93 protein-coding genes, 5 tRNA genes, 1 other RNA gene and 2 pseudogenes are annotated in these 106,258 nt (G+C 67.3%); 53 read left to right on the top strand and 48 right to left on the bottom strand.

Features of this window, described 5'->3' with window-relative positions:
* Positions 1 to 293 precede the first annotated feature (293 nt).
* The 7 genes and pseudogenes from ACWDUA_RS11770 to ACWDUA_RS11740 all read right to left on the bottom strand — a co-directional run.
* The gene (locus tag ACWDUA_RS11770) at positions 294 to 2,876 is read right to left on the bottom strand and encodes a DNA polymerase III subunit gamma and tau (RefSeq protein ID WP_449751187.1); all 2,583 of its coding nucleotides are present in this window, start codon (positions 2,874 to 2,876) and stop codon (positions 294 to 296) included.
* Between the two features lie 68 nt (positions 2,877 to 2,944).
* Entirely contained in the window at positions 2,945 to 4,471 is a 1,527-nt protein-coding gene (locus ACWDUA_RS11765; RefSeq protein ID WP_449751250.1) for an acyl-CoA synthetase, read from the bottom strand.
* Positions 4,472 to 4,609: 138 nt separating this feature from the next.
* A complete protein-coding gene (locus ACWDUA_RS11760) occupies positions 4,610 to 5,884 on the bottom strand; it encodes a glycosyltransferase 87 family protein (RefSeq protein ID WP_449751186.1) in 1,275 nt (424 codons plus the stop codon).
* Positions 5,881 to 7,161, bottom strand: coding sequence for an aminotransferase class I/II-fold pyridoxal phosphate-dependent enzyme (locus tag ACWDUA_RS11755; RefSeq protein WP_449751185.1), 1,281 nt, complete (start codon positions 7,159 to 7,161; stop codon positions 5,881 to 5,883). The genes ACWDUA_RS11760 and ACWDUA_RS11755 overlap by 4 nt, the downstream gene beginning before the upstream one ends.
* A gap of 84 nt (positions 7,162 to 7,245) precedes the next feature.
* Positions 7,246 to 7,340, bottom strand: an RNA gene (ffs, locus tag ACWDUA_RS11750) — signal recognition particle sRNA small type.
* Positions 7,341 to 7,520: 180 nt separating this feature from the next.
* Positions 7,521 to 8,036 carry a hypothetical protein gene (locus ACWDUA_RS11745; protein WP_449751184.1) on the bottom strand — a complete coding sequence of 172 codons (516 nt, stop codon included), beginning with the start codon at positions 8,034 to 8,036 and terminating at the stop codon, positions 7,521 to 7,523.
* A 278-nt stretch (positions 8,037 to 8,314) separates the two neighbouring features.
* A pseudogene (locus ACWDUA_RS11740) lies at positions 8,315 to 8,896 on the bottom strand (RNA polymerase sigma factor); the annotation flags it as partial.
* 328 nt (positions 8,897 to 9,224) lie between these two features.
* On the opposite strand from ACWDUA_RS11740, the gene ACWDUA_RS11735 reads away from it, so the two are divergent.
* The 10 genes and pseudogenes from ACWDUA_RS11735 to ACWDUA_RS11690 all read left to right on the top strand — a co-directional run.
* Positions 9,225 to 9,713: an Asp23/Gls24 family envelope stress response protein gene (locus tag ACWDUA_RS11735; RefSeq protein ID WP_449751183.1), complete on the top strand. Its 489-nt coding sequence runs from the start codon at positions 9,225 to 9,227 to the stop codon at positions 9,711 to 9,713.
* The gene (locus ACWDUA_RS11730) at positions 9,713 to 10,099 is read left to right on the top strand and encodes a hypothetical protein (protein WP_449751182.1); all 387 of its coding nucleotides are present in this window, start codon (positions 9,713 to 9,715) and stop codon (positions 10,097 to 10,099) included. The genes ACWDUA_RS11735 and ACWDUA_RS11730 overlap by 1 nt, the downstream gene beginning before the upstream one ends.
* On the top strand, positions 10,096 to 10,278 hold the full coding sequence (locus ACWDUA_RS11725) for a hypothetical protein (protein WP_053777040.1): 183 nt from the start codon (positions 10,096 to 10,098) through the stop codon (positions 10,276 to 10,278). Before ACWDUA_RS11730 ends, ACWDUA_RS11725 begins: the two co-directional genes overlap by 4 nt.
* A complete protein-coding gene (locus ACWDUA_RS11720) occupies positions 10,271 to 11,407 on the top strand; it encodes a DUF6286 domain-containing protein (RefSeq protein WP_449751181.1) in 1,137 nt (378 codons plus the stop codon). Before ACWDUA_RS11725 ends, ACWDUA_RS11720 begins: the two co-directional genes overlap by 8 nt.
* Positions 11,404 to 11,973, top strand: coding sequence for a hypothetical protein (locus tag ACWDUA_RS11715; protein WP_449751180.1), 570 nt, complete (start codon positions 11,404 to 11,406; stop codon positions 11,971 to 11,973). The genes ACWDUA_RS11720 and ACWDUA_RS11715 overlap by 4 nt, the downstream gene beginning before the upstream one ends.
* Positions 11,974 to 12,034: 61 nt before the next feature.
* The gene (locus ACWDUA_RS11710; protein WP_449751179.1) at positions 12,035 to 12,232 is read left to right on the top strand and encodes a CsbD family protein; all 198 of its coding nucleotides are present in this window, start codon (positions 12,035 to 12,037) and stop codon (positions 12,230 to 12,232) included.
* Between the two features lie 762 nt (positions 12,233 to 12,994).
* Positions 12,995 to 13,759: an amino acid hydroxylase gene (locus ACWDUA_RS11705; RefSeq protein ID WP_449751178.1), complete on the top strand. Its 765-nt coding sequence runs from the start codon at positions 12,995 to 12,997 to the stop codon at positions 13,757 to 13,759.
* A gap of 9 nt (positions 13,760 to 13,768) precedes the next feature.
* Positions 13,769 to 17,794, top strand: a complete 4,026-nt coding sequence (locus ACWDUA_RS11700) for an amino acid adenylation domain-containing protein (protein WP_449751177.1) — start codon at positions 13,769 to 13,771, stop codon at positions 17,792 to 17,794.
* A gap of 47 nt (positions 17,795 to 17,841) precedes the next feature.
* Positions 17,842 to 18,813, top strand: coding sequence for an O-methyltransferase (locus ACWDUA_RS11695; protein WP_449751176.1), 972 nt, complete (start codon positions 17,842 to 17,844; stop codon positions 18,811 to 18,813).
* A gap of 323 nt (positions 18,814 to 19,136) precedes the next feature.
* Positions 19,137 to 20,252 (top strand): annotated as a pseudogene (locus tag ACWDUA_RS11690) (DUF222 domain-containing protein); the annotation flags it as partial.
* Between the two features lie 377 nt (positions 20,253 to 20,629).
* Here ACWDUA_RS11690 and ACWDUA_RS11685 read toward each other — a convergent pair.
* Positions 20,630 to 21,499, bottom strand: a complete 870-nt coding sequence (locus ACWDUA_RS11685; protein WP_449751175.1) for a DUF899 family protein — start codon at positions 21,497 to 21,499, stop codon at positions 20,630 to 20,632.
* A 296-nt stretch (positions 21,500 to 21,795) separates the two neighbouring features.
* On the opposite strand from ACWDUA_RS11685, the gene aqpZ reads away from it, so the two are divergent.
* The 4 genes from aqpZ to ACWDUA_RS11665 all read left to right on the top strand — a co-directional run bounded on the left by aqpZ (position 21,796) and on the right by ACWDUA_RS11665 (position 26,164).
* A complete protein-coding gene (gene aqpZ / locus ACWDUA_RS11680) occupies positions 21,796 to 22,578 on the top strand; it encodes an aquaporin Z (RefSeq protein WP_449751174.1) in 783 nt (260 codons plus the stop codon).
* Between the two features lie 153 nt (positions 22,579 to 22,731).
* Positions 22,732 to 24,426, top strand: a complete 1,695-nt coding sequence (locus tag ACWDUA_RS11675) for a cation:proton antiporter (RefSeq protein WP_449751173.1) — start codon at positions 22,732 to 22,734, stop codon at positions 24,424 to 24,426.
* Positions 24,427 to 24,817: 391 nt separating this feature from the next.
* Positions 24,818 to 25,495 carry a hypothetical protein gene (locus ACWDUA_RS11670; RefSeq protein WP_449751172.1) on the top strand — a complete coding sequence of 226 codons (678 nt, stop codon included), beginning with the start codon at positions 24,818 to 24,820 and terminating at the stop codon, positions 25,493 to 25,495.
* 63 nt (positions 25,496 to 25,558) lie between these two features.
* Positions 25,559 to 26,164 carry a putative glycolipid-binding domain-containing protein gene (locus ACWDUA_RS11665; RefSeq protein WP_449751171.1) on the top strand — a complete coding sequence of 202 codons (606 nt, stop codon included), beginning with the start codon at positions 25,559 to 25,561 and terminating at the stop codon, positions 26,162 to 26,164.
* Positions 26,165 to 26,213: 49 nt separating this feature from the next.
* Here ACWDUA_RS11665 and ACWDUA_RS11660 read toward each other — a convergent pair whose 3' ends face one another.
* Positions 26,214 to 27,179 carry a prephenate dehydrogenase gene (locus tag ACWDUA_RS11660; protein ID WP_449751170.1) on the bottom strand — a complete coding sequence of 322 codons (966 nt, stop codon included), beginning with the start codon at positions 27,177 to 27,179 and terminating at the stop codon, positions 26,214 to 26,216.
* Positions 27,180 to 27,282: 103 nt separating this feature from the next.
* On the opposite strand from ACWDUA_RS11660, the gene ACWDUA_RS11655 reads away from it, so the two are divergent.
* From ACWDUA_RS11655 to ACWDUA_RS11635, 5 genes are all read left to right on the top strand, one after another.
* Positions 27,283 to 27,822, top strand: a complete 540-nt coding sequence (locus ACWDUA_RS11655; RefSeq protein WP_449751169.1) for a tRNA adenosine deaminase-associated protein — start codon at positions 27,283 to 27,285, stop codon at positions 27,820 to 27,822.
* Between the two features lie 38 nt (positions 27,823 to 27,860).
* Entirely contained in the window at positions 27,861 to 28,295 is a 435-nt protein-coding gene (locus ACWDUA_RS11650) for a nucleoside deaminase (RefSeq protein WP_449751249.1), read from the top strand.
* A gap of 96 nt (positions 28,296 to 28,391) precedes the next feature.
* Positions 28,392 to 28,658 carry a hypothetical protein gene (locus ACWDUA_RS11645; protein ID WP_449751168.1) on the top strand — a complete coding sequence of 89 codons (267 nt, stop codon included), beginning with the start codon at positions 28,392 to 28,394 and terminating at the stop codon, positions 28,656 to 28,658.
* Between the two features lie 89 nt (positions 28,659 to 28,747).
* Positions 28,748 to 28,835: transfer RNA gene (locus tag ACWDUA_RS11640), tRNA-Ser, on the top strand.
* Positions 28,836 to 28,992: 157 nt separating this feature from the next.
* Positions 28,993 to 30,354: a TIGR01777 family oxidoreductase gene (locus ACWDUA_RS11635; protein WP_449751248.1), complete on the top strand. Its 1,362-nt coding sequence runs from the start codon at positions 28,993 to 28,995 to the stop codon at positions 30,352 to 30,354.
* Between the two features lie 93 nt (positions 30,355 to 30,447).
* Here the strand turns inward: ACWDUA_RS11635 and ACWDUA_RS11630 are convergent, their stop codons facing one another.
* From ACWDUA_RS11630 to ACWDUA_RS11610, 5 genes are read right to left on the bottom strand one after another with little or no spacing between them, the layout of a single operon-like run.
* Positions 30,448 to 31,029, bottom strand: a complete 582-nt coding sequence (locus tag ACWDUA_RS11630; RefSeq protein ID WP_449751167.1) for a lipocalin family protein — start codon at positions 31,027 to 31,029, stop codon at positions 30,448 to 30,450.
* Between the two features lie 37 nt (positions 31,030 to 31,066).
* The gene (locus tag ACWDUA_RS11625; RefSeq protein WP_449751166.1) at positions 31,067 to 31,729 is read right to left on the bottom strand and encodes a fasciclin domain-containing protein; all 663 of its coding nucleotides are present in this window, start codon (positions 31,727 to 31,729) and stop codon (positions 31,067 to 31,069) included.
* Positions 31,730 to 31,782: 53 nt separating this feature from the next.
* Positions 31,783 to 32,286 (bottom strand): hypothetical protein, encoded by a 504-nt coding sequence (locus ACWDUA_RS11620; RefSeq protein WP_449751165.1) that lies wholly within the window; start codon positions 32,284 to 32,286, stop codon positions 31,783 to 31,785.
* Between the two features lie 55 nt (positions 32,287 to 32,341).
* Positions 32,342 to 33,997: a nitrite/sulfite reductase gene (locus ACWDUA_RS11615; protein ID WP_449751164.1), complete on the bottom strand. Its 1,656-nt coding sequence runs from the start codon at positions 33,995 to 33,997 to the stop codon at positions 32,342 to 32,344.
* Positions 33,994 to 34,824: a sulfurtransferase gene (locus ACWDUA_RS11610; RefSeq protein WP_449751163.1), complete on the bottom strand. Its 831-nt coding sequence runs from the start codon at positions 34,822 to 34,824 to the stop codon at positions 33,994 to 33,996. Before ACWDUA_RS11610 ends, ACWDUA_RS11615 begins: the two co-directional genes overlap by 4 nt.
* Before the next feature lie 299 nt (positions 34,825 to 35,123).
* Here ACWDUA_RS11610 and ACWDUA_RS11605 point away from each other — a divergent pair, with 299 nt between their 5' ends.
* Positions 35,124 to 36,041 carry a DUF4234 domain-containing protein gene (locus ACWDUA_RS11605; protein WP_449751162.1) on the top strand — a complete coding sequence of 306 codons (918 nt, stop codon included), beginning with the start codon at positions 35,124 to 35,126 and terminating at the stop codon, positions 36,039 to 36,041.
* Between the two features lie 64 nt (positions 36,042 to 36,105).
* On the opposite strand, the gene nuoN is transcribed toward ACWDUA_RS11605, so the two are convergent.
* The 15 genes from nuoN to ACWDUA_RS11530 form a co-directional block, all read right to left on the bottom strand.
* Complete coding sequence (gene nuoN, locus ACWDUA_RS11600) at positions 36,106 to 37,821, bottom strand: NADH-quinone oxidoreductase subunit NuoN (RefSeq protein WP_449751161.1); 1,716 nt, start codon at positions 37,819 to 37,821, stop codon at positions 36,106 to 36,108.
* Complete coding sequence (locus tag ACWDUA_RS11595; RefSeq protein WP_449751160.1) at positions 37,818 to 39,398, bottom strand: NADH-quinone oxidoreductase subunit M; 1,581 nt, start codon at positions 39,396 to 39,398, stop codon at positions 37,818 to 37,820. Before ACWDUA_RS11595 ends, nuoN begins: the two co-directional genes overlap by 4 nt.
* Before the next feature lie 3 nt (positions 39,399 to 39,401).
* Positions 39,402 to 41,318: an NADH-quinone oxidoreductase subunit L gene (gene nuoL / locus ACWDUA_RS11590; protein ID WP_449751159.1), complete on the bottom strand. Its 1,917-nt coding sequence runs from the start codon at positions 41,316 to 41,318 to the stop codon at positions 39,402 to 39,404.
* A gap of 12 nt (positions 41,319 to 41,330) precedes the next feature.
* Positions 41,331 to 41,645 (bottom strand): NADH-quinone oxidoreductase subunit NuoK, encoded by a 315-nt coding sequence (gene nuoK, locus ACWDUA_RS11585; RefSeq protein WP_449751158.1) that lies wholly within the window; start codon positions 41,643 to 41,645, stop codon positions 41,331 to 41,333.
* A complete protein-coding gene (locus ACWDUA_RS11580) occupies positions 41,642 to 42,403 on the bottom strand; it encodes an NADH-quinone oxidoreductase subunit J (RefSeq protein ID WP_449751157.1) in 762 nt (253 codons plus the stop codon). Before ACWDUA_RS11580 ends, nuoK begins: the two co-directional genes overlap by 4 nt.
* Positions 42,400 to 42,969, bottom strand: a complete 570-nt coding sequence (gene nuoI, locus ACWDUA_RS11575) for an NADH-quinone oxidoreductase subunit NuoI (RefSeq protein WP_449751247.1) — start codon at positions 42,967 to 42,969, stop codon at positions 42,400 to 42,402. Before nuoI ends, ACWDUA_RS11580 begins: the two co-directional genes overlap by 4 nt.
* A gap of 130 nt (positions 42,970 to 43,099) precedes the next feature.
* On the bottom strand, positions 43,100 to 44,452 hold the full coding sequence (gene nuoH, locus ACWDUA_RS11570; protein ID WP_449751156.1) for an NADH-quinone oxidoreductase subunit NuoH: 1,353 nt from the start codon (positions 44,450 to 44,452) through the stop codon (positions 43,100 to 43,102).
* Positions 44,449 to 46,839 (bottom strand): NADH-quinone oxidoreductase subunit G, encoded by a 2,391-nt coding sequence (locus ACWDUA_RS11565; protein WP_449751155.1) that lies wholly within the window; start codon positions 46,837 to 46,839, stop codon positions 44,449 to 44,451. The genes nuoH and ACWDUA_RS11565 overlap by 4 nt, the downstream gene beginning before the upstream one ends.
* Entirely contained in the window at positions 46,836 to 48,917 is a 2,082-nt protein-coding gene (gene nuoF / locus ACWDUA_RS11560) for an NADH-quinone oxidoreductase subunit NuoF (protein WP_449751154.1), read from the bottom strand. The genes ACWDUA_RS11565 and nuoF overlap by 4 nt, the downstream gene beginning before the upstream one ends.
* Entirely contained in the window at positions 48,914 to 50,239 is a 1,326-nt protein-coding gene (locus tag ACWDUA_RS11555) for an NADH-quinone oxidoreductase subunit D (RefSeq protein ID WP_449751153.1), read from the bottom strand. The genes nuoF and ACWDUA_RS11555 overlap by 4 nt, the downstream gene beginning before the upstream one ends.
* Complete coding sequence (locus tag ACWDUA_RS11550) at positions 50,236 to 50,922, bottom strand: NADH-quinone oxidoreductase subunit C (protein ID WP_449751152.1); 687 nt, start codon at positions 50,920 to 50,922, stop codon at positions 50,236 to 50,238. Before ACWDUA_RS11550 ends, ACWDUA_RS11555 begins: the two co-directional genes overlap by 4 nt.
* A complete protein-coding gene (locus tag ACWDUA_RS11545; protein ID WP_449751151.1) occupies positions 50,919 to 51,473 on the bottom strand; it encodes a NuoB/complex I 20 kDa subunit family protein in 555 nt (184 codons plus the stop codon). The genes ACWDUA_RS11550 and ACWDUA_RS11545 overlap by 4 nt, the downstream gene beginning before the upstream one ends.
* Positions 51,474 to 51,545: 72 nt before the next feature.
* On the bottom strand, positions 51,546 to 51,935 hold the full coding sequence (locus ACWDUA_RS11540) for an NADH-quinone oxidoreductase subunit A (protein ID WP_449751150.1): 390 nt from the start codon (positions 51,933 to 51,935) through the stop codon (positions 51,546 to 51,548).
* A gap of 211 nt (positions 51,936 to 52,146) precedes the next feature.
* Positions 52,147 to 52,560, bottom strand: a complete 414-nt coding sequence (locus ACWDUA_RS11535) for a hypothetical protein (RefSeq protein ID WP_449751149.1) — start codon at positions 52,558 to 52,560, stop codon at positions 52,147 to 52,149.
* A 30-nt stretch (positions 52,561 to 52,590) separates the two neighbouring features.
* On the bottom strand, positions 52,591 to 53,667 hold the full coding sequence (locus tag ACWDUA_RS11530; protein ID WP_449751148.1) for a D-alanine--D-alanine ligase family protein: 1,077 nt from the start codon (positions 53,665 to 53,667) through the stop codon (positions 52,591 to 52,593).
* Positions 53,668 to 53,727: 60 nt separating this feature from the next.
* On the opposite strand from ACWDUA_RS11530, the gene ACWDUA_RS11525 reads away from it, so the two are divergent.
* A complete protein-coding gene (locus ACWDUA_RS11525; protein WP_449751147.1) occupies positions 53,728 to 55,044 on the top strand; it encodes a UDP-N-acetylmuramoyl-tripeptide--D-alanyl-D-alanine ligase in 1,317 nt (438 codons plus the stop codon).
* A 17-nt stretch (positions 55,045 to 55,061) separates the two neighbouring features.
* On the opposite strand, the gene ACWDUA_RS11520 is transcribed toward ACWDUA_RS11525, so the two are convergent.
* Positions 55,062 to 55,850 carry a MerR family transcriptional regulator gene (locus ACWDUA_RS11520; protein ID WP_449751146.1) on the bottom strand — a complete coding sequence of 263 codons (789 nt, stop codon included), beginning with the start codon at positions 55,848 to 55,850 and terminating at the stop codon, positions 55,062 to 55,064.
* Between the two features lie 91 nt (positions 55,851 to 55,941).
* Positions 55,942 to 56,388: a hypothetical protein gene (locus ACWDUA_RS11515; RefSeq protein WP_449751145.1), complete on the bottom strand. Its 447-nt coding sequence runs from the start codon at positions 56,386 to 56,388 to the stop codon at positions 55,942 to 55,944.
* Positions 56,389 to 56,491: 103 nt separating this feature from the next.
* On the opposite strand from ACWDUA_RS11515, the gene tgt reads away from it, so the two are divergent.
* From tgt to ACWDUA_RS11500, 3 genes are all read left to right on the top strand, one after another.
* Positions 56,492 to 57,775, top strand: a complete 1,284-nt coding sequence (gene tgt, locus ACWDUA_RS11510; protein ID WP_449751144.1) for a tRNA guanosine(34) transglycosylase Tgt — start codon at positions 56,492 to 56,494, stop codon at positions 57,773 to 57,775.
* Positions 57,776 to 58,031: 256 nt separating this feature from the next.
* The gene (locus ACWDUA_RS11505; RefSeq protein ID WP_449751143.1) at positions 58,032 to 59,426 is read left to right on the top strand and encodes a hemolysin family protein; all 1,395 of its coding nucleotides are present in this window, start codon (positions 58,032 to 58,034) and stop codon (positions 59,424 to 59,426) included.
* Positions 59,423 to 60,424: a hemolysin family protein gene (locus ACWDUA_RS11500; RefSeq protein ID WP_449751142.1), complete on the top strand. Its 1,002-nt coding sequence runs from the start codon at positions 59,423 to 59,425 to the stop codon at positions 60,422 to 60,424. Before ACWDUA_RS11505 ends, ACWDUA_RS11500 begins: the two co-directional genes overlap by 4 nt.
* 321 nt (positions 60,425 to 60,745) lie before the next feature.
* On the opposite strand, the gene gluQRS is transcribed toward ACWDUA_RS11500, so the two are convergent.
* Complete coding sequence (gene gluQRS / locus ACWDUA_RS11495; protein ID WP_449751141.1) at positions 60,746 to 61,678, bottom strand: tRNA glutamyl-Q(34) synthetase GluQRS; 933 nt, start codon at positions 61,676 to 61,678, stop codon at positions 60,746 to 60,748.
* 34 nt (positions 61,679 to 61,712) lie between these two features.
* Here gluQRS and ACWDUA_RS11490 point away from each other — a divergent pair, with 34 nt between their 5' ends.
* The 7 genes from ACWDUA_RS11490 to ACWDUA_RS11460 all read left to right on the top strand — a co-directional run bounded on the left by ACWDUA_RS11490 (position 61,713) and on the right by ACWDUA_RS11460 (position 67,566).
* On the top strand, positions 61,713 to 62,765 hold the full coding sequence (locus tag ACWDUA_RS11490; RefSeq protein ID WP_449751140.1) for an ATP-dependent DNA ligase: 1,053 nt from the start codon (positions 61,713 to 61,715) through the stop codon (positions 62,763 to 62,765).
* A complete protein-coding gene (locus tag ACWDUA_RS11485) occupies positions 62,765 to 63,847 on the top strand; it encodes a DNA polymerase domain-containing protein (RefSeq protein ID WP_449751139.1) in 1,083 nt (360 codons plus the stop codon). The genes ACWDUA_RS11490 and ACWDUA_RS11485 overlap by 1 nt, the downstream gene beginning before the upstream one ends.
* Positions 63,848 to 63,890: 43 nt before the next feature.
* A complete protein-coding gene (locus ACWDUA_RS11480; protein ID WP_449751138.1) occupies positions 63,891 to 64,997 on the top strand; it encodes an HtaA domain-containing protein in 1,107 nt (368 codons plus the stop codon).
* 29 nt (positions 64,998 to 65,026) lie between these two features.
* Positions 65,027 to 65,115, top strand: a tRNA-Ser gene (locus ACWDUA_RS11475).
* 231 nt (positions 65,116 to 65,346) lie between these two features.
* Positions 65,347 to 65,496 (top strand): hypothetical protein, encoded by a 150-nt coding sequence (locus ACWDUA_RS11470; RefSeq protein WP_449751137.1) that lies wholly within the window; start codon positions 65,347 to 65,349, stop codon positions 65,494 to 65,496.
* Between the two features lie 495 nt (positions 65,497 to 65,991).
* Positions 65,992 to 66,198 carry a cold-shock protein gene (locus ACWDUA_RS11465; protein WP_449751136.1) on the top strand — a complete coding sequence of 69 codons (207 nt, stop codon included), beginning with the start codon at positions 65,992 to 65,994 and terminating at the stop codon, positions 66,196 to 66,198.
* Positions 66,199 to 66,501: 303 nt separating this feature from the next.
* A complete protein-coding gene (locus ACWDUA_RS11460; protein ID WP_449751135.1) occupies positions 66,502 to 67,566 on the top strand; it encodes a fatty acid desaturase family protein in 1,065 nt (354 codons plus the stop codon).
* 390 nt (positions 67,567 to 67,956) lie between these two features.
* Here the strand turns inward: ACWDUA_RS11460 and ACWDUA_RS11455 are convergent.
* Together ACWDUA_RS11455 and ACWDUA_RS11450 are read right to left on the bottom strand one after the other, a co-directional pair.
* Positions 67,957 to 68,029 (bottom strand) — tRNA-Arg (locus tag ACWDUA_RS11455).
* Between the two features lie 38 nt (positions 68,030 to 68,067).
* Positions 68,068 to 68,159 (bottom strand) — tRNA-Ser (locus ACWDUA_RS11450).
* 156 nt (positions 68,160 to 68,315) lie between these two features.
* Here ACWDUA_RS11450 and hisC point away from each other — a divergent pair.
* Positions 68,316 to 69,380 carry a histidinol-phosphate transaminase gene (hisC, locus tag ACWDUA_RS11445; protein ID WP_449751134.1) on the top strand — a complete coding sequence of 355 codons (1,065 nt, stop codon included), beginning with the start codon at positions 68,316 to 68,318 and terminating at the stop codon, positions 69,378 to 69,380.
* A 218-nt stretch (positions 69,381 to 69,598) separates the two neighbouring features.
* On the opposite strand, the gene ACWDUA_RS11440 is transcribed toward hisC, so the two are convergent.
* Positions 69,599 to 70,594, bottom strand: coding sequence for an alpha/beta hydrolase (locus ACWDUA_RS11440; protein ID WP_449751133.1), 996 nt, complete (start codon positions 70,592 to 70,594; stop codon positions 69,599 to 69,601).
* Between the two features lie 131 nt (positions 70,595 to 70,725).
* On the opposite strand from ACWDUA_RS11440, the gene ACWDUA_RS11435 reads away from it, so the two are divergent.
* Complete coding sequence (locus ACWDUA_RS11435; protein WP_449751132.1) at positions 70,726 to 71,226, top strand: acyl-CoA thioesterase; 501 nt, start codon at positions 70,726 to 70,728, stop codon at positions 71,224 to 71,226.
* Positions 71,227 to 71,233: 7 nt separating this feature from the next.
* On the opposite strand, the gene ACWDUA_RS11430 is transcribed toward ACWDUA_RS11435, so the two are convergent.
* Both ACWDUA_RS11430 and ACWDUA_RS11425 read right to left on the bottom strand, forming a co-directional pair.
* Entirely contained in the window at positions 71,234 to 72,538 is a 1,305-nt protein-coding gene (locus ACWDUA_RS11430) for a hypothetical protein (protein WP_082365842.1), read from the bottom strand.
* A gap of 87 nt (positions 72,539 to 72,625) precedes the next feature.
* Entirely contained in the window at positions 72,626 to 73,747 is a 1,122-nt protein-coding gene (locus ACWDUA_RS11425) for an acyltransferase family protein (protein ID WP_449751131.1), read from the bottom strand.
* A gap of 26 nt (positions 73,748 to 73,773) precedes the next feature.
* Between ACWDUA_RS11425 and ACWDUA_RS11420 the strand changes: the two genes are divergently transcribed.
* Positions 73,774 to 74,838: a magnesium transporter CorA family protein gene (locus ACWDUA_RS11420; protein WP_449751130.1), complete on the top strand. Its 1,065-nt coding sequence runs from the start codon at positions 73,774 to 73,776 to the stop codon at positions 74,836 to 74,838.
* Between the two features lie 71 nt (positions 74,839 to 74,909).
* Here the strand turns inward: ACWDUA_RS11420 and ACWDUA_RS11415 are convergent, their stop codons facing one another.
* A complete protein-coding gene (locus tag ACWDUA_RS11415) occupies positions 74,910 to 75,752 on the bottom strand; it encodes an NAD-dependent epimerase/dehydratase family protein (protein WP_053777018.1) in 843 nt (280 codons plus the stop codon).
* A 122-nt stretch (positions 75,753 to 75,874) separates the two neighbouring features.
* Here ACWDUA_RS11415 and ACWDUA_RS11410 point away from each other — a divergent pair, with 122 nt between their 5' ends.
* The 3 genes from ACWDUA_RS11410 to ACWDUA_RS11400 all read left to right on the top strand — a co-directional run bounded on the left by ACWDUA_RS11410 (position 75,875) and on the right by ACWDUA_RS11400 (position 78,009).
* A complete protein-coding gene (locus tag ACWDUA_RS11410) occupies positions 75,875 to 76,177 on the top strand; it encodes an ArsR/SmtB family transcription factor (protein ID WP_449751129.1) in 303 nt (100 codons plus the stop codon).
* A gap of 304 nt (positions 76,178 to 76,481) precedes the next feature.
* Positions 76,482 to 77,378: a GmrSD restriction endonuclease domain-containing protein gene (locus tag ACWDUA_RS11405; protein ID WP_449751128.1), complete on the top strand. Its 897-nt coding sequence runs from the start codon at positions 76,482 to 76,484 to the stop codon at positions 77,376 to 77,378.
* A gap of 256 nt (positions 77,379 to 77,634) precedes the next feature.
* Positions 77,635 to 78,009, top strand: coding sequence for a hypothetical protein (locus tag ACWDUA_RS11400; protein WP_449751127.1), 375 nt, complete (start codon positions 77,635 to 77,637; stop codon positions 78,007 to 78,009).
* Between the two features lie 31 nt (positions 78,010 to 78,040).
* Here the strand turns inward: ACWDUA_RS11400 and ACWDUA_RS11395 are convergent, their stop codons facing one another.
* The 3 genes from ACWDUA_RS11395 to ACWDUA_RS11385 form a co-directional block, all read right to left on the bottom strand.
* Entirely contained in the window at positions 78,041 to 80,062 is a 2,022-nt protein-coding gene (locus ACWDUA_RS11395; protein WP_449751126.1) for a YhgE/Pip family protein, read from the bottom strand.
* 479 nt (positions 80,063 to 80,541) lie between these two features.
* Positions 80,542 to 82,122, bottom strand: a complete 1,581-nt coding sequence (locus ACWDUA_RS11390) for a long-chain-fatty-acid--CoA ligase (protein WP_449751125.1) — start codon at positions 82,120 to 82,122, stop codon at positions 80,542 to 80,544.
* Between the two features lie 86 nt (positions 82,123 to 82,208).
* On the bottom strand, positions 82,209 to 83,462 hold the full coding sequence (locus tag ACWDUA_RS11385) for a PucR family transcriptional regulator (protein WP_449751124.1): 1,254 nt from the start codon (positions 83,460 to 83,462) through the stop codon (positions 82,209 to 82,211).
* 122 nt (positions 83,463 to 83,584) lie between these two features.
* On the opposite strand from ACWDUA_RS11385, the gene ACWDUA_RS11380 reads away from it, so the two are divergent.
* Genes ACWDUA_RS11380 through ACWDUA_RS11365 form a run of 4 tightly spaced genes read left to right on the top strand, consistent with a single transcriptional unit; the run spans position 83,585 to position 87,804 of the window.
* Positions 83,585 to 85,132: a flavin-containing monooxygenase gene (locus ACWDUA_RS11380; RefSeq protein ID WP_449751123.1), complete on the top strand. Its 1,548-nt coding sequence runs from the start codon at positions 83,585 to 83,587 to the stop codon at positions 85,130 to 85,132.
* The gene (locus ACWDUA_RS11375; protein WP_449751122.1) at positions 85,129 to 86,073 is read left to right on the top strand and encodes an alpha/beta fold hydrolase; all 945 of its coding nucleotides are present in this window, start codon (positions 85,129 to 85,131) and stop codon (positions 86,071 to 86,073) included. Before ACWDUA_RS11380 ends, ACWDUA_RS11375 begins: the two co-directional genes overlap by 4 nt.
* The gene (locus ACWDUA_RS11370; protein WP_449751121.1) at positions 86,070 to 86,927 is read left to right on the top strand and encodes an SDR family NAD(P)-dependent oxidoreductase; all 858 of its coding nucleotides are present in this window, start codon (positions 86,070 to 86,072) and stop codon (positions 86,925 to 86,927) included. Before ACWDUA_RS11375 ends, ACWDUA_RS11370 begins: the two co-directional genes overlap by 4 nt.
* 34 nt (positions 86,928 to 86,961) lie before the next feature.
* The gene (locus ACWDUA_RS11365) at positions 86,962 to 87,804 is read left to right on the top strand and encodes an SDR family NAD(P)-dependent oxidoreductase (protein WP_449751120.1); all 843 of its coding nucleotides are present in this window, start codon (positions 86,962 to 86,964) and stop codon (positions 87,802 to 87,804) included.
* Positions 87,805 to 88,405: 601 nt separating this feature from the next.
* Here the strand turns inward: ACWDUA_RS11365 and ACWDUA_RS11360 are convergent.
* Complete coding sequence (locus ACWDUA_RS11360; protein ID WP_449751119.1) at positions 88,406 to 89,095, bottom strand: YoaK family protein; 690 nt, start codon at positions 89,093 to 89,095, stop codon at positions 88,406 to 88,408.
* A 138-nt stretch (positions 89,096 to 89,233) separates the two neighbouring features.
* Positions 89,234 to 90,334 (bottom strand): AraC family transcriptional regulator, encoded by a 1,101-nt coding sequence (locus ACWDUA_RS11355; RefSeq protein ID WP_449751118.1) that lies wholly within the window; start codon positions 90,332 to 90,334, stop codon positions 89,234 to 89,236.
* A gap of 145 nt (positions 90,335 to 90,479) precedes the next feature.
* Here ACWDUA_RS11355 and ACWDUA_RS11350 point away from each other — a divergent pair, with 145 nt between their 5' ends.
* Together ACWDUA_RS11350 and ACWDUA_RS11345 are read left to right on the top strand one after the other, a co-directional pair.
* Positions 90,480 to 91,271, top strand: coding sequence for an acetoacetate decarboxylase family protein (locus ACWDUA_RS11350; RefSeq protein WP_449751117.1), 792 nt, complete (start codon positions 90,480 to 90,482; stop codon positions 91,269 to 91,271).
* Positions 91,272 to 91,314: 43 nt separating this feature from the next.
* Positions 91,315 to 92,970 (top strand): acetolactate synthase large subunit, encoded by a 1,656-nt coding sequence (locus ACWDUA_RS11345; RefSeq protein ID WP_449751116.1) that lies wholly within the window; start codon positions 91,315 to 91,317, stop codon positions 92,968 to 92,970.
* A 137-nt stretch (positions 92,971 to 93,107) separates the two neighbouring features.
* On the opposite strand, the gene ACWDUA_RS11340 is transcribed toward ACWDUA_RS11345, so the two are convergent.
* The gene (locus ACWDUA_RS11340) at positions 93,108 to 94,001 is read right to left on the bottom strand and encodes an alpha/beta hydrolase (protein ID WP_449751115.1); all 894 of its coding nucleotides are present in this window, start codon (positions 93,999 to 94,001) and stop codon (positions 93,108 to 93,110) included.
* Between the two features lie 180 nt (positions 94,002 to 94,181).
* Between ACWDUA_RS11340 and ACWDUA_RS11335 the strand changes: the two genes are divergently transcribed.
* Complete coding sequence (locus ACWDUA_RS11335) at positions 94,182 to 95,105, top strand: helix-turn-helix domain-containing protein (protein ID WP_449751114.1); 924 nt, start codon at positions 94,182 to 94,184, stop codon at positions 95,103 to 95,105.
* Positions 95,106 to 95,489: 384 nt separating this feature from the next.
* On the top strand, positions 95,490 to 96,590 hold the full coding sequence (locus ACWDUA_RS11330; RefSeq protein WP_449751113.1) for a Fic family protein: 1,101 nt from the start codon (positions 95,490 to 95,492) through the stop codon (positions 96,588 to 96,590).
* Between the two features lie 533 nt (positions 96,591 to 97,123).
* Here ACWDUA_RS11330 and ACWDUA_RS11325 read toward each other — a convergent pair.
* Positions 97,124 to 97,208: transfer RNA gene (locus ACWDUA_RS11325), tRNA-Ser, on the bottom strand.
* Positions 97,209 to 97,282: 74 nt separating this feature from the next.
* Here ACWDUA_RS11325 and ACWDUA_RS11320 point away from each other — a divergent pair.
* Complete coding sequence (locus ACWDUA_RS11320) at positions 97,283 to 98,257, top strand: NAD(P)H-quinone oxidoreductase (protein WP_449751112.1); 975 nt, start codon at positions 97,283 to 97,285, stop codon at positions 98,255 to 98,257.
* A 109-nt stretch (positions 98,258 to 98,366) separates the two neighbouring features.
* Here the strand turns inward: ACWDUA_RS11320 and ACWDUA_RS11315 are convergent, their stop codons facing one another.
* The gene (locus ACWDUA_RS11315) at positions 98,367 to 98,864 is read right to left on the bottom strand and encodes a MarR family winged helix-turn-helix transcriptional regulator (RefSeq protein WP_449751111.1); all 498 of its coding nucleotides are present in this window, start codon (positions 98,862 to 98,864) and stop codon (positions 98,367 to 98,369) included.
* Positions 98,865 to 98,938: 74 nt separating this feature from the next.
* Complete coding sequence (locus tag ACWDUA_RS11310; RefSeq protein ID WP_449751110.1) at positions 98,939 to 100,135, bottom strand: aminotransferase class V-fold PLP-dependent enzyme; 1,197 nt, start codon at positions 100,133 to 100,135, stop codon at positions 98,939 to 98,941.
* A gap of 97 nt (positions 100,136 to 100,232) precedes the next feature.
* Here ACWDUA_RS11310 and ACWDUA_RS11305 point away from each other — a divergent pair, with 97 nt between their 5' ends.
* From ACWDUA_RS11305 to ACWDUA_RS11275, 7 genes are all read left to right on the top strand, one after another.
* Complete coding sequence (locus tag ACWDUA_RS11305; RefSeq protein ID WP_449751109.1) at positions 100,233 to 100,808, top strand: bacterial proteasome activator family protein; 576 nt, start codon at positions 100,233 to 100,235, stop codon at positions 100,806 to 100,808.
* 121 nt (positions 100,809 to 100,929) lie between these two features.
* A complete protein-coding gene (gene wzm / locus ACWDUA_RS11300; protein WP_449751108.1) occupies positions 100,930 to 101,796 on the top strand; it encodes a galactan export ABC transporter permease subunit Wzm/RfbD in 867 nt (288 codons plus the stop codon).
* A gap of 17 nt (positions 101,797 to 101,813) precedes the next feature.
* A complete protein-coding gene (gene wzt / locus ACWDUA_RS11295; protein ID WP_449751107.1) occupies positions 101,814 to 102,632 on the top strand; it encodes a galactan export ABC transporter ATP-binding subunit Wzt/RfbE in 819 nt (272 codons plus the stop codon).
* On the top strand, positions 102,629 to 103,552 hold the full coding sequence (gene glfT1 / locus ACWDUA_RS11290) for a galactofuranosyltransferase GlfT1 (protein ID WP_449751106.1): 924 nt from the start codon (positions 102,629 to 102,631) through the stop codon (positions 103,550 to 103,552). The genes wzt and glfT1 overlap by 4 nt, the downstream gene beginning before the upstream one ends.
* Before the next feature lie 68 nt (positions 103,553 to 103,620).
* Positions 103,621 to 104,409 carry an SDR family oxidoreductase gene (locus tag ACWDUA_RS11285; RefSeq protein ID WP_449751105.1) on the top strand — a complete coding sequence of 263 codons (789 nt, stop codon included), beginning with the start codon at positions 103,621 to 103,623 and terminating at the stop codon, positions 104,407 to 104,409.
* Entirely contained in the window at positions 104,402 to 104,875 is a 474-nt protein-coding gene (locus tag ACWDUA_RS11280) for a nuclear transport factor 2 family protein (protein ID WP_449751104.1), read from the top strand. The genes ACWDUA_RS11285 and ACWDUA_RS11280 overlap by 8 nt, the downstream gene beginning before the upstream one ends.
* A gap of 91 nt (positions 104,876 to 104,966) precedes the next feature.
* Positions 104,967 to 105,845, top strand: coding sequence for a TIGR03619 family F420-dependent LLM class oxidoreductase (locus ACWDUA_RS11275; protein WP_449751103.1), 879 nt, complete (start codon positions 104,967 to 104,969; stop codon positions 105,843 to 105,845).
* 233 nt (positions 105,846 to 106,078) lie between these two features.
* On the opposite strand, the gene ACWDUA_RS11270 is transcribed toward ACWDUA_RS11275, so the two are convergent.
* Positions 106,079 to 106,258 (bottom strand): hypothetical protein (locus ACWDUA_RS11270; RefSeq protein WP_449751102.1); only part of this gene is annotated, 180 nt, incomplete at its 5' end.

Here is a 106,258-nt window from a genome sequence, read left to right as displayed (position 1 = left end):
CCTCATCGGCTCAACCACCAACTACCCCTTGATGATTGAGCCGGGACCGAGCAACGCGAGGACCCGAGTCGAAATCCCCGCAGCCCACCTCGGACGGCGACCACCTCCCGCTCCTCATCGGCTCAACCACCAACTACCCCTTGATGATTGAGCCGGGACCGAGCAACGCGAGGACCCGAGTCGAAATCCCCGCAGCCCACCTCGGACGGTGACCACCCTCCGCTCTTCATCGAATCAACCATCAACAGCCGCTTGATGATTGAGCAGGAACCGCGTCGATGCCGCCGCGGCACTCACTCCAGCGGCCGGGCTCCGAGTTCGGTCTGCAGCAGTTCCAAGGCCATCTTGTCCGGGTCGATGCGGGCGTCGGGGGTCGCATTGTGGGCGTCGGCGACCATCTCGGCGCGTTCGTCCTCGGGAATGTCCTCGTCGGCGCGGGGCGGCTCGGGCTCCGGTTCCGGTTCGGGCTCCGGCTCGGGAGCCGGTGCGGGAGCAGATGGTTCGCCGACACCACCCTCCGGTTTCGGCTGTGATCGGCTCGGCCGCGAGAAGGTCTGCTTCTTGGGTGCCGAACGCTTGGCCGCCGGTGCCGAAGCCGCAGAGGCCACCGCGGCCGCCGACTGGTGGACGGTGCGCACGTCCAGTTCGGTACCGAACACGTCCAGCAATGCCTCACGCAGGATGGTGACCGCGTGCGGCGCCGACAGCCGGCCGACGAGCACCTCCACCGGATGTGCGAGCACGACGACGCCGTCTTGCAGGTCGCTGACCACCGCAGCCGACAGCATCGGTTCGAGACTCTTCGACCGCTCACGAACCGCGGATCGCAACTCCTGGAACCGCTTCTGCACGGAGTCCAGGTCGGGTCCGGCCCCGACCTCCGGCTCGGGGTCGGGTTCTGCCTCCGGCTCCGGTTCACCCTTGCGGGGTGCGGAACGCAGGCCCGGCTCGTCCGGCGGTGCCTCGTACTCGTCGAAAGGCTCCTCGGGGAGCGGGATGTCCTCGTCGAAAACAACGGACATCAGCTCTGGCGCAACCTCGTCGGTGGCAGCAGCCGTTGCCGTGGCCTCCTTCTCGGCAGCAGCCTTCTCGGCAGCAGCTTTGTCGGCAGCGACCTTCTCCGCCGCAGCCTTGTCGGCGGCTTCCTTCTCTGCGAGGGCTTTTCGCTCGGCCTCGGCACGCTCGGCCTCCCGGCGCTCCGCCTCCGCCCGCTCGGCCTCCTGACGTTCCGCGGCCACACGGTCAGCCTCCGCACGTTCCGCAGACACACGATCGGCCTCGGCACGATCAGCCTCTGCGCGCTCGGCTTGGGCGCGCTCGGCTTGGGCGCGCTCGGCCGCAACCCGATCGGCTTCGGCTTGGTCGGCAGCGGCCCGTTCGGCGGCCAGACGCTCGTTCTCCGCCCGCTCTGCGTCGAGACGCTGGGCTTCCACACGCTCGGCCTCGATGCGCTGGGCTTGCGCCGCCTCGCGTTCCGCCGCATGACGTTCCGACTCCACCTGGTCGGACTCGCCCCGGTCGGACTCGACGTTGTCGGATTCGACGTTGTCGGCGGCCTTGCGCTGGGCGTCCGCGTCCTCGACCGCCTTGCGCTGGGAGGGACGCACGTACTTGGGCGGGGGCTCATCCCCCACCGGCGCCGACACCGGAGCAACCGGGGCCGACGATGCCGCTCCACCCGCAGGCAGGGTCACCGCCGCACCCGACGATGCCCGCCCGACCGTCCCCACCCCGGACTCGAGCTGTTCGAGTCGTTGCAGCACGGCGGCCTCGTCGGTGGAGGTGGTGGGCAGCAGCATGCGCGCGCACATCACCTCCAGCAGCAAGCGCGGTGAGGTGGTGCCCCGCATCTCACCGAGTGCGGCGTGCACGATCTCGGCGAAGCGGGTCAGACCACCGGGACCGAGTCGTTCGATCTGCCCCTGCATCCGGGCCAGCTGATCCCCCGGCGCCTCCACCAGACCGCGATCGGCCGCATCCGGAACTGCTTGCAGCAGAATCAGATCACGGAGTCGTTCGAGCAGGTCGACGGCGAAGCGACGCGGATCGTGTCCGGCGTCGACCACCTTCTCCACCACACCGAACAGTGCCGCGCCGTCGGCCACCGCCAGCGCGTCCACGGCGTCGTCGATCAGCGCGATGTCGGTGACACCCAGCAGGGCGAGGGCACGGTCGTAGGTGACACCCTGCTCGCCGGCACCGGCGAGCAACTGGTCGAGGATCGACAGCGAGTCACGCGGCGAACCACCGCCCGCACGGATCACCAGCGGATACACGTCGTCGGCGACGCGCACCCCTTCCTTCGCGCAGATGTTCTCGAGCAGGCCGCGCATCACCGGCGGGGCGAGCAACCGGAACGGGTAGTGGTGCGTCCGCGAACGGATGGTCGGCAGCACCTTCTCCGGCTCGGTGGTCGCGAAGACGAAGATCAGATGCTCCGGCGGCTCCTCGACGATCTTTAGCAAGGCGTTGAAGCCGGCGTTGGTCACCATGTGCGCCTCGTCGACGATGAAGACGCGATACCGCGACTCCGACGGCGCATAGAAGGCGCGGTCGCGGAGCTCACGGGTGTCGTCGACGCCGCCGTGGCTGGCCGCGTCGAGTTCGATCACATCGAGGTTGCCCGGGCCACCCGGCGCGAGGGCCACGCATGACGAGCACACACCGCACGGCGTGGAGGTGGGTCCCTCGACACAGTTCAGGGAGCGGGCCAGGATGCGCGCCGACGACGTCTTGCCGCAACCGCGCGGGCCCGAGAACAGGTACGCGTGGTTGATCCGTCCGGAGTCGAGTGCGTGGCCGAGCGGATCGGTGACGTGCTCCTGACCTACGACCTCGGCAAACGTCGACGGACGGTAGGTGCGATACAGTGCCACGCGTCGAGACTACCGGCGACCGCCGACAGCCGACCCGTCCGGTCCACAGCCCGCCGATCCCGGCACACTCACGCCGACGGGACCACCGCGGTGTACTGCTCTCGCAGCTGGTACTTGAGCACCTTCCCCGACGGATTGCGGGGCAGGGCGGCGACGAATTCCAGGCGCAGCGGCAGCTTGTAGCGGGCCAGTTGATCGGCCGCGAACTCGCGCAGTTCCTCGAGTGTGACGGTCTGCCCGGCCGCGGTGGCGATGACGGCGGTGACGGCCTCACCCCACCTGGCGTCGGGCAGGCCGATGATCGCGATCTCGGCGACCGCCGGATGGCTGTAGAGCACGCTCTCGACCTCGGCCGGGTACACGTTCTCACCGCCGCTGATCACCATGTCCTTGACGCGATCGACGACGTAGATGTAGCCGTCGTCGTCCTCACGTCCGACGTCGCCGGTGTGGAACCAGCCCCCGTCGTCGATCACCGCGGCGGTGGCACCCGGATTCTGCCAGTAACCGACCATCACCTGCGGTCCGCGCACACAGATCTCGCCCGGACTCCCCTTCGGCACAACCGTATTGGTGGCGTCCACCAGCCGCACATCCGACAACGGCAGTACTTTGTTGCCGGCCGCGCCGATCTTGGCGGCCGACTCGTCGAGGCCCATCACGAGCGCGAGCGGCGCGGTCTCGGTGAGGCCGTAACCCTGGGCGAAGGCCAGGCCGCGCTCGGCGTAGCGGTGCATCAGCGGCTCGGGGACGGGCGCACCACCACACACCAGGTAGCGCAGGCTCGAGAGATCGGCGGTCTCGAACTGCGGCACCTGACTCATGAACAAGTACATCGCCGGGACACCGAACATCGTTGTGACGCGGTGGTTTTCGATGTCAGCCAGGGCACCCACGGGGTCGAAGGCAGGCGACAGCACCACATGTCCGCCCTTCTGCAGGGTCAACAGGGTGGTGACGTTGAGGCCACCGATGTGGAACAGCGGCGCCGCGCAGTAGGTGATGTCACCGCACTCCACGTCCAGGCACAGCAACGCATTCACGTTGTTCCAGAACAGGTTTCCATGGGTGAGCATGGCGCCCTTGGGGCGGCCGGTGGTGCCCGAGGTGTACATGATGACGGCCAGTTCGTCGGCCGCGGGGTGGGCGGGCTCGGCGATCGGCGCGCTGCCGTGGATGACCTCCTCGGCCGACTCCCATCCGTCGGCCGTGGTCACCGCGATCCTCCGGGTCACCGACAGCTCACCGGCGACGGCGTCGACGGTCCCGGTCAACGCGGCGTCGGCGATCAGGGTGTGGGCGCCACAGTCGTTGAGGATGTAGGCGAGCTCACTGCCGGTGAGCCGGAAGTTCAACGGGACGAACGTCGCCCCGGCGCGCGCCGAGGCGAACAGCGCGGTCAGGAACATGGGGTGGTTGGGGCCGAGGTAGGCCACCCGGTCGCCCGGCGCCACACCACCGGCGACCAGGTCCGCGGCGAGCCTGTCGATGCGGTCGGCGAACTCCCCGAAGGTAAGCGTGGCACCGTCGAAGGTGAGCGCCTGCCGGTGCGGACCGATCGCCGCGCGACGCGCGATCCACGATCCGAGGTCCATGGTCTGAGGGGTGTCGATGCGGCTCACGGTGAATCCTCCGGGGATCGTGCGCGGCGCCGATCGCGGCGCCATCAGATGTGGTCGGCGTCACTGTAGAACGCACACCACTCCCCCGTGTCCGATTTCGGTGAATCAGCCCTAACCCAGTGCCGCGGGTTCGGGACGGCGTGCCCGGGCCAGCACCACCAGCGTCGCGATGCACGTCCCGAGGAAGATCCCGTTGTACGGGAACACCAGGAACCACTCCGTCCACAGCGGCCCCTTCTTGAAGAACAACCCCATGAAGTAGGCATCCGGGACGGTGCGGTTGACGAACCACATCGGGTAGGCGAAATGCGTGCGCCAGGAGAACGCGGTCAGGATCAGCAGGGCGAGCCCGACACCGGCCAGGGCACGCCGCACCACACCCAATTCGGTACGCAGGACCAGGTCCACGCAGATCACCATGATCGGCACGAACCACACCCAGTGATGACCCCACGACATCGGCGAGACCGCGCACGAGAGCATCCCGACGATGCTCACCGCGAGCAACTCGTGACCTGCCTGATGAGCGCGGACCGCCGCCCACATCCCCAGCACCATCGCGATCGCGACCAGGGTCAGCCAGGCGAGAGTGTTGGGCTCGTCGGTGTGTACCAGATTCGCGATCATCCCGCGCAGCGACTGGTTGCCGAGGGTCTGGGGCGCCCCGACCCGATCGGAATCGAAGAGCTTGCCGGTCCAGTAGTCCAGCGACTCCCGCGGCAGGAACACCGCGCCGACGACGACGGTCGCCACGAACCCGGCGATCACCCCCGCCAGGGCGCGCCCGCGGCGCAGCATTGCGAAGTACAGGACGAAGATCAGCGGGGTCAGCTTGATCCCGGCGGCGATGCCCACGCCGACACCCTTGAGCCGTGCGTCGTCACCGCGCAGCAGATCGGCCAGGATCAGCAACAGCAGGAAGACATTGATCTGTCCGTACCAGACGGTGGTCCGCACCGGCTCCAACAACAACGCCACCGCCACGAGAGCGATTGCCAGACAACGCAATGGCCATGTGGCCGGCCGACCCAGCGACCGGAACGACACCATGATCACCAGATACAGCGCCACGAAGATACCGACGCTCCACACGATCCTCGCTACCTCGAAGGACATGAACGCGAACGGCATCAACACCAGCACCGAGATGGGGGCATAGGTGTAGTCCATCTGCCCCAGCAGTTTGGCGTCGTAGAGGCTACCGCCGTCCCAGACCGTCTGCGCCCCACCGCGATACACGTCGAGGTCGAGTTGGTAGTCGAACAGACCCCAGAACGGCGTCGAGAACGGCAGGATCGCATGCTGCAACCACACCGCCAGGCCGGCCAACGCCAGCGCGGCCACACACGCCAGGATCTGCCTGCCGCGCGGGACCCGCGACGTCACGAATCGTGGTGGGCGAGCAGGGTCTCGGTGGCGGCGAGCAGCACGCAGGTGGCCACCCCGTCCATCGCGACCTCGAGGTCGGTGGTGCTGGGGAGGGTCGGCGCCAGCCGGATGTTCCGGTCGTGCGGGTCGTTGCGGTACGGGAACGCCGAACCGGCCGCGGTGAGGGCGATCCCGGCTTCCTCGGCGAGCGCGATGGTGCGCTTGGCGGCGCCGTCGGGCACGTCGAGGCTGATGAAGTAGCCGCCCTCCGGTTCCGACCACGACGCCACCTTGGACTCCGAGAGCCGCTTGTCGAGGATGTCGAGGACCAGTTTGAACTTGGGTGCGATGATCGCGCGATGGCGGGCCATGTGCTCACGGACGCCCTCGGCGCTGCCGAAGAACCTGGCATGCCGGAGCTGGTTGACCTTGTCGGGGCCGATGGTCGTGAACGAGATGTTCTCGCAGAACCAGTCCATGTTGGCCTTCGACGACCCGAGGAATGCCACCCCGGCTCCGGCGAAGGTGATCTTCGACGTCGAGCCGAGCACGTACACCCGGTTGGGGTTGCCCGCCTCGGCGGCCATCTCGAGCACCGGCAGCGGGATGGGCGCCGCGTCGACCAGGGTGTGCACCGCGTACGCGTTGTCCCAGTAGATACGGAAGTCGTCGGCGGCGGGCATCGACAGCAGCCCACGCGTGACCTCGGCACTGAAGGTCACGCCGGTGGGATTGGAGTAGGTGGGCACGGCCCACATGCCCTTGATCGACGGGTCGGCGGCGGTCAGGGCCGCACATGCCGCGACATCGGGGCCGTCGGGGTTCATCGGCACCGGGATCATCTCGATGCCGTAGTGCTCGGTGATCGCGAAGTGACGGTCGTAGCCGGGGGCCGGGCACAGGAACTTCACCGGGCCGGCACCCCACGGCTGCGCGGAGTCGGCGGTGCCCTTGATGATCGCGAACGTCGTCAGGTGATGCATCAGCTCGAGGCTGGAGTTGCCGAAGGCGATCAGGACGGCCGGGTCGACGGCCAGCAGCTCACCGAAGATGTCACGGAGTTCGGGGAGACCCTTGACCCCGCCGTAATTACGGGTGTCGGTGCCGTCGGCGGCCCGGAAGTCGGCCTCACCGGGCAACGACAGGAGCGCGTTGGACAGATCGAGCTGCTCGGGGGACGGCTTGCCGCGGGTGAGGTCGAGTTTCAGCCCGGCCGCCTGAAGCTGCTCGTAGAGCTTTCGGAGTTCATCCTGGGTGGCGCGGAGTTGGTCGGCACTCTTCGAGTGATAATTCAACGCGTGACCTCTCGCCGAGCCGGAACGGGATGGTCGCCCACCCCGCGCGGCATCACAGCAATTTGATGAAACCGGGGGTTTGAACATAGGGGACCCCGCGCACCCGAGAGAGCCCGTTGACCCTTGCTGCCTTCCGGCCCTGGGGGAGTTCACAGGATGCACGCCGCGCGGGATCCGTGGACAAGTGTAGCGGGCACTCCACACGGAACCGAAACCGGCTGCCGAACGCCGCGTCGGACGGGGAAACGTGGCGTCGGCGCATGTGGCGCACGATGCGGCTTCCGGCCACCCGACTCATGGGGTCTGCGGTACCGAGCCGGGATCCTCGGCGGTACGGGGACGACGCCGCCGACCACCTCTCATTCGGTCGCCGAGCTCTCCCACCAGTCGCGTGTCTCGAGGTCTTGCCAGCGCACATCGATCCGCGCGGACGCCGAACGGGCATGCTCCGGACCGAGCAGGTCGGTCAGCACGGTGCGCGCGACCTCGCGGACGTCGTCGGACCTGTCGGGGAGGATGTCGCCGTAACGCGCGATGAGTCCGATGCGCAGCCGGTCCACGGCATCGTCGTCACCGTCGACGGACACGAACACGACCAGCCGGCCCAGCGCCCGGCGGATCCCGACCGCCAGGATCTGCTTGAGCACGCGGTCGGAGATGTGGACGCCGGGAGTGTCGGTCTCGAGTGGACGGCCGGGCCGGAGCACCGTTGTCAGGTTCGACGTGATCGCTGCCACCAGCCGACTCGCATCACCGCTCAGGTTGCCGAGTTCGCGACCCGCATCGACGAGCCAGGCGTCGGTGCGGTCGGGGTCTGTGTGCTCGGGGTTTGGGCGGAACTGGCCGATGTCACCCACGATGTCTCGTTGATCCATCACCGGACCCCTTTCTCGTCCGTGTCCCCCGCACCGCCACCCCTGCGACCCACGCCCTGCCCGTGTGGACCCTGCCCTGGTGGACCCTGCCCTGGTGGACCCTGCCCTGGTGGACCCTGCTCGTGTGGGCCCCGTTCCTGTGGGCCCCGTTCCTGTGGGCCCTGCCGGTTGCCGCCGGCTCGGGTCTCCGGACCGGTCTCCCCCGTACCCCCCGAACCCCCGTGCCCCGAACCCCCGTGCCCTGATCCCACTTGGCTCGAACCCACGTGTCCTGAAACGTCTTGTTCCGCAGCCGGTTCGTCGACGGTCGGCCGCCACGGCGCCAGTCGCGCCGCGAGGTATTTCCGGGTGCGCTGCAGATGCCCTCGCACCGATCCGACCGTTATCTGCAGGACCTGTGCGATCTCGGCGAGAGACAGCCCCTCGACCTCACGCAACCACCACACCGACCGCGACGTCCAGGGCAAGGTGGCCAGTTCCGCACCCAGCGCGTCGACGAGCGCCTCGTGCAGAGCCTGATCCGACGGTAACGGAGTACCGGCCGCCAGATCGACGAATCGTTCGGATTCGGTGGGTATCTCGCGGCGTCGTCGCAGGTGGTCGACGGCCTTGCGGTAGGCGATCGAGAACATCCACGTCTTGAACGTGCTGCGAAAACCGAAGTCCGGCAACCCTCTCCACGCAGCAAGGAGTACATCCTGGGCGAGATCCTCGGCGGTCTGCGGGTTGTCCACCAACCGGTGGAGGTAGCGCAGCAACGACGGCGAGACCCGCCCGATCAGCTCGGTGAACGCCTCGGTGTCCCCCACCGCCGCCGCTGCGGCCAGTTCATCGGCATCCAGCTCGGCCGGCACCAGCATCTGCGCGTGATGTTCGACGTCCACGTTCCCCCTGCCGAAGTCGCAACGACTGTGATGTAGATCACCATTCTTCGTGCGTGCACATTTCGGTTCGCGTACGACCAACCCTATACCGGCGTAGTCCACCGCCGGTGCGGTGAATGCGATCACGGCGGTCGCACGATCGGCGATCCGGCGGCAGCCTCGGTCGACGAGGATCCACACCGGACACCGATACGTCGCGCCGCACCGTGCGCGCTGCGGGAGCCCGCAACACACACCGGGACAGGAACATCCGACAGCAGCACACGCCCGGGACGCGATCCGGAACGACGACACAGGAGTCTTGATGAGCACCACGACCGATCCCCAGTCCGCCGAGTCCACCATCAGCCGGACGAGCACCGGCACGAGTTCCCCGGGTAAGGACCTGGCGCTGAGTCACACCTCCGGCGAGCGCGGATCGACGTCCATCGCCGATACCGTGGTCGCCAAGATCGCCGGGATCGCCGCCCGCGAGATCGACGGCGTGCATGACCTGGGCGGCGCCACCGAGCGGGTCGTCGGAAAGGTCCGCGACGTGCTACCCGGCACCACCGTCAACACCACCCAGGGCATCAACGTCGAGGTCGGTGAGCGCCAGGCCGCCGTGGACGTGTCCATCGTCGCCGAATACGGCGTGGCCATCCATCGTCTCGCGGCCGCGATCCGCAGCCACGTCATCGATGCGATCGAGTCGATGACCGGCCTGGAGGTCACCGAGGTCAACGTGACCGTCCACGACGTCCACTTCGCCGACGACGACACCGACACCCCGGACTCACCGCGGGTGCAGTGATGCCCACCGGCACCGGGAAGTCGGTCGCCGAACAGATCGCCGACTCCGTGCTGGCGGTCGACGGCGTCACCGATCTGCACGGCGGTCTGTTCGGGGAGATCGCCACCTATCTGCCCGGCGGCCGGGTGACCGGCGTGCAGGTCGACGACGATCGCACCGAGGTGCACGTGGTCCTCGACCTGGCCTGCGATCTGCGGGCGGTGGCCGCCCGGGTGGTGACCACCGCGCGCCAGATCACCGGAGGGCCGGTGGCCGTGTTCGTCGAGGACGTCAGCACGCCGACCCCGGAAACGACAGAACCCGACCCGGCGGACCCCGACCCTGCCAGCTCCGGCACGGCAGACACCGCGACCCCGCCGGACGTGAAAGAGGTTGATCCACAATGAGTGACAATGCCAAGACCGGGCTGCTCGTCGGACTCCTGCTGACCTTGGTCATCACCACCGGTGGTTTCACCGGACTGCTGCTGGGCGTGGTGCTCGGCGGGATCGGTCTGGTCATCGGCCTGCACCGCGACGGTGCGATCGACCTCGGCGCACTGCTGCGGAGCCGTAACCGTGGCTGAGGTCGTGGCCGACGCGGCTCCGTCCCCTCCGCCGGGCCCGGTTCCACCGCCGCCCGGCGGCGTCGGCGAGCACGGTGCCATCGACCCGCATCGGGGGATCGACCGGCACGGTGACATCGCCCGACACCGCGACGGGAATCGTGGCGAGCTGATCATCCGCGATCGCGTCCTCGAGCAGATCGCCTGTCGGGCAGTCCTCGACATCGACGGCATGACGGAGAGCACCGGCCGCGCCGGAGCCCTGCTGGGTGGCGTCACCGCGCTGGGCGGCACCTACCCGAGCGCCCGCGTGGACGCATCCGGATCAGCTCCGGCGATCGAGGTCACCGTGGCGGTCACCTGGCCGTGCGCGGTGACCCGGGTGTGTCGCGACGCCGCCGCCAACGTCGAGCAGGAATTGGAGCGGCTCACCGGGATTCGGCCGTCACGGGTCGATATCGGTGTCGGCCGGATCGTCTCCCGCGAGGGCACCGCGCGGAAGGGTTTCGCCGTTCTCCCGCCGACCCCCGGCGCCGGCACCGACACCGGGTCCACCGAGACGCCCGGCCGTGACGACATCATCGCCGCCACGATCGACACCACCAGGCGGAAGAACACTGCACCGGCGGCATTTCCGGGGGCGGCGATCGCCGGTGCGGTGATCGGGCTGCTCCTGCTCGGGCTCGCGGCGATCGGCATCCGCGACCACATCGTGCGGTTCGGCTGGGTCGACGGCACACCGTGGACCGAGAACGCCGCGCGCTGGGTGGCATCGAGTACCTGGCAGACGTGGATGTGGGCGGTCGCCGTCGCATTGGTGATCGTCGGCACGTGGTTGCTCTGGCTGGCGGTGAAACCACGGCACAAGACCCACGTCCGACTCGCCGACCACGAGGTGATGTGGACTCGCCGTGGCGATCTCGCCCGTCGCGTCAGTACCGTGATGCGGTCTGTGCCCGGTGTGGCACATGCGAGTACGGTGGTGCACCGACGCCGTGTGACGACATCGGTGACGACCGAAATGCCTGTGGACCGGAAAGCCCTCGAGACCACGGCCCGCGATGCGGTGTCGGCGGTCCGGCGCTCGCCCCGCGTCAGGGTCCGCACCAGATCCGTCCACCCGGAGCAGTCTGGAGGTGAGGGCACATGAATCGGGGACCCGTTGCGCTGCATCGTTTCACCACCGCAGTGATCGGGTTGCTGTGCCTGGTGGTGGGTCTCGGCGCGATCGCACACGAAACAGGTATCGCCCCGGTCACCGATTGGGAGGACCGGCTGGATGCCTCCTGGGCGACCACGGCGATCGACGCATCCTGGTGGTGGGCGGTCCTCCTGGGCCTGGTCGTCGTCGGCCTCGTCTGGGGCACTCTGCTGATCGCCACCGTGTGGCGGCCCGGGAAGGCCGACGCGGTGACCATCCCCTCGCCCACCCCCGGACAGATCACCTTGCCGCCCAAGCTGATCGCCGCATCCATCACCGAATCACTCTCGGCGAAACCGATGTTCGGCGAGGCCTCCGCCACAGCCGTCGACGACCGCGGTCGTCGCCTCATCCGGATCGAGGTCACCGCGACGCCGGGACACTCCTACGACGAGGTCGCCGCGGCGCTGGCCCCGGCGTTGCGCAACGTCCGACGGGCCGTCGAGGGCACCGACATCGGAATTCAGGCCCTGGTGCATCTCGAGCAGCCGACCACCACACAGACGAAACGATGACCCGACAGATATCGGAGACCACCTGCGAATCCGTGGGGGAAGAGAATAGAGAGGGAACATCATGGGACTCGATGACAAGATCTCGAACAAGGTCGAGGACGCCAAGGGCAAGGCCAAGGAGGCCGGCGGCGAACTGACCGGTGACGAGGATCTGAAGAACGAAGGCAAGGCCGACCAGGTCTCGTCGGCGGTCAAGAAGGGCGTCGAGGACGTCAAGGACGCCGCCGGCAAGGTCAAGGACAAGCTGACCGGAGACTGACGGCAAGGGAATCCCACCCCGCGACAATCGAGCTCGGCGCGCACGCACAGCGCGCCGAGCTCGACTCGTCCGGCGACGGCAACCCCGCCGCCGTCGTGAGGGGCCGCACCCGCCCGCGCCCGACGTCCCCCTCGACGTCACGGAGATCGTCTCTTCCCCAACATATTCGGATCGGCGGAGACTCCGCCGCCGGCGGCGCTGCGTGCGCCTGATGCGCATACGGCCGGCGAATGCTCCGACCCGGCGATCACACCTCAGCGGCCCCACGTCGCCCAATCAGGCCAAAACGGTCATAACGGCGTTGTGCGCCAACAGATTCGACACCGAACGAACTTGTAGTACCTTGGCAGGTACCGATACCACTGGACGGAGGATCGGAGGTGAGCCCGGCCCGATACAATCTCCTGGTCCACCCTCGGCGGAACCGCGGTGATCCTCGCCGACAAATCTGCGCCGACAAATCTGCGTCGTACGCTGGACCACGGACCGGCGAGCACTTCCGGACAGTCATCAAAAGGTCTGGTCCCCGACAAGAGCTTTGGTCCCCGACGAGAGCGCTGCCCCGACAAGCTCCATGCCGACAAGCACTATGCCGACAAAGCACTATGCCAAGAAAGCACTGTGCCAACAGGCACTGCCCATCCGACGACGTTGCCCCAGGCGCCCCACTCGCCGACTGGCGAGACCGGGAGACCCGGAACGGTCCACGACACCGACTCTGCCGGTCCTCACCGACTCGGCGGAAAGGAGTTCGCAATCGCAATGGCCGACCTCGACATCCGAGCCGCCCGGGAGCGCGCTTCACGCGCGCACCGGCGCGGACTACCCGTACCGGCGTTCACCTACACACGAGAGGAGGACGCGCTGTGGTCACGGGTGTTCAGCACACTCGACGGGATGCACGAGGAGTTCGGCTGTGCGAGCTACCTGTCGGCGGCCCGGCGCGTGCCACTGCCGACGCACCGGGTACCGCAGTTGGCGGACGTCTCACGCACGCTACACGCGCTGACAGGTTTCCAGTTGGCGCCCGCAACAGGTTCCCTGCCGGGACGCCAGTTCTACGGGCCACTGGCCGACGGCACACTGCACGCGACCCCGAATGTGCGTCCGACGGCCGAGGAGTCCTTCTCACCTGACCCCGATGTCATCCATGAACTGGTCGGGCACGCGGTGATGCTCGGCGACCCGGAGTTCGCAGACCTCTACCGCCTGTTCGGTCGCGCGATCAACCACGCCGACTCGGCCGAGGCGTGCACGGCGATCGCACGAGTGTTCTGGTTCACCATGGAGGTGGGCCTGGTCGCCGAGAAGGGACGGCCACGGGCGACCGGTGCGGCGATCCTGTCCTCGGTGGGCGAGATGAACTCGCTCGCCGACGCCGACCTGCGGTCTTTCCGAGTGGGTGACGTGATCGAGTGCGACGTCGACGACGGCCGGTGTCAACCGGTGCTCTTCGTCGCCGACTCGGTCGACCACATGCTCGACGTGGTCCGACGGTTCCTCGTCACGACCAGCGGCGAGAACTGAGGAATCACGGTGCCCCACAGCCCGACCGCCGTATGGCGTGATGACCGAACCGTCACCGACCCGGGACTCGTCGAGTTGTCAGCAGCCCAGTCCGAACTGTGGCTGGCCCAGCAGGTTCATCCGACGGTGCCCTTCGCCATCTCGCAGTACTTCGATCTCCGCGGCCCGGTCGACCTGGGCCTGCTCGAGCAGTGCACCCGCCGGGCCGGACACGAACTCGAGTCACCGCACGTGCGATTCACCGTCGTCGATGGTCGACCGCTGCAGTTCGTCGACCACGGCATCGAGACCGCGTTCGACCGAATCGACCTCACCGGACACCCCGACCCCGACCGCGTCGCACACCGGTGGATGCTCGAGGACACCAACCGGATCATCGATCTCACCGGCGGCGATGTCAGCAAGGTGGTGCTGTTCGTCCTCGGGCCCGACCGATACCGGTGCTACGGACGCGCTCATCACATCGCGGTCGACGGCTACGGTGCCGGCCGACTGCTGGCGCGAGGTGCCGAGCTGTATTCGGCGGCGGCCGAAGGGCGCCCTGCGGCACCGTCGGGCGCGCTGTCCGTGGCCGACATCGTCGCTGCCGAGCGGCGCTATCGGTCCTCACCACGATTCGCCGGCGATCGCGAGTACTGGCGAGAACACCTCGCCGACCTGACCCATGTCACCAGCCTCGGGGAGCGCCACACCGCCCCCTCCTCGAATCCGCATGTCGTACAGACAACTCTCGATGCACCTGCGGTGTCCCGGATCGAGGCCGTGGGCCGACGCAGCGGCGCCGGGATAGCCGAGGTCCTGGTGGCGGCACTGGCGGCATTCCTGGCACAGATGACCGGCGACGGCGACGTCACGGTGTCGCTGCCGGTCGCCGGGAGGATCACGCACGCGCTGCGTCGATCTGCCGGAATGGTGTCGAACGTGGTGCCGGTACGAGTACGCGGAGTTGCCGAGTCGTCGATCGACGACATCGTGCGCCGGACGCGTGCCACCCTGGTCGGGGCTCTGCGCCACCAGTTGTACCGCCACGAGGACCTGCTCCGCGACCAAGGAGTGGGAGTCGCCGGCCGCAACGGGTATGGCCCGCTGATCAACGTTCTCACCTTCCCGGAGCACATCGGTTTCGGTGCCGCCCGTGGTCGGGCCCATCTGCTCTCGGCCGGCCCGGTCGACGACCTGACGATCAACTGCTACCGATTCGGCGACGGCCCCCTGAACATCGACTTCTTTGCCAATCCGGGACGGTACGGCGCCGAGGAACTACGCCAGTACCACCGCCAGTTCCTCGACTGTCTGTCCCGGTTCCTGCAGGCATCCGGCGAGCAGCGTGTGCTGGACGCCGTCACGGCCACCCGAAGCATCGCCGCGGCCCAGCCGCTCCGCAGCGGGCGGTTGCTGCCCGATCTCCTCGCGGCCGGAGTCGGTTCCGGCGCGCGGATCGCGGTGCGAGCGCAGGGACGTTCGCTGACCTACCGCGAACTCGACCAACGGACTGCACAGTGGGCGCGCGAACTGATCGCCCGCGGAGCCGGTCCCGAGGTGGTCGTCGCGGTGGCCCTGCCCCGGTCGGTCGAATCGGTCATGGCCCTGTGGGCCGTGGCCCGAACGGGCGCGGTGTTCTTCCCGGTGGACCCGAGTGGGCCACCCGCCCGGCTGCAGGGCCTGTTCGCCAATTCACAAGCCACCATGGGTGTCACGCACCAGCGCTGGCGTTCCGCGCTGGACGGCACCGGGGTGGCCGACTGGCTGGTCCTCGACGACGACGAGTTCACCTCGGCCGCCTTGACCCATCCGGTGACCACGGTGACCGACGCGGACCGGATACGGCCGCTGCGGGCCGCTCATCCGGCCTACCTGATCTACACCTCGGGTTCCACCGGGCAACCCAAGGGCGTCCTGACCACCCATGAGGGCCTGGCGGCGCTCGGCGACGACCTGATCGCCCGGTACCGCATCGATCCGACGTCGGTGGTCCCGCAGACCCATTCCCCCTACTGCGACGCATCGATGCTGGAGTACCTGTCCGCATTCGCCTCCGGGGGGACGCTGGTGATACCCGAGCCCGAGGTCGTGGCAGGCGAGCGCCTCGCGCGGGTGATCACCGACCATGCGATCACACATCTGATGCTCACCCCGGCCATCCTGGCAACGCTCGACCGGGATCGGCTGACCTCGCTGCAGACCGTGGCGGTCGGCGGGGATGCCTGCCCACCGTCGCTCGCCGACCATTGGGCCGCCCGGGTGGCCATGTTCAATTCCTACGGCCCCACCGAGGCCACCGTCGTGGTGACGCAGACCGATCGGATGGTGCCGGGGTCGGCGGTCAGCATCGGGCGGCCGCTGCCGGGCGTGCAGCTCTGCGTCCTGGACACCCGCCTACGGCCGGTGCCGCGCGGAGCACGCGGGGAGCTCTACCTTGCCGGCGACGCCACTGCGCGCGCCTATCTCCGACAGCCCGCGGTGACCGCACAGTCATTTGTCGCCAATCCTCACGGCCCCGAGGGCACCCGGATGTATCGGACCGGCGACGTGGTGCGCGAGCGACCCGACGGCACCCTCCAGTACCTCGGGCGCAGTGACAACCAGATCTCGCTTCGCGGGCAGCGCATCGAACCCGCCGAGGTCGAGCGAGCACTGGCCGACGATGACGCCGTTGTCCAAGCCGCCGTGCGTATCTGGAGCTCCGAGACACTCGGCGACCGGCTGATCGGCTACATCGTCACCGCCGACACCGCCACCGACCGGAGCGCCGTGGTCACGAGACTGCGGAAAGTGCTGCCGGCGGCCATGATTCCGGACGCGTTGATGATCGTTCCCGAGATACCGATCAACCCCAGCAGCGGTAAGACCGACCGGTCGAAACTGCCGGATCCGCGGACGGTGGCGCGCCCGGAGTTCCGCGAACCACGAACGACCGTCGAACGCAGGGTGGCACTGGCGATCTCCGAGGTGACCGGGCAGTCCGACGTCGGGTTGGACGACAACTTCTTCGAGCTGGGCGGCAACTCACTTCTGGCCGTCGACCTGTGCCGGCGGTTGTCGGAGGAGACCGGTGCGGACGTCACGATGTCCATGCTGTTCACCCCGACGGTGCAGACCATGTCGACCGCCATCGACCGCGCGACTGCAGCGAGCCGCGCCGCAGACGCCCGGGGCGCAGGGGATCTCGGCGCAGGGGATCTCGGCGCAGGGGATCTCGGCGCAGGGTCCCACGGTGCAGGGGCCACCGACGACCATGGGAGCGAGGTCGATCTGGCCCTGGCGACTATTCTGCCGCTGCGCGCGACCGGCGTCGGGACGCCCCTCGTCTGCCTTCACTCCGCTGTTCCCCTGGCGTGGTGCTACACCGGGTTGTTGCCGTACATCGGGAACCGGCCGATCTATGGAGTGCAGACACCGGCGATCGCAACCGGATCGGAGTTCGGTCATACCGTGGACGAGCTGGTCGAGATGTATCGGCGTGAACTGACCCGTGTGCTGCCGCGGGGACCCGTCCATCTGCTGGGATGGTCTCTCGGCGGGCAGCTCGCCCATGCTCTCGCAGAAGGACTCCGCGCCGACGGCCACCCCGTGGATCTGGTCGTGATGCTCGACAGTGTTGCCTTCTCCGAGGGTGTTTCGCCGCCGCCCGAGCCCCCGACGATGCGTGATCTGGTGACGCACCTGGAGGGCAACGAGTCGGAGACCCCGGACACGCGACCACTCACCGTCGACGGCGCCGTGGCGGCGCTGGCACAGAGCAGTGGGCCCGGGCGGGGACTGACCAGGACACAACTCGAACGGCTGCACCGAGCGTACGTCGCGTGCGTGATGATGTCGGCGTCCTACCGGCCCTCACCCATCGACGCCGATCTTCTCTACTTCTCCGCACGGCGCGGTATCACCGCCGGCCTCACCGGCGAGATGTGGCAACCGCACTTCTCCGGCCACATCATCGAGCACGACGTCGACGTGAGTCATGCCCAGATGACCAATCCCGAAGCCCTTGCGGTCATCGGCCCGATCCTCGATGGGGAATTGCGGAGGCGGCACTGATGTCGAACGCGGCAGAGCCCGTCGGATCACCCTCCGGGCGGCTGGGGGTGGCGTCCCCCAGCGCTGCCGCGGCGTTCACGGTTGCGGGCGCCTCGGCGGCGCTGCTGATGGTGGTGCGGCGCACTCTGCCAGGGTGGCCTCGTTGGCTCCGGTCCCGCGCGGCAAGGATGGGGCTCGGCGTCGTCGCGCTGCTCGCCCTCGCCGTCGGCGCCAACGAATGTGCCGGCAAGCCAGTGGTATTCCTTCGATGGTCGTTCCTTCGGTTCGTGTTCGCACTGAACCACATGGGGGCCACCTGGCAGGTCGGCGACGGCCGCGAGAAAGCACTCGCCGACTACGTCTGCGCGCACGCGCGCCCAGGCGACGTCGACGACGCCATCCGGGTGATCGATGACTTCTGCTACCACAAGAAGTACCTGATCAACATCGGCGACGAGAAGGGACAGCTCCTCGACGACGCCGTGGCCGCCGCACGACCACACCGTCTCCTGGAGGTCGGCACCTACTGTGGCTACAGCGCACTCCGTATCGCCCGGGCGATGCCTGCCGATGCCCGGCTGTATTCGATCGAGTTCAATGCCGCGAATGCGCATATTGCGCACCGCATCTGGGACCACGCGGGCGTCGGTGAGCGGATCGTCGTGGTCGTCGGCACACTCGGCGACGATGACAAGACCATCAAAGCCCTGCGTGAGGAACACCGGTTCTCCCCCGGTTGCCTCGACTTCCTCTTTCTCGACCACGAGAAGAGCGAATACCTTCCCGACCTCCACCGAATCCTCCAGCATCGTTGGCTGCATCCCGGATCTGTGGTCGTCGCCGACAACGTCGGCTACCCGGGCGCACCGGAGTACCGGAACTTCATGCAGCAACACGAGGGACACGACTGGCTAACCCGCACGCACAGATCACACGCCGAATATCAGAAGCTCATTCCCGATACGGTCCTCGAATCGACCTACCTCGGTCAGACGACACAACCACCACATGTTGGTAGCTCGAACACACTTGATGATTGAGCCGGGACCCCGTTTGGTGATTGAGCCGGGACCCCGTTTGGTGATTGAGCCGGGACCCCGTTTGGTGATTGAGCCGGGACCGAGCGTAGCGAGGACCCGTGTCGAAATCTCTGAAGACTGCCTCGGAGGTGGTCACCTACCGACTTCGGCCGTCCGAGGTTTCGACACGCCTCGTCGCTACGCTCCTCACCGGCTCAACCACCAACCGCTACTTGCTGATCAAGTAGTACACGAGCCGAAAACCAACCACCCCAAACCCCTTGCACACACCATCGAACACCTGTACCATAAAAGGATCTTCACGCGACAGGGGGTGAGCGTCGATGACCAACAAAACCAATTCGGGTACAACCGATCCCCAATCGTGCGTGTCACAGGCACTCGCCCTGATCACCGAAGGCTTAGACCTACTCGCCGCAGCCGACCTCACCGCCAGCGACGCCGACACCCTGATCACCATCGCGAAAACCGCCGAAAAATCGTTGAACCGGCTGACCTTCCAAAGCGATCGAGTGATCACCGAAATCAACCACCGAGACATCCACCGCGACCGCGGCTACCGCACCATCTTCGCATTCATGGACACCGAACTCCACGCCTCCACCTGCAAAGCCCGACTCGAACGGATGGACCGCGTCCAACCCGAACGATCGTTGACCGGCGAACCCACCCAACCCGAATACCCCGAACTCGCGAAAGTGTTCGCCTCCGGCGACGCCGGCCCCACCCACATCGACATCGCCCTGTCCTGGCTCAAGAAAATCCCCCTCGCCGCCGCCTACGACGAAAAAATCGCCGCCGAACGCACCCTCGCCGGACACGCCACCGAATTCGGGGCCTCTGCACTCGGCACCTGCGGCTCCCGCATCATCGCCCACATCGACCCCGACGGCGAGCTGATCGAGAAGAAAGACCGCGACCGTCGACGCGGAATCACCCTCGGCAAACAAGGCGCCGACGGCATGTCCAAACTGACCGGCTACGTCGACCCCATCCTGCGAGCCCGACTCGAAACACTCTTCGCCGCCTGGGCCAAATACGGGGTCAACAACCCCGACCAGCCGAACAGCATCATCGGCGACAGCCGCACCGCCGAGATGGTCGACCCCGACGCCCTGGAGGCCGCCGCCGTCAAAGACATGCGCACCCAACCCCAACGCAACCACGATGCAGTGAACGCCCTACTGACCGCCGTGTTCGCCGACGGAATGCTCGGCACAACCAACATGGGTGTCCCGATCCAACTGATCGTCAAAACCGATGTCAACGACCTGATCCGCGAAGCCGGCTACGCCATCACCGCGACCGGAACCCTGATCCCCATCCCGGACCTGATCAACCTCGCCGCCGACGCCCAAATGTATCTATCAGTGTTCAAAAACCACACCGCCATCCCCCTGTACTTCGGGCAAGCCAAACGGATAGCCACCAAACATCAACGATTGATGTTGTTCTCCGCACCCGACGGCCATCACTGCTCGGCACCCGGATGCGACCGGGCAGCAGCACACGTCGAAATCCATCACGCAGTCAACGACTTCGCCGACGGCGGCCGGACCGACATCATCGAGCTGGCACCGGCCTGTCCCACCCACCACCGCATGGTCGGTGACCAACCCGGCCAATACACCACCGGGAAAATCGAGTCCGGCCCGGACGAGGGCCGCACCTGGTGGCAACGCAACACCAAACCCGGCCAACCCCACAACGAGAAACACGTCAACCGGCTCCCCGATGTCGGACAAGCGTATGTGGCACACCTGGCACAAGTACGCGCCGAAATCCACGGCACCGAAACCAGCAGCACCGAGACCGGTCAACCCGCCAAGGTCACTCTCGACAGCACCACCGACGACGGATTCGTCATGATCGACGACGATGCTCTGGTGATCACGGTGTTCGACCCACCCCTCGACCTCGACACCGGTCTGGACCGGAACCCCGACGACACACAGATGAGACTCCCCATCCGGGAAGTCATCACCCCCGTCGGACCGATCGAGACCCGCCTGGTCGAGATCTTGGAAGGCCTCGGGCTCCCCTCGGGTCTGTCGTCGGGGGTGTCCTCCCAGGTCTCGCCGCGTCCGTACGGTGTCCGGTCGAGCGCCCCGAAGGCGCCGGCCAGGGGTTCCAGGCCACGGCCGGTGGTCCGGTAGGTGAGGAAGGTGCGGTCGCCGTCGCGTAGATAGACGGTGTAGAAACCCATGTCACCGCCGATCGGCTCATCGAGTCCGCGGACCGAGAACCAGGGGATGCGGTAGTCCAGGAAACCGGTGTAGGGCTCCACCTCGCCCCATGCCCCGACGGTGAAGATCGCCGGGGAGACCCCGCGTGCGGCGAGGTAGGGGGCGGCGTTCTGCAGGTGCCACGCGGTCACGGTGCAGCCTTCGCACTGGCCCTGGTGCGGGGCCCCGTCGTGCCACATGTGCTTGTAGACGGCGAGTTCGTCGCGTCCGCCGAACAGGTCGATGAACCGCACCGGGCCGGACGCGCCGACAACCTCCGCGGTGCCGTCGAACTCCACCATCGGCAGCCGTCGACGTTCGGCCGCGAGCCGGTCACCTGCGCGGGTGTGCGCCTTCTCCCGGACGAGGAGGTCGTCGACGGCGCGCTGCCAGGTGCTGTGGTCGACGATCGGTGGCCGGCCGGGCAGGTCGTCGGCGTTCGGGGTCGAGATGAAGGTCATGGTGTCCTCCCGGGGTGGTCGGCGGGTGCCGGGACGTGCTGCACCCGGCTGTCGGGACAGACCGGCTGGCCAGGCCGAACTCATCGGTGGGAATCCGACCGGTTCGGTGACGATTCGGTGACGTGGGCGCCAACGGGTTGGCACGGTCTGGTCTCAGAGTGGTCACCGGGCCCGGTTCCGCCTAGGCAATGTGCTGTGGCGGATGCTTGACTCGCGTTACGCAAGTTTCAGATGTTTCTCATGTGACATGCATCATGCTGCCTCACGCACCCGTTCCGAGGAGGGTTTCCCGCGAAATGATCCCTGAACCGATCAACAAATACCTCGCCGAACTGTTCGGCACGTTCTGGCTGGTCTTCGGTGGCTGTGGCACCGCGATCTACGCGGCGAAGCAGGTGGCCCAGGGCGACGACAAGGGCACACTGATCCAGTTGGGTGTCGGTTTCCTCGGCGTCGCGCTGGCCTTCGGCCTGACCGTCGTCACCATGGCCTATGCCCTGGCACACATCTCCGGTGCCCACTTCAACCCGGCCATCACGCTGGGCGCCGCCATCAGCGGCCGGTTCTCGTGGAAAGACCTGCCCGGCTACTGGATCGCGCAGGTCGCCGGTGGGCTGCTCGCCGGCCTGGCCCTCTGGGGTATCGCCTCGGGCAAACCCGGCTGGAACGCCACCGGCAACATGGCCGCGAACGGCTACGGGGAGCACAGCCCCGGCCATTACACCCTCGCCGCGGTGATCATCGCCGAGATCCTGCTCACCGCGTTCTTCCTGATCGTGGTGCTCGGAGCCACCGATGGCCGCGCACCGGGTGGTTTCGGTCCACTGGCCATCGGTCTCACCCTGACGTTGATCCATCTCATCTCCATCCCGATCTCCAACACCTCGGTCAACCCCGCGCGCTCCACCGCGGTGGCGTTCTTCAACGGTGACGGCGCACCCGGGCAGCTGTGGGTCTTCTGGGTGGCACCACTGATCGGCGGACTCATCGGTGGCCTGATCTACCCACTGCTCTTCGAAGACGGCACGTTCAGGTTCGGTGCGACACCGGAGGAGGTGACGGCTTCCCCGACTACCTGACACCGGGGCAGGAATTGCCCCTCACCAGGCGAACCGCCCGGACCCGGATGTCTGCCCCACGGACGTCCCCGGGCGGTTCGCGCCGTCGGAGATCGTTCGGTCGGTCGGTTCGAGTCCGACGAAATCGGACACCGGCTGACAGAATCTGTCCTCATGGAATTGCTGATCCTCGTCCTCGTCGGCGCCGTGATCGTCACCGCGATCGCCGATCGGCGTGGCATGCAGCCCGCGCTGATCATCGTCGTCGTCGCTCTGGCGGTCTCGTTCATCCCGGGTATGCCGCACGTCGAACTCGAATCGGAGGTCCTGCTCACCGTCGTGCTGCCGCCGCTGCTCTATTCGGCGGCCCTCGGCTTCTCGGTGCCCAACTTCATCCGCAACATCAAGCCGATCCTCGGCCTCGGAGTCGCGATGGTGGTGATCACCGCCTTCGCCGTCGGCTGGATCACGTCGCTGGTACTGCCGGAGTTCACCTTCGCACTCGCCTTGCTGCTCGGCGCCATCGTCGCCCCGCCCGACGCGGTCACCGCCGTCGCGATCGGCCGCAAACTCGGTCTGCCCAAGCGGCTGATGGCCATTCTGACCGGTGAGAGCCTGGTCAACGACGCCGCGGCCCTGTCGCTGTTCGCGATCGCCATCTCCCAGATCGCCAGCACCCATGCCTTCATCGAGAACCCGTTGCTGCTGTTCGGCTACAACGCCGTACTCGGCCCGATCGTCGGGCTCGTCGTCGGCTTTCTCACCCTGTGGATTCGCCGTCATCTGCAGAACCCGGCCCTCGAGACCGTGCAGGGCTTCGTGGTACCGTTCGCCGCCTTCCTCGCCGCCGAACACATCCATGCATCTGGGGTGCTCGCGGTGGTCGTGGCCGGCTTCGTCGTCGGATCGGGGTCGGTACACGCCGGATATCAGACCCGACTCCAGGAACGCTACGTCTGGCATTCGGTGGACGTCTTGCTCGAGGCGTTCGTCTTCGCGTATATCGGTCTGCAACTGAGATTCATCGTCGAGGATCTCCGCGAGGCGCGAGAATCGTTGTGGCACATCATCGTAGCTTCGCTGTTGGTGCTCTTCGTGGTGTTGGTGGTGCGACCGCTGTGCATCTTCGTGATGTTCGGGCGTGGCGTGGTCAGCAGGCGCCTCGACAGCGCCGTCGACGTCGAGGTGCCGTCCAATCCACGTCGGCCCGCCGCCGGTCGCCGCGACGCGAAACCGTCTGCGCTGCGGGAGAAGTGGCGCAAACGCATCGACAACCGTCCGCTCACCTGGCAGGAGTCGACGGTGGTGGCGTGGACCGGGATGCGTGGCGTGGTCACCCTGGCGGCGGCCTCCGGTATCCCGCTCACGATCGCCGACGGGTCACCGTTCCCGGAGCGTTCGGCGATCCAGGCCATCGCGTTCGTCGTCGCGGTGGGCACCATCCTCATCCAGGGACCCACCCTGCCGTGGCTGATCGCCCGGCTGCACCTGCGCAACGAGGACGAGGAGCGCTACGACTTCGAGCAGACCGCCAAGGCCGAGGAGATCGTGCACTGCGCCACCGACGCGGTGATCGACGACTTCGTGCACAACCCGCCCGCCGGCCTCGACGAGACCACCGTCGCCTACATCAAGGAGACCGTCGTCCGGCAGTCCCGTGACGCCGAGGAGATGCCCGACCCCGAGGCGCACACCGCCCGCAACGACGCCTTCGCGTCGCTCTATCGGGATGTGCTGGCGGCGCAGCGGGACGCCCTGGTCGACCAGCGCGACGCCGGGGCCGTGGAGGACGAGGCGGTGCGTGCGATGCTCGAGCGTCTCGACCTGCAGGAGGCCGGACTGTCGGCGCGCCTGGAGAGCCGCCTGTAGCGGGCGTACCCGGTGTCGGCCCGTAAGGTCGTAGAGAAGACGACCGGGCACGACGCGATGTCCGGGACCGGATTCGATGGAGGGCACGATGGCAGGGCCCGACGGGCGGCCATGCGGTGATGGACCAGCGGCTGATGGACCTGCAAGGGGTGGGCCCCCAGTAGGTGCGCCCGCACTGGGTGGGTCCCCAGCTGATGGCACCGCAACAGGTGGGCCCCCGGCTGGTGGGCCCGGCAGTACGAGCGGTCCGCGCGACGACTATCGCGTCCCGCTGCTGCCCGGCGGCTACCCGCCGCTCGGATACTCCCCGGCCGGCGCGCCCCGCTTCACCCCGGCCGACCTCGGCGCGACCACCCCCGGTCCGACGCCCCGGTCGACCCCACTACCCGGCATGCCCACCCCGGGCCCTTCCGCGCCGGGCCTTTCCACGCCGGGTCTGTCCCTGCCGGGCCCGTCCGCCGGGGCGGTGACCGCTTTCCCGACAACCCTGTCCGGGTCGGCGGCCGGGTCTCCGGGTGGGCCCCCGGATGGTGACGGCCCGCCGCCGACCCCGCCGCGCCGGCGCTTCGGCCTCGAACCGGGCGTCGGGACCACCGTCGGGGTGTTCGTCCTGGTCGGTGCCCTGGTCGTGGGCCTGCTGTTGGTCGCGGTGAACACCCTGCGCGACCGGCCGGAGGAGATCACGCTGCCGCCGGCCACGATCACCGACGAGTACACCCTGCCGACCCTCACGCCCGGCCGTACACCCACGCCCAGCCGGCCGCGGACCACCCGCCCGACCGTTCCCGGCGGGGGAGCCGGTCCGGTCGGCGAGTCGATCACCTACACGGTGACGATCGAGGGTTCCGGCACGATCCTCTACGTCGACGACACCGGGGTCCACACCGAGTTCACCCCGCCGCCCACCTGGACACTGACCTTCACCGCCGACACCAATCCGCTGCGGTTGGTGGTGGTCGTCGGACAGGGATCGTCGGCGCGATGCTCGATAAACGTCGGGCAGGAGCAGGTGGTCACCGACACCGTCGACGCCGGCTCGACGCGGCGAACCGCGAGCTGTATCGCCTGAGTGTCGAGGTCGATTTGCGGTGCTCATGGTGTGGTCGCGGCTCCGGGTCGCTACCGTGTTCATGTGAGTTCTCCGCAGACAGCCGGCCAGACGTCCACCTCCGGCGACCTCAAGACCCTGCTCACCTGGCGCGGGGACGACGGCGTCAACCGCCTCGAGCAGGTCCGGCTCAACGTCAACGGCGCCCGCGTCAAGGCCTACGGACGCATCATCGCCGCAGCCCACGACGATCAAGAAGCGTTCTCCTGCTCGTATGAGCTCGTCACCAACGACGCCGGTGTCACCAAGCGTCTGTCGATCCACCTGGTCCGCGCCGACGGTGAGAGCCAGATCGGGATCACCCGCGACGAGGAGAACAAGTGGCTCGTCCGGGCGGGCGGCGAGATGATCCGCAGTGACTTCGAGGGTGCCGAGGACGTCGACGTGGCGCTCTCGCCGATGTTCAACGCGCTGCCGATCCGCCGCCACCACCTTGCCGGCGGTACCGGGTCGGTCGAGGTCCCGGTGTTGTACGTGTACCTGCCGTCGTCGCGGATCGAACCGGCGACGCTGACCTACACCGCAGGCCCCGACTCGGTCACGGTGGACTCCCCGGTCGCGAACTCGGCGCTGACCGTCGACGAGAACGGGTTCGTCGTCGACTACCCGGGGCTGGCCACCCGCGTCTAGCGGTATCGACCGACCCTCGGGCCGGTCGCGACCGGCGGCCGGGGCCGGGTCACCGGTCGCCCCGGCCCAGCCACACCCGGCCGCGGTGTGCCTGTCGGCGCATCTCGGCCTGCCATCCCGGCGCCCCGATCTCGACGTCGGCGATCAGCTCACGCGGTGACTGCGCCATCGACTCGTATGCCAGGCGGGCGCGGTATCCGTCGTCGACGAGGATGCTGGTGGTCCCATGATCGCGCAGCTCGTCGCGGGCGGCGATCAGCCGGTCGATGGTCTCACTGAGCACGTTGAGCACCGCGACCCCGTTGGCCTCGATCATCGCCCGCTGCAATGCCGGTGCGGTACCGGCCACGCGGGTGCCGTCGCGGAAGCTGCCGGCCGCCAGCCGCAGCGCCAGGTCGCTCTCGCCGGCCCCGACCGTCGCGGTGGCCGCCGCGGTCAGGTGAGGCAGGTGCGAGATGGCCGCGACCGCCCGGTCATGGGCGTCGGCGGCCGCCGGCACCACCGCGGCTCCCAGCAGCAGGGCGATGTCGGCGACGGTCTCCCAGTCGTCGGAGTCGGTGGTGTCCTCGGTGGTGACCATCCACATCGCGCCGGTGAACAACGCCGGGTCGGTGGCGGTCCACCCGGAGTGGCTCGTGCCGGCCATGGGGTGTCCGCCGACGTAACGGGCATGCGGGTGCACGCGGTGGACGATCTCGGCGACCGGACGCTTGACGCTGATCACGTCGGTCACCAGGCATCCCGGTGCGTACTCGGCGATCGCCGCGAGGATCGGGTCGATCGTGGTGACCGGGGTGGCCAGCACGATCACCGCGTCGGAGCCCGCGGCGCGGCGCAGGGTGGCGACCAGGTCGGTGGATGCATCGTGTCCGGACGCGGTCGCGGCCTCGACGGTAGTTGTAGAACGGTTGTGGCCGAACACTTCTCGGCCGGATTCGCGCAGTGCGCGCATCATCGATCCGCCGATGAGTCCGAGTCCGAGGATGCACACCGGCCGGTTGGGGAGCACAGTCACGCCTTCCAGATTTCCACACGCGCTGTGGCCCGGGCATGGCAGTTCGGCGGATGTGACCATCCGGGACTTGGGGAGGACCCCCGATTCCGGCTACCGTGACCGCATGGCAGGTGCCGGCGCGGTCTCGGGTTCCAACAGCAAGGACGTCGTCGACGGCGTCGAGGGTTTCGCGGTCGCGGTGGTTCGCGAGGACGCGAAGTGGAAGGTGGCGGCACTCAAGCCGCCGGCCCTCTCCGACCTCGCCGCAGCCGAGCGGCAGTTGCTCGAATTGCGCGCGGCGGGCGCGGTGTTCGGGTTGCTCGACGTCGACGACGAGTTCTTCATCGTGATCCGGCCGGCTCCCGGCGGCGCCCGGATGCTGATCTCCGACGCCACTGCCGGCATCGACTACGACGTCGCCGCCGACGTCCTCGAGGCCCTCAACATCGACGTCCCCGACATCGACCCCGACGAGCTCGACGACGTCGATCCCTGGGAGGAGGGTGATCTGGGCATCCTGTCGGATCTCGGGTTGCCCGAGGCGGTGATGGGCGTCATCGTCGGTGACACCGACCTGTACGCCGACGAGCAGATCGGCATGATCGCCGCACGACTGGGGTTCGCCGACGAGCTCGGTGTGGTCCTCGACACCCTCGGGCACTGATGCCCGGCGGCGCGAGCCGGCAGGTCGTGTGGGAGACCATGATGACCTCCGCGCTCGAGGCCGCCGCGCTGTCCGGTGGGGACGACGTCCCGATCGGGGCGGTGGTCTTCGATCCCGAGGGGGTGGAACTTGCGCGGGCGGCCAATCGGCGTGAGGCCGACGGCGACCCGACCGCCCATGCCGAGATCCTCGCGCTGCGGGCCGCGGCCCGCGCCTTCGGTGACGGCTGGCGGCTGCCCGGTTGCACCCTCGCGGTGACCGTCGAACCGTGCACGATGTGCGCGGGTGCGATCTCGCTGGCCCGCATCGACCTGCTGCTGTTCGGTGCCTGGGAACCCAAGACCGGTGCCGTCGGGTCGTTGTACGACGTGGTGCGCGATCCGCGACACCCGCACCGGCCGCAGGTGCGCGGCGGCGTTCTCGAAGGGCCGTGCCGCGCCCTGATGGTGGACTTCTTCACCGACCGTCGATAGCGGTTGTCGTCGGAGTGGTGCGCGGGTCCGTCGTCGGTGGGAGGCTGGTGACAGGGCCGGGGCTCCGGCACATCATCCAGACCACAGGAGGACGCCATGTCCGATGCGACGGACAAGGTCAACGAGGTCATCGGGACCGCACGAGACAAGATCACCGAACTCGCCACCAACCCCAAGGTCACCGAGGCGATCGACTCGGCCAAGGGCAAGCTCTCCGAGCTTGCCGACAACGAGAAGGTCCACGAGGCCATCGGGACCGCCAAGGAGAAGATCGACGAGATCGCCGCGAACCCCAAGGTGCACGACGCGCTGGGCGCGGCCAAGGGCAAGTTCGACGAGCTGAAGGGCAAGCTCGGCGACTGACTTCGGCCCGCCGAGGACCGATACCTGCAATTCACCCCGCTGACCAGCGGATTTAATGCTCAGGCAGGTGCTGCGGTACAGTTTTCCGCGGTGGCGTGTCCGAGCGGCCGAAGGTGCAGCACTCGAAATGCTGTGTGCGGTAACCCCGTACCGAGGGTTCAAATCCCTCCGCCACCGCCGGAAATGGCCCCGTACTCTCGATGAGTACGGGGCCATTTTTTTTGTTCCCGCGGCCTGCGGTCCGGCGGCGATCGACGCGGGGCCACAGATGCAGGGCAGCCACGGATCCGCCGCCCGTGCCGGTGGGACGGCAGCCCGCGGGGAGGGGACCGAGATGGGTATCGAGTATTCGAGCGTCGTCGACGCGCCACCTGACGAGGTGTTCGCCTGGCACGGCAGACCGGGCGCGATCCGGCGGCTGGTGCCACCGTGGCAGCCGATGCAGGTGATCGAGGAGGCGTCGTCGTTGGCCGACGGCCGCGCGGTCCTCGGGCTGCCCGGGGGCCTGCGTTGGCCCGCCGACCACCAACCCGCGGCCTACGACCCTCCGTGGCGGTTCGTCGACGAGCTCGGCCGTGATGGTCTGGCCTCCCTCCCGGTCGGTCTGGTCGGCCGATGGCGACATGACCATGTGTTCGAGGCGGTCGATCCGGGGCGGACGCGGGTCGTCGACCGGGTGGACACCCCGATCCCGGGGAGGTTTCTCCGGCAGACGTTCCGATACCGGCACCGGCAACTCGCCGACGACGTCGATTCCCATCATCGGGCACGGAGCTGGGCCGCGACCCCGGTGACCGTCGCCGTCACCGGCGCATCCGGGCTCGTCGGCAGTGCGCTCACCGCGTTTCTGACCACCGGTGGGCATCGGGTCGTCCGACTGGTGCGGCGACCCACGTCGGGGCCGGACGAACGGTACTGGGACCCGATGGATCCGGCCGACCATCTCCTGCAGGGGGTCGACGCCGTCGTCCATCTGGCCGGCGCGTCGATCGCCGGTCGCTTCACCGGCGGCCACCGCACCGCGATCCGTGACAGCCGGATCACACCCACCCGGTTGCTGGCCGAGCGCGCCGCGGTCAGCGGTGGACCGGGTGTGTTCGTGTCGGCGTCGGCGATCGGGCTGTACGGCTACGACCGTTGCGACGAGCTTCTCGACGAAAGCAGTTCTCGCGGTTCGGGATTCCTCGCAGACGTGGTCGCCGGTTGGGAGGCGGCGACGTCACCGGCGCAGGCGGGGGGGCTACGCGTCGTGCAGGTACGGACCGGCATCGTGCAGTCCGGGCGGGGCGGCACGGTTGCATTGCTGCGCCCGTTGTTCACCGCGGGTATCGGCGGCCGGCTCGGCGACGGCCGGCAGTGGACGTCCTGGATCGACATCGAGGATCTGGTCGACGTCTATCACCGGGCGATTCTCGATCCGGAGCTCGCCGGACCGGTGAACGCGGTGTCACCCGAACCGGTTTGGAACGACGAGTACACCCGGACCCTGGCGCGTGTGCTCAACCGACCGGCGTTGTTGCCGGTGCCGTCGCCGGTCCCGGAGTTGCTCCTGGGCCGACAGGGTGCGCGGGAGTTGGCCTTTGCCGACCAGCGGGTGCAACCGCGTCTACTGCTCGAGCGGGGTCACGCCTTCCGACGCCCCGATCTCGAGGACAGCCTGCGTCACCAACTCGGCCACATTCGTGGGTCGGGGTGACTGCGCGGCCGCGGTCGTCGGAGCCGAACGCACGAGTGGCCGGTGACCTCACCGGGTCACCGGCCACCTCGACGGGTCAGGCCCTCGGCCCGCTCACACGGTGCACAGTGGCTTGATCTCCTGCAGACCCTGCGTGGTCGGCGACGTCAGCATCAGGCACGAGTTGTACCCCGAGGCCTCGACGACTCGACGGATCTTCTGCCAGGCCGCCTTGTCGACCGCCGGAGACCGGGACAGGACGAAGCCGGACACGCGGCTGGGATCGCCGACGAGTGCCCAGGAGTAATCATCGGCGAGGTAGGTCACCAGGTAGTTGCTGGGTCCGTCGAGCGACTCCTGAGTGGGCACTCCGGGGAAGGAGACGTGCAGTGACGCAACGCCGTTGACGCGTGCGTTGCCGACGATCCCCCGCCGTTGGCCGGTGATCGTCGTACACGAATTCTCTACGCGCACATCCCGTTCACCGAGGAGGGTGTACTTCGCGGTGGTGTCGCGCACACAATCCAGGTTGTAGGGCGCCGGATTGGCGGCGAGCTGATACCACGTCCCGACGTAGCGTTCGACGTCGAGTTGCGGTACCGGTGTCAGCGGTCCCGCGTGAGCGGGAGCGGCGGACACCGCGAAACCGGCCGCGGCGAGGACTGCGGTGAACAGCCCCAGAACAAATCTCCTCATCGGATCTCCGTTTCTCGATGCCTCGTGTATGCGGTGATCACTGCGGGGGCAGCAGCACGCCGTCGATCAGGTACACGGTCGCGTTCTGGGTCTTGATACCGCCGCAGACCAGGCCGGCATCGTTGAACTTCAGATTGTCTCCGGACCCGGTGACGGTGACCTTCGCACCCTCGACGGTGGTCTGATCGCCGGCGATGTCGGCGGGTGCGATCTGACCCGGGATCACGTGGTAGGTCAGGACCGAGGTGAGCAGGTCGGAGTCGGTCTTGAGCTTCTCCATCGTGGCGGCGTCGACCTTGGCGAAGGCCTCGTCGACCGGTGCCAGGACGGTGAACTGGCCGCCGTTGAGCGTCGACACCAGGTTGACGTTCGGATTGAGCTGTCCGGACAGTGCCGCGCTCAGGGACGTCAGCACCGGGACGTTGCCTGCGGCGGTGGCCACCGGCTGATCACGCAGCTCCGCCACCGAGCCGGGGCCGGTGGGGACCTGCTGTGCGTACGCGGCGCATCCCGGTCCGACGAGCTCGGTCGCCGATGGGATGGTGCTCGTCGCCATGGAGGAGGTCGACGTCATTTCGGACGCCGTCGAGGTCGACTCGGCGGATGTGGTCGTGTCCTCCGAGGAGCATGCGGCCAGACCGATCACCGCTCCTGCGGCGATAACGCTCAGTGCCAAGCTCTTTCGTGTCCTGTTCGCCATCGTTGATCAACTTTCTGTGTGGAGGGCCCGGCGGGCCCTGGCACGGTGGTGGGTCACAGGGCCATTCGCTGCCCTCGACGATCCGGATGGGTCGGATAGGAGAATTTCTTTCGGGCGGTGGCCGATGATGTGGCGAGCATGGTGGCCGACGACGCGGCGAGCTCGGTGACCGAGAGCTCTGAAGGTGCTCCGATCGGGGTGTGCCGCCGAGAGCCGGGGTTCGCCACGCCGGGGGTCGCGCGCAGCGAGATCTCGACCCCACCGACGCCGAGCCGGCCGGGCATGGGGTGCGAGGACGACGGTGGCGGATCACCGTCGATGTCATCCAGATCCGCGCCGATGAACAGTTGTCGACGGTCGATGACCTCACGAGGGTGCGGCGAGCGGTGGGCGCCGAACTCGACGAGATGCAGCAGCGCCGGGCTTCTGCTCAGTGGATGCAGGGGTGGACCGCGATGGCCGAGGCGGCCCGATGACGCTCGGCCCCGCACCTGGGCGATGGGGATCAGCAGTGGCTTGTCACCGCCCGGCACGAGTCGGCTCGTGGCGGAACGCACAGTGCACAGCCGCTCTCGCCGTAGGGCGAAAGCGGCTGTGCGGGAGTCGTTGTGATCAGCGGAGCTTCTGTTCGTCGGCGCGGCCGACCCACGTGGCGAAGGTCTCGTCCGGCAGTCGTTCTCGGAGGTAGTGGGTGACCACGCGGGTCACGTAGTCGTGCAGATCCGACGAGAGCACCTTGTGTCCCCGCAGTTTGCGTCCCATCCCCGCGTCGAAGCCCAGGCTTCCGCCGAGATGTACCTGGAAGCCGTCGACGATCTCGCCGTTCGGTGCGGCGACACGCATCCCCTTCAACCCGATGTCGGCGACCTGGATGCGGGCGCACGAGTTCGGGCAGCCGTTGAGGTGGATGCTGATCGGGGTTCCGAGCTCACCGGCGATGCCGGCCAGTGACTGCTCGAGTTCGGTGATCAGTTGTGCTGCGCGGTGTTTGGTCTCGACGAGGCCGTACTTACAGTACTCGATCCCGGTGCACGCCATGGTCGAGCGACGCCACGGTGACGGCTCGACGGCCAGGCCGATCCGGTCGAGCTCGCCGGTGAGCTGTGCGACGTGATCGTCGTCGACGTCGAGCACGACGAGCTTCTGCATCGGGGTCAGTCGCACCCGGTGGGAGCCGGCGGTCTCGGCGGCATCGGCGACGGCCCGCAGCTGTGTACCGCTCGACCGGCCGGCGGTGGGTGCGGCCCCGATGGCGTTGAGCCCGTTCTTCTGTGGCTGTACCCCGACATGGTCGCGGGGTCGCGCCAGTCGGGTCGGACCCGGACCGTCGGCGAGTGTGCGGCCGAGGTACTCCGTTTCGAGTACGTCGCGGAACCGCTGCGCACCCCAGTCGGCGACGAGGAACTTCAGTCTGGCACGGGTCCGGACCCGACGATATCCGTAGTCACGGAACACCGACACGATCCCGGCCCACACCTCCGGTACGTCCTCGCTCGGCACCCAGGCGCCGAGCCGGACGGCGAGCATCGGGTTGGTCGACAGTCCACCACCCACCCAGACGTCGAAGCCCGGGCCGTGCTCGGGGTGGTCGACGCCGATGAAGGCGACGTCCTGGATCTCGTGTGCGACGTCCTGGAGTCCCGACACCGCGGTCTTGAACTTGCGCGGCAGGTTGGAGTACTCGGGATTCGCGAGCAGGAGATCTCGCAGTGCGGTCAATGCCGGTGTCCCGTCGAGGACCTCGTCGGCGGCGATTCCGGCAAGCGGTGACCCGAGGATGACTCGTGGTGTGTCACCGGCGGATTCGCCGGTCGTCAACCCGACACCCTCCAGCCGGCGCCAGATCTCCGGTAGGTCCTCGACCCGTATCCAGTGGAGTTGGATGTTCTGGCGGTCACTGATGTCTGCGGTGTCGCGCGCGAACTCGCCCGAGACGTCGGCGATGGTCCGTAGCTGTTCGGTGGACAGACGGCCGCCGTCGACCCGCACGCGCAGCATGAAGTACTCGTCTTCGAGGTCGGCGATGTCCAGGGTCGCGGTCTTGCCGCCGTCGATGCCGGGTCTGCGCTGTGTGTAGAGACCCCACCATCGGAAGCGGTTGCGGAGGTCGGTCTTCTCGATGCTCGCCCACCCCCGCTCGGAGTAGATCTCCTCGATCCGGGCACGGACGTTCAATCCGTCATCGTCGGCCTTGATCTGCTCGGCGTCGTTGAGGGGCACCTGTCCGCCGACCGCCCACTGACCTTCGTCGCGGCGTGTCCTGGTCACAGTTCGACGGGGACGCCCACGAGCGAGCCGTACTCGACCCAGGAGCCGTCGTAGTTCTTGACGTCGGACTGACCGAGGATCTCGTGCAACACGAACCAGCTGTGCGCGCTACGTTCACCGATGCGGCAGTAGACGATGGTGGGGCTGTCGTCGAGCGCCACGCCGGCATCCTGGTACAGCGCCGTCAGCTGCTCGTCGGGGAGGAAGGTGCCGTCCTCGGCGACCGTCTTCGCCCACGGGATGTTCTTGGCGGTGGGGACGTGGCCCGGCACCTGCGGCTGTTCCTGCGGGAACGAGGCCGGGGCGAGGATCTGGCCGGTGAACTCGGCGGGTGAGCGCACGTCGACGATGGTCTTGGTGCCGATCGCCGCCTGTACCTCGTCGCGGAATGCGCGCAACGTGTGGTCACGTTCGGAGGCGCGGTACTCGGTCCGCGGATACGCCACCTCGATGGTGCTCAGCGGGCGGCCGTCGAGTTCCCACTTCTTGCGGCCGCCGTCGAGGAGGCGGACGTCCTGGTGTCCGTAGATCTTGAAGTACCAATAGGCGTAGGCCGCGAACCAGTTGTTGTCGCCACCGTAGAGGATGACGGTGTCGTCGTTGTCGATGCCCTTGCGCGACAGCAACTCCTCGAAACCCGCACGATCGATGAAGTCTCGTCCGACCGGTGCACGCAGATCGTCGCGCCAGTCCAGTGCCACGGCACCGGGCAGGTGATCGGTGGCGTAGGCGTCGGTGTGCTCGTCGACCTCGACGAAGGCCACCCCTGCCGAACCCAGACGGCTCTCCGCCCAGTCGGCGTCGACCAGAACGTTTTCTCGACTCATCATTCCTCCATGCGCTATTTGATCGTGCACTAACTAGTTGTAGGCGACAGTTCTTGGCGGGGTCAACGAGAGGCGCGACTTCCGCTCACGCTGAGCGAAAAGATTCGGACGTCGGCCCGATCGACAGCCGTCGCCGTGACCTGCGGATCAGCTCCGCCGTGCCATGCGACGCGTGGAGGGCGTCATGATCGCGTTCGGGGATCGGCGAGACAGGAGATAGGGCAGAATGCCCGATTCGGGGTCCATCGTTCGCACGATATCGCTGGTCCCGGCCCCGCTGGTGGGGGATGATACGACGCGTGAGCACTCCGCAGAACCCGGAAGACGAGCAGCGACCGGCCGGCCCATCGGAAGCGGCCACCCGCCTGAACCAGAAGTTCACGCCCCCGACGCCGATCCCCCCGCAACCCGCAGCGGCACCGGATGCCGCGTCGGAGGCCCGGACGCAGTTCGTGGCACGCCCGACATCACCTCCGCCGAGTGCGGCACCGACGGCGGTCTACCAGTCCGGGACGCCGTCGGGTGCGCCTCGGCACCAGCAGCCCCAGGGCCAACCACCCCAGCCCCAGGCGCCCCGGTATCAGGCCTCGAACCAGCCGCCCCCGAACCATCAGCCCGGACCGCCGCCGCAGTTCCACCAGGGACCGCCGCCCCCGCAGTTCCAGCCGGGACCCCCGCCGAACGTCCCGGCCCAGAACGTCCCGGCCCAGAACGTGCCGGCCCAGAACGTGCCGGCACAGCACGTCCCGCCGGCGTCGGACGGTCTGCCGGCGCAACTCGCACCGCAGCAGCCCGTGCCCGCTTCCGGTCGTCCGGTGGCAGACGGTCTGTCGATGAAGCATCGCAACCCGCTGGGTGTGTGGATCGGCCTGCCGCTGATCACCTTCGGCATCTACGGGCTGGTCTGGTACTACAAGATCCACAAGGAGATGGCGCAGTTCGATCCGCGTAAGGAGATCCCGGTCGCCGGACCGCTCCTGGTGATCATCTTCCTGGGCTGGACGATCATCGCGCCGATCATCAGCTTCAACAACGCGGGCAAGCGGATTCGTGACGCCCAGCGTTCGGCCGGTCTTCCCGAGACCTGTAATCCGCTGCTGTGCTGGCTGCTGATGTTCGTCTTCGGTCTGCACACCTGGTACATGCAGACCGAGCTGAACAAGGTGGTCGACCGCTACGGTGTGGAACCCGGAACCCAGGTGCCGCTGTTCGTCTGATGACCCTGTTCGTCTGATGACCCTGTTCGTCTGATGACCCTGTTCGCCTGAGCAGCACCATCGCTCAGAGGAACGAGGCCGCGTTGTCGACCAGATTCAGCAGTGGCTGCGGGTAGAACCCGAGGACGATCGTCACCGCGGTGCACACCGCGATCGGCACGGTGGTCAGCGGGCTCGGCCGCACCACATGCGGGGCGTCGAGTGGGACGTCGTCGAAGAACATCGTGACGATGATCCGGATGTAGAAGTAGGCGGCGATCGCACTGCCGATCACGCCGATCACCACGAGGGCCGCACCCCCATCGCCGGCGACCGCGGCGAAGACGTCGAACTTGGCGATGAACCCACTGGTCAACGGGATCCCGGCGAAGGCGAGTAGATACATCGAGAACATCGCGCCGACCAGCGGATAGCGGCGGCCGAGCCCGGCCCACTGGTCGAGTCCGGTGGCCTCCCGCCCGGACAGATGCGGTCCCGACACCCCGGCCCGCTTTCCCGCGTGCACCGGCTCACGCACCACCGCGGTGGTCGCGAATGCGCCGAAGGTCGAGAAGGCATATGCCGCAAGGTAGAACAGCGTCGCCGACAATCCCGGCTGATCGGTGCGGCCGGGATCGAAGGCGATCACCCCCAGCAGGATGAACCCGGTGTGGGTCACCGACGAGTACGCCAGGAGGCGTTTCACATCGGACTGGGTGACCGCCATGACCGCCCCGGCGATCATGGTCAGGATCGCCACCGCCCACAGCACCGGACGCCACTCGTCGACGAGCGGGCCGAACGCCACCCAGAACACCCGCAGGAGCGCGCCGAAGGCGGCGATCTTCGTCGCCGCGGCCATGAAGGCCGTCACCGGCGTCGGAGCACCCTGATACACATCGGGCACCCAGGCGTGAAACGGCATGGCGCCCACCTTGAACAGCAACCCCACGGCCAGCATGGCCAGGCCGATCACGGCGAGCCGGGTGACGTCGGTTCCCCCGGCGCCGAGCGCGGCACCGATCTCGGCGAGGTTCAGCGATCCCGTTGCGCCATAGGCGAAGGCGGCGCCGAACAGGAAGAACGCCGACGAGAACGCGCCCAGTAGAAAGTACTTCAGCGACGCCTCCTGGGAGAGCAGGCGGCGCCGGCGGGCCAGTGCGCACAGCAGATACAGGGGCAGCGAGAACACCTCGAGCGCGATGAACATGGTCAGCAGGTCACCGCACGCGACGAACAGCATCATCCCGCCGACGGCGAGCAGCGTCAGTGGGAACACCTCGGTGGTCACCCCGCCGGCGCGCGTCGCCTCGAACTCGTTGTCGGAGTTGGGCACACTCGCCCCTGACGGGGTGAACAGGTCGGCGTCGGCGCCCTCGAGGGTGGCCTGCGCGGCCGCACCGGGTCCGTTGCTGAACCGCCTCGACGGTGCCACCACACGTTCGAGGCCGCGTTCGGCCATGAATGCCACCGCGAGCACCGAGATCACCAGCAGCAGGCCCTGCAGGAACATGGCGGGACGATCGAGCACCACCGCCCCGGACATCGCGGTACGACCCTGGCCGCCGTCACGGGTCAGGGTCACCGCCACCCAGATCACCGCGACCAACGCGGCGACCAGTCCGACGATCGACAGCACCGGCTGAATCCGCCGACGCCCGGTCCTGGATGCGAAGGCCTCCACCAGCACTGCCGCCACCCCGACACCGAAGACGATCAACATCGGTGAGAGCAACGAGTATTCGACGTCGGGTGGGGTGATCGCCGCCAGCGCGCCGGAGGTCACGGGATCGGGGGTCATCGCACACCTCCGGGCTCGGGCCGAACCGTCGAGATCGTGTGATCGACGACGGGATCGATCAGGGTGAGCAGTGGTTGCGGACAGAATCCGAGGACCAGCAGCAGGGCGAGAAGCGGTACCACCACCACTCGCTCCCGCAGCCGCAGATCCGGCATCGCCGCTCGCGCCGCACCGGGTCCCTCGACCGGCCGCACCGGCCCGCCCATCATCCGCTGATACAGCCACAGCACGTAGATCGCGGACAGCACCAGGGCACTCGTCGCCGCAACCGCTGCCACCGGGTACCGCGTGAATGTGCCGACCAGGACCAGGAATTCGCTGACGAATGGGGCCAGGCCGGGCAGCGACAGCGTCGCCAGCCCGGCCACCAGGAAGGTCCCGGCGAGGACCGGTGCCACCTTCTGCACTCCGCCGTAGTCGGCGATCAGCCGGCTACCGCGCCGCGACACCAGGAATCCCGCGATGAGGAACAGGGCGGCGGTGGAGATGCCGTGGTTGACCATGTACAGGGTGGCGCCACCCTGACTCTGCGGGGTGAGCGCGAAGATCCCGACGATGATGAACCCGAAGTGCGAGATCGAGGTGTAGGCGATCAGCCGCATCACATCGGTCTGCCCGATGGCGAGGACGGCGCCGTAGACGATGCCGATCACCGCAAGGGTGATGATCAGCGGCGCAAAGGTCTTCGACGCCTCGGGGAACAGCAGCAGGCAGAATCGCAGCATGGCGAAGGTACCCACCTTGTCGACCACCGCCATCATCAGCACCGCCGATGCCGGGGTGGCGGCCACCGCCGAATCGGGTAGCCATGAGTGGAACGGCCACAGCGGCGCCTTGATCGCGAAGGCGATCATGAACCCACCGAACAACAGCATCATCACACCCGAATCGGACTGCAGCCGGCCGTCGGCGACCGCGTCGGCGATCGCCGACAACCCGAAGGTCCCGTGCCCGCCGACGCCGATCGACGCGTTCGCGGTCACCACGTACAGTCCGATCACCGCCGCGAGCATCAGCAGACCACCGAACAGGTTGTACAGCAAGAACTTCACCGCGGCCGCCGAGCGCGCCGGGCCGTTGCCGAACCCGCCGATCAGGAAATACATCGGGATGAGCATCGCCTCGAACACGAGGTAGAACAGCAGCACATCGGTGGCGACGAAGCTCATCACCACCATCGCCTCCACCGACAGCATCAACGCGATGTAGACGTGCGGCCCCTTCTGCCGCCGCCCACCGGCGTGATCCAGCGAGCCGGCGTGGTCGGCATCCGGCCACCCGGCCACGATCAGCAGCGGTAGCAGCACCGTGGTCAGCAGCACGAGGACCAGTCCGATGCCGTCGAGACCCAGCTGATAGCGCGCACCGAACGACGGAATCCACTCCACGTCCGAGCGGAACTGGTAGCGTGCGCCATTCGGATCGAATCCGACGGCCAGGCCGATCGAGACGGCGAGGGTCACCAGGGATCCGCCGAGGCCGATCCACTTCGCCACCTCGGCACGCGAGGCCGGCACGGCGAGCACTCCCACCGCGGTCACGGCCGGCACCAGCCACAGGACGGTCAACCAGCTCATCGCCTACAACCCCCTCAGCAGCATCAACGCGGCCACCACGACGGTGGCCCCGGCGAGTATCGACAGTGCATACGAGCGCACATAACCGCTCTGCCACAAACGGATTCGATTCGACGAGGCGGTGACCAGCGCGCCCACGCCCTGCCCGGCACCGTCGACGGCACCGGCCTCGACGCGGACCAGGGAGCGGGTGAGGGACTGGCCCGGCACCATCAGGACCTTCTCGTTGAACGCGTCGCCGTACAGATCGCGCCGGGCGGCGCGGGTCAGTGCGTTCACGTCGTCGGGCGCGGTCACCGGGATCGGGCGGCGCGCGTACACCACATATCCGGCGGCGAAGCCCACCGCCACCACCGCGAGGATGATCGCGGTGAGCACCCATGTGGGCATCGGCAGCTCGGGATGCTGCTCGCCGACAACCGGTGCCAGCCAGTTCACCAGCGAGTCCCCGGCCACCAGCAACGCCCCCGACGCCGCCGACCCGACGGCGATCAGGATCATCGGACCGGTCATCACCGGCGACGACTCCTGCGGGCGGGCATCGGGCGCCCAGCGGCGGTCCCCGAAGAACGTCATCAGCATCATCCGGGTCATGTAGAAGGCGGTGATCCCGGCACCGAGGAGTGCGGCACAGCCGAAGATCACGCCGCGTGCCCCACCGGAACCGAACGCCGCCTCGATGATCAGGTCCTTGGAGAAGAAGCCGGCGAACGGCGGCACCCCGATCAGGGCGAGATAGCCGATCCCGAAGGTGGCGAACGTGATCGGCATGACCGACCGCAATCCGCCGAGGCGTCGCATGTCGGTCTCGTCGTCCATCGCGTGCATCACGGACCCGGCGCCGAGGAACAGGCCGGCCTTGAAGAAGCCATGGGTGAGCAGATGCATGATCGCGAACGCATAGCCGGCCGGTCCGAGTCCCGCCGCCAGCACCATGTAGCCGATCTGGCTCATCGTGGACGCGGCGAGCGCCTTCTTGATGTCGTCTTTGGCGCAACCGATCACGGCCCCGAACAGCAGGGTGACCGCACCGACGACACACACCGCGAGCCGGGCGTCGGGGGCGAGATCGAAGATCGGATTGGACCGCGCGATGAGATACACCCCGGCGGTGACCATGGTGGCGGCGTGGATGAGCGCCGACACCGGGGTCGGGCCCTCCATCGCATCGCCGAGCCACGACTGCAACGGCACCTGGGCGGACTTGCCGCAGGCGGCGAGCAAGAGCAGCAGCCCGATCGCGGTGAGCGTTCCGCGGCCGGTGGAGTCGGCGCCGGCGAACACCGTCTGGAAAGAGACCGAACCGTAGGTGGCGAACATGACCATCAGGGCGATCGCCAGACCGGTGTCGCCGACCCGGTTGACCACGAACGCCTTCTTGGCGGCGGTCGCGGCCGCGGGCCGCTGCTGCCAGAACCCGATCAGCAGGTAGGAGGCGAGACCGACACCCTCCCAGCCGAGATAGAGCCCGAGGTAGGTGTCGGCGAGGACCAGCACCAGCATGGCTCCGAGAAACAGGTTGAGGTAGGCGAAGAATCGGCGTCGATCGGGATCGTGGGCCATGTAGCCGACCGAGTAGATGTGGATCAGGCTGCCGACACCGGTGATCAGCAGGACGAAACACATCGACAGCTGATCGAGATAGAGCCCCATGTCCACCGTCAGCCCGCTCGACCCGCCGGCCGGGGCGATGTCGAGCCACGTGTAGGCCACTGTGTGGACGGCACGGTCGGCGGCGGGTCGCCCGAGCATCCCGATGAACAGCGCCAGTCCGACGACGAACGACGCCACCGCCAGCGCACAGGCGAGCAGATGGCCCCACCGGTCGGTGCGGCGCCCGGACAACAGCAGCACCAACGCGCCGGCGAGCGGCAGCAGCGGCACCGACCACAGGACGTCCCCGGACATTTCGGTACTCATGCCGCCCTCCCGCTATCGCCTCAGCAGCGCCGCGTCGTCGACGGATGCACTCCGCCGGGACCGGAAGATCATCATGATGATGGCCAGCCCCACCACCACTTCCGCGGCGGCGACCACCATGGTGAAGAAGGCGATCACCTGACCGTCGAGATTCGGTGTGCCACCGGAACTCTGCTTGCGGGCGAACGACACGAACGCCAGGTTGGCCGCGTTGAGCATCAGCTCGACACACATGAACACCACGATCGCGTTGCGCCGCAGCAGGACCCCGGCGGCACCGATCGCGAAGAGTGCGGCCGCGAGATACAGGTAGTTGTCGGGGTTCATCGCCGGTCCTCCGGCGGCGTGCCCGACACGGGTTGTGCCGGGGTCGGAGCCGGGGGTGCATCGGGTTCCCGCGAGCGCAGGATCGCCGACACCGACAGGTCGGTGGGGTGTCCGTCCGGCAGCAGGGCCGGTACGTCGACGGCGTTGTGGCGGGCGTACACCCCGGGGCTGGGGAGCGGCGTGATCCCGGTGCCGCGGCGCACCCGCTCGATCGACAGTTCGCGCTGGGACCGCTTGGGGCCGAATCGTTCCCGGTGGGCGAGGATCATCGCGCCGAGGGTGGCGGTGATCAGCAGCGCCCCGGTGAGCTCGAATGCCCACAGATACCGGACGAAGATGAGTTGGGCGATGGCCTCGATGTTGCCCTGGGTGGCGGTCGGTACCCCGGTGGTGGGGGAGGTGGTCGCGGCCACCGCGGCGGTGCCGATCCCGCCGCACAGCAGGGCACCGAACCCGATCCCGATGATCACCGCAGCGATGCGTTGTCCACGAAGGGTTTCCACCAGCGAGTCCGACGAGTCGACGCCGATCAGCATGAGGACGAACAGGAACAGCATCATCACCGCGCCGGTGTAGACCACCACCTGCACCACCCCCAGGAACAGGGCGCCCTGGGCCACATAGGCGACGGCGAGGACGATCATCGTGGTCGCGAGGAACAGTGCCGAGTACACGGCCTTGGCGGCGAACACCACTCCGAGCGCACCGGCCACGGCGATCACCGCGACGATCCAGAACAGGACGCCCTCCCCGGTCATGCCGAGACCGTCCCGCTGCCGTGGACGGCGGTGTCATGACCGGCGGTGTCCCGGACGGCGGTGTCACGGACGGCGGTGTCATGAACGGCGCCGTCGGCGCCGACCCGCCCACGGTAGTAGTCGGATTCGCTGGGGGCGGTGCCCGCGGCGACCTGCGCGGTCACGTCGTGCGGGGTCGGTGCGGTGTCCGGTGGCAGCGGCGCGAGCAGCTGGTCCTTTTCGTAGATCAGGTCGGCGCGGTTGTCGTCGGCGAGTTCGTAGTCGCCGGTCATGGTGAGCGCCCGGGTGGGACACGCCTCGATACACAGCCCGCAGCCGATGCACCGAAGGTAGTTGATCTGATACACGCGGCCGTAGCGTTCGCCGGGGGAGAAGCGCTGGGCGTCGGTGTTGTCGGCGCCCTCGACGAAGATCGCATCCGCCGGGCACGCCCACGCACACAGTTCGCAGCCGACACACTTCTCGAGCCCGTCGGGGTGCCGATTGAGTTGGTGCCGACCGTGATAGCGGGGTGCCGGGGGTCGTTTCTGTTCCGGATACTGTTCGGTGACGGTGGGACCGAACATCGCCGCGAAGGTGCGGCGCAGGCCGCCGACCGGGCCGAACGGGTCCTGCCGGGGTGCGTCGTCGGGTGTCCCGCTGTGTTGTGTCCCGCTGTGTTGTGTCCCGGTGCCGGCCGGTGTGGTGCGCGGGGTGTCAGGCATCGGAGGTCTCCTTTGCGATCGACGTGGAGCCCGGACCCTGGCCGGGTAGGGTCTGGCCGGGTAGGGGCGGTACCGGGAAGCCGCCGGCGAAGGCGTCGAAGCCGGTCGGACCCGAATCGGTGGCGACGCCGGCGGATGCGGTCGTGCTCGAGGGCGCCGCGGGTCGTCGGGGGCGCATCACCCGACGGATGATCAGCAGCAGGCCGACGGTGACGACGAGCCCGGCGGCGGCCGACGCCAGTGCGCGTGGCACGGTGTTGTCGGCACCGGGAATGCACACCCGGATCAGCGCCACCACCATCACCCAGAACAGTGACACCGGGATCAGCACCTTCCAACCCAGATTCATGAACTGGTCGTAGCGCAGACGCGGAAGGCTGGTGCGCAGCCAGATGAACACGAACAGGAACACCCAGACCTTGATGGTGAACCACAGGATCGGCCACCATCCGGAGTTGGCACCGTCGATCAGCGACAGCGGCCACGGAGCCTGCCAGCCCCCCAGGAACAGGGTGGTGGCCAGCGCCGACACGGTGACCATGTTGATGTACTCGGCGAGCATGAACATGGCGAATTTCAGCGACGAGTACTCGGTGTGGAAACCGCCGACGAGTTCACCCTCCGCCTCGGGGAGATCGAACGGGGCCCGGTTGGTCTCACCCACCATCGACACCGCATAGATCACGAACGACGGCAGCAGGACCAGCGCATACCAGTGATCGTGTTGGGCGGACACGATTCCCGACGTCGACATGGTGGTGGCGTCGAGGAAGACCGCGGCGAACGTCAGGCCCATCGCGATCTCGTAGGAGATCACCTGCGCGGTGGACCGCAGCCCGCCGAGCAGGGGATAGGTGGACGCCGATGACCATCCGGCGAGGACGATCCCGTACACGCCGACCGAGGCCATCGCGAGGATGAACAGCACGGCGACCGGGAGATCGGTGAGTTGTAGGGGCGTGTGGTGACCGAACACCGACACCATCGGGCCGAACGGGATCACCGCGAACGCGATGACCGCCGGCACCACCGCGATGATCGGGGCCAGCAGGTAGATCACCTTGTCGACGCCGCGTGGGGTGATCCCCTCCTTGAGGGCCAGTTTCACGCCGTCGGCCAGACTCTGCAGCAGCCCGCGTGGACCCACCCGATTGGGGCCGATCCGGTTCTGCATGCGCGCCATGATCTTTCGTTCGGCGAGGATCGCGACCAGCGGGTTGGCGATGAGGAAGGCGAACACCGCCACGGCCTTGAGCACGACCAGCCACCACGGATCGTGTCCGAAGTCGGTGAGCGTCGGATACTCGGTGGCGGCGGTGACGGTGGTGATGCCGGCGGTGGTCATCGGTCACCTCCTGGTCGGAGCCCGACGACGTCCCCGGCGCCGGCGCCCAGCAGCGCGGGCAGCGGGGCGCCGGCGGAGTTGGTGGGTACCCACACCACGTCGTCGACCATCTCGGTGATCGTCAGCGGAAGGACCAGCGACCCGGTGGCCGTGTGGATCTCGAGCAGATCACCGTCGTCGACGCCGACCCGCGTGGCGGTCGCGGCCGACAGCCGGGCCGGCGCTGGATGGGCGGTGCCGGCGAGATGCGGTGCACCGTCCTGCATCCGCCCGTGGTCGAGCAGGTGGGCCCAGGAGGACAGGATTGCCTGTCCGTCAGCGATATCCGGCGGTGGGGATGCCGGAACGGGCGATCGGAGCGCCCGCGGCCCGGTCCATGGTCCGAGGGTGCCGAGTTGGGTGCGGATGTCCTCGGCGTCCCCGCATTCCAGGTCGATGCCGGTGTGGGCGGCCAGTGCGTCGAGGACCCGATGGTCGGAGATCCGGCCGGTCTCGCCCAGCGCCGCCGGGAAACTGCGGGCCCGCCCCTCCCAGTCGAGGAAGGTGCCGGACTTCTCGGCCACGGCGGCCACCGGGAGTACGACGTCGGCGCGATCGGTGACCGCCGAACGTCGGATCTCCAGGCTCACCACGAAGGCCGTGTCGAGCGCGCGGAGTGCGAGATCCGGGTCGGGCAGGTCGGCGGGGTCGACACCGCCGACGAGGAGCGCGCCGAGGTTCCCGGATGCGGCAGCGGCCAGGATCGCCGACGTGTCGCGGCCGACAGCGGCGGGTAGTGACCGCACACCCCATGCGACGGCCGCCTCGGTGCGGGCGGTGTCGTCGGTGACGGGCCGGCCGCCGGGCAGCAGATCGGGGGTCGCACCCACCTCGAGGGCGCCCCGGTCCCCCGCCCGACGAGGAATCCAGACCAGCCGGGCGCCGGTCCGGACCGACAGCGACACCGCCGCCGACAACCCTCCCGGGCTGGTGGCCAGACGCTCACCGACGACGATCACCGAGTTCGGATCGCCGAGCAGCGCAACGGTGTCGCGATGTTCGAGGACCTCCGCCTCGCCACCGGGCGCGGCGGGGATGAGCGTCGCCGACAGCTTCGCGTTGCCGGGACTGCGCCACGGGGCGATCGTCACCACCCGGGTGCGGGACCCCCGCACCGCGCCGCGCAGCCGCAGGAAGACGATGGGGGACTCTTCTTCGGGTTCGAACCCGACCAGCAGCACGGTCGGAGCGGCGACGAGCTGTGCGTAGGTGAGATCGTCGGGACGGGACGCGATCCGGTCGGCGAGGAATGCGGTCTCCTCGGCGCTGTGCGCGCGGGAACGGAAGTCGATGTCGTTGGTCTGCAAGACGGTTCGCGCATATCGGGAGTAGCCGTAGGCGTCCTCGACGGTGACCCGACCACCGGTCAGCACCCCGGTGCGACGGGTGGCGAGACCGTCGGCGGCTGTGCGTAGCGCCTGTGCCCACGACACCTCGCGGAGGTCGCCGCGGGCGTCGCGGACGAGGGGCGTCCTCAGTCGATCCTCCGCGGTGGCGTAGGCGAAGGCCCAGCGGCCCTTGTCGCAGTTCCACTCCTGGTTGACCTCGGGATCGTCGGCGGCGAGGCGGCGCAGCACCGTTCCGCGTCGATGGTCGATGCGCTGGGCGCATCCGCTCGCACAGTGCTCGCAGGCGCCCGGGGTGGAGACGAGGTCGAACGGTCGGGCCCGGAAGCGGTAGTCGGTGCCGGTGAGTGCCCCCACCGGGCAGATCTGTACGGTGTTGCCGGCGAAGTAGGAGTCGAACGGTGTCCCGTCGGCGGTGCTGACCTGTTGCAGTGCACCGCGATCGGCGAGGTCGATCAACGGGTCACCGGCCACCTGATTGGCGAATCGTGTGCAGCGGGCACACAATACACAGCGTTCACGATCGAGCAGGATCGCCGTCGAGAGCGGAACCGGCTTGACGTAGGTGCGTTTGGTGCCGGTGAACCGCGAGGTGGCCCGGCCGGCGGTCATCGCCTGGTTCTGCAGCGGGCACTCACCACCCTTGTCGCAGATCGGGCAGTCGAGGGGATGGTTGATCAGCAGCAGCTCCATCACGCCGCCCTGCGCCTTCGCCGCGGCGTCGGAGGTGAACTGGGTGTGTACCACCATGCCCTCGGTGACCGTGGTGGTGCACGAGGCGAGCGGCTTGCGCTGACCCTCCACGTCGACGAGGCACTGCCGGCACGCGCCGACGGGTGCGAGGAGAGGATGATCGCAGAAGCGGGGGATGGTGATGCCGACCTGCTCGGCCGCCCGGATCACCAGAGTGCCGGGGCGGACGTGGATCTCGATGCCGTCGATGGTTGCCGACACCAGGTTCGCCTGCTCGGTGTCGGTCGGGCGGTCGGACAACGCGGTCATCGGGCACCTCCGTGGTCGGCGAACACCGTGGCCGTGGCGGGGTCGATCGGGCAGCCACCCGGGCCGTGGTCGGTGCGGGCGTGGGCGAGGTACTCGTCACGGAAGTAGCCGAGCGAGGAGGTGATCGGGCTGCCCGCACCGTCCCCGAGCGCGCAGAACGACTTCCCGACCACACCGGCGGTCACGTCGGCGAGTACGTCGAGTGCCGCGATGATCTCCGGTTCGGTGAGCTCACCGGACTCGATCCGCCGCAGCTGCTGGACCAACCAGTAGGTGCCCTCGCGGCAGGGGGTGCACTTGCCGCACGACTCGTGGGCGTAGAACCGCGTCCACCGCAGCACCGCCCGGACCACGCAGGTGGTCTCGTCGAAGATCTGTAATGCCTTGGTGCCCAACATCGACCCGGCCGCACCCACGCCCTCGTAGTCGAGGGGTACGTCGAGGTGGCCGGCGGTGAGCATCGGGGTGGACGAGCCGCCCGGGGTCCAGAACTTCAGGGTGTGTCCCGGCCGTACCCCACCGGCCTGGGTAAGCAACTCCCGCAACGTGATCCCCAACGGGGCCTCGTACTGGCCGGGACGGCGCACATGTCCCGACACCGAGTACAGCGTGAACCCGGGCGACTTCTCGGTCCCCATCGCACGGAACCACTCGATCCCGTTGCGCAGGATGGCCGGCACACTCGCGATGGACTCGACATTGTTGACCACGGTCGGACTCGCATACAAGCCGGCGACCGCGGGGAACGGTGGCCGCAGCCGGGGTTGCCCGCGACGACCCTCCAGCGAGTCGAGCAGCGCCGTCTCCTCACCGCAGATGTAGGCGCCGGCTCCGGCGTGTACCACCAGATCGACGTCGAAACCCGAGTCGAGGACGTTCTCGCCCAGATAGCCCGCGGCGTAGGCTTCGTCGACGGCGGTCCGAAGCCGTTGCAGCACACCGACCACCTCGCCGCGCAGATAGATGAACGCCTGCCGGGCACGGATGGCGTAGGCGGCGATGATCGCCCCCTCCACCAGCGAGTGCGGGTCGGCCAGCATCAGCGGCATGTCCTTGCAGGTGCCCGGTTCGGACTCGTCGGCGTTGACGACGAGATAGTGCGGCGGAGCGTCCGGGTCGTCGGACTGGGGGATGAACGACCACTTCATCCCCACCGGGAAGCCCGCGCCTCCGCGCCCTCGCAGCCCGGATGCCTTGACCAGTTCGATCACGTCGGCGGGCGCCATCCCGAGTGCGGCACGCAGGCCGCGATAGCCGTTGTGCCGCAGATAGTTGGGCAGCGTCCACGACCGGGGTTCGGCCCAGTGCCGGGTGAGTACCGGGACCTCGGCGGGTTCGGGTTCGGGTTCGGTGGTGACCTCGGGCACGACCACCGTGTCGCCGTCCGCGGAACCGCGTCCCGGCCCGTCCACCCCGGCCAGAATCCGCTCGGTGTCACGGAATCCACACAGCGTCGACGACCCACGCGACGGTGTCCGGATCAGCCCGGCACGCAGATCCTCGGCGATCTCGATGATCGATTCGGGGGTCTGGGTGTCGAAGAACTCCCAGTTGACCATCACCACCGGTGCGCGATCACACGCCGCGTTGCATTCGATCTCCTCCACCGTGATCCGCGAATCCGGGGTTGTACCACCGGGTTCCACACCGAGGTGATCACACAGCCGACGCAGGATCTCCTCACCTCCGACGATCCCGCACAGCGTGTTGGTACACACCCCGATCAGGTATTCACCGGTGGGTGTGCGCCGGAACATCGAGTAGAAGGTGGCGACGGCGGTGACCTGCGCCCGGCTGAGGCCGAGAACGTCTGCGCAGAAATCGATCCCGGCGCGGGAGATGAGCCCGTCCTCCGACTGCACCAGGTGCAGGAGCGGCAGCAGCGCGGAGCGGGCCTGCGGGTACCGGGCGATCACCGGACCTGCCTGTTCGCGTAACCGGTCGACGACGTCGTCGGGGTAGGAGTCGGGGCCGGCGAAGGTGATCTGCGGATGGGCGGCGGGACCACCGGTGGCCGGGAGATCGGCGACCGGGTCGGGCGGGCCGACGCCGATCTCGACGAAGACGGGTTCACTCATCGGTCCACGCCTCCCATCACGGGGTCGATACTGGCCACCGCGGTGATCACGTCGGCCACCATGCCGCCCTCGCACATCGCGGCCACGGCTTGCAGGTTGGTGAAGGACGGATCGCGGAAATGTACTCGGTAGGGCCGGGTTCCGCCGTCGGAGACCATGTGCACGCCCAGTTCGCCGCGGGGCGATTCGATCGCCACGTAGCACTGGCCCGGCGGGACCCGCATCCCCTCGGTGACCAGCTTGAAATGGTGGATCAACGATTCCATCGACTCGCCCATGATCTCGGCGATGTGCCCGGGCGAGTTGCCCAGGCCGTCGGGACCGAGGGTGAGGTCGGCGGGCCAGGCGATGTCGGCCTCGGACACCATCACCGGGCCGGGTCGAATCCGGGCCAGGCACTGCTCGACGATCCGCACCGACTCGTACATCTCGCGCACCCGGATCACGTACCGCGCGTAGGAGTCACAGGTGGACTCGGTCACCACGTCGAACTCGTAGTCCTGGTAGCCGCAATAGGGTTCGGACCTGCGGACGTCGTGGGGTAGTCCGGTGGATCGCAGCACGGGCCCGGTGATGCCCAGGGCCATGCATCCGGCGAGGTCGAGATATCCGACGTCGCAGGTACGTGACTTCCAGATGTAGTTGTCGGTCAGCAGATCCCCGAGCTTGTCGAGTTCGCCGGGGAGGTCGGCGAGGGTGGCCGCGATCGCCTCGGTGGCGCCGTCGGGCAGGTCGGCGGCCACACCACCCGGCCGGATGTAGGCGTGGTTCATCCGCAGGCCGGTGACGAGCTCGAACAGGTCGAGGATCCGTTCCCGGATGCCGAATCCGCTGAACATCGCGGTGACCGCACCGAGTTCCATCCCGCCGGTGGCCAGGGCGACGAGGTGGCTGGCGATCCGGTTGAGCTCCATCAGCATCACCCGGATCATCGACGCACGCTCGGGGATCGCGTCGGTGATACCGAGCAGCTTCTCCACCGCGAGGCAGTAGGCGGTCTCGTTGAAGAACGGTGACAGATAGTCCATCCGGGTCACGAAGGTGACCCCCTGAATCCAGTTGCGGTACTCCAGGTTCTTCTCGATCCCGGTGTGCAGGTAGCCGATTCCGCAGCGGGCCTCGGTGACCGTCTCGCCCTCGATCTCCAGGATCAGGCGCAACACCCCGTGGGTGGAGGGATGCTGGGGGCCCATGTTCACCACGATGCGCTCCTCGCCGTGGTGTTCGGCGGCCCGCGCGGCGACCTCGGAGACGATCTCGTCCCAGTCCTGCCCCGACACCGTGTAGGTGTGCTCGGGATGACGATGCTCCACATCCGTCATGAATACGACCTCCGCCGATCAGGGGGTGCGATGCGGGTTCCCTTGTACTCCACCGGGACACCACCCAACGGATAGTCCTTGCGCTGCGGGTGTCCCACCCAGTCGTCGGGCATCTCGATCCGGGTCAGGGCCCGGTGTCCGTCGAAGACGATCCCGAAGAAGTCGTAGGTCTCCCGCTCGTGCCAGTCGTTGGTGGGGTAGATGTCACACAGGCTCGGGATGTGCGGGTCGGCGTCGGAGGCGGCCACCTCCAGCCGCAACCGTCGGTTGTGGGTGATCGAGGCGAGTGGATACACCGCGTGCACCTCGCGGCCGGCGTCGTCGGGATAGTGAACCCCGTTGACACCCAGGCACAACTCGAAGCGCAGCGCCGGATGGTTGCGCAGGGTCAGGGCCACCGACGGCAGGTGCTCGGCCACCACGTACAGCGTCATCTCGTCGGCGTGGATCTCCACCTTCTCGATCGCATCCTCGTAGCGGGGGCCGTCGGCATCGGCGAGCGCGGTGGTGAGGTCGTCGGCGATGGCGTCGAAGTATCCCCCGTAGGGGCGGGCCGCGGCGGGGAGGGTGACCGGCTCCACCAGGCCGCCGTAACCGGAGGTGTCGCCACTGCCGTGGACCCCGAACAGGCCACGGCGCACACCGATCACCTCGTCGCCGGGCTGCCGGTTACGTTCGGTCATCGCAGCAACCCCTTGAGTTCGATGATCGGAGTCGCCTGCAGCGCAGCCTGTTCGGCAGCCCAGATCGCCTCCTCCCGGTTCACTCCCAGCGGGGTCTGCGCGATCTTGTCGTGCAGTGCCAGGATCGCGTTGAGCAGCATCTCGGGGCGGGGTGGGCAGCCGGGTAGATAGATGTCGACGGGCACCACGTGGTCGACGCCCTGCAGGACCGCATAGTTGTTGAACATGCCGCCCGACGACGCGCACACCCCCATCGCGAGAACCCATTTGGGCTCGGTCATCTGGTCGTAGATCTGCCGCAGGACCGGCGCCATCTTCTGGCTCACCCGGCCGGCGACGATCATCAGGTCGGCCTGCCGCGGCGATGCACGAAAGGCCTCCATACCGAACCGCGCGAGGTCGTAGCGTCCCGACGTGGTGGCCATCATCTCGATCGCGCAGCAGGCCAGACCGAAGGTGGCCGGCCACAACGAGCCCTTGCGCATGAACCCGGCGAGATCCTCGACGGTACTCAGCAGGAATCCGCTGGGCAGCTTCTCCTCGAGGCCCATCGGGCACCTCCTCGTCTCGCCGGCCGTGCTCTCGGCCCCTGGGTCAGGGGTGTCGGGCACCTGCCGGAACGGTCAATCCCAAGCGAGTCCTCCGCGGCGCCATTCGTAGGCGTAGGCGACGGAGACGTTGACGATGAACAGGGCCATCGCGGCCAGGCCGAACCAGCCGAGCGCGTCGAAGGCGACGGCCCACGGATACAGGAACACGATCTCGATGTCGAAGATGATGAAGAGCATCGCGGTGAGGTAGTACTTGACCGGAATGCGTTGCACCACCGATGGTCTGGAACCTGACCGGGCGGCAAAGGCGCCGCTGCCGAGCGGCTCGATGCCGCATTCGTAGGCGTCGAGTTTGGCACGGTTGTCCCGGCGCGGACCGACCGCCGATGCGATGAACACCGAGAACACCGCAAACGCCACAGCGATCGCCCCGAGCACCAGGATCGGGACGTAAGCGTTCATACGATCGAGCCCTCCGAGTACTCCACCGGGACTGGTGTGAGGTACACCACAACCTTACAAGCGGTGTCGGACAAGTCGACTGTATTCACCGAGTTTGCCGTGCTGATTTCGGTGTTCTCGGCCGTCGGGGAGCGGAAACCCGTGGTCGGAGACGTCACCCCGGGCACGTGGGTCGGGCCCAGGACCTGGGGTGATCAGATTCCGACGGTGATCAGGACCTGGCTGTGCGTAGCATCGCGACGAGGGCCCGGGGCAGACCGATCGGATCGACCGGTAGGGCGGCGGTGGCATCCGCGCGCGACCAGTCGGCCAGCCAGCGGTCGTCGGCGCGGCCGAGGAGAACGAGGGTGGGCGGGCGTGGGTCGTACTCGTCGCTCATCTGTTTGGCGATCCCCATCCCGCCCTGTGGGGTCGCCTCGCCGTCGAGGATCGCGACGTCGACGTTGCCGGCGTCGAGTTGGGCGAACACCATCGGACCGGTCGCGACCTCGAGGAAACTCAACTCCGGCAGATCCGGGTCGGGTCGGTGTCCCAGGGCGCCGATCACCTCACGCCGGGTGGTCGCGTCGTCGGAGTACACCAGCACGCGCAACACCGAGGGCGGGCGCGGCTGCACGTCGGTCACGTCCCCGATGTTACGACACCGCAAGTGGTCTCAGTGCTCGGTGGAGAAACCCGAGCGGCGCTGATGGGACTCCAGTGCCAGAGTGACCAGGCGATCGATGAGATCTGCGTAGGGCACACCGGTGGCCTCCCACAGCTTGGGATACATCGAGCCGGGGGTGAATCCCGGGATCGTGTTGACCTCGTTGAGGAGCCAGCCGCGGCCGTTCTCCTCATAGAAGAAGTCCACCCGCGCCAGCCCGGTGCACCGCATCGCGGTGAACACCTGCGCGGCCAGTTCCCGCACCCGCGCGGCAGCGTCGTCGGCCAGCGGCGCCGGGATGACCAGTTCGGCCGCACCGGTGACGTACTTGTCCTCGTAGTCGTAGAACTCGCTGCCCGGCACGATCTCGCCCGGCACCGACGCCTCGGGGAGTGTGTTGCCGAGGACGGCCACCTCGATCTCGCGGCCGGTCACCATCTCCTCGATCACGACGACGTCGTCGTAGCGCAGTGCCAGGTTGATCGCGGCGTCGAGTTCGGCGGCGTCGTGGGCCTTGGTGATCCCCACCGAGGAGCCCATGTTGGCGGGCTTGACGAACACCGGCAGACCGAGTTCTTCCATCGCCCGGAACGGGATGGTCTTCGGATCGTCCACACCGTCGCGGAACTCGATCCAGCGGCACTGCGGGATGCCGGCCTGCGCGGCGACGACCTTGGCCATCGCCTTGTCCATGCACACCGCCGACCCGAGTACACCGGTGCCGACGTAGGGGAGTCGGAACAGCTCGAGCATGCCCTGGATGGTCCCGTCCTCGCCGTGCGGGCCGTGCAGCAGCGGCAACACGACGGTGAGCGCGGCCTCGGAATGCGCACGCAACTCGGCGAGGGGGGCGATGGTGGTGCCCGCGATCTCGAGCTCGGCCGGCAGCGGGGTGCCGTCGCCGAGTGCGGCGATCACCTTGTCGTTGCGCACCCAGGTGCCGTCCTTGCCGATGCCGATCGGGATCACCGAGTACTTGGCCGGATCGGCGGCGGCGATGACATGTGCCGCGGTCACCCGGGAGACGTCGTGTTCTGCGGACGCGCCGCCGTAGAGAACAACCAGACGCAACAGGGGAGTCGACATGCCTGCCACCTTACGGCCACCGACCGTGGTCGTTCTCGACGTGGGGCCTAGGGTTGGAGCGTGCGTATCCAGGCGAGTGACGTGGCCGACGCGGTCGGCGGAGAACTGATCGGACCCGACGTGACCGTGTCCGGGGCGAGCATCGACTCGCGGGCCGTGGCCGAGGGCCGGCTGTTCGTCCCGATCGTCGCCGCCCGTGACGGACACGACTTCATCCCGGCCGCGGTCCAGGCCGGCGCGAGTGCCTACCTGACCTCCACCGGACCGGTCGCCGGAGTCGACGCCACCGCCATCACCTGCGCCGATACCGCCGAGGCGTTCTCCGACCTGGGCCGCGCGGTGCGGCGTCGGCTGCCCGAGCGGGTGGTCGGCGTGACCGGATCGGTCGGCAAGACCTCCACCAAGGATCTCCTCGCCGGAGTGCTCGCGACCACGTTCGTGACCGCGGCGAGTGAGAAGTCGTTCAACAACGAGCTCGGCCTGCCGCTGACCCTGGCCAACGCCCCCGACGACACCGAGGCCGTCGTCGCCGAGATGGGTGCCCGTGGGATCGGCCACATCGCGCATCTGTGTTCCATCGCCCATCCCACCGTCGGCGTGATCACCCGGGTGGAGGCGGTGCACCTGGAGCTGTTCGGCAGCATCGACGCCGTCGCCCAGGCCAAGGGGGAGCTGATCGAGGCCCTGCCCGCCGACGGCATCGCCGTGCTCAACGCCGACCACGAGGTGGTCATCGGGATGGCGCCGCGGACCAGTGCGCGGGTGCTCGGCTACGGACTGACACCGTCGGCGGATGTGTCGGCCACCGACATCACCCTCGACGACCAGCTGCGCGCATCGTTCCGGCTGCACACCCCGTGGGGATCGACCGCGGTGCGCCTCGGTGCCCGCGGCGAGCACCAGGTGGCCAACGCCCTGGCCGCGGCCGCCGCGGCCGGTGGACTGGGTGTGCCGGTGGAGGCGATGGCAGGCGGTCTGCTCGGTGCCGCGCTGTCGGGGCTGCGGATGGAGATGACCACCACCGCGGCCGGGGTGATCGTGATCAACGACGCCTACAACGCCAACCCGACGTCGATGTCGGCGGCGCTGCGCTCCCTCGCCACCCTGAACGCGGGTCGTCGGGTGGCGGTGCTGGGCAGCATGGCCGAACTCGGCGACGACTCCGACCGCCACCACGTCGCCGTTGCCGAACAGGCCCGTGACCTGGGTATCGAGGTGATCGCCGTCGACGAACCGGCCTACGGGCCGTCGGCCACCCACGTTGCCGGCGTCGACGAGGCGGTCGCCGCGCTCGCCGATTCCGCCGCCGGGGATGCCGTCCTGGTCAAGGGCAGTCGCGTGGCCGCCCTCGAACGCGTCGCCGCACGACTGGCCTGAGGCCGTTCGGCCGCGTCCTACTCGGCTCCGGCGTTCGCGCGGATCACCGCACGGAGATATCCGGCGAGGCCGGATGCGATGGCGTCGTAGTGCGCGGTGAACCGCGGGTCGGCGACGTACATGTCGGCCAGGCACACCTGCATCTCGTGATCGCAGTCGTAGAAGCGTGCGATCTGGGCGCGATGCTCCTCGGCCAGTGCATCGCCCTCGGCCGAGCCCGGCCGCACCCCGCGGGCCATCGCGGCGGCGAGGCGGGCCTCCAACTCGTCGGTCTCGGCCTTGACCCGTTGCCAGTCCTGTGTGGTGAACGACGCGCTGCGTTCCCGGCTCTGCGCCCACGCATCGGTGTCACCCCAGCGCTGTTCGGCCTCCTCGGCATACTGCTCGCCGAGCCAGTCGTCACCGAAGATCTCCGCCTGCTCGGCCGCCGACAGATTCATTCCGGTCTTCTTCGCGTTCATCATCGCCTCCACGGCTGCGACCGTCCGGTGCAAGCGTGCGATCCGTTCGTTCAGCAGGTCGCGCTGGACGGCCAGATGCCCGAGTGTATCGGCGGTCGGATCGTCGAGCAGGGTCGCTATCCGCTCGAGCGGAAATCCCAACTCCCGGTACATGAGTACCTGGTGGAGCCGTTCGACGTCGGCGTCGTGGTAGACGCGGTAGCCCGCCGGGGTACGCCCGGACGGGACCACCAGCCCGATGGCGTCGTAGTGGTGCAGGGTGCGCACGCTGACACCGACGAGCCCGGCGGTGGCGCCGACGGTCAGTTCGAGCGGACCGTCGTCGCGGGGATCTCCTTCGCTCACGTCTCACCACCTTCGGGGCTCACGCGGCGTGAGGGTCAAGTGCCGGGCGTCGGGGACGGGTCGGGTGGCCCTGGTTGTCGAGTGGCCCTGGTTACGGTGCGAAACCGACCGTCGCGCCGTCCTTGGTGCAGGTCGAGAGGAAACCCGCCTCCGACGACGGCTCACAGTCCCATCCGTCGACGGTCTGCGGAGTGCCGGACGCGATCTTCGGCCCGTACGCCTCGGCGAGTGCCTTCGCGTCGGTGCAGCTGGTGGAGCCCTCGACGATGATCACGCGCAGCGCGCCGTCGGGGCCGGGGGTGGTGCCGCAGACCTCCCGGGAGGCGGCGACGGTGTCGGAGACCGAGCGGGTGGGGCCGGCCGGCCGAGGCCCGGCGACGACCGGGGCCGAGCCCGACGGGACCGCGCTGACCGGCGCGGATGCGGACGGGGTGGACTGAGCGGAGGACGATTCCTGCTCGCTGCCACAAGCGGCGAGGATGAGCGCGGCGGCCCCGGCCACCGCGGCGAGGGTCCAGCGGGCGATGCGGTGCGACATGGTCCACACCGTATCGAAAACACCGACCGGCTCCGGACCGGCCGCCCGTCGCCGCGGTGCCGTCCGGTTTGGGTCAACCGGGCTGTCCTGGGAAGATGCACCGGTGAGCTCGCACGACACTCCGATCGACAGTTCGACCGACACCTCCACCGACACGCACGGCTTCCGTGTCGGCACCCGGCTGCCCGGCACCCTCGGCCGCACCGGGGTGATCTCCACCCCGCACGGAGAGATCGCGACACCGGCGTTCGTCCCGGTCGGGACCAAGGCGACGGTGAAGACGGTGCTGCCGGAGTCGGTGGCCGCGCTCGGCGCCCAGGCGGTCCTCGCCAACGCCTATCACCTCTACCTGCAGCCGGGCCCGGAGATCATCGACGCAGCCGGTGGTCTGGGCGCGTTCATGAACTGGTCGGGACCCACCTACACCGACAGCGGCGGATTCCAGGTGATGTCGCTCGGTGCCGGGTTCAAGAAGGTCATCTCGATGGATGTCAGCGGGCAGCAGGACGACGACATCATCGCCGAGGGCAAGGAACGGCTCTCGCGCGTCGACGACGACGGGGTGACGTTCAAGTCGCATCTCGACGGGTCGTTCCACCGGTTCACCCCCGAGGTGTCGATGCAGATCCAGCATCAGCTCGGCGCCGACATCATCTTCGCGTTCGACGAGCTCACCACCCTGATGAACACCCGTGGCTACCAGGAGAACTCGCTGGAACGCACCCGGTTGTGGGCGATTCGCTGTCTGGCCGAACACAATAGGCTGTCGGTGGAGCGCGCACACCGTCCGCAACAGGCACTGTGGGGTGTCATCCAGGGCGCCCAGTACGAGGACCTGCGGCGCAAGGCCGCCCGCGACCTCACCGAACTGAGCCGCCGCGACCGGGACGCCGGCGGAAAGGGCTTCGGCGGGTACGGGATCGGCGGGGCGCTGGAGAAGGACAACCTCGGCACCATCGTCGGCTGGGTGAATTCCGAACTGCCCGAGGACGCCCCGAAACATCTGCTCGGGATCAGCGAACCCGACGACATCTTCACCGCCATCGAGAACGGCGCCGACACCTTCGACTGTGTCTCGCCGACCCGCGTCGCCCGCAACGGTGCGGTGTACTCGCGCGACGGCCGGTTCAACATCACCAACGCCCGGTTCCGCAACGACTTCGGGCCGATCGATCCGGAGATCACCAACTACACCTCGCAGTACTCACGGGCCTACCTGCATCACCTGTTCAAGGCCAAGGAAGGACTCGGCGCCACCCTCGCCACACTGCACAACGTGGCGTTCGTGATCGACCTGGTCGACGGTGCCCGCAAGGCCATCGAGAGCGGCGACTACGACGCCTACCGCGACGACTTCCTCGGCCGCTACTACGCGAAGAAGCAATAACCAGTCAAAGCGGACATCCGGTTTCTCCGGCATCCGGGAACTCCGGTGCGTTCTGCGACGTTAGGGGTGCGTACCCTGATCTCCTGATGGACCCGGGTCCATCACATCTCGTCCTCCAACCTGTCCACCGACCACCGAAAGATGCGATGTCCCGCGCGCAGCGCAAACGCAAGAAACCCCGACGAACCGGCCCCCAATCGGGGGCAACCATTCCTGAGCGAGTCCTGGTCTCCGCCCACCCACGAGGTGATGGCCGATGATGACCGTGCTCGGCATCCTGCTCGGAGTCCTGGTGGTGGTCGTGATCACGGCCCTGACCGGCTACTTCGTGGCGCAGGAGTTCTCCTTCATGGCGGTCGACCGTTCCCGCCTCAAGGCCCGCGCCGAGGCCGGTGACGCGAACGCCGGCCGCGTCCTGTCGGTGACCGGCCGGACGTCGTTCATGCTCTCCGGCGCCCAGCTCGGCATCACCGTGACCGGCCTGCTGGTCGGTTACGTCGCCGAACCCCTGATCGGCGCCGGGATCGGCGACCTGCTCGGCGATGCCGGTGTCCCGGTGGCCGTGGGTGTCGCGATCGGCGCGATCGTCGCCCTGCTGGTGTCCACCGTGGTCCAGATGGTCTTCGGTGAGCTGTTCCCCAAGAACCTCGCGATCGCACGGCCCGAACCCGTCGCACGTCGCCTCGCGCTCTCCACGAACCTCTACCTGCGGATCTTCGGGCCGATCATCACCCTGTTCGACGCATCGTCCAACCTGCTGCTCAAGCTGCTGCGGATCGAGCCGGTGCACGACGTCGAGCACTCGGCCACCCCGCGCGACCTCGAGCACATCGTCGCCGAGTCGGCCGAGTCCGGTGAACTGCCCGCCGAACTGTCCCAGCTGCTCGACCGGGTGCTCGACTTCCCGGATCGCAACGCCGAGCATGCGATGGTGCCGCGACCCAAGGTCGACACCGTGCGCGCCGACCTCCCGCTCACCGATGTCCGCACCCGGATGGCCACCGGCCACACGCGATACCCGGTGCTCGACAACGCCTCCGACGACATCATCGGGGTGGTGCACCTCGGTGACATCCTCGACTGGTCGGCCGGCGACGACGCACCGGCACGTACCGCCCGCGACCTCGCGCGGTCGGCGGTGATCGTGCCCACCACGCTGCCGTTGCCGCAGGTACTGGACCGGATCGTCGCCGCCGACGACGAGATGGCGGTCGTGATCGACGAATACGGTGGCGTGGCCGGCATCGTCACCGCCGAGGACATCGCCGAGGAACTGGTCGGCGAGATCGACGACGAGCACGATCCGGATGCGCCGCAACCGGTCGAACCCATCGACGGCGGCTGGCTGATCCTGGGTGACACGCACCTCGACGAGGTCTCGCGTGCGATCGGACACGAACTGCGCGAAGGCTATTACGAGACGCTCAGCGGTCTGGTGATCGCCGCGGCCGGCACCCTGCCCGCGGTCGGCGACACCGTCGACCTCCCGGTGGAGCAGGACCCCGGCGACTTCGCCGAATCCGATGTGCCCGAGACGCCCCGACTGACCGCGACCGTGGTCGAGGTGGTCAACCGGGTGCCCGGACGCGTCCGCGTGAGTGTCGTCGAACCGGCCGCTGCCGCAGCCGATTCCGAGGAGGATGCCCGATGAGCAACCCGTGGGTGGTGCTTGTCGTCACCGTCGTCCTGATCGCGGCGAGCGCCTTCTTCGTCGCGGTCGAGTTCGCGCTCATCGCGGCACGCCGTCATCGTCTCGAGGATGCCGCCCCCACCAGTCGTTCCGCCCGCGCCGCCCTGCGTAGCGCATCGGAGCTGTCGGTCCTGCTGGCCGGCTCACAGCTGGGTATCACCATCTGTACCCTGGCCCTCGGTTCGATCACCAAACCCGCAGTGCACCACTGGATCACCCCGGTCGTCGAGCACCTGGGCGCGCCGATGTGGCTGGCCGATGTGGCCGGCTTCATCCTGGCCCTGATCATCGTGACCTTCTTGCACCTGGTGATCGGTGAGATGGCGCCGAAGTCGTGGGCGATCGCCCACCCGGAGCGGTCGGCCATGATGCTGGCCGTCCCGATGCGGGTGTTCATGTGGTTCACCCGCCCGGTCATCGTGCAGCTCAACAAGCTTGCGAACTGGGTGTTGCGCAAGGTGGGTGTGGAGGCGGTCGACCAGGTGGCCTCCGGGCAGGACACCGAGACCCTGCGGCAGCTCGTGGAACATTCCGTGATGGTCGGTACCCTCGAGGACCGCTACAGCGAGCACCTCACCAGCGCACTGGATCTGGCATCGCTCACCGTCGGTGACGTCGCCAGTGCGGGGGAACCGAGCGGAGTGGACCGCACCGCGGGCGTCGGTGAGATCCAGGAGCTGTCGAGGGTGACCCGGCATCGGCGGTTGGTGGTACGCGACGGTAGCGTCATCTGTGGCGTGGTGCATGTGCGCGACAGTCTGGATGCGCCCGCCGACGCCACCGCGGTGGATCTGATGCATCCGGTCCTCGAGGTGTCGCCGACGGTTCCGGTCTACGACGTTCTCAATCGAATGCGCCAGAGCCGCAACCACATCGCCGTGGTGGTCGAGGACGGAATCGCCACCGGAATGCTGTCCATCGACGACGTGTTGACGAGGTTGCTCGCCACCGCGAGGTAGCTCGGTGAAGCGCCCGATCGCGCTGGTCGAGGCCGAAACCCGGTGATCCTGTTGGTGGTTGGGCAGGTCGTGCTCGTGTGGCGAGGTTGTCCGGTTGTCGAGACCTGGTGGTCTTGTTGGTGGTTGAGCAGGTCGTCCTCGCGTGGCGAGGCCGCCCGTTGTCGAAACCTGGTGGGTAGGGGATGTCGGTGACAACCTGGGAGGTGGTCGCCCGTCGACGTCGGTTCGACCAGCATGGGTGGCGCGGGGTCCCCGGTTGTCGAACCTCGCAGGACACGAATGTCGGCAACCACCGCGCGGGCCGAAACCGGTGACCGCACCTCACCACTCGTCGTCGGTGAGAATCCAGGGCTTCTTCGGCAGCGTCGACGGTTCGAACCGCTCGGCCAGCATCGGCAGGTCCACCCGCTCGCCGATCTCGCCCAGGCCCACCGACACCGCGATGTGCGAGAGCACAGTTACGGCATCCACCCCGCGGGCGGACAGATCGGCCAGGGTGATCGCCCCGTCACGTTTGCTCAGCCGAATGTGGTCGGCGTTCAACACCATCGGGACATGCGCGTACGTCGGCGGGCGATACCCCAGGAGCGTCGTCAGATACGCCTGGCGCGGCGCCGACGAGAGCAGATCGTCACCGCGGCACACCTGATCGACACCCTGCTCGGCGTCGTCGACGATGGCCGCCAGGTTGTAGGCGGGGGTTCCGTCGCCGCGCTGGATCACGAAGTCGTCGACGACGCCCGTGTACTCGCCGCAGAGCATGTCGGTGACGGTGAACTGTGCGACGTCGGCGAGGATCCGGATCGCCGGGGGACGACCGGATGCCCGCTTCGCCGACAACTCTGCCGGCGTCAGCCGCCGACAGGTGCCGGGATACGCACCCGGCGGGGTGTGCGGTGCGCTCGGTGCCTCCAGGATCTCGCGACGGGTGCAGAAGCACTCGAACGTCCGGCCCGCGGCGGTGAGTCCGTCGATCACCTCGCGGTATCGCGAGAGTCGGTCGGTCTGATAGACGATCGGCGGGTCCCAGTCGATGCCCAGGGCGGTCAGGTCGGCGATCTGCTGCCGGTCGGCACCGACGGCAGTGCGGTCCAGATCCTCCATCCGCAGCAGGAATCGACGTCCGGTGGTACGGGCGAACAGCCACGCGAGCACCGCCGTTCGCAGGTTGCCGACATGCAGCTCACCCGACGGCGACGGCGCATATCGACCGGCCGGGCCGGCCGATCCCAGGGGTGCGGAGTCGGAGGTCATTGCCCTGAGGCTACAAGTGGGTGACGATGGTCGGGTGGAGCTCCCCGTCACGCCACCTGTCGCGCCCATGCTCGCCAAGGCGGTCACCGCCGTCCCCGCTCAACCCGCCGATGCCCTCGAATGGTCCTACGAGCCAAAGTGGGATGGATTCCGCGCGTTGATATTTCGTGACGGCGACGAGGTGGTGATCGGGTCGCGTGGCGGCAAGGACCTCGCGCGTTATTTCCCGGAGATCGTCGCTGCAGCCAAGGAAGAACTGCCCTACAAGGTGGTGCTCGACGGTGAGATCGGGGTGCCGCATCTGATCGACGACACCCATCGCCTGGACTGGGATCGTCTCGCCCAACGCATCCATCCGGCCGCCTCTCGGGTCACCCTGCTCGCCGAACAGACCCCCGCGGTGTTCATCGGCTTCGATGCCCTGGCCCTGGGTACGGAGTCGGTGATGGCCGAAGCGTTCCGCGCGCGCCGAGAGGCGCTGGTCGAGGCCATCGGGCCGGGATCGCGGGACCGGCATTTCCACGTCAGCCGTGTCACCACCGACCCGGCGGTCGCGCAGGAGTGGTTCTCGGCGTTCGAGGGCGCCGGTCTCGACGGGGTGGTCGGCAAACGCCTCGACGGCCCGTACGTCGAGAACAAACGCGAGATGGTCAAGATCAAACACAAGCGCACCGCCGACTGCGTCGTCATCGGTTACCGGGTGCACAAGTCCGGAACAGGCCTCGGGTCGATGCTGCTGGGCCTGTTCTACGACGGAGAGCTGCGGATGGTGGGTGGGGCGGGGGCGTTCACCGACGCCAAACGTCAGGAACTGCAGGCGCAGTTCGAGCCGATGCGTCTGGATCCGGACAAGCCGGCCTCGGGCGAACCCACGCGATGGCGGTCGGAGAAGTCGGGGGAGTGGATCCCGATCCGGCCGGAGCTGGTCGCCGAGGTCGCGTACGACCAGATGGAGAAAGGGCGTTTCCGGCACACGGTGAAGTTCCTGCGCTGGCGTCCCGACCGGGAGCCGGAGAGCTGCGGATACGACCAGCTCGAGGTGCCGTTGACCTACGACCTGCACGACGTGCTGGAAGGAACCGACTGATGGCGTCCCGCTCACCCGCCGAACAGCTCGACGTGGACGGCATCGACGTCCGGATGAGCAACCCGGACAAGATCTATTTCCCCGAGCTCGGCGACGACGGCGGCCGCAAACGCGATCTCGTCGGTTACTACCGCAGCATGGCGCTCCCCCGAGACGGCGCGGACGGGCCGATCATGGCTGCCTTGCGGGACCGTCCGACATTCTTGCAGCGCTTCCCCGATGGCATCGAGGGCGACGAGATCTATCAGAAACACATCGCCAAGAAGCGTCCCGACCATGTCCAGTCCACCCGAATCGTGTTCCCTTCCGGGCGGACCGGCGATGCCATCCGCCCCACCGTGCCCGCCGACATCGTCTGGGCAGCCAACCTCGGAACCGTCACCTTCCATTCCTGGCCCACCCGAACCGATTCCGGCCACGATCACCCGGATCAGCTTCGGGTGGACCTCGATCCGCAGCCGGGTACCGACTTCGACGACGTCCGTCGCGTGGCATCGGAGGTGCTGCACCCGATCCTCGACGAGCTGGGCTACACCGGATTCCCGAAGACCTCGGGTGGTCGGGGTATCCATGTGTACATCCCGATCGAACCGCGGTGGGACTTCATCGCCGGTCGACGCTGTGTGATCGCCCTGGCCCGCGAGATGGAACGCCGCGATCCCGACTCGGTGACCACGTCATGGTGGAAAGAAGAACGCGGCCAACGGATCTTCATCGACTTCAACCAGAACGCCCGTGATCGCACGATGGCCTCCCCGTATTCGGTGCGCCGCAGTGCCCGTGGACGGGTGTCGACGCCGGTCACCTGGACCGAACTGGCCGACGTCGATCCCGACGACTGCACCATGGCCACGGTCCCTGATCTCGTGGCCCGCCGCGGCGACCCGATGGCCGACATCGACGAGCACCGAGTCGGTCTGGAGCCGTTACTGGAGTTGGTGCAGCGCCACGACGCCGAGGGAATGGGTGACATGCCGTATCCGCCGAGTTATCCGAAGATGCCGGGGGAGCCGCCGCGGGTGCAGCCGAGCAAGAAGGTCGCCGCGCACTGGGATGCCGAGGGCAACCGTATCGAGGACTGAATTCCCTGGTCCGACCTGTGTCGCTCTAGGTTAGGGTCACCTCATGCGAACACGTTTCGGGTGGTTTGTCGGAGTCATGGTGGCCTTGGTGATCCTGGTGGCCGGCGGTCTCGTCGGAACAGGAGTGGCATCGGCCGCCCCGACCTGGCGGCCGACGGTCGCGATCTTCCTCGCCGACGGCGTCACCCCGGTCGGTGACACCGTCGTCCATCCCGGTGACGAGCTCGTCGTCAAGGGAACCGGATTCGACCCGCGTGCCAACCGCAGCGGTCTACCGCTGCCGGTTCCGCCGGGTGTGCCGCACGGCACCTTCATCGCATTCGGTGCGTTCGCCACGAACTGGAAGCCGTCGTCCGGTGCGCCGGAGTCGGCGCGGGCGACCAATCGTTCGGGCGTGGCGTGGGCGTTGTCGCGCTCGGCGCTCGCCCAGGTGCCCGATGTGCCGTTCGACATGCGCCGCACGATCCGGCAGCAGTGGGTGCCGCTGAACGCCGACGGCTCGTTCACCGCGACGCTGACCGCCTCCACCCCGAACGACATCCCGGGCGGTGCCCGCTACGGCGTCTACACCTACGGTGCCGCCGGCGCCGTCAACGCCGCCCAGGAACTGTCGGTCCCGGTCGACTACTCCACCGCGCCCGGTCCCAACACTCCGGCGCCGGCCCCGCGCAACCTGGTGTGGGGGTACTCGCCGTCGTTTCACGACACCATCACCAGGGACGCGCAGGGTGGCATGTCCGCCTCGTCGGGCGCCGGCATCACCGACATCGGTGAGATGACGTTCACGCTGGCCTCGTCGACGCTGCGCAACGGCTCCGGTGACCTGCGGTTCGAGGGCACCGTCGTGGCCTGGAGTCGATTCCACCTTTCCGAGATCGCGCTCGTCGACCCGGTCATCCGCGTCCGGGGTGGCAAGGGCGTACTGAGCATGAGGACCTCGACCACCACCATGAACGGCACCGATGCGCTCCGGCGCGTCGACATCGCCGACGTCGATCTCGCCGGCATCGGCAACGGTTCTGACGTCCACGGCGCGCCGGTGCGGTTCCGCGAGGGGATCACCCCTGAGGTGCTCGCCGCGCTGAGCCTCGGCCAGGCGTCGCCGCTCGACCTGAACTTCCCGGTCAACCGAGGCGGTTTGGGATTGTGACGTCGGCTCGGATATGATCGACCGTCGTTGGAGGATTCGCCTAGTGGCCTATGGCGCTCGCCTGGAACGCGGGTTGGGTTAACAGCCCTCAGGAGTTCGAATCTCCTATCCTCCGCCACAACAGGACCGGTTCTCGAATCGTCGAGAACCGGTCCTGTTCGTTTGGTCGGCAATGGCCACCGTCGACGCACCGACTCCATCGTCGAGTACTGAGACCACGACGAAGCGCCGTGGTGAACGCGCCGGCTTTTCGGACCGGAAAACGCGTCGACACATCTGACCTGGGTTTCAGCCCGTTCATTCAGATGTGCGATTGAGAACAGCTCGTTATCTATGATGAAGTTCTCTCATGCAGTCAGATACCACGCCGGGAACCTCATCGACCGCCGACGACACGCCCTCCACGTTCGGGGCCACCACTGCCGCACTCCTCACCCTGGTCTGCGTCGCCGCGGTACTCATGCTCGCGATCGCTCTCATCTCCGCACCGACGACGTAGATCGCCGCCTGTCGACCCGGCCTGGTTGTTGGTGGCGGGGCCGCTCGGCCGTCGCTTGGGTTGATTTCGACAAGCTCGATCCGGCAGAGCAGGTCGTCCTCGCGCAGCGAGGCCGACCGTCCGTCGAATCCGCTGCAGCCTTCGCTGGGAAGCGACCACCATGAACCCCGACAACGCTCCGACAGCTCAGAACCATGCGTGCTGGTACTGGCGGGTCGACGTCGACGGTGAGGCGACCTGGGGCCCCACAGGTCGACCGACACCGCAGTGGACGCGCCCCGACGCCACCCCGGAGACCACGCTCGGACGCGACGGGTCGGATGCGGGGTAGACCGACCACGCTGCGCCACAGCCCACGATCGCCGTCGGGGCCGAGTGGATGCCCGTGACGTCGGTTCCCGGGCCAACCGCAGCACGATTCGCGAATCCATGAGACAATGGACTCGTGGGGTCCAGTCTTTGGCCCTACGCACTGAAGAAAGTAGCAACAACAGCATGGAACAAGGAACCGTCAAGTGGTTCAACGGCGACAAGGGCTTCGGCTTCATCGCCCCCGACGACACCTCGAAGGGTGACGTCTTCGTCCACTACTCCGCCATCGCGGGCAGCGGATACCGCAATCTCGAAGAGTCCCAGCGCGTTCAGTTCGAGATCGAACAGGGCAACCGCGGACCCCAGGCCGTCAACGTGAGTGTCGTCTGACCTCTGGTCGACGTCCAACACCTCAACACCCCGGCAGTGCCGGGGTGTTGTGCATTTCCGGGGGTGATGGAACCACCGGTGAGCGCCCGGCACCCGCCTTCCCCCTGCCACCGGCCCTGGGAATCGGCGTGGCCGGCATCATCGCTGCTGTACTGTCGAGACAACAGAAGGCGTACCCGCCCGAGCGGCCCCGTTCCGTACATCCACGCACCGACGTGCGTTCTCAACCCTCGCCTTGACACAACCGGTCTCGGTGTCCCAATGGACGAATTCCATGTACCCAGCCGAAAGCATCGAGGCGCCTTGTCGCACACCGACCAGATCCGTACCCGCAGCAACCGCTATGTGAGCACCTACACCGAGTTGGCCGTAGAGGTCCGCGCCTCGGGACTCCTCGAGCGCAGGCGCACCTACTACCTCGTCCGTATCACTGCCACCACGGTGAGTTTTGTGGCGGCGTGGGCAGCGGTCGTGCTCATCGGGAGTTCCTGGGCACAGATCGGCATCGCCGTCGTGCTGGCGGTGATCAGCACCCAGTTCGGGTTCCTCGGACACGACGGCGCACACCAGCAGATCTTCGCCTCCAAGGTGGCGAACGAATGGACGGCACGCCTCGTCGCCGCCCTGGGCGCCGGGCTGTCGCTGCACTGGTGGCGCAACAAGCACAACCGTCACCACAAGTCGCCGAATCAGATCGGCGTCGACCCCGATATCGACGGCGGCCCGATCGCATTCGTCCCGGAAGTCGCCGCCCACCGCTCCGGTGTGTATGCATGGTTCACCCGACGGCAGGGTTGGTTCTTCGTCCCCCTGCTGACACTGGAGGCGGCGGCACTCCATTCGGCAAGCATCCAGGGCCTTCTGTCGAGAACTCCTGTCCCGCACCGAATTCTGGAGTTGTCCCTGGTCATCGTTCGGCTCGCCGTGGGATTCGCAGTGCCCTTCCTGATCATGACCGTCGCCCAGGCAATCGTGTTCATCCTGGTCCAGATGGCAGTCTTCGGCCTGCTACTGGGTGGCGCCTTTGCGCCCAACCACAAGGGAATGCCGTTGGTTCCCAAAGATATTCGTGTGGACTTTCTACGCAGGCAAGTCCTGATGTCGCGCAATATCCGGGGCGGGCGGGTCACCGACTTCATGATGGGCGGCCTGAACTATCAGATCGAGCATCACCTGTTTCCGAGTATGCCTCGCCCGAACCTGGCCAAGGTCCGCCCACTCGTCCAAGCGCATTGTGCACGCCATTCGGTGACCTACACCGAGACTTCGCTCCTCGAGTCCTACGCGATCGTCATCCGCTACCTCAATCAGGCCGGGCTCGGCGATCGCGACCCCTTCACCTGCCCGCTCGTCCGGATGTACCGGTGAGCCGACGATCCACCGGGTTCACGGAGGCCTGGTCGCTCATCCCGGTGCCGTCCGAGATCGTCGGAGCGCACAGTCCACCTCACGGACAGTCCACCTCACGGAGCGTCCGGACGCCGACCAGGCCTACTGCGGCGGCCCTCTGAACCCGCCCCTGCAGACCGAGACCACCGACCGGTCGTCCCCTGGGCCCGGATGCCTCCTCTGCCCCGTCAGCGGCCGACACGACGTGCACAGGCCATGACCGACGTCCAGGGGCCGGGACGGCATCGCCCCGGGATCGACATGCCCGATCGTCGACGATCCCCCGCGGCGACGTTCCGACGATCGTCGGCGCATCGGCCAACAGAAGATCCCCGCCACCTGCATGTGCCGGTGACGGGGATCTCAGAGTGCGCCCGTAGGGATTCGAACCCCAAACCTTCTGATCCGTAGTCAGATGCTCTATCCGTTGAGCTACGGGCGCGTAGCTATTCAGTTGTACCGCAGTCGGCCGACCGCGGTTGGCGGAGGCGAGAGGATTTGAACCTCCGGTCCCGTTTTGGCGAGACAACTCATTAGCAGTGAGTCCCATTCGGCCGCTCTGGCACGCCTCCTTAGCGGGGAGTTCGTTGCCGAACTGCCGGATAGAAACATACACACCGGGCAGCAAGAGAAGCAAATCGGCTGGTCAGGGCAATTTCACCGGGCAGTGGTCTCGCGTTCACGCGGGCGCGATCGGCGCCGGTCGCCCGCGGGCCTACAGTTGACGGGTGACCCCGCGCATCCGCCCCGACCTCGATGACCTGCCCGTGTACGTGCCGGGGAAGACCTTCCCCGACGCGGTCAAGCTCGCGAGCAACGAGGTCACCTTCGGGCCGCTGCCCAGCGTGATGGAGGCGATCACCGCCGCCGCGTCGTCGGTCAACCGCTACCCCGACAACGGGATGGTGGAGCTGACCGCGGAACTGGCCAAGAACCTCGACGTGAGCCCCGAGGAGATCCAGGTGGGCTGCGGATCGGTGATCCTCTGCCAGAACCTGATCCTGACCACCTGCCGCCCCGGCGACGAGGTGCTGTTCGGCTGGCGCTCGTTCGAGACCTACCCGCTGGCGACCCAACTGATCGGGGCCACCGCGGTACGGGTCCCGCTGACCGCCGACGACGTGCACGACCTGCCCGCGATGGCCCGGGCGATCACCGACCGCACCCGCCTGATCTTCGTGTGCAACCCGAACAACCCCACCGGCACCGTGGCCACCGCCGCGGAACTGCGGGTCTTTCTCGAGCAGGTGCCGGCCGACGTGGTCGTCGCCCTCGACGAGGCGTACTTCGAGTACACCCGCCCCGACGCCGAGCACGCCTACGATTCCCTCGCGCTGCATCGGGAGTTCCCGAATCTGGTTGTGCTGCGCACGTTCTCGAAGGCCTATGGGCTGGCGGGGCTGCGCGTCGGCTATGCCGTCGCCGACCCGACGGTGATCACCGCACTCGGCAAGGCGCACGTCCCGTTCTCGGTGAACAGCGTCGCGCAGGCCGCCGCGATCGCCTGCCTGCACGCCCGTGAGGAACTCCTCGCACGCACCGACGCCGTTGCGGCCGAACGGGATCGGGTGATCATGAGGCTACGCGCCGCCGGTTACCGGGTACCCGACTCGCAGGCCAACTTCGTCTGGCTCGACCTCGGTTCGCGCGCACTGGATTTCGCGCGGGCAGGAGTGGAGGCCGGCGTGGTGGTACGCCCCTTCGACGGCGACGGCGTGCGTGTGACGGTGACCGAGGCCGCCGAGAACGACCAGTTCCTCACCTTTGCCGAGACCTGGGCACAGCAGGCGTGACCCGCCCGCTCCCCTCCCGGGGAGCATCCACGGGCACCGACGCCGCGGCCAGGCCGACGGTCGCGGCCCGCGACAGGCGACGACCGGTTCACATGCCGGGCCGGTTCACATGACGACCGGCTCACATGCCGGGCCGGTTCACATGACGACCGGCTCACATGACTGGCCGGTTCACATGACGGCTCAGGCCGCCGACAGCCCGATACCGCCGGACAGGCTCAGTACAGGTGACGCGAGACGGTCTGCCAGGCGGCGGGCAGGTCCTGCTCCCAGTACGCCCAGGTGTGGGTACCGATCAGGCGAAAGCCGTCGGTGTAGGGCACGGCGGCCGCACGCATCTGCACCGCGAACTCCAGTGAACAGCGGTAGGCGGCGGCTTCCAGCGCCGACGACGACGCGGTGACCGCCACCGGCGGCCCCTCCTCCGGGTCGATCTTCCGCTGCAGATCCAACGGACCCACCGCCCCGGAGCCGGCGGCGAGGAAGATGTCCTTGCCGCGCAACTTGTCCATGTGCAGGCCCGGGTCGTGTGCGCGCCATCCCAGGGAGCCGAACGGCCCCCACATGTTGGTCGCGTCGGCCCCGGAGCGTCCGACGGTGGTCCGCACGTAGGCCTCGTTGGCCGGACCGGAGACCGGCGGACATCCGCTCAGCGATGCCAGTCCCCGGTACAGCTCGGGATGACGGACGGCGAGCGCGAACGCCGACTGCCCGCCCATCGACAGGCCGATGACGGCATTGCGGCCGGAGCCGTCGAAGGTCTTGTCGATCACCGGCGGGAGCTCGGAGGTCAGGAAGGTCTCCCACATCGGCTTGCCGACCTTCGGGTCGGTGCGCTGCCAGTCGGTGTAGAAGCTGCTCGCCCCGCCGACCGGCAGGACGACGTTGACGTTCCTGTCGGCGAAGAACCGGCCGGCATGTCCCTTGGTGATCCAGTCACTGACCTGGCCCTCGGCACCGGCGCCGTCGAGCATGTAGACCGTCGGGCGGGGCCCGGTGGCACCGACGGGCGTCAGCACCGACACCTTGACCCGCTGTCGCATCGCCGGCGAGTACACCCAGATGTCGGTCCGCAGCGGGCTCACGGTCACCCGTTTGGCGACGCGCACACCCGGCGCGGCATCGGCGACAGCCGGATCGACCAAGCCGGTACCGATCAGCGCCGAGAGACCGACCAATGCCGCAAGCAGCACGGCCACGCGCTTTGACTTCATCCCATCCCCTTCGCACACGGCGCGCCCCGGGCGCCGTGCGACAGTCGTCGACTGCCACACTACTGGCGAGGCAACCGGACAGACAGTCGGCAGCGCCACTTCACAGGCACCCATCAGGAGCGCGACCGGAAATGACCACACCGACACCGGGCGAGAACCCGACACAACAGCCGGACAGTTCGGCGAACACCGCGTCCGGCGGCGGTCTCGCTGCCGACGAGTTCGCGTTCACCGCATGGGCTCCCGTGCGCTGGTCGGACATGGATGCATTCGGTCACATCAACCATGCGCGGATGATCACGCTCATGGAGGAGGCCCGCATCCAGTGGCTGCTCTCCGCCGGCGACGAGTACGCACCGCTGATCACCAGCGCGATGATCGTCCACGTCGAGATCCGCTACCAGGCGCAACTCCGCCACGACGATTCGCCACTCCGGATCAGTATGTGGATCAAGCGATTTCGTTCGGTGGATTTCACCATCGGCTACGAGATCCGGGGCTCCGCTGCCACTCCCGCGAGCAAACCCGCCTGCGTCGCGAGCACCCAGATGGCCGTCGTCGACGTCGAGGCACACACCCTGCGTCGCCTCTCGCCGATGGAGAAGGACCACCTGCGAACCTGGTCACGCTGACCCCGGTTCAGGACGGCTCGTAGCGTGCGGGCAGTTCACGAGGCACCGACGGTGACAGTCGGGCAATGTTGCCCTGCAACACATCTCGATAGATGCGTAGCTGCTCCTCGCCGGAGCGTACCTGCTCGGTGAGCCGTTTGGCGTTGTCCACCGAGATCTCCCGGTCACCGGAGCGGGCGATCAGTGCGTCGATCCGGTCGTCGATGGTGGCCGCCTTGTCGTACTCGGCCAGGATGCGCAATTCCGTTGCGGCGGACTCCACCACGTGCGCGACCTCGCTCAGCGCCTGCACCCGGTCGATCAGTTCGGTCCACACCGGTCGCAGCGCGCTCTCACGCCGATCGATCTGTTCGGCGAACGCCTGGTCGAACCCGCCACCGGCCTTGGCCCGGTCGAGATCCACCCGCACCGCACGCAGCGCGATCACGTCGGTGGCGATCTCGGCGAGCTCGGCATGCAGGTTCACCTGGGTGCGCTGCACCGCGAAGTGATCCGACCGCCAGGCCGGATTCATCATGATCCGGTCGTAGTAGTGGCCGGCGACGAACAGCAGCGTCTCGTAACCGTCGACGAGATTGGCCGAGCCCGGGGCCGCGGGTGCCGGGGTGTCCCGGGGGGTGGCCGCGGCGATCTGGTCGGCCCATTGCTCGACCTGCCGGCTGCCCGACTTCGCGGCGACCTGCCCGACCACACCGGCGATCCGCTCCACGGCCACCGACCCGGCGCGCCGGACCGACCGCATGGTGTTGACGTTGGGGGTCGGGGTGCACAGCAGACCCGCGAAGAGCCGTTCCCGCTCGTCGATCTCGAGGTAGACGTTCTCGCGGCGCTCGCGCCGGATGGCGCGGGTGCTGCCGGCGAACACGCCCTTACCGGTGACGATGGTCTTGCGGGCCTCCTCGCGGCGCCGGACCAGGCCGTTGAGCCGGTTGCGCAGCACCGCGGCCACCACGCCGGGCAGCATCGGCCCGGCCAGCTGTGACTCGAGTTGGGCGATCGACCGTTGCAGGCGGCGCATGTCCCCGAAACCCGTCATCAGGGCCGGGATCGGCAGGCCCATCGAGATCCGGCGGACCAGGATCGCACGCCCGGAGGGGGTCAGATAGCCCGATGCGATCAGCGTGGCCGAGGTGTCGGAGAGTTCGGGCCGCTCCCCCGGCACCGCCGAGTGGTCACACCAGGAACGGATGTCATTGCTACCCGGGGCCGGAAAACTGCGGGGCCGTCCCCGATCGGCCGCGGCACGTCCCCCACCGGTGCGGCTCCCACCGGGACGCGCCCCGTCGCCCCGCGTCGATCCGTCGTCGGTCATCATCGCCCCTCACTTCCGCGTCGTGCGTCGCGGCGCGGGACATCCGGATGGGTCCGCCGCCTGCGTTCGCAACCGACCCCACCCATGCTACCTGCGGGAAATCTGCGTCCCGGGGGTTCGCGCCCGCCACAGTCGGCGGGTGCCCCGGTGCAGCGCCCATGCCACCGGCACCGAGATGAGCACGGTCACCACGAACGCCGGCACCACATGCCCGGTGAACACCGGATAGCCGAGCAGGGCCATCACGTACTCCAACACGATCACGTGCACCAGGAACAGCTCGTAGGAGGTCTCGCCGAGCCACACCATCGGGCGACTCGCACACAGTCGCGTCCACCACGACGTCTGGTCGTCGGCGGTCAAGGGACCCACCACGCCCACCGCGATCACCAGGTAGAGAACGTGTTTGACCAGGGTGGCCGACGCCGTGGTGGGTGTGATGGTCGGCTCGCCGGCGATCGTGGTCCCCGACAGCACGAATGCGGCCAGGGCGGTGAGCAGCCAGCCGGTGGTGTTCCACCGGCGCACAAGCGGTGCGCAGGCGGCCAGCAGCATCCCGCCGACGAACCAGCCGAAGAACGACGGCGCCCACAGCCGCGCCGTCGGCGACAGTCCGTCGCTGCCCGCCACGACGACGATCCACACCGGGCTGATCAGCAGCAATGCACCGAGTCCACCGATCAGCAGATCGGGTCGCCAGGTCCGGCGGGCCAGCGCGACGACGAGCATCCATCCGATCGGGGGGAGCACCAGGTAGAAGTCCATCTCGGCGGCCAGGCTCCACATCTGGGTGAGGCCGCCGTGCAGGTGGCCGACGCCATACACCTGGGTCAGGGTCAGATTGCGCACGAATCCCCACCACCCGGTCCCGGTGACCGAGTCCTCACCGCCCGGCGGGGCGACGCCGTACAGCAGATACACCGCGACCACGGTGAGCCAGTAGGCGGGCAGGATGCGCCGGGCACGGTGCCACAGGTAGCGGCGGGTGTCCGGGATGGGTCGGTCGTCGGCCGCGGCCCGCACCCACGGGGTGAACAGCAGATACCCGGAGAGGACGAAGAAGATCGGGACGCCCACCTCGAACCGGGCGAACAGCCGGCCCGTGTAGTCGTCGGTGTAGTCCCCGGTCCAGAACGCGGCGTGGGTCGCCACCACCGACAGCGCCGCCACGGTCCGGACGCCGGTGAGCGAGGGTACGCGCGCAGCCATTCCCCGATCCTGCCAAGATGGGGCCCATGTCGGACGCAGCGGGTACCGGCCACCGCGAAGTGGTGCGGGGCCAGATCTGGCGGCACGGAAAGCCGGTGGAGGGGTTTCGTCTCGACGAGATCTCCGAGCACCTCGACGCCCCGGACACCCTGATCTGGGCCGATCTCGACTGCCCCGACCACGACACCCTCGCCGCGCTGGCCACCGAACTCGACATCGACCCGTTCGCGATCCAGGACACCATCGCCGCGGCCGAACGCGTCAAGACCGTGGTGTACAGCCACTACACGTTCATGACGGTCTATGCCGTCATCCCCCGGCCGCTGAAGGATCCCGCCGCCGACACCACACCACTCGGCGTCGACCGCCACTCCCCGTTTGCCAGGCGCGCCAAATCATTTGCTCTACAGCGTATTTCGATCTTCCTGATGAGCAATGCACTGATCACGGTTCGACTGGCCCCGGGATTCGACATCCAGGAGGTGGTGGATCGGTGGTCGGCGGTCGGCGGTGAGCAGTACGGCATCGGGGCACTCCTGCACGGCGTGCTCGACGTGGTGGTGGACGGGCATTTCGACGCCGTGCAACGCCTCGACGCCGACATCGAGGAGCTCGAAGAACTGCTCTTCGACGATTCCACCGGCAACCGGTACCTACAGCGTCGGACCTACGACCTGCGCAAGGACCTTGTACTACTACGGCGCGTGGTGGTGCCGATGCGCGAGGTGATCGCCGCGATCCAGCGTCGACGATTCGAGAATCACGCCCCGGCCGAACTCGACCCGCATTTCTCCGACCTCTACGACCACGCCCTGCGCGCCGCGGAGTGGACCGAGTCACTGCGCGACATGATCACCACGGTCTTCGAGACGAACCTGGCGCTCAACGACGCCCGGCTCAACACCGTGATGAAGAAGCTGACCGGCTGGGCGGCGATCATCGCGGTGCCCACCGCCATCACCGGGTTCTATGGACAGAACGTCAACTTCCCCCTGTTCGGGACGACCATCGGTTATCTCGTCAGCACGGTGCTGATCGTGGTGGTGGTGGGGCTGCTCTATGTCCAGTTCCGGCGTCGGGATTGGCTCTGACCGGTGCACCCCGCCGACCGACGCACGACGCCGACACCCCGGGAAACGGGGGTGCCGGCGCCGGTCGGGGGTCAGGACCGTGCGACGTCGTCCAGCGAGGTGTATCGCGGTGTCCAGCCCAGCGACCTGGCCTTCGATCCGGAGGCCTGCTGATCGAGCAGGAGCGCCTCGGCGAACAGCTCTCCCAGACGGGCACCACTCTCGTCGGTGGTCTCGGGCGTGAGCGTGGCCTGCGGCGATCGAGCGGCGGCGATCTCCCGCACCGTCGCGTTCAGGCCGGACACGCCCAGTACGTGACCGGCAGGCGAGTCAGCTTGTAGCAGAAGGACATACAGCTTGGCCAGGTCGTCCACGTGCACCAGTGTCCAGTGCTGGTCACCGGTACCCACCAGCGGCACCACCCCGTCGTGACCGGCAGGCAGCAACGTGGCGACAATGCCCTGCCGGTTGCCGAACACCACTCCCGGAGCGGGCAGGGTCACGGCGACGTCCGAGTCGAGGAGGCGCCGCTCCAGCGGCAGTCGCCACGACACGATGTCCGGTGGCGAGAGCACGCCGTCCTCGGTGAGATCCGATCCGTTTCCCCAGATCCACACGCCACTGGTGTGCAGGTACGGCTTGGGCGTTCCGCCGAATGCGCCGATCACCGCATCGGCGACCGCGGTGTCGAATGCGGCGCTCGACGCATCGCCGGGCGACGCCGTGTGGATGGCCGCGTCGACGTCCGACAACTGTTCGGACAACCACCCGACGTCGGTGAGATCACCGATCGCCGCGGTTGCCCCAGCGGCGCCGACCGCCTGTCCCGCGGTGTCGCTGCGCACCGCGGCGACCACCTCATGCCCGGCGGCGACGAGCTCGGTGAGCACCGCACCGCCGATGTATCCCGTACCACCGGTGAGCAGAACCTTCATGGCATGCACTCCTCTCGAATCGACTAGTACGTAGCATCTCGTACTACGACGGTTCCAGTACTACTAGATTTCTCGTACTAAGATCAAGGGGGGTATGTCATACAGTTGCGAGAGGAGGCATCGTGCGAACCCTGGAACATCCCACGACCGACGAGATCACCATGGACGCTGTCCTCGCGGCGCTCGCCGACCCGATGCGTCGGCGGATCGTGCGACAACTGCTCGACGGCGGCGCAACACAGACCTGCAGCCAGTTCGCACTCCCGGTCAGCAAATCGACGCAGACCTACCATTTCAGGGTGCTCCGCGAGGCCGGCATCATCAACCAGCACTATCAGGGGACGTCGATCATCAACCAGTTACGCCTGGCCGACCTCGACGAGCGGATGCCCGGACTCCTCGACGCCGTGATGACTGCCGGCTAGGGCTGTCCTCCGGACAGCCGGCTTCCGTGACCTGAGCCGGCTGCCGGCCGAGCCGGTGCCCGCCAGGAGCGCTGGACGGGAAGTGTCACGGGCCTGCCGACGGAGCACCGGACCACCGCAGCAGGCATCGAGAAGACCCGAAACCTCCTGCGAAAAGAGACTTTTCGACGACGTCGAGACGTCCCCCGCCCGGATCACACCGCCGGCGAATTCCACCGGTCGAATGACAGGAACCGATTTCCGTTGCGTCCCTTGGCCGGGCAGAATGCACCCGGGGTGGGGCAGCAGGAAGGTGTGTTCGGTAGTGCGTATCAAGTCATTGCTCGTCGGAGGAATCGCCGCGGCCGCGGTGCTCGCAGGTCCGGCGGTCGTCGGCTCGACCCCCGCCCACGCGGCGCCCGCGGCGAACGCCACCAGCGCGCTGAGCGATCTCGAGTCGCTTCCCGTCAAGGGGCGTGCCCCCAAGACCGGTTACGACCGGGCCCAGTTCGGGCAGGCGTGGTCCGACGACGTCACGGTGACCGGCGGACACAACGGCTGTGACACCCGCAACGACATCCTGCGGCGCGACCTCACGGCCATCACCCTCAAGCCGGGCACCCGCGACTGCGTCGTCGCCTCGGGCACCCTGAACGACCCCTACACCGGCCAGACCATCCAGTTCGTGCGCGGCAGCAGCACCTCGTCGGCGGTGCAGATCGACCACGTCGTCGCCCTCTCGGATGCGTGGCAGAAGGGTGCGCAGCAGTGGAGTGCCGACAAGCGTCGCGACTTCGCCAACGACCCGGCCAATCTGCTCGCGGTGTCGGGTCCGGCCAATCAGCAGAAGGGTGCCGGTGACGCCGCCACCTGGCTGCCCGCCAACAAGTCCTACCGCTGCACCTACGTGTCCCAGCAGGTGTCGGTGAAGAAGACCTACGGCCTGTGGGTCACCCAGGCCGAGAAGGACGCGATCCGCGGGATCCTCTCCTCGTGTGGAGCCATCGTGACGCCCCAGCAGCCGGTGCCCGTGGTCCCGCAGCAGTCCGCTCCCCAGACCACCGCCCCCCGACAGTCCACGCCCGAGCAGTCCAGCCCGAGCTCGGTGTACTTCAAGAACTGCAGTCAGGCCCGCGCCGCCGGCGCCGCCCCGCTCTATCGCGGCCAGCCCGGATATCGGTCCGCGCTCGACCGCGACGGTGACGGCGTGGCCTGCGAGTAGCCCTGCGGCCGGGCACCGATCCCGGACGCTGACGGCGACACCCGATGCGGTGTGCGCGGATCGCCGACCCGATCAGGGGTCGGTGGCCCGTGCACACCGCATCTCTCGTTCGGCTCCCGGAAATGGTCGACGAATTCTCTCGGCATTGTCGATCGGCCGAATGACAATGGGTCGACGACGAATCCAAGTTCGTCGGAGTCGGTTGATAGACATTCTCGCGTACGGAGTTCTTCCACCCACCCCCCAGGAGACGAGAATGGCCAAGTCATCCAAGCGCGCCGCGCTCATCATCGGCATGAGCTGTGCGGCAATCGGTTTGGTTTCCACGCCGGCGCACGCCGAGTCCACCGACCAGTACGACGCGGTGCAGTACCAGTTCTGCGGCAACAATGACGTCGCCGAACTGGAGTTCACCAACAAATACGGGAATTCCCAGAAGGAATTCGTCGACATGTCCGACGGCTGCCGGTACTACCGATTCACCGAGACCGACGAATACGGCGGCTTCGCGTCGGCGAGTGTGACCGACGAGGACGGCGGCGCGGTGTCGTGCACCATCTGGGTCAACGGCCGGGTCGTCGCCAAGTCCAACGACAACTCGGAGTACTACAGCTGGGCGAGCTGCTACTGACCGATCGGGCGAGTCGTGGCGCCCTCACCGATTACGCACCGTTGACCGGGAGCGCGTCATCGGCCGGCGGTGAGGTGCTGCCGACTCCCGAATGATCGTCCGCATCCACAGAGGCATTCTCATCGTCTCGGCGATCGATCACGACCCGCGGATACCTCGCCCATCCGCTGCCCCGGAGTGCGATGGTGAGCAGGGAGGCGACAAGGCCGATCGCCACGATGACCGCGAGCGCCGACCAGAATCCGGGCACTCCCCCGAACGCGGCGATCAGGCCTTGCCGGACATAGGTCATGGGTGCACCCCAGTGCAGAACACGCAGCGGCGCAGGTAGCGTCTCCACCATCCACACTCCACCGAACACGAACAGCTGCACCATGATCCAGGTGAGAGACGCGAGCGATCCTGCGACATAACCGAATACCGTGAACAGCAGCGCCACCACCGCCGTGTTCATCAAGGTGGCCGCCGCGACGATCACGATCACCTCGGGCAGGCTCGACGGCGACGGATGCGGTTCCATCGACATCCACAGACCCGCACCGACGACACCCATCACGGCAAGACCGACCACACTCACCAGCCGCGCGCGCCAGACCCACTGACGTAGATCCTTCGCCCCCGTCGAGTCGGTGACGTAGTCATGGACACGGACACACATGAACACGACGAGAGCGATGAGCGCCGAGACCAAGACCAGCAGCACCGGCATCCCACCGGGACCGCCGAACTGTGCCGGTGCCACGTTGCTCGACCGACTCTCGACCGGAGTGCTGAGCAGTGTCGCCAGGCTCGCCCGGCGCTCGCCATCACCGAGATCGGGCGCCTGTTCGGCGCCGCTCGCCAGGCCACCGGACAGATCCCGCGCTCCCGAATCGACCTGACGCGCACCGTCATGCAGCGCGACGGAGCCCGCAGCAGCCTCGGTACCACCGGTCACCAGTACCCTCATTCCGACGGACAGCTCACCCGAGCCGGCACTCAGCTGTTGCGCCGAGGTGGTCAGCTGATTGACTCCACTCCTGTACTGCGCGGACGGATTCGACAGCTGAACGGCCAACTCGCGGCTCCCGGTCTGCAGCCGGGTCAGGCCGGCGACCATTGCCGACACTTGAGCCAACGATGCCGACATGTCCGTTCCCGCTCCAGCGGGCAACGTTCGTTGCAACTGCGCGAGAACAGAATTCACTGCTTCGAGGTCGACCGTACCGAGCATGGAGTCGATACCGTCGGCCAGTTGTGTCGCGCCATCACCGAGTTGCGTCGTCCCGTCCTGCAACGCAACGAGTCCCGCAGCCAGCCGGCTGTTGCCGTCGGCGATCTGATCGGCGCCGGTCGACGCCTGCCGGAGACCCGGTACCAGGCCATCGGTGAGCCCGCCGGCCAACTCGCCGGACCCGGTCACGAGTTGTTGTGTTCCGGAGTGCAGCCGTGTCGCGCCGGCTGCGGCCTGCCGAAACCCGTCGCCCAGCGCATCCACCCCATCGACGAGCGTGCCCACAGTGGAGGCCGCAACGCCACGGACGACCGCGGCACTGATCTCGGCCATCGCCCGCGCACCGATGTTAGAGGCCATCAGCGTCGTGTTGTCGTTGTAGGTGACGTCGATCAGCGCGGGCGCGGCTTGTGGAGTCGACAGCCGCTGGAGGGTCTCGCTGAAGTCGTGCGGGATCTCGATGACGAAGTAGTATTCACCGGCCTTCAGACCACGCATCGCCTGCGACTGATCGACGAGGTGGAAGTCGAGCGCTTGCGATTCGACAAGGCTCCTGACGACGCCCGCGCCGGCCGCATCCTCGGGCCGCGCCGCACCCGTTCCGTCCAGATTGACCAGCGCCACCGGCATCTGGTGCACCTTGGTGGTGGGGTCCCACATCACCCACATGTAGATGGCGGAGTAGACGAGCGGAACCATCACGACGATGGCGAGCACCAGTCGTGCGAGCCGGGTCCGGTACCAACCGGAGATGCTTCGGCGCTCCTGGACCGAGCGGTCGGCGTCGGCGGTCACCCTGCGGACCACCGCACTCGCCGCCATCTTTGTTGCCTGAATCACAATCAGAAACTACGAAGCCGGGTACCCCCGGAACAAGGCGCACATGCACCAATCTCGCCCCGCTGATGGTGCCGACTGCTGCATCGGCTTCGGCCCGTGGACAGCTACGAGCCGACGAATCCCCCCGGGGGCGACCGAGCGACACCCATCCCGACCACACGGTTGGCGGTCGACCGGTCACCACATGCCTTGACGCGGCACGATCTCGCTGCCGCCAGACGGATCGGATCATCGGCCACGACTCACCCGACGTTCTTGCGTGCTCAGTTCTCGAACATGTCGGCGTGGTGGCCTGATGCCGCACGCTGGATCAGGTTGAGAACCTTCGCTTTCCGCCTCCACGAACGTGCCGCGGGCCCTTCTCCACACCACTGACGATGATCTCGGCAGCCAGGTCCGCATCCATCGTGAGCAACTTCTCGTCGAACGACCCGGCCCGTTTGCGGTCGCATCGCGGCTTCCCTGTGTGTGGTCTGGGCTCAGCTCAGCGCACGCTTGAGGATCTTGCCCGTGGAGGTCAGCGGCAGATCGTCGACGAACTGGAGGATGCGAGGGTACTTGTAGGCGGCGAGGCTCTCCTTGCCCCAGGCAAGGAGCTCGTCTTCAGTTGTACGATCACCGTCGGATCTGAGGACGACGGCCTTGATCTCCTCGCCGTGAGTCTCGTGCGGCACGCCGATCACGGCAACGAGGGAGACGGCCGGATGGGTCATCAAGACCTCCTCGATCTCCCGCGGATAGACGTTGAAGCCGCCGCGGATGATGAGGTCCTTCGCCCGGTCGACGATGTAGTACTGGCCGTCGGCATCCCTGCGGGCGAGATCACCGGTTCGGAACCAGCCCTCGTCGTCGAAAGCGTTCGCGGTGGCCGTTGGTCGTCCGATGTAGCCCTTGAAGACGTTGGGGCCCTTCACCGCGATCTCTCCGACGGCGGTCTTTCCGTCGTCGGAGAGATCCGCGGACACCTCGTCACCGTCGCCGTCGACGAGGCGTACCGAGACGCCGTCAATCGGCAACCCGATGGAACCGACGCGTGGCTCCTGATCTGGCGGCGAGAAGGTCACGACCGGCGAGGTCTCGGACAGCCCGTAGCCCTCCAGGATCGTGACGCCGAACCGCTCACGGAACTCATGGTGGACCTGGGCCGGCAACGCTGAGCCACCGGCGATGGCGATACGCAGGCTCTGTGCGATCGAGGAGACATCCACACCGGTGTCCAGGGCGCCGAGAAGACCCCAATACATCGTGGGAACGCCGGCGAAGAACGTGACCTTCTCGCGCAGCATCACGTCGAGTGCCGCCTTCGGTTCGAAGCGGGGCAGCAGGACGATGGTACCGCCGGTGGCGAAAGCGCCGTTCTGGATCACCGTCTGTCCGAACGTGTGGAAAAGGGGCAGGACACCGAGATATGTGTCGGGTTCGGCTGCCTCGGAGCCCAATAGGTCCGCTGCGGCCAGCGCGTTGGTGTGGAGGTTGCGGTGTCGTAGCTCGGCACCCTTGGGCTGACCGGTGGTTCCCGATGTGTAGAGGATGACGGCGGTGTCGTCTTCGTCGGTCTCGACAGTGTCGAAGGTCGGCGCGCGACCATCGACCGCGGCATCGAGTGTCTCGGCGCCTTCGATGTGGGAGGCCGCCGCCGGGTCGGCGGGGATCAGGAAGAACTCGCGCACCGACGGAGCCTCGGCACGGGCCTCGCGGGCGGCCTGTCCGATCGGCAGTTCGGGGCTGCCCTCGAATGCGAAATAGGCGACTGCTCCGGAATCGATGAGGTGGTATGCGATTTCGCGAGTCTTGAGGAGGATGTTGAGCGGCACCACGACAGCGCCGGCCTTGAGGATCCCGTAGTACACGATCGAGAAGTGGGGGAGGTTCGGGATCGAGAGTGCAACCCGGTCGCCGGGTCGGATTCCGCGCGCGACCAACAGGTTGGCCACCATGTTCGAGGCGGCGTCCACCTGCTGGTAGGACAGCCGCGTGTCACCGAGGGCCAGTGCGATGCGGTTGGGGTGTCGGCGCGCTGAGTTCTCGAGCAGTGATGCGATGTTCGTCGTATTTCCCATTCGGTAAGACTCGCCGATCCGATATGTCGCAGACCACCTCAATCTGCACTACGTCGCCGGCGGAAACAGTGCGTTTTGCTCACAGCTCAAAGGCCCGTGCGGAGCGCGACGATGTCGAGGGCCGCCGCGATACCGGCGATGTTGTCGGCGAGAGGGCGTGGGAGCAGTTCGTCTGCCTTGGCCAACCGACGCACGATCGTGTTCCGGTGAGCGAAGAGCTTCTCCGCGGTCCGGGAGGTGTTGAACTGCTCCCGGATGAACGTGGTGACGGTGTGGCGCACCTCGGCGTCGGCGGTCGCCAGATCTCCGAGCACATCGGTGACGAACTGATCGGCGCCGGCAAGGTCGGCGGTGAGCAATGCAGCGAGCTGGATGTCCTGGAAGTGCGCGATGCGGTTCGTCGAGGCCAGCCGGGACAACAGTCGGTGGGTGGTGGTGGCGTCGAGATGACTGCGACGGAACCCGTCGAGGTCGGACCCGGGTCGACCGATGGCTATACGCACGCCAGGTGTGTCGACGATGGATTCGACGACCTCCGACTCGGTGGGGACGGTTGCAGTCGGCAACCACACCCACAGGGAGGTTGCGCTGGGCACGATCGCCAGCCGTCGCTTGGCTCCGCTGCTGCGCATGAGTTCATCGGCGGCCTGGTCGAGATGGCTCGAGGGCTCACCGGGAGCGGGTTGTCGACCGGGTAGAGGAGTATCGGTCCAGACGATCGCTGCGGTGTGGTCGCCGGTGAGGGGATAGCCCAGCTGCGCCTCCGCGCGGGCGCGAGAGATGGGTGCACCCTCGATGAGCAGTGTCACAGCGGCCATACGCTCGGCATGGGTGCCCTGGGTGAGTTCCTCACGTTCCGCGTCCACCTGCACGGCGACGGCTTCGATCACGTCGTCGATGTAGACCGAGATCGACCGCAATGTGACATCGAGAAGTTCGCGAAGCTCATCGCGGTCTTCCGTCACCGCGAAACAGGTGTCCATCCACCCACGCCAGGCCGCTGTCTGACTGGTTCGGTAGGAGTCGAGCGCACCCGCGTCCATTCCGCGGCGTACGAGGTCGCGTCCGACTTCGAAAGCCTCAGAACCGACGAATGCCGCGACGCGCTCTCCAGGTGCGTGAATGTTCGAGTTGACCCACTGCCACACCGTCGCCTCGTTGACCCGCCGGAGCGCGGCGAAAAGCGCAGGTTCCTCGGCGATCATTCGGTAGCCGATGCCGTCGAGCATGGCCTCGTGGATCTCTTCCATGCGCTCGGCAGGAAGGTGCAGCATCGCCTCCGCAGCGACGCGGATCAGCTCGCGCATCCTCGGAGTCGGCAGAGCCCAGTCAGCATTCATGTACATAGTGCACCACGTGAGGCATGTTTCTGCGACAAACATTCCTTTATCTGCGGCCCCTGCCTGAGCAAACTGTGTCTGGGATCACCCAACTGGACCATTCGCAGAGGCAGAAGAAGACCATGAGCAGTACACCTCACACCACCACCGGTACCCGGGACCTCGACGTCCTGATCGTCGGAGCCGGGATCTCGGGTATCGGGGCGGCGCGGTATCTACGTGTCAACCACCCGGCCAAGTCATTCCTGATCCTGGAATCGCGCGCCGCAGCCGGCGGAACGTGGGATCTGTTCAAGTATCCCGGCATTCGCTCGGACTCCGACCTGAACACCTTCGGCTACGAGTTCAAGCCATGGCGCGACAAGGACGCCATCGCCGACGGCTCCAAGATCGTGGACTACATCCGTGAGACCGCCCGGGAGAATGGGATCGACGGAGACATCCGCTTCAACCGCCGGGTGCTCGGTGCGAAGTGGTCGAGTGGGACCGCGCGGTGGACCATCACCGCCGAGGTCACCGACGCCGAAGGTACCGAGACCGAGATCTTCACCGCGAAGTGGCTGTTCTGCGCCAGCGGCTACTACCGCTACGACGAGGGATACTCGCCGACCTTCCCCGGGCGCGACGACTTCGAAGGCACCATCGTGCACCCACAGCACTGGCCCGAAGATCTCGACTACGCGGGCAAGAAGATCGTCGTCATCGGATCGGGTGCCACCGCGGTGACCCTGCTGCCGGCACTGCTCGAGGGGCCAGATGCGGCGCGACACGTCACCATGCTGCAGCGCACGCCCTCCTACGTCATGCCGTTTCCCCGGCAGGACAAGATCGCCACGCTGCTCCGCAAGGTGCTCGGTGACGAGCGCGCCTACCCGTTGATCCGCAGAAAGAACATCGCCATGAGTCAGTGGGTCTGGAGCTTCAGCCAGAAGTACCCCGACAAGATGCGGAACTTCATCCGCAAGACCAACACCAAGCTACTGCCGCAAGGCTACGACATCAACAAGCACTTCAACCCGCCCTACAACCCGTGGGACCAGCGGCTGTGTGCCGTACCCGACGGCGATATGTTCGCCGCGCTTCGCGACGGGCGGGCTGCCGTCCGCACCGACCGCGTCAAGACCTTCACCAAGACCGGGCTCCTACTGGAGTCGGGACAGGAGATCGCCGCCGACATCATCGTCACCGCCACCGGCCTGAACCTGCAGATTCTCGGTGGAATGCACATCGAGGTAGATGGGCAGCCTGTCTCGCTGTCCGACACCATCGCCTACCGCGGCATGATGCTCAGCGGCGTGCCGAACCTGTCCTTCGCCGTCGGGTACACCACGTCGTCGTGGACGCTCAAGATCGGACTGCTCGCCGAGTACTTCTGTCGTCTGCTGGGCTACATGGACAGGCACGGCCACCAGATCGCCGTCGCGGTGCCCGATCCCGGGATGGAGACCCGTCCTTTGCTGGACTTCGGTGCCGGCTATGTTCAGCGGTCGCTTCATCAGTTGCCGAAGCAGGGCGTCGAGTCACCGTGGCATATGTCGATGAGCTTCCACGAAGACCGCAAACTGCTGCGCGACGGCGAAGTCGCCGACCGGTTCCTCCAGTTCTCCTCGGCGACCGCCACCGCGCGCAAGCCGGCCCGCCGCCGAGGCGAGAAGGTGAACGCATCGTGACCGATACGAGCTTGGCGAAACACGTTCTCGACGCCGGCGAATCGGCCGACCGACGCGCGTCACTGCCCAGTGGAATAGAGCTGTGCTATCGCGAAAGCGGCAACCCGGACGGGCCGCCGATCGTCCTGATCTCTGGGCTGATGGAAGACCTCACCGGATGGTCGGTCGCGTTCCTCGACGCCCTGGCCGCCCGGGGGTTCCGCATCATCCGGCTGGACAACCGCGACGCCGGCCGGTCGTCGCGGATCGATGCGCCGCCCCCGAATAATCTGCAGCAGTTCTTGTCCATGGCCAGGCCCGACGCCTACACGCTCGACGACATGGCACAGGATGTGGTCGGACTCCTCGACCACCTCGGCCTGGACCGGGTCCACACCGTCGGACGTTCGATGGGTGGCATGATCGCCCAGGCCCTGGCCGCCGAACACCCCGATCGCGTGCTCACGCTGACCTCGCTGTATTCCACCACCGGCGACCCTGCGGTGGGCAAGGTCGCGTTCTCCACCAAGCGCAAGCTGATGGCCAGACCACCGGCGACCCTCGAGCAGTACATCGAAGCGGCCCTCGCCATGCTCGACCATCTCGGCGGTCGCGGCTACCCGTACGACCGCGAGACCGAGATCGCTCACGCCCGGATCTCCTGGGAGCGGGCCCAGGCCGCCGGTCCGGGCGCCCGAGAAGCCGGCGCCCGACAGATCCAGGCCATCGCCGCGTCCGGCGACCGGACCCCGCGGCTGCGGACGATACGGGTACCCACCCTGGTCATCAACGGTGACCGCGACCTGATCGTCCATCCCAGCGGCGGCGACGCGACCGCGAGGGCGATCCCCGGAGCCACCCACATCGTCATTCGAGGAATGGGGCACCACATCGCCCCCGATCTCGTCACCCGGATCGCGGACGAGATCACCACCCAGACCAGGCAAGGAGCATCCTCATGAGCGAGTCCACCTATCTGTCCGGCAAGGTCACCGCCGTTACCGGTGCCGGTAGCGGCATCGGTCGCGCCGTCGCGATCGGCTTGGCCCACCGTGGCGCGCGCGTGGCCATCAGTGACGTCAACGCTGCGAGCCTCGCGGAGACCGCCGAACGCATCGAAGCGATCGGCGCCGACATCCACGTCGCCACCGTCGACGTCGTCGATGCCGGAGCCGTCAAAGCCTGGGCCGGAGCCGTGCGGGACCACTACGGGGTGGTGCACCAGACCTACAACAACGCCGGCATCGCCGGGGAGCGCAACATCCTCGACCCGGCCGTGTACGCCAACCTCAAGCGCATCATCGACGTGAACCTGTGGGGTGTCATCAATACCACCGTAGAGTTCATGCCCCACCTGATCGATTCGGGTGACGGGCACCTGGTCAACGTGTCCAGCATGAACGGGCTGGTGGCTTCGCCACGTCAGGCCGGGTACTGCGCATCGAAGTTCGGCGTCCGCGGCTTCACCGAAGGCGTCTACTCCGACATCCTCGTCGACGAGCACCCGGTCAAGGTCACCGTCGTCTACCCGGCCGGCATCGCCACCAACATTGCCAACGCGGCGATCCGTGATGCGGCGGGTAAGACTGCCGAAGACACCGGTCGGGCGCAACTGCTCAACGAGAAGTTCCTCACGATGGATGTCAGCAAAGCGGCACAGATCATCCTCAACGGTGTGGAGAGGCAGAAGCGCCGCGTCCGGGTCGGTGGCCAAGCCGCGTTCTTCGACGCTGTACAGCGAGCCGTTCCCAGTAGGTATCTCGACCTGTTCGCGGATCAAACGCGCAAGGTCTTCGCTGACGTGGACGGCTTCTGAAGCAGCCGGCCGACCCACAAACCAAGGAGAAGTAGTGAGCAACAAGAAACGGAGCCACAACGCGCGCGCGGTGGTCACCGGAGCCGGCAGCGGCCTCGGCCGCGCATTTGCACTCGAGCTCGCCAAGCGCGGCGGCCAGGTCGTGGCGGCCGACATCAACCTGGACACTGCGGCGGAGACCGTCCGCGAGATCGAGGTAGCAGGGGGAAAAGGTCTCGCTGTGGCTGTCGACGTGTCGTCGGAAGAGTCGGTGCGCGAGCTGGGGGCGACGGCGAAGCAGTGGTTCGGCCTGCCCACGTTGGTGATCAACAATGCCGGTATCGGCGTCGGAGGCACCGTCATCGGTGACGGCAAGTTGGATATCTGGCGCCGCGCAATCGATGTCAACCTGTGGAGCGTGGTCTACGGCGCTGACATCTTCACCCCGATGCTGCGCCGATCCCACCTCGGCGGCATCATCAATACTGCCTCCGCAGCCGGCATTGCGTCCGCCCCGGGGATGGCGCCTTACAGTTTGAGCAAAGCGGGAGTCATCAGCATTTCCGAGTCGTTGGCCGCCGAGCTGGCCGGCACCGATGTCGCGGTCACCGTCCTGTGCCCAACCTTCGTACCCACCAACATCTTCGACGGCGAACTCATCGACTCCAACTCGGCCGCGCAGGCGAAGCGACTGGCCGAGAAGAGTAAGACCAGCGCCGAGGACATCGCCGTCCTGACCCTGGACGCCAACGACAGGGGCAAGCTCTACGTACTCCCGCAACCAGATGCCAAACTCGTGTGGCGGTTCAAGCGCTTCCTGCCGACGGTCTACCCAAAGGTGGCCGCGAAGGCCGTCAAACTCGCCGACAACAACGCGACACTCCCGACCACTCAGTGATACCGACCGTCAGCGGTCGAACCGCTGACAACCGATCCAGAATCACGCGGCCACCGGTCTCGGGATTCTGGATCGGCATCCGGCGGGTGGCGTCGCCCAAACTCACTGCTGTTCGCTTCGTCGCGATCGAGGGCGAGGTATTCGATTTCGCGGATGACCAGCGGCGATGGCCGCATGAGGTTGGCGAGTCGACGGGGCAACCGGATGGCTGCATCAGCCGCTTTGAGCTTGCGAACCAGGGCATCAGGGGTGGGACTGCCCGGAGTAGGTAAGTCGCGCGTTTCGATCGGCCTTCCTGTTGCCGCCTACCGAGCCGGTGAACCGATCCATTTCATGCCGAATCCGAGATCTGACGACACTCGAATTCCTCACCGGCACAGTCGATATCACCATCCCCACAACAGCCTTCAACCACCAGTCGCGTCCGAGATCACCCCATGAGGTCGCGACACACCACGGGCTCCGATCGGCGAAGAGTCGTGCGACAACTCGGACGGTCCGCCTTCACGACGCCGATCCTCGGGAGAACGCTGCATCAGCGGACGCGCACGAAAAGCCTGTATGTATCGGCACTTTCACCTGTCGCGCGGCAGTGACCGGATCAGGACCGAGACGCCTCGCCCGCGTGCGACTGCCCGTCCCGCACCGGGAGCACACAGGCGACCGCTGCGAGTCCCACCGCGATCCACAACCCCTGCGCACCGAACCCGCGGAAGGCGAGACCACCGAGCGCTGCGCCGATGGCAAAGGAGAACCAGTAGCCGACGGTGGACAGCCAGCTCCACGGGTGCTCGGTCCCGATGCCCGCGGCCAGTTGATGGGCCGCCTTCACCAGAGTTCCGGTGACATAGGTCAATCCGACGTGCACGTCGGTGCCCGCCGACAATGCCGAGCTGATCAGGCCGCCGGCGAGGGCGATCAGCACCATGCCCGACCACTCCGATGCCGTGGTGGCCACGATCGCGCCGACCAGGATCACGACGGCGATCGCCACCATGACCACTCGATGGGCGTGCCCGACCCATCGAACGATGGCCGCGCCGGCGAAGCAACCCCCGAAGAACAGGACGACCAGCAACGCCGTCAGCCCGACCAGACCCCAGTGACCGGTCGCCGTCGACGACCCGAGGATCGTCGAATTGCCGGACATGAACGCCACGAAGCTACCCTGCAACACGACGAACGCGATCGCGTCGACGAATCCGGCCAGACCCAGCAGCCATACGCCGAGGACGACGTCCGATGAGCCCCGACGGGCGTTTCTCTCCGCACGGGCGGTTCTCGCAGTCACGCACAACCTTTGGTCGAGTTCCTCGCGTGTTCCCGAGGTGCCGCAGAGCCTGCACCCAAGGGACACGACATCGTCATCGGGCCCAGCCTCCGACGCTCCGCGGAGATCTGGGTCCGCTGACGAGTATCGGCCATCCGATCATTCTGCATGGGTCGACGACACCGATGCCCCATCGAGCGGTCGGCTACCCCTCCGGAACGCCGCCGGGGTCGTTCCGGTCCAGCGACGGAACGCTCGATAGAAGTTGGGGAGATCGCCGTACCCAACATCGTCGGCGATCCTCGCGATCGGGAGATCGGTGTCACGCAACAGTCGAATGGCCTCGCTTCGTTGCACATCGGCCACGACGCCCCGGTACGTGGTGCCTTCCGCATGGAGACGTCGCCGAAATGTTCGGGGCGACATGTGAAGCCGATCCGCCATGGAGTCCAGGTCCGGTATCCCCTGCTGTCGGTACAGGATCTCCTGGGTCGCTCGCTGAGCCACCGACCCGTGACCCCGTCTGCGCACCAGGGCCACCCGACAGTCTCGGACATAGGTCTGCCGCGACAGCGGGTTGGCCAGGGGCAGCGGATCGCCCAATACGGCAGCATCGAAGACCAGGCGGTGCGCGCCGGTCCCGAACCGCACCGGACAACCGAGGGCCTGCTCATACAACCCGTGGTGTGCGGGAGCCCGATACGCGATCTCGGCGTCGATCGGAGCGAGGTGCCGACCGGCCAGGTCGCTGATGATCCTGACGAGCGCGGCGACCTCGCGCTCACAGATGAACTCGCGGGTGTCGCCCAGGTCGATGATCTCGGGCATCGAGATGGCGACCCGACCCCGGGAGATGGTCACATCGAGCCGATAGTAGCTTGCGATCAATTCCTGGAACTCGTGTGCGACCTCCACGGCTTCGCCGAGGTTCTCGCAATGGAGCATCGCGATACCCAGCGGCCCGATCGATCCGGCATGGTACCCCTGACCGACTTCGAGCCCGACTCCTGGCCGGCCGATGACGCGCGTCAACATCCTGATCATGCCCATCTCCTGCGACGTCGTCACCAGGAAGTCAGGGTCTTCGAGGTCCTTCTGGCGCAACGAATTTCCTTCGAGAAGAGCCTCCGTCGTCATCCCTGCGCCGAGTGCGAAGCGGCGAAGGACCGCGACCATGTGCACCGATCGGTACAGCGGTAGCGCTCCGTTCTCGTGATCCCCGTTCTCGTGATCCCCGTTCTCGTGATCCGATGCCGTCATCATCGCCTCCCGTCGGGCACACGTCGTGGCCGATAATGACAATAACCCTGGCCTCATCTGATGTGGCACGACACCGCCCGCACTTCGTACCGTCCATTCGACATCCGATCAGGGGCCCACGGCCCCGCGCGAAAGGGCAGCGAAAATGCAGATCACCAAGGACCAGTACGACACATTCTTCGACGACGTCGACTTCCGCTCGGTCGAGGTTCCCTCGACGGGCGAGGAGGTGCAGTTACCGCTCGTCGGTGTGAAGGCCACCCAGATGGTCTCCTTCCACACCGCGTCACGCGCGCAGGTCCTCGAGATCCTGCCGAGCTCCGCATACGTCCCCGCCGAACTCGCAGATGGCCAGACGATCGTCGGCATCATTGCGATCGAGTACAACCAACGCAACATCGACAGCTACAACGAGGTCGTCGTCGTCATCCCGGTTCGGGTCGGTGACGGCGCCGAGCCGCCGACGGTCGATGACCTGCTGTCCGAAGAGCTCGGCGGAGCGACCCTGTTCGTGCGGCACATCGCGGTGACCACCCGTACCGCCGAGATCGTCGGCAACGAACTGCTCGGCTATGCAAAGTTCGTGGCCGACATCGACTTCGTGGACCTGCCCGACGAACGTATCGCCGTGTTCGCCGAGAACGGCCAGGAGATCCTCCGGATCGCGGTCGGGCACGGCGAGGAGTTCGGCGAGTATGAGCGCAGCACGCTGTCCGTCGTGACACACAAGGCGGGTCTCGCCCACAAGCTGACCTACTCCAGCCAGACCCGATACGCCACTCCGGCCGAAGATCGGAATGTCCTGATCTTCGGGGATCACCCGATCGGGCGGAACCTGGCCGGTCTGGGCATCTCCGCGAAGCCGTTGCTCGCGATGACCTCGCCGTACTTCCAGCTCATCAGCGACGACCGGAACCTCGAGGTGTTCAAGCCCTGATGACGGGTCAGACAGGCGGTAGTCGGAACGAGGAGACAACGACGTGACGAATGGTGCCAGGGCCCTCATCGAGACCTTGGTGGGTGCTGGGGTCGACACCGTGTTCACCAATCCCGGAACCTCCGAGATGCACTTCGTCGCCGCACTCGACGATGTTCCACAGATGCGCCCCGTGCTCACCTTGTTCGAGGGCGTCGCGTCGGGTGCCGCGGACGGATTCGCCCGTATGGCCGAACGCCCCGCGGCAACCCTTCTGCACCTGGGTCCCGGCCTGGGGAACGCGTTGGCGAATCTCCACAACGCGCGCAGAGCGCGTGTCCCGGTGGTGAACATCGTCGGCGATCACGCGACGAGCCACACCCGGTACGACGCCCAGTTGCAGTCCGACATCGAGACGGTTGCCCGAAACGTATCCAGCTGGGTCCGAACATCCTCCGCCACAGCGGATCTCGCAATGGACGCGACCGAGGCCATTCGAGCGGCCTCGGCCCGCCCACCGGCGGTGGCAACGCTGATCCTTCCGGCCGATGTGTCGTGGGGAGACGGCGCCGAACCTGCCGTCGTACCCGAGGCTCCGGAACCGACGGCGCAGCAACCGGAGATCCTGGAATCCATCTCCGCCGCACTCCGTTCCGGAGAACCGTGTGCACTCCTCCTCGGCGGTGACGCGCTACGCGGGACCGCGTTGGTCGACGCCTCCCGGGTCTCGGAGGCGACCGGGGTGAGGCTACTGGCAGAGGTGTTCCCCACCCGCATGGAGCGAGGTGCCGGCGTACCCGCCGTGGAACGCCTCGCCTACTTCGCCGAGATGGCTTCGGTCCAGCTCGCCGGACTCCGCCACCTGATCCTCGTGGACAGCCGAGAACCCGTCTCCTTCTTCGCCTACCCGGGTAAGAAGAGCTACCTGGTTCCCGACGGCTGCACTGTCCACCGGCTGGTACCCGACGGCGGTGATACGGGTCAGGCGTTGTCGGCGCTCGTCGCTGTACTGGGCGCCGAGGACATCGGCCCACGACTACAGGAGGCTGTCACGCCCACACCGCCCAAGGGCACCCTGACGGCTGAGAAGGTCTGCCGGGCAATCGCTGCGACGCTCCCACCCGACACGATCATCTCCGACGAATCCCAGACCTCGGGAGTGATGCTGCCGAGTATGACCGCCGGCGCCCCACAGCACGATCTGCTGACCTTGACCGGTGGAGCGATCGGACAGGGGCTCCCGGTGGCGATCGGTGCCGCCATCGCGTGCCCCGATCGACCGGTGCTCGCGCTCGAGGCCGACGGCTCCGCCATGTACACGATTCAGTCCCTGTGGACGATGGCGCGGGAATCGCTGAACGTGACGATCGTGTTGTTCAACAACCGCTCGTACGGCATCCTCCAGGTCGAGTTGCAGCGCGTCGGGGCGGCCACAGCCGGATCGGCCGCACCGACCCAACTCGAGATCGGGGATCCAGATCTCGACTTCGTCGGCATGGCGCGTGCGATGGGGGTCGCGGCGCGCCGCGCCGATTCCGGCGAGGACCTGACGGCCGCGCTACGCGAGGCATACGGCGACGACGGCCCCCACCTGATCGAGGTCGTCATACCGCCCGCGCTGTCCGGGCTGAGACTCAAGGCCCTGCCCCATGCGCTCGGAGTGATGGACAAGCTCCCCCGACCCCTCGGACGAGCGTTGAAACGCAGGCTCGCGCCGTGACGATCGTTCGCCGAAACATGTCGATCGGAGCCAGGATTCGGAATCTCGGAATCATCGGAATCAGAGGCCGACTTCGGGGCCGATCGTCCCCGGCACCGCTCAACGTTCGAAGGTTCCCTCTGCGTCACAGATCTGCGTCACAGATGGGTCTGGAACCAGTCGAGTTGGACCGGCGCAGAGGTGTCGAATGCCGCTCCGACGTAGGCGTCGAAGTGTCCGCCCGGCACGGTGAGCAGCTTCTTCGGTTCGCGTGCCTGCTCGTACGCCCCCAGCGCGAGGTCGCACGGCGTCAGCACGTCGTCGAGTGCCACGACCATCAGCAGCGGCGTCGGCGAGATCCGGGAGATGAAAGCACCCGGGATGTATTCGGTGAACACCTCGACAGATCGGAGTGTCACCTCGTTCTTCCAGGTGGTGGCACGCTCGAGAATCCCGCCGAAGAAGAAGTCGTGGGTGTCCTGTGTCGGGAGCACACAGGGCTCATCGGCCGCCTCGACGAATGTGACCGGGATGGTCAGTGGTGCATCGCCCCGGAGTCGTCCAGCGCGGTCGGCAGCGAATCCGTCACGGAGCCCTGACCACATGTCGGACCTGATGAGGCGTCGCGCGTTCTCCAGACCGTCCACCAACGGCACCTGCGAGACGACGCATCTGACCCGCCGGTCCACGGCGGCGACGACGAGTACGTGGGCTCCGCTGTAACTCGATCCCCAGATGCCGATGCGCTCGGGATCGATGCCGTCCTGACCCGAGATCCAGGTGATCGCGTCGCGGTAGTCCGAAATCTGCTGCCACGGATCGATTTCGGCAGGTCGGGGACCATCGCTCACCCCGAGGCCACGATTGTCGTAGACGAGGACATCGAAACCACCCTGAGAGAAGAAGTCCGCGAAGTCGTCCAGGTACATCTCCTTGGTCGCCGAGAATCCGTGGGCCATCACGATGACCGGACGCTTCTCACCTTCTCCGCGATACCACCAGCCTCGGAGGGTGGTGCCGTCCTCGGTCGTGAACTCACAGTCGCTACGCATTCGAATCTCCTATTCACCAACGGTTTTCGTGGCGCTGAGAGAATCATGTGCCAGGTGACACACACCGGGATACCGGTGTGTGCGCAGCTATTCTGGTCACCCAATGCAGAACCGCGGTGGGGGAAGGGAGCAGAGGATGGACTGCCGGCGTGTCCTGTGCCAGCATCAATCATGCCTTCGATGCTCGCCACCCCGCGGCGCGAGACACCCGGAGTGTCCACGACCGCCGATTTCGCCGCACTGATCGGTGATTGGCATCATGGCTGGGAAATCCGTGTGGAGGGTGTCCCGTCCACGGATGCCGCACTCCGCCGTCACCACCTCGACGGCCTCGACCTCATCCACTGCACGGCCGATTCCTGCTCGGGCACCCGGTCGAGACCATCGATCGACTCCCATGACGACAGCCTGCTCGGGTTGCTCACCGTCGTCGAAGGCCGAGAGATCGTCGAGGTCGACGGCGTCCGGACCGTGGTCGACGTCGGCGAATCACTGCTGTGGGATACACGGTCGACAGGTGGATTCGTCGCATCCGGGCCGCTGCGGAAGTTCACCGTCCTCCTGCCCCGGGACCTCGTCACGGCGTGGACCCCGCATGTCGGCGAGTTACTCGAGGCGGGTGCGTTGCCCGCCGGACAGACGCTGGGCCTGCGCGCCCTTGCCGACGCCCTCGAACGCACCCCGGACCCGGTACTCGCGACGCAATCGGCGACGGCCTTGGGGAGCGCTTTCCGTGAGCTGCTGTATGTGGCCCTCGGGGTCTCCGACCGCCCATCGGTCAACGCGTGGTCCGATCGGCGATGGCGCGCCGCCCTGGAGTACATCGAGGACAGACTGCCGGGCCCGACCACAGCGGAAGAGCTGGCCGCACACCTCTCGGTATCCGCGCGCTCGGTGTATCAGATGTTCGCCGATCGCGAGACAACCGTTCGAGGGCACCAACGACGGCGACGGCTCTACCGCGCCCGGGCCGAGATCCTCCGGAACCCGGACCGCCCGATCACCGAGATCGCGCGCGACTGGAACTTCAGCGATCAGTCGGCGTTCACCAAGGCCTACCGCCACACCTTCGACGAACGCCCGAGCGACACCCGTCGCCGGTGACCGGGCGACGTCGATCGGGCACGTCCGCACACCGTCGGGCCGATGACAGGCCGGCGTGGTCGGGCTTCGGACCTCGGCAGGGCGGCCTCCGATTGCTCGGACACCGCCCCGTACCTGCGGAAGCGGAGGGATTTGAACCCTAGACGAACCCTCAGTTCAACCCGGCGCAATGTGGCTCACCAGGCCCTGTGAAGCATCCCCGGCTGGTTCGAACCACCACCGTTCGCGGGCAATTGTGGGCAGTCCCTCTGCAACACCTTGACCTCGGCGAGGCCCCCGTTGGTGCCCGACACAACTGCAAATCAAGTTCACATGCCAGCAAAACATATAAAAATCTCGCCTCAAACTTTACATATTGTGGCGATCTGTGAGAGGGTCGGCCGCATGACCTGGGACCCTGAGAAGCCATACAACGCACTACCACCACCGCCCGAGGTGGACGTACTGGAGACCAGGTCTGTACTCAAGGCAGCCATCGGCGCGAGAACTGCTCTTGCAAAGCTTGACCAGGCTGCGTTCTCAATGCCCAACCCGACTGTCCTGATCAACTCGATCCCTGTCCTGGAGGCGCAGGCCAGTTCCGAGATCGAGAACATCGTCACCACGACAGACGAACTGTTTCGCCATATCGACGACGACGAGGCTTCAGCCGACGCAGCCACTCGCGAGACCCTGCGTTACCGCACCGCCCTACACAGGGGGTTCTCCCTTACCCAGGAACGGGGACTTACGGCCTCAACTGCGTCGGCCGTGTGCAGCATCATCAAGGCCCGCGAGATGAAGGTACGAGCCGTCCCAGGGACGAGAATCGCGAACCCTGGCACCGGCGAGGTCGTCTACAGCCCACCCGAGGGGCGCGACGTGATCGTGGAGAAGCTGAACGCGTGGGAGCACTTCGTTCATGCCGAAGACGGACTCGACCCCCTCGTCCGCATGGCTGCCGCTCACTACCAGTTCGAAGCGATTCATCCGTTCTCGGATGGCAACGGACGAACCGGACGAATTCTGAACGTCCTGATGCTGGTTGAAGCAGGACTCCTACGGATGCCAGTCCTGTACCTGTCTCGCTACATCATCGACACCAAGAACGACTACTACCGACTCCTGCTCGCCGTCACGTCGGAAGGCGCATGGGAAGAGTGGGTGCGCTACATTCTCGCCGGGATCGAGAGCACATCGTTGATGACCCTCCGCAAGATCGACGCCATACGCGACCTCCAGGAGAGCTTCGGACAGCGTTCGCGTGCAATCAACAAGGGCACCGCACACTCTGAGTTTCAGTCGCTCCTGTTCGAGCAGCCCTACTGCCGCATCAACACAGTGGTAGAGCGTTGCGACGTGTCACGTCCGACGGCTACGAGCTGGCTCAGTTCTCTCGGCGAAGCCGGGCTACTTCAGGACATCAAAGTTGGGCGCGACCGCCTGTTCATCAACCGCGAGTTCCTGCGTGTACTGGCTCGTCCTGAGCCCCTGGTCGCGACATAGAAAAAGTGTTTACATGGCTCGGAAAAGTACGAAGAACAGACAAGAAAGTTTACAGTTGTTTATGAGATAGGTCACACAAGATCGCTCGGAGGCGTACACCCGAACCACGGGAAGCTGCCCGCCGGGAGTGTCACTGCAGGTCAAAGAGCCTTCACTCCCGCTGGTCCGCCGGGCGGCTCGAGCAGGATGATCACGGGATCATGCCTCCCGAGGACATTGACACAGCCCACGGCAGTCTCGCCGTGGGGCGATCCCCGTCACCGTTCACGACCTCGGGCACACTGCAGCCGGCCTCGCTGTCGCGGCCGGCGTTCACGTCAAGGCTCTGCAACAGATGCGGGTCATGCTTCAGCCCCCATGACGCTGGACGTCTATAGCGACCTGTTCGACGAGGATCTCGATACCATCGGTGTAGCCCCGGACTCGCCAGATCAGCAGCGGGCGTGGGTGAATCGCGGGCAGCAAGGCCCACAGACGCACCCGCCGTACGGTAAAAAGAGCCCCTACCTGCACAGACAGGTGAGGGGCCTCGGCGGAAGCGGAGGGATTTGAACCCCCGGTGGTTTTACCCACGCTCGCTTTCAAGGCGAGTGCATTCGGCCGCTCTGCCACGCTTCCCTGCCGCAAAGGGTACGTGACCTCCGGACGTGGGGTCGCACCGACTCTGCGACGGGATGTGCCACGATCGGGACATGCGCGCGATCACAGTGTCCTCATCCGGTGAGTTGTCGATCTCCACCATCCCCGACCCCGTCGTCGGCCCCGGCGAGGTGGTGATCGACGTCGTCGCCGCAGGGGTGAACCGCGCCGACCTGCTGCAGCGTGCCGGGCACTATCCGCCGCCGCCGGGTGCGCCGGACACCCTGGGCCTGGAGGTGTCAGGACGGATCTCGGCGATCGGCGAGGGCGTGGACGGCTGGGGCGTCGGCGACGAGGTGTGTGCACTACTCGCCGGCGGCGGCTACGCCGAACGCGTCGTCGTCCCCGCACCACAGGTGTTGCCGGTACCGGCCGGGGTGTCCCTGCTCGATGCCGCGGCCCTGCCCGAGGTGGCCTGCACCGTGGTGTCGAATCTCGTCGAGGTGGCACATCTGCAGTCCGGCGAACTCCTGCTGATCCACGGCGGTTCCAGCGGGATCGGTACGCATGCAACCCAATTGGCCTACGCCCTGGGCGCACGGGTGGCGGTCACCGCCCGCACCCGGGACAAGCTCGAGCGCTGTGCGGGATTCGGCGCCGACATCCTGATCGACTACACCGCAGAGGATTTCGCGGAGGTGGTGCGTGAGCACGGCGGGGCCGACGTCATCCTCGACATCATCGGCGCAAAGTATCTGGCGCAGAATGTGTCCGCGCTCGCCACCGGTGGGCGTCTGGTGATCATCGGGATGCAGGGCGGCACCAAGGCCGAGTTGTCGATCGCGACACTGATGAACAAGCGCGCATCGGTGATCGGCACCACGCTGCGCGCCCGGCCGGTCGACGGCGCGGATGGCAAGGGCCGCATCGTCTCCCGAACCCGCGAGGTCACCTGGCCGCTGATCGAGGCAGGGAAGATCCGGCCCGTCGTCGACAGCGTCGTCGATCTCGCCGACGCCGATCAGGCGCATACGCGACTGACCAGTGGCGATGCGGTCGGCAAGATCCTGCTGCGGGTGGCCGACTGACGAGATCGATACCCGGTCAACGCGATCAAGTGCCCGGTCAACGCGATCAAGTGCCCGGTCAACGAAATCGAGTGCCCGGTCAACGGAATCAGGTGCCCGGTCAACGCGATCAGGGGTCGACGCAGGCGTCGCGGACCTTGGCGAAGATGTCGCCGATCTGCCGGTACTCGTCCTCACTGAGCGCGTCGATGACACACCGTCGGACCACCTGGTCGCGCAGGGTCAGCTGACGCTCGAGCTCGGCCCGACCGGTGGCGGTGATCCGCACGAGCCGATGGCGGGCGTCGGCGTGCGACGGCACCCGCTCGAGCAGTCCCTCCTCGAGAAGTCGACTGACCACCCGCGACACCGTGCTCAACCCGGCGTGCATGGCGGTGGCGAGCTCACTGATCCCGGCCGACTCGCGGGCGACGATGATCTCGAGCAGCCGCATGTCGGTGGAGACGACGCCCTGCGCGCCGAAATTGGCCTGGACCTGGGCCATCAATGCCCACCCACCGTCGACGAAGGTGTGCCAGATCTTCAGTTCATCCGCACTCAGGCGATGGTCGCGCCCTTCTGCCGCCGGTAGGTCGTCGCTCCCCGCATCAGACTTCCCAGTGTTCACTTTCCTCAAGATAGTTCAGGGACCGGACGGCGTCCCAATCGGCGTCCATCGGGAGAACGACAATCTTCCACCTGTCAGGCAAGCGACCCGAGGGTGCGTACCAGGTGGTCGACCTCGTACGGCGCCGAGTAGGGGCCGAGGCCGATCGTGACCGCTCCGCCGAAGTCGTCGGCCCCCATCCGGGCCAGTGCGCGGCTCGGGCGGTCGGCGAGCGCGCAGATCCCGTTGTCGGCGAGGCGACGCACCACCGTGTCGGCGCCGACCCCGTCGACGGCGAAGCTGACGAGTGGCACCCGGCGGTCACCGCCGCCGATCACCGAGACGTGATTGAGCTGGTCAAGGGTGGTCGTGAGGTAGTAGCCGAGTCGCTGCAGGTACTCCCCGACCCCGTCGAGCGCGGTGACCAGCCGCCGTCGGCGTTTGCCCAGCGCGTCCGGATCGAGACCCGCGAGATGCTCCACCGACGCGACCACCCCGGCCAACAGCGCACCCTGGTGCTCACCCACCTCCAGCCGTGCGGGCCCGGTGGTCCGCGGATCGGAGGACAGCGTGGCCAATCGGTCGAGGGTGTGCGGGTCGGCGAAGGCCAGCGCCGACATACGCGGCCCACCCCAGTTCTCCGCCGAGACCACCAGCACGTCGGCGCCGAGTTCGGCGGCGTCGAGCGGCACATACGGGGCGGCACTCGAGGCATCGACCACCAGCAACGCCCCCACCTCGCGGGTTCGTCGGGCGATCTCCGACACGTCGGTCAACGTGCCCATCGTCGACGATGCGAGGGGCACCGCCACCACCGCCGTGTGCTCGTCGACCAGATCGTCGTACTGCCAGGCGGGCAGCTCACCGGTCTCGACGTCGATCTCGGCCCAGCGGACCCGGCCGCCCACCCGACCCACCGCCCGCACCCACGGCACGATGTTCGGTTCGTCGTCGGCGCGGCTGACCACCACGTTGCCGGTCAGCCAGGTGTTGGGGTTGATCGCCTCTGCCAGGGTCCACAGCAGCACGCTGCGCGACGGTCCCAGCACCACCCCGCCGGGAGTGGTGGCGGTGAGGTCGGCGAGTGCCCGGCGAGCGCCGTCCAGCGCCTCGGCGGTGGCCGCCGCCGCCGGATAGCGACCCCCCGGGGCTGCGACGAGCTGGCGGAACCCGGTGGAGACCGCGCTGGCCACCGAGTCCGGGATGAGCATGCCGGCCTGCGGGTCGAGGTGGATCCAACCGTCGCCGAGCGAGGGGAAGAGTCCACGGACATGCGCGACGTCGAACGCCATGCGAACACGATAGACGCCGGGCTGTGCCGCGCCGCCCGGGATCGCCCGCCCTGCGCCGCCCTCCCTGTTCCTCCCCCCGTCGCCGCGCTTGGGCACAATGGAGCGCATGGTCATCGACGCCAACCCCGACAACCCGTTCGGCAATCCCGATCCCGACGGCGAGCACGGCTCCCCCGACGACCGCGTCGTCCTCGTCGGTGCGAGTGCCCCGCTCGGCGCCACCGCGGCCGCGGAGAACTCCGAGGAGAGCCACAGCGTCGCCGACATGGTGCAACAGCCGGCCAAGGTGATGCGGATCGGCACCATGATCAAGCAGCTGCTCGAGGAGGTGCGTGCTGCCCCGCTCGACGAGGCGAGCCGCAACCGCCTGCGAGAGATCCACCAGTCGTCGATCCGCGAGCTGGAGGACGGCCTGGCCCCGGAACTGCGGGAGGAACTCGAACGCCTCGCCCTGCCGTTCACCGACGACGCCACCCCGTCCGACGCCGAGTTGCGGATCGCGCAGGCGCAGCTGGTCGGCTGGCTGGAGGGCCTGTTCCACGGCATCCAGACCGCGCTGTTCGCCCAGCAGATGGCCGCACGCGCGCAGCTCGAGCAGATGCGACAGGGTGCGCTGCCGCCGGGGATGTCCCCACCGGCCGGCGGGCACACCAACACCGGGCAGTACCTCTGACCACGGGCCGCTCCGTCGCCGACGACCCGCGCTCGGCCGACCCCGACGTCGGCGTCGACGACCGCGCGGATCCGTCGGTCGGCGACGGCGCAGTTCTGACCGGCAAGTATTGTGGGGGCTCGTGTCAGCGGAAGTGAACGACCAGCGGATCATCCCGCCGCCCCCGCCGGGCATCCAGTCGCGGAGCCTGCGTCGGGCGTTCGACGACATGGCGACGGGCCTGCGTTCCCGCGAGTTGTGGCTGCATCTGGGCTGGCAGGACATCAAGCAGCGGTACCGGCGCTCGGTGCTCGGTCCGCTGTGGATCACCATCGCCACCGGCGTCACCGCCGTCGCGATGGGTCTGCTCTACGGCGAGCTGTTCCACATGGACATCAAGACGTTCTTGCCCTACGTGACGCTCGGGTTCATCTTCTGGAACTTCATCCAGAACTCGATCCTCGACGGCGCGGAGGTATTCTCCAAGAACGAGGGCCTGATCAAGCAGCTGCCCGCGCCGGTCAGCGTGCACGTATATCGCAACTCGTGGCGGCAGCTGATCATCTTCGCCCACAACATCGTCATCTACCTGGTGATCCTGATCGTCTTCCCCCAGCCGCTGAACTGGACCGTGGTGCTGGTGATCCCGGCGATCGCGTTGTTCGTGCTCAACGGCATCTGGGTGACCATCGTGTTCGGCATCCTGTCGACCAGGTTCCGCGACATCGGCCAGCTCCTGACCACCGCGGTCCAACTGGTGTTCTTCATGACCCCGATCATCTGGACCACCAGCAGCCTCGGCCGCCAGACCGGTCAGCAATCCGAGCGCCTCAAGCTGGTCGAGCTCAACCCGATGTATCACTACCTGGAGATCAGCCGCGGCCCGCTGCTCGGTCAGCCGGTGGCCTTCTACCACTGGCTGGTGGTCCTGGCCTGCACCGCCGTCGGCTGGCTGATGGCGATCCTGGTGATGCGTAACTACCGGGCCCGCGTGGCCTACTGGGTGTGAGAGAGACACAGATGAGCATGACCAGCATGAACAGTTCGGTCCGCGTCGACACGTGGGGAGCCTGCGTCGACTTCCCCATCTTCGATGCCAAGACCCGCTCACTGAAGAAGTCGGTGATGGGGGCCGCCGGTGGTGTGATCGGCTCCAACTCCTCCAATGTGGTCGTCGTCGAGGCACTCAAGAACATCGACCTGCACCTCGAGCACGGCGACCGCGTCGGCCTGGTCGGGCACAACGGTGCCGGCAAGTCGACGCTGCTGCGGTTGCTGTCGGGGATCTACGAGCCCACCCGGGGCGCCTGCCAGGTGACCGGCCGGGTGGCGCCGGTGTTCGACCTCGGTGTGGGCATGGACCCGGAGATCTCCGGCTACGAGAACATCATCATCCGCGGCATGTTCCTGGGCCTGAGCCGCAAGGAGATGCTCAAGAAGATCGACGAGATCGCGGAGTTCTCCGAACTCGGCGACTACCTGCAGATGCCGCTGCGGACCTACTCCACCGGTATGCGGGTGCGTCTGGCGCTCGGCGTGGTGACCAGCATCGACCCGGAGATCCTGATCCTCGACGAGGGCATCGGCGCCGTGGACGCCGAGTTCATGAAGAAGGCGCGGTCACGACTGGCCGCGCTCGTCGAACGCTCCGGCATCCTGGTCTTCGCCAGCCACTCCAACGAGTTCCTCGCACAGCTGTGTGATCGCGCCCTGTGGATCGATCACGGTGAGGTCCGGATGGACGGCGGGATCGAAGAGGTGGTCGGCGCCTACGAGGGTCCCGACGCCGCCGCGCACGTCCGCGAGGTGATCGCCGGGATGGCACGGCAGGACTCCGCCGGATGAGTGTGCCGCACAGCACCGCCGAGACGGTGATCGCGGTGGTGGTGACCCATCGCCGCGCCGAGCTGCTGAAGGCCTCCCTGGCCGTGGTGTCCGACCAGTCCCGCCCGGTCGACCACATCGTCGTCGTGGACAACGCCGACGAGCAGCAGGTGGCCGACCTGGTTGCCGCACAACCGGTTCCGACCACCTATCTCGGATCGAAACGCAACCTCGGTGGAGCCGGCGGTTTTGCGCTCGGCATGCTGCACGCCCTGGCACTGGGCGCCGACTGGGTGTGGTGCGCCGACGACGACGGCCGCCCCGAGGGGTCGGACGTGCTCGCCACCCTGCTCGATTGCGCTCGCCGACACGAGTTGTCGGAGGTGTCGCCGGTGGTGGCCAACATCGACGACCCCGACACCCTGGCCTTCCCACTCCGCCGCGGATTGGTGTGGCGCCGAAAGCGTTCGGAGCTGTTCGAGAACGGCGAGGACAGTGGCGACGACCTGCTGCCCGATATCGCGTCCCTGTTCAACGGTGCACTCTTCCGCGCCGAGGCCCTCGAGATGATCGGTGTCCCGGATCTGCGGCTGTTCTTCCGCGGCGACGAGGTGGAGATGCACCGTCGGCTACAGCGGTCGGGCCTGAGTTTCGGGACCTGCCTGACCACCGCGTATCTGCATCCGTACGGCTCCGACGAGTTCCGGCCGATCCTCGGCGGACGAATGCACACCCAGTACCCCGACAACGACACCAAACGGTTCTTCACCTACCGCAACCGCGGTTACCTGATGAGCCAGCCGGGGATGCGCAAGCTGCTGCCGCAGGAGTATGCGCGGTTCGGGTGGTACTTCCTGGTGCAGCAGCGCGACGTCGACGGTTTCCGGGAGTGGTTGCGGCTGCAGCGCCTGGGACGAAAAGAGCACTTCGTCCGACCGTGAATCCGTCCGGGATCGGTGTCACCGCTCCCGATTGACGGTAGAACACGTTCTATTTTAGAGTTGCGACCGTGATTCTCGACCGCTTTCGCCTCGACGACAGGGTTGCCGTCGTCACCGGTGCCGGACGTGGCATCGGCGCCACCATCGCGACCGCCTTCGCCGAGGCCGGTGCCGACGTCGTGCTCTCCGCCCGCAACGTCGACGAGCTCGAATCCGTCGCCGAACAGGTGCGCTCACTCGGGCGCCGAGCCCTGGTCATCCCCGCCGATCTGGCGGCCACCGAACCCGGCGAACTCGTCGCACCCACCATCGACGAGTTCGGCCGGCTCGACATCGTGGTGAACAACGTGGGCGGCGCCTATCCGTCGCCGTTGATGTCGACGCGCACGAAAGACCTTGCGCGAGCATTCGATTTCAATGTCCTGACCGCACATTCGTTGGTACTGGCCGCAGTTCCCCATCTCAAGCGGGCGCCGGGCGGCGGATCGATCATCAACATCGCCTCGGCGGTGGGGCATCTGTCCGGCCGCGGATTCGCCACCTACGGAACGGTCAAGGCCGCGCTGGTGCACTACACCCGCCTGGCCGCACTCGATCTCAACCCACACGTCCGGGTGAACGCGATCGCGCCCGGCTCCATCGTCACATCAGCCCTGGAGGTGGTGGCCTCCGACGAGGACCTGCGCTCGGGAATCGAACAGAAGACCCCGCTGCGCCGCCTCGGCGAACCCGAGGACATCGCCACTGCCGCACTGTATCTCGCATCCCCTGCCGGGGCGTACCTCACCGGCAAGCTGATCGAGCCCGACGGCGGTCTCGTCGCCCCCAACTTCGAGCTGGACATTCCCGATGTCTGATCCCACCGCCATCGACCGCACCGCCATCGAGCACCTCAAGTACCGGTACCTGCGCGGCCTGGACACCAAACACTGGGACGACTTCGCCGGCACCCTCACCGAGGACGTCACCGCCGGGTACGGCTCCACCGTCGACGGCCGACCACTCGCCTTCGACAACCGCAATGACCTCGTGGCGTACATGCGGACGACCCTCGGACCATCGACGATCACCGAACATCGCGTGACCCATCCGGTGATCGTCGTCGACGGCGACACCGCGACCGGTGAGTGGTATCTGCAGGACCGGGTGATCGTGCCGGAGATGAACTTCATGCTGATCGGTGCGGCGTTCTATCGCGATACCTACCGGCGCACCACCGATGGCTGGCGGATCAGCGCCACCGCCTACGACCGCACCTACGAGGCGACGATGAACCTCGAGGGTGTGCGATTCCATCTGACCCCGGGTCCGGCCCTCGCCTGACGACCGCTCCGGCAGATCCGGACAAACCCCGTTCCTTCGACTAGAACGTGTTCTAGCGTGGTAGTCATCCCGCCGACCCGAGGAGGCACACGTGCGGTTCACCTTCGCCGAGGCCATGACCGATCCCGCCTACTACGCACCACTCGCCCAGGCCGCCGAGAAAGCCGGATTCGCCGGGTTCACCATCCCCGATTCACTCGCCTACCCGGAGGAGTCGGATGCCACCTATCCGTACACACCCGACGGCAACCGCGAGTTCCTCGAGGACAAGGCGTTCATCGAGACCTTCATCCAGGCCGCCGCACTCGGCGCGGTGACCTCGTCGATCCGGTTCACCCCGTTCGTGCTGAAGCTGCCGGTGCGTCCGCCCGCGCTGGTGGCCAAGCAGGCCGCGTCGGTGGCCTACCTGACCGACAACCGGCTGGCGCTGGGTGTCGGCACCAGCCCGTGGCCCGAGGACTACGACATCATGGGGGTGGACTTCGCCCGCCGCGGCAAGCGGATGGACGAGTGCATGGACATCGTCCGCGGACTGACCACCGGCGAGTACTTCGAGTTCCACGGCGAGTTCTACGACATCCCGAAGGTCAAGATGGCGCCGGCACCCACCAAGCCGGTGCCGCTGCTCGTCGGCGGGCACGCCGACGCCGCGTTGCGCCGCGCGGTGATCCGCGGCGACGGTTGGATGCACGGCGGCGGCCCCGGTGAGGAACTCGACGTCCTGCTCGGCAAGATCGCCGCCATCCGCAAGGCGGAGGGCAAGGCCGACGATCCGTTCGAGATCCACGCCATCGCGCTCGACTCCTACACCATTGATGGTTGTAAGAGGCTGGAGGACAAGGGGATCACTGACGTCATCGTCGGCTTCCGCATGCCCTACATCATCGGCGAGGACACCGAACCGCTGCAGAAGAAGATCGATCACCTCAACTGGTACGCCGACAACGTCATCGCGAAGGTGAACCGATAGCGACTCTCGGCCCCGGCTCAATCACCGAATAATGCTGCTGCCGATGCTGGTTGAGACAGCATCGGCTCAACCACGCTGCTGCCGTCGATGGTTGAGCCCGAGGAGCGAAGCGACAAGACGAGTCGAAACCTCCGCCACCCAGGCCCGGAACGCAACCACCGGGCTCGAAATGGCCACCAACACCGTCAACTCACAAGGTTTCGACACGGGTCCTCGCTACGCTCGGTCCCGGCTCAACCAACCAATATGGTTGCCACCACTGCTGGTTGAGACAGCATCGGGTCAATCACACTGCTGCCGTCGATGGTTGAGCCGACGAGGAGCGAAGCGACAAGACGAGTCGAAACCTCCGCCACCCAGGCCCGGAACGCAACCACCGGGCTCGAAATGGCCACCAACACCGTCAACTCACA

Source organism: Gordonia sp. NPDC003376 (genome assembly GCF_053589235.1).
This window is presented reverse-complemented; position numbering and strand designations above follow the sequence as displayed.

Bases quoted from the DNA above. Each gene is read 5' to 3' on its own strand.
- ACWDUA_RS11765 (WP_449751250.1), bottom strand. From the start codon at position 4,471: ATGGACCTCGGATCGTGGATCGCGCGTCGCGCGGCGATCGGTCCGCAC.
- ACWDUA_RS11745 (WP_449751184.1), bottom strand. From the start codon at position 8,036: ATGGATCAACGAGACATCGTGGGTGACATCGGCCAGTTCCGCCCAAAC.
- ACWDUA_RS11735 (WP_449751183.1), top strand. From the start codon at position 9,225: ATGAGCACCACGACCGATCCCCAGTCCGCCGAGTCCACCATCAGCCGG.
- ACWDUA_RS11730 (WP_449751182.1), top strand. From the start codon at position 9,713: ATGCCCACCGGCACCGGGAAGTCGGTCGCCGAACAGATCGCCGACTCC.
- ACWDUA_RS11725 (WP_053777040.1), top strand. From the start codon at position 10,096: ATGAGTGACAATGCCAAGACCGGGCTGCTCGTCGGACTCCTGCTGACC.
- ACWDUA_RS11715 (WP_449751180.1), top strand. From the start codon at position 11,404: ATGAATCGGGGACCCGTTGCGCTGCATCGTTTCACCACCGCAGTGATC.
- ACWDUA_RS11710 (WP_449751179.1), top strand. From the start codon at position 12,035: ATGGGACTCGATGACAAGATCTCGAACAAGGTCGAGGACGCCAAGGGC.
- ACWDUA_RS11705 (WP_449751178.1), top strand. From the start codon at position 12,995: ATGGCCGACCTCGACATCCGAGCCGCCCGGGAGCGCGCTTCACGCGCG.
- ACWDUA_RS11685 (WP_449751175.1), bottom strand. From the start codon at position 21,499: ATGACCTTCATCTCGACCCCGAACGCCGACGACCTGCCCGGCCGGCCA.
- aqpZ (WP_449751174.1), top strand. From the start codon at position 21,796: ATGATCCCTGAACCGATCAACAAATACCTCGCCGAACTGTTCGGCACG.
- ACWDUA_RS11675 (WP_449751173.1), top strand. From the start codon at position 22,732: ATGGAATTGCTGATCCTCGTCCTCGTCGGCGCCGTGATCGTCACCGCG.
- ACWDUA_RS11670 (WP_449751172.1), top strand. From the start codon at position 24,818: ATGCCCACCCCGGGCCCTTCCGCGCCGGGCCTTTCCACGCCGGGTCTG.
- ACWDUA_RS11655 (WP_449751169.1), top strand. From the start codon at position 27,283: ATGGCAGGTGCCGGCGCGGTCTCGGGTTCCAACAGCAAGGACGTCGTC.
- ACWDUA_RS11650 (WP_449751249.1), top strand. From the start codon at position 27,861: ATGATGACCTCCGCGCTCGAGGCCGCCGCGCTGTCCGGTGGGGACGAC.
- ACWDUA_RS11645 (WP_449751168.1), top strand. From the start codon at position 28,392: ATGTCCGATGCGACGGACAAGGTCAACGAGGTCATCGGGACCGCACGA.
- ACWDUA_RS11635 (WP_449751248.1), top strand. From the start codon at position 28,993: ATGGGTATCGAGTATTCGAGCGTCGTCGACGCGCCACCTGACGAGGTG.
- ACWDUA_RS11630 (WP_449751167.1), bottom strand. From the start codon at position 31,029: ATGAGGAGATTTGTTCTGGGGCTGTTCACCGCAGTCCTCGCCGCGGCC.
- ACWDUA_RS11625 (WP_449751166.1), bottom strand. From the start codon at position 31,729: ATGGCGAACAGGACACGAAAGAGCTTGGCACTGAGCGTTATCGCCGCA.
- ACWDUA_RS11610 (WP_449751163.1), bottom strand. From the start codon at position 34,824: ATGAGTCGAGAAAACGTTCTGGTCGACGCCGACTGGGCGGAGAGCCGT.
- nuoN (WP_449751161.1), bottom strand. From the start codon at position 37,821: ATGACCCCCGATCCCGTGACCTCCGGCGCGCTGGCGGCGATCACCCCA.
- ACWDUA_RS11595 (WP_449751160.1), bottom strand. From the start codon at position 39,398: ATGAGCTGGTTGACCGTCCTGTGGCTGGTGCCGGCCGTGACCGCGGTG.
- nuoL (WP_449751159.1), bottom strand. From the start codon at position 41,318: ATGAGTACCGAAATGTCCGGGGACGTCCTGTGGTCGGTGCCGCTGCTG.
- nuoK (WP_449751158.1), bottom strand. From the start codon at position 41,645: ATGAACCCCGACAACTACCTGTATCTCGCGGCCGCACTCTTCGCGATC.
- ACWDUA_RS11580 (WP_449751157.1), bottom strand. From the start codon at position 42,403: ATGACCGGGGAGGGCGTCCTGTTCTGGATCGTCGCGGTGATCGCCGTG.
- nuoI (WP_449751247.1), bottom strand. From the start codon at position 42,969: ATGTTCGGTCCCACCGTCACCGAACAGTATCCGGAACAGAAACGACCC.
- nuoH (WP_449751156.1), bottom strand. From the start codon at position 44,452: ATGACCACCGCCGGCATCACCACCGTCACCGCCGCCACCGAGTATCCG.
- ACWDUA_RS11565 (WP_449751155.1), bottom strand. From the start codon at position 46,839: ATGACCGCGTTGTCCGACCGCCCGACCGACACCGAGCAGGCGAACCTG.
- nuoF (WP_449751154.1), bottom strand. From the start codon at position 48,917: ATGAGTGAACCCGTCTTCGTCGAGATCGGCGTCGGCCCGCCCGACCCG.
- ACWDUA_RS11555 (WP_449751153.1), bottom strand. From the start codon at position 50,239: ATGACGGATGTGGAGCATCGTCATCCCGAGCACACCTACACGGTGTCG.
- ACWDUA_RS11550 (WP_449751152.1), bottom strand. From the start codon at position 50,922: ATGACCGAACGTAACCGGCAGCCCGGCGACGAGGTGATCGGTGTGCGC.
- ACWDUA_RS11545 (WP_449751151.1), bottom strand. From the start codon at position 51,473: ATGGGCCTCGAGGAGAAGCTGCCCAGCGGATTCCTGCTGAGTACCGTC.
- ACWDUA_RS11540 (WP_449751150.1), bottom strand. From the start codon at position 51,935: ATGAACGCTTACGTCCCGATCCTGGTGCTCGGGGCGATCGCTGTGGCG.
- ACWDUA_RS11530 (WP_449751148.1), bottom strand. From the start codon at position 53,667: ATGTCGACTCCCCTGTTGCGTCTGGTTGTTCTCTACGGCGGCGCGTCC.
- ACWDUA_RS11515 (WP_449751145.1), bottom strand. From the start codon at position 56,388: ATGTCGCACCGCATCGCCCGCTGGACCCTCGCCGCGGTGGCCGGGGCC.
- ACWDUA_RS11505 (WP_449751143.1), top strand. From the start codon at position 58,032: ATGATGACCGTGCTCGGCATCCTGCTCGGAGTCCTGGTGGTGGTCGTG.
- ACWDUA_RS11500 (WP_449751142.1), top strand. From the start codon at position 59,423: ATGAGCAACCCGTGGGTGGTGCTTGTCGTCACCGTCGTCCTGATCGCG.
- gluQRS (WP_449751141.1), bottom strand. From the start codon at position 61,678: ATGACCTCCGACTCCGCACCCCTGGGATCGGCCGGCCCGGCCGGTCGA.
- ACWDUA_RS11485 (WP_449751139.1), top strand. From the start codon at position 62,765: ATGGCGTCCCGCTCACCCGCCGAACAGCTCGACGTGGACGGCATCGAC.
- ACWDUA_RS11480 (WP_449751138.1), top strand. From the start codon at position 63,891: ATGCGAACACGTTTCGGGTGGTTTGTCGGAGTCATGGTGGCCTTGGTG.
- ACWDUA_RS11470 (WP_449751137.1), top strand. From the start codon at position 65,347: ATGCAGTCAGATACCACGCCGGGAACCTCATCGACCGCCGACGACACG.
- ACWDUA_RS11465 (WP_449751136.1), top strand. From the start codon at position 65,992: ATGGAACAAGGAACCGTCAAGTGGTTCAACGGCGACAAGGGCTTCGGC.
- ACWDUA_RS11440 (WP_449751133.1), bottom strand. From the start codon at position 70,594: ATGAAGTCAAAGCGCGTGGCCGTGCTGCTTGCGGCATTGGTCGGTCTC.
- ACWDUA_RS11435 (WP_449751132.1), top strand. From the start codon at position 70,726: ATGACCACACCGACACCGGGCGAGAACCCGACACAACAGCCGGACAGT.
- ACWDUA_RS11430 (WP_082365842.1), bottom strand. From the start codon at position 72,538: ATGACCGACGACGGATCGACGCGGGGCGACGGGGCGCGTCCCGGTGGG.
- ACWDUA_RS11425 (WP_449751131.1), bottom strand. From the start codon at position 73,747: ATGGCTGCGCGCGTACCCTCGCTCACCGGCGTCCGGACCGTGGCGGCG.
- ACWDUA_RS11420 (WP_449751130.1), top strand. From the start codon at position 73,774: ATGTCGGACGCAGCGGGTACCGGCCACCGCGAAGTGGTGCGGGGCCAG.
- ACWDUA_RS11415 (WP_053777018.1), bottom strand. From the start codon at position 75,752: ATGAAGGTTCTGCTCACCGGTGGTACGGGATACATCGGCGGTGCGGTG.
- ACWDUA_RS11400 (WP_449751127.1), top strand. From the start codon at position 77,635: ATGGCCAAGTCATCCAAGCGCGCCGCGCTCATCATCGGCATGAGCTGT.
- ACWDUA_RS11390 (WP_449751125.1), bottom strand. From the start codon at position 82,122: ATGGGAAATACGACGAACATCGCATCACTGCTCGAGAACTCAGCGCGC.
- ACWDUA_RS11385 (WP_449751124.1), bottom strand. From the start codon at position 83,462: ATGAATGCTGACTGGGCTCTGCCGACTCCGAGGATGCGCGAGCTGATC.
- ACWDUA_RS11380 (WP_449751123.1), top strand. From the start codon at position 83,585: ATGAGCAGTACACCTCACACCACCACCGGTACCCGGGACCTCGACGTC.
- ACWDUA_RS11370 (WP_449751121.1), top strand. From the start codon at position 86,070: ATGAGCGAGTCCACCTATCTGTCCGGCAAGGTCACCGCCGTTACCGGT.
- ACWDUA_RS11355 (WP_449751118.1), bottom strand. From the start codon at position 90,334: ATGACGGCATCGGATCACGAGAACGGGGATCACGAGAACGGGGATCAC.
- ACWDUA_RS11350 (WP_449751117.1), top strand. From the start codon at position 90,480: ATGCAGATCACCAAGGACCAGTACGACACATTCTTCGACGACGTCGAC.
- ACWDUA_RS11340 (WP_449751115.1), bottom strand. From the start codon at position 94,001: ATGCGTAGCGACTGTGAGTTCACGACCGAGGACGGCACCACCCTCCGA.
- ACWDUA_RS11335 (WP_449751114.1), top strand. From the start codon at position 94,182: ATGCTCGCCACCCCGCGGCGCGAGACACCCGGAGTGTCCACGACCGCC.
- ACWDUA_RS11330 (WP_449751113.1), top strand. From the start codon at position 95,490: ATGACCTGGGACCCTGAGAAGCCATACAACGCACTACCACCACCGCCC.
- ACWDUA_RS11320 (WP_449751112.1), top strand. From the start codon at position 97,283: ATGCGCGCGATCACAGTGTCCTCATCCGGTGAGTTGTCGATCTCCACC.
- ACWDUA_RS11310 (WP_449751110.1), bottom strand. From the start codon at position 100,135: ATGGCGTTCGACGTCGCGCATGTCCGTGGACTCTTCCCCTCGCTCGGC.
- ACWDUA_RS11305 (WP_449751109.1), top strand. From the start codon at position 100,233: ATGGAGCGCATGGTCATCGACGCCAACCCCGACAACCCGTTCGGCAAT.
- wzt (WP_449751107.1), top strand. From the start codon at position 101,814: ATGACCAGCATGAACAGTTCGGTCCGCGTCGACACGTGGGGAGCCTGC.
- glfT1 (WP_449751106.1), top strand. From the start codon at position 102,629: ATGAGTGTGCCGCACAGCACCGCCGAGACGGTGATCGCGGTGGTGGTG.
- ACWDUA_RS11280 (WP_449751104.1), top strand. From the start codon at position 104,402: ATGTCTGATCCCACCGCCATCGACCGCACCGCCATCGAGCACCTCAAG.